Genomic DNA, 115,343 nt, shown 5'->3' on the forward strand with positions numbered 1-115,343 from the left:
GATAACGGACGCGTCAAAAAGGTCTTTGTGCAGGCAGCCATCCCCTACCGCATGCTGCCTGAAAATATTAATAGTTGGTATGTTCGTAACGCATCAGGAGATATGGTTCCGTTTAGCGCTTTTGCCTACACAGAATGGACTTATGGATCACCGCGTCTTGAACGCTATAACGGTTCCCCTTCGATGGAGATTCTTGGCGAAGCCGCGCCAGGTAAAAGTACCGGTGATGCCATGGCATTTATGGTCTCGCTCATTGAAAAGCTACCTGCTGGCATCGGATATGACTGGACAGGAATGTCTTATCAGGAGCGCTTATCCACTGAACAGGCCCCTATGCTGTACTTTATTTCAATCATTGTTGTTTTTCTGTGTCTGGCTGCGCTCTATGAAAGCTGGTCAATTCCATTTGCAGTAATGCTGGTTGTTCCACTTGGTGTTGTTGGAGCGTTGTTAGCGACCTGGCTACGCGGATTAACCAATGATGTTTATTTTCAGGTAGGTCTTTTGACCACGATTGGGTTATCCGCCAAAAATGCAATTTTGATTGTGGAATTTGCCGTTGAAATTATGCAAAAACAGGGGAAAAGCGATATCGAAGCAACATTGGATGCAGCACGTATGCGCCTAAGACCGATCCTGATGACCTCTCTGGCATTCATTCTTGGTGTGCTTCCATTGGTCATTAGTCATGGTGCGGGCTCGGGTGCGCAAAATGCGGTAGGAACAGGTGTGATGGGCGGGATGATAGCAGCAACCATTCTGGCGATATTTTTTGTTCCAGTATTTTTTATTGTTGTACATCGTTTGTTCACAAAAATAACAACAACAAAAGAAACCAAGAATAATCATTAAGATTTATTTATTAAAATACAACTGAGATATCTTTTGAAATGTATGTCGATATTATTTAGGATTATACAGGCATCAGTACATACTGATCCCCTGAGAACATATTTAGCTATGCTTCCATTTTTACTGCCCGAAAGGGCAGTTTTTTTATATCTTAATGACCCCGTTACCGGGGCCTGGTGATAATATTATCTGAGGCTGTAATGCTATGGCTTACGAAACTGATTGGCAATAAATACGCAGCTAATCCCACTCAACATTAGTTCAATACCCGTTACCATTGACACCATATAAATTGATGCCTGCGGTGCAGCAGTAATAAAACACCATGCAATAAAAAGATCCACAATACCGATCACCCCTTGCAACCATACTTTTTTATCTTTACGCCACTTAAAAAATGTGGTCAGTCGAATAACGCCTCCCAGACAAAACAGACACGCTAAAAATGTTGCAATAGCAAAAATTCCCAACTCGGGTGCCGTAATGAAAAAATAGCCCATCAAAAAATATGCGATACTGACGACTACCCCAGAAACAACGGGCCAAAAGTTATGCACCCTGTTCTTAAACATACCTATCGCCAATGCCACACCGCTACACATCAAAATTACGCCGACAATAATACTCAGTACACCTCCGGATACATACGGAAAAAGGATAAAAAGTACACCACCTAAGAACATCAGGCATGCCAGAAACTTAAGAAATCTCCGCTGTTTAACCAGCACATCATCGTCAAGCTTAGATAAAATATCTCGTGTTACATTTAACATTTGCTTCTCCTGTTAGCCAGAGTTCTACTGACAACATTAATTTATGCTAAATATCTTTAATAAATAACATATCGTTAATAATATAGTCTGATAACTTCATCTTAAACAAAGTGCAACTCTTTAAAATAAAAAGAAAATATTGAGCATATAAAAAAATCGGTTTCATTCAAAATATGACATTTATGCGGTTCCAGGATATATATTAATAGTCGCAATGAGACTTTCCACCCGTCGATATTAATTGATACAACAAGAGGTACCTTAGATGAATAAAACATTAAGCATTGTCGTTGGCTCTCTACTCATTATCCCTGCGTTAAGTCAGGCGGCAGACAGTCACAAGCCAGTCAGCCAGTGGACATGTGAGGATTTTCTTGCCACAGATGCCACCTTCCAACCCACCGTTGTTGGCTTTGCTGAGGCCCTGAATAAGAAAGACAAACCGGAAGATGCGGTACTGGATGTTAAAGGTGTTGAAACTGTGACTCCTGCGCTGGTTCAGGCATGTATGCAGGATAAAAAAGCCAATTTTAAGAAAAAAGCCGATAGTGAGTGGGATAAAATCAAAAAGGATCTGTAGTAAAGCCAACACCTATAGTTTTATTTATTGACATCACTGAAGCGAGGACTGTCCCCCAGCAGTTCCCGCTTCAGTAAATAGATTTGATTCAATACACCGCGAGGTTATATATGAAACGCGTACTCATCACATTTACTCCTCTATTATCATTATTAATGCTAAGTATCCCGTTGGCGCATTCGGCAGAAAACAGTCCTGACAAAATGACCTGTCAGGAGTTTATCAATCTGAATCCCAAAGCAATGCTTCCTGTCGCATGGTGGATGCTTAATGAAGAAACGGTTTATAAAGGAGGAGACTCAGTCTCTTTGAATGAAACCGATCTTACCAGCATCCCGCAAGTTATTGAATATTGCAAACATAACCCGCAATTAAAATTGTATTCATTCAAAGATAAATAATTATCTGTCAAAACAACAAGTCGTGATTAGCCCTTCGTACTAAGAATAGCTAAAACACATCATCTTTATAGACCTTAAGCAAGGGGCACAGGAGATATGGGAATATTACCTGTACAGTTTCAGATACTGGATCCAGCTAATACAGCATTTATGCTGTTGTGCACCAGTCTGGTCATGTTAATGACACCGGGGCTTGCTTTTTTTTACGGTGGTTTAGTCCAGCGTAAAGGCATACTCACCATTATGTTTCAAAGTTTTGTATCGATGAGCTGGGTAGCGATACTGTGGTTTTCTGTCGGTTATTCTTTAGCCTTTGGTCCTAGTCTAAATGGTATTATCGGCGATCCACTTCACTATGCTTTTTTAGATAATATCAATGCCAACACGCTGTTTACCGGTAATAACGCCGGGATCCCCCTTCTGGTTCATTTTGTTTACCAAATGATGTTCGCTATTATCACCCCAGCCCTGATCACTGGCGCTTTTGTTGGCAGGGTGAAGTTCAAGGCATATTTGATATTTATTACTCTATGGACCTTATTCGTTTATTGTCCGTTTGTACATATGGTCTGGAGCCCACAAGGCGTAATGGCTAAATGGGGGGTGGTTGATTTTGCCGGTGGTATCGTCGTCCATGCAACAGCTGGATTCGCGGCGCTGGCCTCTGCTTTATACGTTGGGCGACGAGTCATTCAACCTGATGGTAGCCATAACATTCCTTATATCGCTCTGGGTGCAGGATTGCTCTGGTTTGGCTGGTATGGTTTTAACGCAGGCTCAGAATTACAGGTTAACACTATTACCGTTTCCGCTTTTGTCACCACCGATATTGCTGCTGCTTTTGCGGGAGCAACATGGCTATTAATTGAAAAAATGCACACCGGCAAACCTAAGTTCGTAGGTTTCCTGACCGGGGCCGTCGCAGGTCTTGCCACCATCACACCTGCAGCAGGATATGTTTCAATTCATTCTGCCGCATTTATTGGCATTGTTGCCGGTTTTATCTGCTATTACTGCGCACTACTCGTTAAAAAATATGTCGATGATGCACTGGACGTTTTTGGCGTACATGGTATGGGTGGGATTACTGGTTCTATTCTACTCGGTGTTTTTGCCTCTCAGGCCTGGAACAGCAAAGGGCCATCAGGATTGCTGGAAGGTGGTGGAATATTGCAGGTTGCGAAACAACTTGCCGCAGTACTGATTACCAGCATATGGTCTTTTATCTTTACTCTGCTCATTTTATGGATAATTAATAAAGTTACCCCAGTGCGAATTTCAACCAATGACGCGCGCCAATCTCCTGATTATTCAGCATTTGGCGAAGATGCTTATGCCCCTTCAGGTAAGGAGTAATTAATGAAACTTAGCCCCAGAGAAATAGAGAAAATAATGGTTTATTCACTTGCCAGTGTGGCTCAAATCAGGAAAGAAAAAGGAATAAAATTAAATTATCCAGAAGCCGTTGCTATTATTGCGTCAACAGCCATGGAGAGTGCCAGAGAAGGAAATGATCTGGAAACCGTCATGAATAAATCAAGAGATATTCTGAGTAAAGATGACGTCATGGAAGGCGTCGCAGATCTTATCCCACAAATACAAGTTGAAGCTATTTTTACCGATGGTAGCAGACTGATAACTGTGCACGATCCTATTCGTTAATGGCAGGAGAAACGGACTATGTCTGAAGATAAAAATGCAATACCTGTACCCTATGGTGGCTACGTTTTACACGATACCCCTGTTTCATTTAATACAGAGAAACCTGTAACAAAAGTACGTGTCAAGAATACGGGAGATCGCCCTGTTCAGGTAGGCTCACATTTTCATTTTTTTGAGGTTAACAAAGAACTAGAGTTTGATCGTGAAAGTGCACTGGGTAAACGCTTAAACATTACGGCTACGACTGCAATACGCTTTGAACCAGGTGATGAAATAGAGGTAGAACTCATCCCCTATAGTGGTAATAACGATATTTTGGGATTTAATAATCTTGTCGATATGACTGGTCAACAGCTCGCTGACGTCATAAATGATCCAATAAAATTGAAATCACTAATTGATAACGCCCGGCAAGCCGGCTTCAAAATGCCAAACCGTCCCAGCTAAGGATCTCTTATGCCAACTATATCCAGAAAGGAATATTCCAGTCTGTTTGGTCCAACGACCGGTGATAAAATTCGTTTAGGTGAAACTGATTTATATATTGAAATCGAAAAAGATTTACGTGGTTATGGTGACGAATCAGTCTATGGTGGAGGAAAATCTCTACGTGATGGAATGGGCGCGAATAATCAGTATTCCCGTGACCAGGGGGTCCTCGATCTGGTTATTACAAATGTCACGATAGTTGATGCAAAACTTGGTGTGATTAAAGCGGATGTAGGCATTAAGGATGGACTGATCTCGGGAATTGGTAAAAGCGGTAACCCCGCAATTATGTCCGGCATAACACCTGGAATGACGGTTGGGCTTAGTACCGATGCTATATCAGGCGAGCATTTGATTCTGACTGCGGCAGGCATCGACTCCCACATTCATCTCATCTCACCTCAGCAAGCTTATGCGGCATTGTCTAACGGTGTTACCACCTTCTTCGGTGGAGGTATAGGACCCACTGATGGTACGAATGGAACCACAGTGACTGCCGGTCCTAAGAATATGCGTGCTATGTTACGCGCATGGGAAGGAATTCCGGTCAATATTGGTCTCCTGGGCAAAGGCAATGCCTACAATAAAGCGCCTCTCGAAGAGCAAATCATTGCCGGTGCAGTTGGGCTAAAAGTACATGAAGACTGGGGCGCGACGCCAAATGCGCTTCGACATGCGCTTCGCACCGCCGATGCTATGGATATTCAGGTTTCTGTACACACTGACAGTCTCAACGAAGCAGGATATGTCGAGAATACGATTGCCGCCTTTGAAGGAAGAACAATTCACACTTTTCATACAGAAGGCGCTGGCGGTGGTCATGCCCCGGATATTATTAAGGTCGCCAGCCAACCAAACGTCCTGCCAAGTTCCACCAATCCAACACTACCTTTTGGGATCAACAGCCAGGCAGAACTGTTCGATATGATTATGGTGTGCCACAACCTCAATCCTAACGTGGCTGCCGATGTTTCATTTGCAGAAAGCCGCGTTCGTCCTGAGACCATTGCAGCAGAAAATATCCTGCATGATATGGGCGTAATATCTATGTTCTCCAGCGATTCTCAGGCTATGGGACGCGTGGGCGAAAACTGGCTTCGCCTGGTACAAACTGCGCATGCCATGAAAGTTGCTCGCGGAAAATTACCGGAAGATAGTCCAAATAATGATAATTTCCGCGTTCTCCGATACGTCGCCAAAATTACGATTAACCCGGCCATTACGCAAGGCGTTAGTCATATTATTGGTTCTGTCGAAGTGGGTAAGATGGCTGACCTGGTACTCTGGGAACCACAATTTTTTGGGGCCAAACCAAAACTCATTATTAAAGGGGGAATGATTAACTGGTCTTTAATGGGTGACCCTAACGCTTCGCTGCCTACTCCTCAGCCAGTATTTTATCGCCCTATGTTTGGTGCAATGGGAAAAACCCTGCAGGATACCTGCCTTACTTTCGTATCACAGGCAGCCTTTGATGATGACGTTAAAGAAAAAGCGGGTCTTGAAAGACAGGTTGTCGCAGTCCAAAACTGTCGAAATATCAGTAAACACAATCTTATCAGAAATAATGCGACCCCAAAAATTGACGTCAACCCAGAGACATTCGCCGTCAAAGTTGATGGTGTGCACGCTACCTGCCAACCCATTCAAACTGCGGTAATGAATCAAAAATATTTCTTTGGTTAATAGGAAAATAGCTATGTACTTAATTGAAAAAACTCTCGGGAATATCAATTCTCGTGGCGAGCTTGACCTCTCTGCTGAAGGTATTAAACATGATGTGTTGGTACTCGAACAATGGGAAGCACAAAAAAGTCGTTGCCGAAAAAAAAGTCAATTCGGCTACGATATCGGTTTATCTCTGGACCGTCATCTCCGTCTTAATGATGGCGACATTCTTTTATATGACAAAAATAACCGTTATTTACTTACTGTAAAAATACAGCTCCGACGCGTGATGATTGTCGACCTGGGATTATTTGGCGTAGAGAAAATTACCGACCTTCTCACCCGTGCTTTTGAATTAGGTCATGCTCTAGGGAATCAGCACTGGAAGGCCGTCATAAAAGGATACTGCGTTTTTATTCCTATTGTTGTTGCTGATAAAATGTTGGCTTCGGTAATGAAATCTCATGGGTATACAGAAGGTCAATATTACTTCACTGAAGGTGAAAAAGTCATTCCACTCTTAACCCCATCTGAGTCAAGACTTCTGTTTGGCGGTACTGAAGAAGCGCATACACATGTACACATTGATCACTAACGTAATAGGATTGCCGAATATGCCAGATAGTTCATACAGATTACTGAACATTGCACGAATACTGCAGTTTGGAGATTCGGTCCTTCCTGTCGGGGCATTTACTTTTTCCTGCGGGGTTGAGTCTGCAATTTCATGCGGAATTGTCTATGACGACAAGACCCTCAAACAATATGTCTGTACAGCACTTTTGCAGACTGCAAAATGTGATGCTGTCGCGCAAATACAAAGCATGCGCGCCTGCCGCAATAACAAGTTAAGTGAGCTTATCTCTATTGATAATGATGTAATCAGTAGAAAACTATCACCTGAATCCCGATTAATGACCCAAAGAATGGGTAAAAAATTAACTGAGCTTGCAGCGGCTATTTACCATGATCGGGTATTTGACTGGTGGCTTGAACAAATTCGTCAAGGCCGTGTTAATGGCACTTATCCTGTCTCTCATGCTTTGTTGATGCATCGTTTAGAGCTTGATGAAGAAGCTATGCTGGTCATGCATTTTTATGGTGTAGCGATGACTATTCTAAGTGCGGCGCAAAGATTAATGAGGATTACGCATCTGGATAGCCAAAAAATCCTGGCTGAGGCCACGTTACTTTTTCCTGATTATGCTGAAATGGCGCTTAACACCCGTCCGGAAGAGATGTCTTCATTTTCTCCGGTAGTCGATATTCTGGCGGCTATCCACGTCGATGCCCATGTACGTTTATTTATGAATTAACTGAGGTTTGTAATGAAGAAAATTACCCGGATTGGTATTGGTGGTCCCGTAGGTTCTGGAAAAACGGCTATTATTGAAGTTATTACTCCTGTTCTTATTCATCGGGGATATAAACCCCTGATCGTAACCAATGATGTTGTTACAACAGAAGATGCAAAGCAGGTCAAAAGGACATTAAAAGGAATATTAGAAGAAGAAAAAATCATTGGTGTTGAAACAGGGGCATGCCCACATACCGCAGTACGTGAAGATCCCAGTATGAATATTGCTGCCGTTGAAGAAATGGAAGACAAATTTCCAGATAGCGATTTAATAATGATTGAAAGCGGTGGTGATAATCTCACCCTCACCTTCAGCCCTGCATTAGCAGACTTTTATATTTATGTCATTGACGTAGCAGAAGGGGAAAAAATCCCACGTAAAAATGGTCCAGGCCTGGTACAGGCGGATATTTTGGTTATCAATAAAATTGATTTAGCACCATATGTCGGTGCCAGTCTTGAGGTAATGGAATCGGATACCCGTCATGTCAGAAATAGTCGCCCTTATATTTTAACTAACTGTAAAACGGGTGAAGGTATTGAGCAGCTTGTCGACATGATTGAGCGTGATTTTTTATTTGGCCATACGATTAAAGGAAAGCTGGATGACTCACCCACAGAATTTGAATAACCTGGTGGAAAAGGCCGGGATGTGTTGGGAGAAGCAGATCCCTGTAGAATATCGTCAGCAGCCCGAGCAAATGCCCAGCGGAGCGATCGGGAAGGATGGTTTTTTATATCTCAGCTTTACCCGTTCCGGGAGCAAAAGCATTCTTCATCGTATGGAAAAACGAACACCATTGTTTGCCCAAAAGGCCTTGTATCATGACGAAGCGCTGCCCGCTCTTCCCTGCGTGACCGTGATCTCAACTTCAGGCTGTGTGCTACAAGGGGATCGCATGGTGTTATCCATTAATGTGGGTGAAAATGCTTTCGCCAGCGTCAGTACCCAATCAGCCACCAAAGTGCATTCCATGGATAAAAACTATGGGGCACAGCTTCAAATTATTCAGCTGAACGAAAATGCTTATCTGGAATATCTACCCGACCCTTTAATCCTGCACCGCAACGCAAGATTTATTAACGATACCGTGATTGAATATAAAAGAAGCGCAACACTTATTTATTCAGAAATCATTATACCAGGCCGTCGTTATCACCATGAAAATGAGCTTAACGGTTTTGACTATTATTCATCAAATGTAACTGCAAAAGATGAGTCCGGACACGTTGTTTTTAAGGAGCAAATTGCGCTAAAACCCAGAGAGCATCCAATGACAGATATCGGAGTTATGGGAGATTTTCAGGTTCTCGGTACCATTTTTATATTAACCCCAATAGAAAATATATCATCCATTCTGACAACTTTCCCTCCCCATTATGGCAAGGATTGTTGCTATGGTATGTCAACACTACCAGCAGAATCTGGTCTTGTATTTAAGATACTCGCTAATGACAGTGCCATTGTAAAAGAACATCTTCGCAAGGTTTGGGCTATGGTAAGAAAAATCGTTCTGAATGCAGAATTACCGCCACCGTTTATCTGGAAAAAATGATATCTTTAACAATCTCTACTGGTAAATAATGATGACAACACACCCCATTTCGTTATTCTGGAAGAATAATGCGGATAAGCATTATTCTCTCAAAATTATTGATATATCATTACGTGGTTGTGCTCAGGTAATGTTCCAAAATAATCCCATCACAGGGTTACTTTTTTTTATTGCTATATTTATTGCCGCTTATAACAATAACAACCCTTTAGCAGCATGGGGGTGTATAGTCGGAACTGTCCTGGCTTCGATAACAGGGGCAATAGCCCATGATGTTAAAAGTTGGCGGGATGGTCTCTATAGCTATAATGGCTGTCTGGTCGGCATCGCTATTCCTGTATTTATAACTGCGACTCCAATAATGTGGCTATGCCTGGTCGTTGGTAGTGTTATATCAGTTATTGCTACGGTATGCATTGCCGATATACTAAAAACATGGAAAATCGCCGCGCTAACGGCCCCATTCGTGCTGACAACCTGGGTAATTCTACTTGCCAGCTATGCTTTTCATAATATCTATGGCTCTGGTCTTCCTGCCCCTGAATTGTCACAACATTACATAGCAGCGTCTCAAAACCATTACTCAATTAGCTTTTTTATCGACGGTACACTACATGGGGTCTCACAAGTGTTTTTATTCCCTGGGATCCTTGCTAGTTTGTTCTTCATTGCTGGTCTGGCGGTAGAATCTGTCGTATGTGCCTGTTATGCCATCATTGGATCTTTTATTGCGACACTCCTTGCTTGTTATCTGGGAGCCAATCCTCACGAGATTGAGGCAGGATTGTATGCCTTTAGCGCCGTTCTCACATCAGTTGCACTGGGCACAGTCTTTAATCACCCTGGCTGGCAAGTCTTTATTTACACCGTTTCAGGAATTATCTTTACGGTCTTTATCCAGGCAGCAATGAATGTGCTTTTAATGCCTTTTGGCCTGCCGACCTTAACCATGCCGTTTGTTATTTCATCATGGTTATTCTTAGTTCCAAATAAAGAATTAATGCCAGAACATCGTCATTAATTAAATAATACGGTTGAGGTGAGAATATTTTAATTATTTCTGCATGTGTAATTTTCGTTTTAACTGCAGCACAGAGAGAATCATTATGATTGAAGAGTTTCTTTTACGGCTCATGTTAGCTAGTTTCTTAGGTGGCGTAATTGGTCTGGAACGTCAAATACGCGCCAAAGAAGCAGGAGTACGGACTCATATATTGATTGGTATTGGCAGTGCCATGTTCATGATTGTTTCTAAGTACGGTTTCTATGATGTTATTGGGCATGAACATATTGGATTAGACCCCAGCAGAATCGCAGCTCAGGTTGTCACAGGTGTTGGTTTTCTTGGCGCGGGAAATATTTTGGTCCAAAAACAAACCATTAGAGGTTTAACGACAGCCGCGGATGTGTGGGTCACTGCAGCAATAGGTCTGGTCATCGGCAGCGGAATGTACGAAGTCGGCATCGTGGGTACGATTATGGCACTCATCGTGCTGGAGTTCTTCCGTCAACTTACCTACCGCTTTTTAAATCATCACTTGCAACTACGCATACGTATTGCAGCAGGTGCAGCACAATCTGTTCTGGCCTGGATTACTGACCAGGGTTATCGCATACAAGTGCGTTCACTGGCTAAAGATACGGGTGAATGTTATGTACTTACGGCAAATTTAGAGTGCATAAAAGAAATCGATGTATTTCAGGTAATTTCTATGCTTAATAAAAACCCTGCTATTAAAGAGGTCTCTGTGGTGTAATGTAATAAATATTATGCTACATACAATAATAACTTGCTTTATTATTGTATGTGGTGCTTATTTTTGAGAATAGGATTAAACTATCATTTTAAAAGATACAGGCATGGTAAGCTGTGCTATACAATACTTGCCATTTCTGCACTTTAACAATTTAATCCTAATCTCGAAACACGAGATCCTGCATCTGGTTACTATAGATAACATGATATTTGATGTCGTACTAAATCACTCATTTTCCTGAGTTTCAGCAACAACATGATATTATACTTATGGCAATAGTAGGTCTTTAATGAGATATGCATTTCCTCAGCAATTGAGTAACATGATTTTTGCTGCAAAATGTAGGTAAGAATTTGATGCTGGCGACGAGAAAACGATAACTCTGGAGAGATATCAAGATTTTCATCGCAATTCAGCAAAGTAATGAAAGCATGCAGCGAAACGTTTCGATTGATAAAAACAACAGGGATATCTCCGAAACATCTTTTGATTCTAAATGGCGCAAGTATGAAAACCTTAGCTGGTTGTATCCTCTCCAGTTGATAATCTATACTGGTATAGAAAATGTTGTTGTTAAACGTATCAATTATCACTTTTACATTACGCTCTTCTATAGTGCAAAAGTCTTCAGCATGCTGAATATGGACAATAACGTCTGTTTTGATAAGGTGATAAATAGCCTGTAGCAACATAATATCTTTAGTAAATACCAGAAACACTACCCTCTCCTGCAATACATAACTTGATTAACAAATCTTATAGTTACTTAACGAAACTATCTATACAACATCGTTTCAAAATCATTTTATTACTGACAATATTGGGGAATACATGAATACTTCAGGCTGGCTACTTAAAGGAGGTGAAGCAAGTACATCCGTCTTCCACCTCGGCAGATATTGTAGCGAATGGAAAGCATCAACATACCCCTATGGAGAACCGAGCTTTCATATCGTTCTGGGCGGGGAATGCTGGCTGGATTTGTTAAACCAACAACCGCGTATCATGCTGGAACAAGGAGATATTCTGTTTTTTTTTAATAACTTCCCATTTTTTCTTACCTCCTCACCAGATACAAATATTGTTGACTTACCCCGCAGAAAGATGATTAAAATTGAAGATTCATCTTCTAATTCCACCGATCTGCTGTGTGGTTTCATCCAACCTAACTCTATCGCCAGTCAATTGCTGTTTGCCTTACTACCGGATATATATCTTATTAAGAAAAAAGATGACGTCAGTAACAAAATACACTCTCTATTTGAGTTATTAATGACAGAAGTTAATGCTTCTGCCGATGAAAATAATTGCATTATTGCCCATTTAACTGACGCTATTTTGCACTATGTGGTTAGTGAATCTACTTCTTTATATGACATTGATATAAATATACTGAATGCCGCTAATGATGAACCGTTAGCAAAATTAATTATTGCTATACTAGATAATCCTGAGCATTCATGGACACTGGACGATATGGCTCGCTTCACTTATATGTCACGCTCAACATTTATTCGCCGCATATTAAAAGCGACAAGCTATACACCGAACCTGGTATTGAGCAAACTAAGAATTTATGTGTCATTAAACATGCTCAGAAGGGGTATGAAAACAGAGGATATTTACAGCCACGTCGGGTATGAGTCATTGTCTGGATTCTACCAGGCATTCAAACGCGTTATGGGAACTGCACCCGGGGATTATCTATCTTCCTTCAAATAAAACGACCAGCGGGATGAATGTCAGGGGCTCGAGAAAAGCTCCGCATTCTGGCTTCCCACCGAAACTTAAGGTTATAATCCTTACAACGATTTTATTGGATTAGAAGCGACGATGACAAAACTTACCCTACAGGAACAGATGCTTAAGGCCGGTCTGGTCAGCAGCAAAAAAATGGCAAAAGTGCAGAGAACGGCGAAAAAATCGCGCATTCAGGCTCGTGAAGCCAGAGAAGCGGTGGAAGAGAATAAAAAAGCACAGACCGAGCGTGATAAACAGCTCAGCGAGCAGCAAAAGCAGGCTGCGCTGTCTAAAGAGTATAAAGCGCAGATCAAACAACTTATTGAAATGAATAAAATCACCATTTCTCGTGGCGATATTGGTTACAACTTCACTGATAATAACCTAATCAAAAAAGTCTATGTTGATAAAGTGACCCAGTCGCAGTTAATCAAGGGCCGTCTGGCCATTGCGCGTCTGACGGCTGAAAGCAGCAGCGATAGCGAATATGCCATCATTCCGGCTGTCGTCGCCGATAAAATCGCCCAGCGCGATGCAAGCTATATTGTATTAAATTGCGAGCTTAGCCAGGAAGCGAAGGACGAAGACGATCCGTATGCTGATTTTGTCGTCCCTGATGATTTGATGTGGTAAGAAAAACAAACAGATAATTCAGACTTCCGTCGCGTATTTCGGTGAGCGCTCGCGCCGCCACCGAAATACTGTCAACGTCTCTTCTTCTGGAACCTCGCCACTAAAACTTATAGTGTTCTTTGCTCAGCCCGTATTTTCTCATGCGTAAATACAGTTTTTTACGCGGGATTTGTAAATACTCCGCCACTTCATTAATGCGTCCCTGATGAATATTTAACGCCTCGGTAATAATCTGTCGCTCGTACTCCTCCACCCGGCGATCGAGCGGCGTCGGTTCAGGCATATGCAGCTGCGGATTTGCGGTTTCAGCCAGCGGAAGTAGCCCAACGGCAAAAAGCTCAGCGGCGTTCGCCAGCTCCCGAACATTACTTAACCACACGCGGCGCCGCATGCCTTTCAGGAGTTCCCCGTCAACGTCAGGTACCGGATGATTCAGGCGCAGACAGGCTTTCTGCAGATAATGGCGAAACAGGGGCTCAATATCATCGGGACGCTGTGATAACGGCTGACAGGCGATTTGCGTCATCGCGAAACAGTAATAGAGTTCGGCCACAATCTGGTTAGTTGCCGCCAGTTCCACCAGCGATGTGGCGCCAATGCCGATTAAGCGAAAAGGACGCCGCTCCTGGCTTTGCAGGTGCACCAGTTGGTGCTGCTGTTCGCGCGTCAGGCATTCAATATGGCTCAGGACCAGCGTACCGCCTTGCGCCTGGGCAATAAGGTCATTGAGTTGTCCCGCATTGCCTGGCGTCAATTCACCGCGGATAAACGGTTCCTCGGTGCTGCGCCCAAGCTGATGCAAATAACGGGCTCCCGTCATACGCCCCGTTCCCGCCTCGCCATAAAACCAGACGGCAATATCCGTTTCCGCCAGCTGCTGCAGACGCTGGCGGTACTGATTGACCCATTCGCTGTAACCGATCAGCTCAACCTGCAGCTTTTGCTGACAATAGTGGCGACGCGCAATCACCGATTTTCGCTGACGCAGCGCATCTTCTACCAACAACAGCAGTTTGCCGGGGTCAACCGGTTTTTGCAGAAAATCCCATGCCCCTTTTTTCACCGCTTCCACGGCCATCGGGACGTCGCCATGGCCGGTGATCAACAGGATCGGCAGCTGATTATCATCCTGATGAAACAACGTCATGAGATCGATTCCATTGCAGCCAGGCATACACACGTCGCTCAGGACAATCCCCGGCCAGTCGGCCTGTAGCCAATTTCGGGCGTCAAAAGGGTTACTGCATGCGTATACACGATAACCCTCCTGTTCAAGCAACAGCGTGTAAGCGTCGAGAACATCGGCATCGTCATCAATCAGCAAAACAGCATATTCATCACACAACATCGTTTACATCCGTCAGATTAAATTGCAGCACGACGCAGGCATTGCGCCCCGGCGTCGAGGCCAGGCGCAGCTCGCCGTTCATTTGCGTCATTAACGATACACAAATCGATAAACCAATACCGAGACCCACATCCTTACTGGTGGTAAACGGCTTTAATAGTGATGGCAACAACGCGCCTGGCCAGCCGGGGCCATTATCACAGACTAAGACACATAATCGGTGGCCTTCAGCCTGCCAGTGAACCTCTATTTCCGCGGCAGCCGGACAGGCATCCAGCGCATTTGCCAGTATGTTTACCAGTACCTGCTGAATACGCACTTCATCACCTGCCACCCACACACTGTGAGCAGGAAGCGTCAGCGTGCCTTGCTGCTTATGGCGCATAGCCAGCAGTTCCCAGGCAGCAGTAAACGTTTGTCGTAGATCGACCGGATGTAAAGGCGCGCCCGGCTCAGCCCGACGCGCAAACTGACGCAGCGAACGGATAATGGCATCGATGCGGGTAATCAGCCCCTCCGCTTTGGTTAACGTGCTTCTGGCCTGAGCGGATTGCCCCTGCTCAATTGCCCTTCCCGCCGTAAACAGGTACATCGACAGCGCATTCAGCGGTTGATTAATTTCGTGCGCCAGAGTGGTCATGGTCTGGCCGACCACCGCCAGTTTAGCCGTCTGGATCAGCTCATCCTGCGTCGCCCGGAGATCGGACTCAATCTCCTTACGCTCCGCCACTTCCTGCTCAAGCTGATTTTTTTGCGCATTCAACTGGCCCAGGGTATGGCGCAGCAGGCCCGCGATACGCCCCAATTCATCGCGCCCGTAAACCGGGATAGTGGCGTCCGTTCGCCCCAGACCGATTTGCACCACGGCCTGGTTGAGCGCGGTAAAACGCTTCACCAGCCGGGAACGAATGAAGTAGTGGTTAAGTCCCCAGGCGAGAAGGAGCGCCAGCAGCGTCGCCAACAGAATAAGTCCGCCGCTGACGCGAACAATTTGTTCCAGCCGCTGGTTAAACATCTGCATTTGCTGATGGCTACTTCCCAATTGCGCTTCAAGCAGTGTTCGAAAGCGCCCGAGCGTTGCCTCTCTGGCATGGTTGGCATCAATGAGCGCCTTTTGCGCAGCGACATAATCGCGCATCGTATCGGGCATTTTATTTTTCATCATCCCGATTTCCAGCAGTTCATCAATGGTTTGCCGCAGGGTTATGGTACTGGGCCAGTCATCGAGGGTACGGATGTTTTCATCGGCGGTTTTCTTCAGATTCTCCAGGTAGCGGATATGGTTCTCCACCAGCATCCCGTCGTCGCTGCCCGATTTCAGTTCATTAAGCCTGTCGCGTAAATCATCGACGATCTGATTTTCAATTCTTGCCAGGGTGTAAACCTGCTGCTGCTCGTTTTGCACCTCTCTGGCACGTTTGAGATACAGCGCCGCATCGCCACTTTTTGCCTCGATTTGATCCAACAACGTCCCCTGTTGCCAGGTAAAATCCTGCACCAGTGAATTCAGCTCGGTGTTAAAATCATCGTGTAGCCAGTCGATGCGTGCGGAGAGTTCACTCACTTTTTCACGCACGAGGAACATGTTGTAGAGCACCCGGTCCAGTTCCGCCATCAACGCCCGGCTGTCCTGCAAAATCACCGCCAGCTGCTGTTGCTCTGCGGGTTGTAGCCCCCGGCTCAGTGTCTCGATTTTATCCAGATGCGAAATTATCTGATTGCGCAGTTGCAGCCTCACCGTCGTGTTGGGGGCCAGCAGGAATTCATTAAGTTGATCCACAACCAGGTTAAGATTCCCTTCAATCAAAAAAGCGGAATGCACGCGCGGGAAGTAATCATCAAGCGAATAGCGTATCTGCGAGCTCTGCTCATGCCATGAGTACAAACTGACGCAGCTTACGCTCAACGTCAGTAGTGCGCCCGTCAGAAAGGCTCCCCGCAGGCTGCTGCTGATGTTGAGCTGCCGCAGGCGTTGCAGTATCGATCCACCTTTCATTTTAATTCTTCCAGTTTTGCTATCGCCTGACGTTGATTTTTAAGAAACCACAGTTGCCATTCCATCATCTGCTGTTCGGCAAAGCTTTTGTTATCGAACTGAGCAAGCCAGGCCTCATCTTCACTACGCCTGGCATCTATCGGGACGCTGGTCAGTAAGGCTCTGATTTCGGGTAACGGGCGTTTAAGGCGCGCTTCCGCACTGTATAGCGCTCGCCAGGCATCTTTCAGTTGTGCGAGACGAAAACTGATGGCGGTATCAAACATCCGTTGCACTAGCCGCTGCCGCTTAAGGATCAGCCGATAATTAAGCGCAGGCTGATTCATCAACATAGCCTGTTGAGCGGCCCGTGGGTTATCTGGCGCGAGCTGGGTAACCGGATATTTTCCCGTATTCGCATCCGCAAGGATCCGCTGTCCTTCCGGACTTAATAAGTAGCGGATAAAACGACGCGCTTCACTGGCGTGCTGGCTGTTCTTGAGAACGGCGACATAGGTTGGCGACACTGCGGAGCGAGGAAAATAGGTAAAGGCCAGATGCGGATCGTTGAGCAACAGGTTGGCATAGTTATCAATGACCGGCCCGGCAACGCCAAGACCGCTCTTAATTTTGTCGGCGACGCCAAAACTGCGTGATGAAATCGTCACCAGATTACCCGCGCTCGCTAACAGCGTCGCCCAGCCCTCTTCCCACCCTTTTTGCTGCAACAGCGACTCAACCATCAGATGGTTGGTATCGGAACGTGACGGACTACTCATCAACAACGCATTCTGATATTTAGGCTGCGTTAAATCCGCCCAGTCAGCAGGAGGAGAAAGGTGTCGCGCCGCCAGCGCGGAACGGTTAATTAGCAGGCCAAAACCGGATATCGCCACCGCCACAGAGGTAGAACGAATAGACTCAGGCACCAGCCTCTGGCTTTCCGGCAGCGCATTATCAAAGGGCGCCAGCTTCTGATGCTCCTGAAGATGCTGTAACAGCATGGGCGATGAGGTCAAAATGAGATCGACGTTTTCCGCATTCGCGGTATCAAGCAGTTGTTCCAGCGAGCTGCTGGTCCGGTTTAACGTGCGAATCATCACCGATCCCGGCTGCGTCTGCCAGCGCTGGATAATCCAGGCCGTGGCACCGGGAGAAAAGGTTGTGGCCATCACCAGCTCTTTACTCAACGCCTGGCGACTCGCCAACAGCGACATGAAACAGAGCGAGATTGCCCAAAAACGCCGCCAACAGAAAAGTCTGTTTGTGATCCCGTTCATAAATACCAACATGTGCAAAAAATAATATTGAGACAAAACTTACCCGTTTATCACTACAGTCGAGAGAAATAAGGTTATTCGCAAGTTTACCAAACGGAAAGTGACTACATCAGCAAAGAATACCCGAAAATACAGTATGAATTTGTTAATATCCGCACATGCCAGCAATAAAAGTCCGCGTAAAAGAACAGAAATAAAATATCATTATTTAAAAAGAGTCAAAATCCGCCGTGCTACCCACAAAATGGGTCAATAATGACACATTTCATCGACTTGAGTTTCTCTCCTGCCTATTTCACTCTTCACCACGAAAACTCCTGATATTCACATCAATATAAATTTAGGTGATGATATGTTATCAATATTTAAGGCAGGGCCTGCGGCAAATAAAGTCCCGGCGGAGAAAGTCCAGGAAACTTATGGCCGCTATCGCATTCAGGCATTACTCAGCGTATTCCTGGGCTATCTTGCGTACTATATTGTGCGTAATAACTTCACGCTCTCAACGCCTTATCTGAAGGAGCATCTGGATCTCAGCGCCACGCAGATCGGTTTACTCAGCAGTTGTATGCTTATCGCCTATGGGATCAGTAAAGGCATTATGAGCAGCCTGGCAGACAAAGCCAGCCCCAAAGTCTTTATGGCATGCGGTTTGATTCTGTGCGCCATCGTCAACGTAGGTTTAGGGTTCAGTACCGGATTCTGGATTTTTGCCGCGCTGGTTGTCTTCAACGGCTTGTTCCAGGGGATGGGCGTCGGCCCTTCATTTATTACTATCGCCAACTGGTTTCCGCGTAAAGAACGTGGACGCGTTGGCGCATTCTGGAATATCTCACACAATGTCGGTGGTGGTATTGTTGCCCCGATCGTTGGTGCCGCCTTTGCCATTTTGGGAAGTGAACACTGGCAAAGCGCCAGCTATATTGTTCCGGCCGGCGTTGCCGTCCTGTTTGCATTTATCGTGCTGATGCTGGGGAAAGGTTCACCACGCCAGGAAGGTTTACCGGCTCTGGAACAAATGATGCCGGAGGAAAAAGTTGTATTAAATGCCCGACACGCTGTCCAGGCGCCAGAAAATATGAGCGCCTTCCAGATCTTCTGCACTTATGTCCTGCGTAATAAAAATGCCTGGTATGTTTCACTGGTAGATGTTTTTGTCTATATGGTACGTTTTGGCATGATTAGCTGGTTGCCAATTTATCTGTTAACCGAAAAACATTTCTCGAAAGAGGAAATGAGCGTCGCTTTTTTATTTTTCGAATGGGCGGCAATCCCTTCCACATTACTGGCGGGTTGGCTTACCGATAAACTGTTTAAAGGCCGTCGCATGCCATTGGCCATGATTTGTATGGCACTGATTTTCGTCTGTCTGATCGGCTACTGGAAAAGCGAATCGCTGTTGATGGTGACTATTTTTGCCGCCATCGTTGGCTGCCTGATTTATGTTCCTCAGTTCCTGGCCTCCGTTCAGACCATGGAAATCGTACCCAGCTTCGCAGTGGGTTCCGCAGTAGGATTGCGCGGATTTATGAGCTACATTTTTGGCGCGTCATTGGGCACCAGCCTGTTTGGCGTAATGGTCGACAAAATGGGATGGCATGGCGGTTTCTATCTGCTGATGGGGGGAATTGTCTGTTGCATCCTGTTCTGCTACCTCTCTCATCGCGGGGCGCTGGAACTTGAGCAACAGCGGAAAAATGCTCAGCAAGAAGAAGCATCACTCCAGTTGGCTGACGCCCGTTAATCGATTTCAGTCTCGCAAAAAGTGCCAGCGCAGTTGGCACTTCCCTACTCTCAGCTAAATAAAAACAGCTAAACGTGAAAATTCATTTCCAATCGTAACACGCCGGATTATTGCCTACCGTCCCCCACCATAAAGCGAATGATCAAACCGCATGTTGGGGCAAGAAAAAGGAATAATCCGGTTACCATTTCGTTACCATTAGTCAACCGCATAGTAAAAACGTAAATTAAGGCGGTGAGTATGACCATGCCGATAAAAGCGCTTATTGACGCCGCAGCGCCCATTACCTGCCAGATGTAGCAACTGACGCTCAGAATACTCAATGCGAGAAAGGTCCAAAAATAGAGCATAGCGATACCTCCTGTTTGCCATAAAACTTTACGTAAGTCCTTACACTCCCTTGTTTTTATATTCTAAGATAATTTCCATCAGTTCGCAATTTAAGAAACATTTACGTTACAAAAATCACTCATCTGCTTACTATTTAGATATACACCTGGAGTTTATTTATTCATCATAAAAACAATGAATTATAAATAGTCTTTTTTTTGTTCTTAATCGCCCCCAAAATATTTACGAAACTTGAGTAATTATTTCTGGCTGACATTAATCTTCGGGTGTACATTGTGCGTCCGATCATTCATGCCCCTCGTGGTTTTGTCCTGACTCAGTTTTACACTCTTTGCAGGAACCAATGTCGTTTATGGCGGCCTAACGATCTGTGCAGAGTGTAACGCGCCAGACCCAGCGTCTTCGCGATACATCTATTTCGTATCAACAACAGGTGCTTATGTTTCCCCAATGTAAATTTTCACGCGCGTTTTTACATCCGCGCTATTGGCTCACGTGGTTTGGCGTCGGTGTGCTCTGGTTACTGGTACAACTTCCCTATCCCGTATTATGTTTTCTTGGTACCCGTACAGGAACACTGGCTCGTCCATTTTTAAAGCGCCGTGAATCTATTGCACGTAAAAACCTCGAACTCTGTTTCCCCAATCTGTCGCAGGAAGAGAGAGACAAACTGGTCGATGAGAACTTCCGTTCACTCGGCATGGGACTGCTTGAAACAGGTATGGCCTGGTTCTGGCCGGATCACCGCGTTCGCAAATGGTTTGATGTAGAAGGGTTGGACAACCTGAAACGCGCCCAGATGGAAGACCGTGGCGTGATGGTCGTAGGCGTACACTTTATGTCGCTCGAATTAGGTGGCCGCGTAATGGGGCTGTGCCAGCCGATGATGGCAACCTATCGCCCGCACAACAATAAGTTGATGGAGTGGATCCAAACCCGCGGTCGTATGCGTTCCAACAAAGCCATGATCGGCAGAAATAATCTGCGTGGCATTGTCGGCGCCCTGAAAAAAGGGGAAGCGGTATGGTTTGCTCCCGATCAGGACTACGGTCGTAAAGGAAGCTCGTTCGCGCCTTTCTTCGCCGTTAAAAACGTGGCAACCACCAATGGTACTTACGTGCTGTCACGCCTGTCGGGCGCAGCGATGCTGACCGTAACCATGGTGAGAAAAGCAGACAACTCAGGTTACCGCCTGTTTATCACACCACAAATGGAAGGTTACCCGGCAGATGAAAGCCAGGCTGCGGCTTATATGAATAAAATTATCGAAAAAGAGATCATGCGCGCGCCCGAGCAGTATCTCTGGATCCACCGTCGCTTCAAAACCCGCCCCATGGGTGAAGCCTCGTTATATATCTAAAAAGAAAGGCCTTACGGCCTTTCTTTTTGTCTGTGGCTGAATTACTTAACGCCCCACTCGTTCTGTAGTTCAGTCATGCGCTCATTGTAGTTACGAGCAATACAGGCTGGTTTATCCTGTTCTTTCCAGCACTCGTTTCGTCCTTTAACCCAGCCGCGCTGCTCCGCTTTCAGCGTTGGGTTATTTTTCGATTTAACCAACGCCTGTTTGTAGACCCCGTTCAACTTAACATCCATCGCGGAGAGTGATGGGCTCTGGCAAATAACCTCTTCAATACTTCCCTTTGCCACCGCTGAGCAGGAGAAAGAAGGACCGCTGTGGGGCGATTTTTCCCCCGGAGCGTAGTCAATATTGTCTTCAGGCTGACAAATTCCGTGCTTACGATTTGGCCCTGACCATGAAACTTCCGGGTTGCCGTCATCTTTACGGGAGATGGAAAGCGTATTTTTGCCGCTTTTGGCTTCCCAGTAGTTTTCATTGAAGCTCTTTACAGTCGCCTTGGCACCGTCAATCCAAACGTTACCTTTACCATCACTATTCACACCACCAATACTTGCGCAGCTGAAATTAAACGCCAACGGTGAGGCCGCCATCGACGTCACTGGCGTAAGAACGAGTGCTAACATCATTAATCTGGTCATTTTTAACCTTTTCATTATTGAATTCCGCGAAAAATTAACCGTATTCATACTATGGTGATATGAGAATTCTCCGACTAATCATTACGTCGCTCAATAGCAATTTATTACCGGCAGAAATTAAACTGTCGCCGAATCACGACACTTGTAAGTTATTAAAATTAAATAGAAAAATGCCTCTTGTCTCACCTCATTTTTAGGCGTACATTAGCGCCGTCTGGAGCACTAAAGCTCAGAATTCTGAGGTGATGCAGCCAGGCAAACGAGGGATATTCTCCATTTCGTTTGCGCGTGCATCAGCTCTCTGTCAGGTAAGCATATGTTCATTCAGACGTACCCAGGTACGCGGAGAGATGAAAAGTGAAATATTTCTTTATGGGCATTTCTTTTATGGTCATCGTTTGGGCCGGTACGTTCGCCCTGATGATCTAAATAAAAGACGCAGCAAAAAAACAGGAGCCATCAGGCTCCTGTTTGCATTTGGGGATTTCACGATCGGTTAATCGGTACTTTCAATAGCCGATTTCGCACTGGCAGGCAGTAAGCCATCTGCGCGGAACATCGCTTTGATGCCGCGGATCGCCTGGCGGGTACGGTCACGGTTTTCAATTAAGGCAAAACGCACGTGCGTATCGCCATAATCACCAAAGCCAATCCCCGGCGAAACGCATACTTTCGCTTCGTTCAGCAGTTTCTTGGCAAACTCAAGTGACCCCATCGCGGCATATTGCTCAGGAATTTTCGCCCAAACGTACATTGAGGCCTTTGGCATCTCAACCATCCAACCGGCCTCATGCAGTCCTTTAACCAGCACATCGCGACGGCGTTTATACTGCTCGGCAATATCCCGTACGCATTGCTGATCGCCTTCCAGCGCCGCGATTGCCGCAACCTGCAACGGTGTAAACGTCCCGTAATCGTGATAACTCTTGATGCGCGCCAGCGCGTTGACCAGCGTTTTATTGCCAACCATAAAACCGATACGCCAGCCCGCCATGTTGTAGCTTTTCGACAGGGTGAAAAATTCAACCGCGACATCACGAGCGCCAGGTACTTGCATAATCGATGGCGCTTTCCAGCCATCGTAAACGATATCGGCATAGGCGAGATCGTGAACCACCAGCACGTCATAGCGTTTAGCCAGCGCGACGACTTTTTCGAAAAATTCCAGCTCGACGCACTGTGCTGTCGGGTTGGACGGGAAACCTAAGATCATCATCTTCGGTTTCGGGTAGCTTTCACGGATCGCGCGCTCCAGCTCATTAAAGAAATCGACACCTTCAACCAGCGGCACTGACCGTACCTGCGCCCCGGCAATCACCGCGCCATAAATATGGATCGGATAGCTCGGGTTGGGTACGAGAACCGTATCACCATGATCGAGCGTTGCCAGCATCAGGTGCGCCAGTCCCTCTTTGGAACCAATAGTCACAATCGCTTCGGATTCGGGATCAATTTCAACGTCATAGCGTTCCTGATACCAGCGGGAAATCGCCCGACGCAGACGCGGAATGCCGCGAGACGTGGAATAGCCATGCGTATCCGGGCGCTGCGCCACGGTACACAGTTTTTCAACAATGTGAGGAGGCGTGGCCCCATCCGGGTTCCCCATACTGAAATCGATAATATCTTCGCCGCGCCGACGCGCAGCCATCTTCAGTTCAGCGGTAATGTTAAAAACGTAAGGGGGAAGGCGATCAATACGCGTAAAGCGACGTTCAGGGCGGGAGTCAGCCATAATATCCTCAGATTAACGTTAGCGCCCGGACCGTCCGAGCGACGCTGCCACGATGGTGGCACGTTTAGAAAATAGCCTGAATAATTTCCTTCTGTCGAGAGGCAAAACAAAATATTTTTTTCGACACAAATGAGGAACAAGCAAACAAAATGAGGAAATATTCATTTTCACACACCGCTAAAAATTACCATCATTTAACATTTTATTGTTAAAAACATTACCTTGATCTTTGCGCTTAGAAGACAGGTATTGTAAATACAACAACAATGCAACAATCCCCTTTTAATATTAAGGTTTTTCCTCATTAGCCGCAGGCTGCGCGGGCGCTGGTCATCCAGACTCAGGTTGCCTATCATAGAGGTTTAACCCCTGCGCAAGAGTCACCCGTGCACGAAATATTTAATATGCTGCTGGCGGTATTTGACCGGGCAGCGCTGATGCTGTTTTGTCTGTTTTTCCTGATTCGTATCCGCCTGTTTCGCGAACTGTTGCACAAGTCAGCTCACTCCCCGAAAGAGTTGCTCGCCGTCACCGCGATTTTCTCGATGTTTGCCCTGTTCAGTACCTGGTCCGGCGTACCGGTTGAAGGCTCACTGGTAAACGTACGTATTATCGCGGTCATGTCAGGGGGAATTTTGTTCGGTCCGTGGGTCGGCATCATTACGGGACTCATCGCCGGCACCCACCGCTACCTGATTGATATTGGCGGCGTAACCGCCCTACCCTGCTTTATTACCAGTATTCTGGCAGGCTGCATTGCCGGGTGGATCAACCGTAAGATCCCCAAAGCGCAACACTGGCGCGCAGGTATTTTAGGCGGAATGCTGTGCGAATCCCTGACCATGATCCTCGTCGTTGCCTGGGCGCCTACGACCGCGCTGGGGCTGGATATCGTCTCGAAAATCGGTATCCCGATGATCCTGGGCAGCGTCTGTATTGGTTTTATCGTCATGCTGGTTCAAAGCGTGGAGGGCGAGAAAGAAGCCAGCGCCGCGAAACAGGCCAAGCTGGCACTGGATATCGCCAACAAAACCCTGCCGCTTTTCCGTCACGTCAACAGCGAGTCGCTCCGCCAGGTGTGTGAAATTATTCGCCATGACATCCATGCAGACGCCGTCGCGATAACCAATACCCAGCACGTTCTGGCCTACGTTGGCGTGGGTGAACTGAATTACCGCGATAACGATGACTTCGTCAGCCCGACCACGCGACAGGCGATCAATTACGGAAAAATCATCATAAAAAACAATGATGAAGCACATCGGACACCGGAAATACACTCCATGCTGGTGATCCCGCTTTGGGAGAAAGGCGTTGTCACCGGCACGCTGAAGATCTACTACTGTCACGCTCACCAGATCACCTCCTCGCTACAGGAAATGGCCATCGGCCTGTCGCAAATTATCTCGACTCAGCTTGAGGTTTCTCGGGCGGAACAGCTACGCGAAATGGCAAATAAGGCAGAACTGCGGGCACTGCAGAGTAAAATAAATCCCCATTTCCTGTTTAACGCCCTGAACGCTATTTCGTCGTCGGTGCGACTTAACCCGGACACCGCGCGCCAGCTCATTTTTAATTTGTCGCGTTATCTTCGCTATAATATTGAATTAAAAGATGATGAGCAGATCGACATCAAGAAAGAGCTGTACCAAATCAAGGATTACATCGCCATCGAACAGGCCCGTTTTGGCGACAAGCTGACGGTTATTTATGATATTGATGAAGAGGTAAGCTGTTATATTCCCAGCCTGCTGATTCAGCCGCTTGTCGAGAACGCCATTGTTCATGGTATTCAACCCTGCAAAGGGAAAGGCGTGGTGACCATCAGCGTTGCAGAGTGCGGAAATCGGGTACGAATTGCCGTGCGGGACACCGGTCATGGGATCGATCCGAAAGTGATTGAGCGGGTCGAATCCAATGAAATGCCGGGTAATAAAATTGGCCTGTTGAATGTCCATCATCGCGTTAAGCTGCTCTATGGCGAAGGATTACTGATCCGCCGTCTGGAGCCGGGCACAGAGATTGCCTTTTATGTGCCTAATCAGCACTCGCCCGCAGCCGCACCGGCCACATTATTGCTTTAACCAGGAGTGAAGTCGTGAAAGTCATCATTGTCGAAGATGAATTCCTGGCCCAACAGGAACTAAGCTGGCTGATAAAAGAGCACAGCCAGATGGAGATTGTCGGCACATTTGACGACGGTCTTGACGTGCTGAAATATCTCCAGCACAACCGCGTTGACGCTATTTTTCTGGATATCAATATTCCCTCGCTGGATGGTGTACTGTTGGCGCAAAACATCAGCCAGTTCGCGCATAAGCCCTTTATTGTGTTTATTACCGCGTGGAAAGAGCACGCTGTTGAAGCTTTCGAACTGGAAGCTTTTGACTATATTCTGAAACCGTATCAGGAATCGCGCATTGTCGGCATGCTGCAAAAGCTGGAGGCCGCCTGGCAACAGCAGCAAGCGGGAACCTCGCCAGCCAGCCCGGTGATCCGTGAAAACGATACGATCAACCTGATTAAAGATGAGCGGATCATCGTAACCCCGATCAACGACATCTACTACGCTGAAGCCCATGAAAAGATGACCTTCGTCTATACCCGGCGCGAGTCGTATGTGATGCCAATGAACATCACCGAATTTTGCAGCAAACTGCCTGCTTCGCATTTCTTCCGCTGCCACCGCTCATTCTGTGTGAATTTGAATAAAATTCGCGAGATCGAACCCTGGTTTAACAACACCTACATTCTGCGCTTAAAAGACCTGGAATTTGAAATCCCGGTGAGTCGGAGTAAAGTGAAAGAGTTCAGACAGTTAATGCACTTATAGCGCAGAGAAAGAGCAATGAAAGAGCCAGGCCTGCCCGCCGACCAACAGTTTTTTGCCGATCTGTTCAGCGGCCTGGTGTTAAATCCGCAGCGTCTGGGGCGCGTATGGTTCGCTACGCCGCGAACCACATTACCGACCGGCAGTTTATGTATTGACCTGCCCCGCCTGGATATCGTGCTGCGCGGAGAGTACAGCAACCAACTGGAAAAGCAGCAGCACAGCCTGGCGGAAGGCGACATGTTGTTCATCCCGGCTAAAGCGGCGAATTTACCAGGCAACGATAAACCGGTGATGCTCTTGAGCCTGGTATTTTCTCCAGCCTGGCTGGGCCTCTCTTTTTACGACAACCGAACCGCATCGCTGTTGCGTCCCGTACGTCGCATTGAGTTACCACATCCGCAGCGCGGTGAAGGCGAGGCGATGCTTACCGCATTGACCCATTTGAGCCGCTCACCTCAGGCCCAGGATATTATTCAACCGCTGGTGCTTAGCCTGCTGCACCTGTGCCGCAGCGTGGTCAACACCCGGCCTGATATAGCGCGCCCGCGCTCTGAATTTCTCTATCACAGCATATGTAATTGGGTCCAGGACAACTATGCCCAATCGCTGAGCCGGGAAAACGTAGCGCAGTTTTTTAATATCACGCCGAATCACTTATCTAAAATATTTACCCAGCATGGCACCATGGGATTTGTCGAGTACGTGCGGTGGGTGAGAATGGCGAAGGCGCGCATCATCTTACAGAAATATCATCTGTCGATTAGCGAAGTCGCACAGCGTTGCGGGTATCAGGACAGTGATTATTTTTGCCGCCTGTTCCGCCGTCAGTTTGGCCTGACGCCGGGCGAGTACGGCGCGCGTTTCCAGTCAGCACGTTGATTGAGACAACACCAACGCGTTAGTCATATCCACTTATATCGTTGTAAAATAATGCCCCTTCGCACATAACGTGCAGGCTGACTCAACAAAGTGAATATTCGATGAAAAACAGACGTGCACTTTCCCTGATGTGTCTTCAAATGCTGGAATCAGGTGCGGATCGTCGGACCGTGAAAAGAGCGCTCACCGCCCGACGCGTAAAAGGTCGCCAGGCGGTAGTACTGCTCTGCAAACAAGAGATGACGTTATTAAGGGCCGGGAAACTGCCGATTCAACACACCATAGATTAATAATTTCTCTATCAGAAGCCTTTACGCAGCCTGTAAGCGCCTCGCTGCAGGCTGGAAAGCGTTCCTCTCTGTAGAATTTAAAACGTCAGTTCCGCCTCCAGCAGCGCCAGAATGCTTTCGGCATCGGTAGCGGCAAACAACGACTGGCGGAACTGCTTGTTCACCAGCTTACGCGCCAGCTGCGAGAAGACCTTCACGTGGTTAATGCCTTCATCGGCGCCTAGCGTCAGCATGATCACCAGTTCAACGTCGCCCATCTCGGACTGCCAGTCTATCGGCTGAGCAAGCCGGGCAATACTGATGCTGGAATGGCTGATCCACTGGGATTTAGTATGTGGGATAGCAACCCCGAAACCTACGGCGGTAGTGACTATCTCTTCACGCTGCCAGACATCTTCCTCCAGCTCAAACGGATGTTCGGTGCGTCCATTTACCCCAAGATTGCCACATAAGAACTGGATCGCCTGCTCTTTGTTGGTAAGGGGCTCACCAACAAAAATATTCTCCAGCGCCAGTAGCGGGCGCACCTCTTTCTGTGGCGCAAACTGGTTCAGCAGATCTTCAATCTCCTGAGCGCTGCGACACTCGCAGGCCTGCATAGCGAGTTCGCGACACGCCTGGCAGTCCAGTTGACGAAGCTGGCTTTTCACTGCCGGAATCCGTGGGCTGCTCATACTTAGTTCGTCAAGCCCTAAGCCCAACAGCAGCGGCAAGTAACGTCCTTCGCCGCCCAGTTCTCCGCAAATGCCCACCCATTTACCACGTTCGTGCGCCACGCGAACAATCTGCTGCAACATCCGCAAGAACGAGGGCGTAATCGGGTTATATAGTGGCGACACGCGAGGATTATTGCGATCGACAGCGTACAGATACTGGGTCATGTCATTGGAACCAATGCTGAAGAAATCCACCTCGTCGCAGAAGTGGTCGATGATGTAACACACCGAGGGTACTTCAACCATAATGCCCAATGAAATTGTCGGAGCATGACGTAAACCCTCCGCTTTCAGCTCCACCAGCGCTTTTTGCAATTCGCTTTTTACCCATAAAATCTGGTCGAGGCTATGCACCATTGGGATCATCAACTGCGCATTACCGAAGGTCGCCGCGCGTAAAATGGCGCGCAACTGCGTGCGAAACAGCCCGGCAAACTCGGGATAAATCCGCACCGCACGATAGCCCAGGAATGGGTTCTCTTCTTGCGGAATATTGAGATAGCGGATGTTCTTATCGCCACCAATATCCATCGTGCGAAAGATAACCGGCTTGTCGCCCGCAGCCAACAACACCTGCTGGTAGGCCTCAAACTGTTCCTGCTCGTCGGGAGCGCTGTCGCGATCCATAAACAGCATTTCTGTGCGAAACAACCCGATCCCTTCCGCGCCATTGGCAAACGCTCCCGGCGCTTCCAGCGCGGTGCCAATATTCGCTGCGACGTCAATTCGTTGATTGTCTTTGGTTAACGCGGGCTGGGCGGCGTCAAGCGCTTGCCGACGCTGGCATTCGTCAGCCAGCTTCTGCGCAATCGCATAGTAGCCGCGAACCGCCTCGTCTGGATTAATGGCCAGGACCCCACATCGGGCATCCAGGACTGCGGGTTGCCCGGCATAGCGGCTAATCGCTGCCAGCGGCAAGCCGCTAAGCACCGGAATCGCCGACGCCCGAGCGAGGATCAGCGTATGCGAGGTGCGCCCTGTTTTCTCAAGGATCATGCCTGACAGATGCTGCAAATCGAGACTCAAAAACTGACTGGGCGTCAGATCTTCAGCCACCAGAATCGTTGGTTTTTCCAGCACCAGCGCATGGCGCGGCCGCTTTTCAGGCCACGTAATATGTAGCAATTGTTCGCTGATATCACGGATGTCGCTGACGCGTTCACGCAGGTAATCGCTGCCGGAAGCCGACAGCTTGTCGCATACTTGCTCCATATTGGTAATAATCGCCGCCCCCAGCCCCAGATGCTGCTCCAGCATTAAGTGGCGAATATTCCCGGCAAACTCGTCGTCCTGAATCAGAGACAGATGCGCGCTGAGAATGGTTTTACTCTCACCATCGCGCTCACGCAGTTGCTGATTGAGCAGTTCCGCCAGCGTCGCCAGACTGTGCTCCAGCCTGGCGTTGTCTTCCGCACTCGCCGCAATCGCGCGATAGCTCTCCAGATTATCACTCTGCCACAGCGTGAGCTGACCTGCCCCCACGCCGCCTGCCAGCACGGTGCCATACAGCAAATCCGGGTTGAGCCGAATCAGCGAACGCGGCAACGGATGCGCCGCCAGTTCCGCCGCCCCTGGCTGAACGCTGTCGCTGTCGATAAACCGCTGCTGAATGTACTCCTCCAGCACCCGCCTGGCCTGCTCTTCATCATGACCGGTGATGGTTAAGCTACAGCTGTCATTAAACAACGTCCCGGTGCCAATCAGCGCCAGCGAGCTTTTCGCATCCGCTTTGGCGTTTTGACGATGGTTGAAAAACATCACCTCACTTTGCCACTGGCTGCACTGCTCTTTCAGCTCCCATGCTGGACGCGCATGCAGTCCATTGGGTAACGGGCAAAGAAATTGAATCGTTAGCATAACAACTCCTGATTAGCGCGAAATCAGCACCTGAAGTCCGTCAGATGAGCCACGGTTTCGCACGTAAGATGTGAAATAAGCGCCGACAGCAACTGCTGCGTCTGGATGATGTCACGACAGTCGGCAATTGATGCCGCACAGTGCCCATACCGCGTAGCTGGCCCCATAACAACCGTCGGGATCCCCGTTCCGCTGACGTGTACGGCCCCGCCGTCTGTGCCGCCATTACTGAACATATCGAGTTGTAACGGGATGCCCGCATCAGTGGCTACACTTTCAATCCATGCCGTCAGCTTTGGCGGCGCAATCAGCGATTTATCGCTCAGCACCAGCATCGGGCCTTTGCCGAGCTGTCGGTGGTTGGCCGCGCCATAATCAAAATTTTTCGCCCAGCAGGCTGTATCCAGCACGATCGCCACATCGGGCGCAACCGCACGCGCTGCCGTTTGCCCTCCGCGCAGTCCCACTTCTTCACTGGAACTGGCCACCAGCCACACCTCGCAAGGAAGGATGGCGTTATGCCATGCGCGCAGCAGCGCGATCAGCAAATAACATCCAAGTCGGTCATCAAAGGCTTTGCCCATGACGCGTTGGTGCGGCAAAACCTGAAAAGTCGTGTCAAAGGTGACGCGATCGCCTGGACATACGCCGGCCTGAAGTACTTCGTCATAAGACCGCGCGCCAATATCCACCCGCAGCGCATTCACCTCATTGCCACTGCGATCTCCGTCGAGCAGCCCCGGGATTTTGCTCTCTTCTCGGGTGGTAATCCGCACTGGCTGTAACTGTCTGGCCGCCATACGCACATTTCCCACCGGCAAGACATCGATCGCCCCTTCCCTGGAAATACTGCGCACAATAAATCCCACTTCATCCATATGCGCGCAGATCATTACCTTCGGACCGGTTGATTCATTCAGGCGGATCAACACCGATCCCAACCCATCGAAGCGCACTTCTTTGTGCAGACGATCTGCTTCTTCGAGCAAGATCTGTCGCACCTCCTGTTCTGAGGAGGCGATCGCATCAGCCTCGCTCAGCGCCTTCAGTAGCGATAAGTCCATCACGCCTCTCCCGTGTGTAACAATGTTTTCGCCATGGTGTAGAGCACCTCGCCGCCGTCTGGCGTAACCAGCACCACGTCCTCGATACGCACTCCGCCCTGCCCCGGCAGATAAATACCTGGTTCAACGGTGAGCAGCATTCCCGCCGCCAGAGGCGTCTCATCGGTAGGGGAAAAACGTGGGTTCTCATGGACTTCAATGCCGATAGCGTGTCCGGTATTGTGACCAAACGCATTACCATAGCCCGCCTGTGTAATAACTTGCCTGGCTGCGGCGTCCACCTCATTGCAACGCGCGCCAGGTCGAATTGCCGCTACCGCCGCCAGTTGCGCTTCCAGGACAACCTGATAAATCGAAAATAGCGCACTGTCTTCTGCTGGTTGCCTGGCGTCAGGTATGCGAAACGTTCGCGTCATATCCGAACAATAGCCCTGATACTGCGCGCCAAAATCCAGCGTAATGAATTCACCTGCTGCAACCCGTTTATCGCTGGCTTTGCCATGCGGCAGCGCCCCGCGCCAGCCGCTGGCGACAATGGTGTCAAAAGAAGCTTTGTCTGCGCCAAGCGTGCGCATAAACCACTCCAGTTCGGCGGCAATCTCGCGCTCACTCAGACCGGGTTGAATAAACCGCCGTATATGTTCAGCGCTGAGGTCGGCAATCCGACAGGCTTCACGGATACTGGCTATTTCCTGGGCCGTTTTCACCTGCCGAAGCACGTCCGGCACGGCGCTGACCAGCCGTCCATGCAGTTTGCCTGCCCAGGCCTGTGCCGTTTCCCAGCTTACCTGCTCGCCTTCGAACCCCACCGTCTGCAGCTTTTCGTCAGCAATGATGTGATTCACCCGCGAATACAGCGTCTGTGTGCCATCGAGGAGATGGATCTGGTAGCCCTGGGTACGCGTAGCGACATCAGTGTAATAACGGGCATCGACCAGGATATGCGCGCTTTCATGGCTGATAAACACATACCCTGAACTGCTGGAGATCCCCATATGTGGCTGTTTATTCTGCCGCGATGACAGCAGCATCGCATCGAGATGTTGCGCCGTTAACCAGTCACGCAGCGAGGCAAGTAAGCTCATGGTTACAATCCTTTTGATCAGAGGCTTTCAATCAGCAATTTGCCTTTGCGGTACATCAGATGGCGCAGGAACACCACCATCAGCGCCGTAATCACCGCACCTAACAGGATCCCTGCCATATAGACACCGAGATTGGTCACCAGCGGCCATGCCCAGATAGCCGACTCAGGGAACCATTGCACCGCCCCCAGCCAGACGGCAGCCGTCGATCCGACAATGGCGCCAACCATGTAAGAGGGAATTGCCGTGATGGGGCTTTCCAGCGCAAACGGGATAGCCCCTTCGCTGATGCCCATAAATGCGAGGAACATTGCCGTTTTTCCCTGCGGGTAGAGCTGGGCGCTGAACAGACGTTTCCCCGTTAAGCGGCGGTCAAGCAGCGTTGCCAGCCCGAGACCAATCGGCGGAATCACAATCGCAATAGAGCGCGCGGTGACCGGCAGAACGTGATCGGTGGTAAAGCTGAAGGCGACAAATCCAGCAGCTTTATTAATCGGCCCCCCGAGGTCGATGGCCGTTGCCGCGGAAATCCCCATCGCATACATCAGCGTCCCTTTCTCTCCTGCTGCGGTCAGCAGAGTACGAATTCCACCGTTGATCCAGCCGCCAAACGGCGTGATTACGTAATACATCGCCAGCATGACGAAAATGGCGGAGAGAATGGGTAGCAAAAAGGTGGTTTTGAACGCCAGCAGGAAATCAGGGAGCTGGATTTTTTGGTTCATCCACTTCACCAGATACCCGGCAACGATCGAGATAATGAGCGCGCCAATAAAGGTGGAAGGCACGGGAGCACTGGTTACCCATTGCAGCGTCGATGGGTCAAAATTCAGCATCTGGGTAGGCTGAGTAGACATCAGCCCACCGATGAACCCCGCCGGAAACGCCAGTTTGCCGCCAATCGAATTGGCAACGAACGCGGCAAACATCGGAATAGCAAAACCAAACAGCACGCCGCCAAAAGATTGCGACAACCAGGCAAACTTCAGTAATGAGAGATTAAAACCGGTAAATTTTCCGCTGTTCAACGCATCCATGATGCCCGTGTCAGCAGGAATATCGAGCCAGCTATAAGCGATCAGTTGCGAGAAGGCGAGAATTACCCCGCCCATAATCAATGTCGGCACCATGCGTGAAATACCCGACATCACATGTTGCGGAAGTTCGCCCCAGAAGCTGTTGCGGGAGGCCGGTGGATTTTTTATTGCCGCTGTCGCACCAGATGCGCCTGGCACAACGGTTGCACTGCGTTTTTTAATGGCCATACGTAGTTCCCTGTCGATGATTATTGTTGTTCAGCGGCAACCATCTCTTCGATCTCTTTAATGATGCCGGCCGCATTTTTTATCGCGTCCTGTAGCGTAATTTCGTAGACGTCACGCGACTCGAAACGCTCGTTATCTTCCGGGGTAACGGCAACTGAATGGATGATTAACGTCGCCTCAGCGATATCCTGCGCCGTCAGTCGATTTTGAATTCCGTCAGCGCCCTGAGTTTCGATTTTCACTTCATAACCGGCTTCAACCGCCGCTTCTTCCAGCGCCTGCGCCGCCATAAAGGTGTGAGCCAGCCCCATTGGGCACGCACAGACAGCAATCAATTTTTTGCTCATATTCATTTCCTCGTAATAGTTAACGAGAGAAATTATGGTCCGAGGCAAGTAGCGACCGTTATCAGACAAATAATGCTTTTACTGGACATATAATCCAGTAATCAGGAAGTGTGACGAAGGTCGGAAAGCTGGGCGGCAGGCATAAAAAAACCGCGTCAGTAGCGTAATGCTTGTCAGTTAATCATTATGGAGAACATGTGATTGCGACTCAGGGTTCCGTTCACTTCAGCTTTTCACTTTTCTGAAGCACAGGTACCCGTGAACGTGCAAGGGAGGCTCACCGCCGCCTCCCTTGCAACCCAGGCTCCCGGCGGGATTGTTAAGGGTACGGCGATAGTACCCTTAACACGTTCACTGGGAGTAATCGTTTCAGAGAAGTGAAAAACATAAGGTGAACGTAACAAATACCGGGGGCAACAAATTCATTACCTCCGGATATGCCGCTCTTAGCTATAGTTACGACGATTGCTCGTCGTTAACTGATCGTCATTACGTCAGAAGCGCGGTTTAGTGGGAATACAGGCCGGATGATTGCTAAATACCATCCGACATTGGCCTTACAAAATATGCCCCAGCGTCTGACGCAAATGTGCGCCAGAACCAAGCAGGCCCGGATTATCATGCACAATCAGATACACCGGAATATCCTGAACGTAGGCTTTAAAACGTCCTTTATCTTCAAACCCACCGCGGAAACCGGAAGCTTTAAAGAATTCAAGGAAGCGCGGCACGATCCCGCCAGCGATGTACACGCCGCCAAACGTGCCCAGCGTTAACGCCAGATCGCCGCCAAAGCGGCCCATGATCACACAGAACAGCGACAGCGCGCGGCGGCAGTCGATACAGGAATCTTCCAGCGCACGGGCGGTGATATCCTTCGGCTGCAGATTTTCCGGCAGGCGGCCGTCTGATTTGACGATGGCGCGATACAGGTTCACCAGTCCGGGTCCTGAGAGCACACGTTCAGCAGAAACATGACCGATTTCCGCACGCAGAACCTCAAGGATAATCCCCTCTTCTTCGCTGTTAGGCGCAAAATCCACGTGCCCGCCTTCACCCGGCAGACTTACCCAGCGTTTATCAACATGCACCAGATGCGCCACGCCGAGGCCAGTTCCCGCGCCATACACCGCAATCGGTTTGCCTTCGACAGGTTCCGCGCCGCCAAACTGGATCAAATGCTCTTTTTTCAGCATGGGGATTGCCATCGACACGGCGGTGAAATCATTAATGATTTCCAGATGGCTAAAGCCCAGATTTTTTTTCATCTCAGCAATAGAGAATGCCCAGGTATGGTTGGTCATTGCCACCCAGTCGCCGGTGATCGGACAGGCAATGGCAATGCAACCATCTTCGACGCTGACGCTATGCTCATCCAGGTACACGCGCACCGCAGCCTCCAGACTGGGGTAATCCAGCCCGGAATAGGTTTTTGCCTGCGAAATCTCGCCACTGGCAATGTCGCACAGAGCAAGACGTGCGTTGGTGCCGCCAACATCACCTACTAAAGCATATTTTGTCATTCTTCCACTGCTCCGCTAAAGTCAGAATAAATCTTTGCCACACTGTAAATTCATGGGGGCATAACAACAACGGCCTGAAGGCTGATGCCCGTAGAAAATCGATCCAGATCACACAATTACTTTATCGTTTCAGCACCATTTGCAGCGATGCGGTCGCGCAGGCTGTGCAAACTATATCTATGACTCTGTTTGAAGGAATTGAAAATGCTCCATCCGCGAGCCAGAACGATGCTCTTGCTATCAACTCCCGCGATAATCATTGGCATAGCGTCCAGCCTGGTGTTGATGGTTGTGATGAAAGTCGCTTCCGTTTTACAGCAATTTTTATGGGAGCGTCTGCCGATTAGCATCGGAATTGCCCAGGACTCTCCGCTGTGGATCATCGGTATGCTCACGTTAACCGGACTGATGGTCGGGCTTGTCATCCGCTACAGCCGGGGCCACGCTGGTCCGGATCCGGCTTGTGAACCGTTAATCGGAATGCCGGTGGCCGTTTCGGCGCTGCCAGGCCTGCTGGCGGCGCTAATCCTCGGTCTGGCGGGCGGCGTCAGTTTAGGGCCGGAACATCCCATCATGACCGTGAATATCGCCCTCGCAGTGGCGCTTGGCAGCCGCCTCTTTCCGCGCATTGCTAAGCTGGACTGGACCATTCTCGCCTCTGCCGGCACCATCGGGGCGTTATTTGGTACTCCCGTGGCCGCCGCGTTGGTGTTTTCGCAAACGCTGAATAGCTCGAACGATGTTCCTTTATGGGATCGCCTGTTTGCGCCATTAATGGCCGCCGCCGCAGGTTCACTGACCACCAGCCTGTTCTTTCATCCCCATTTTTCATTGCCCATCGCGCACTATACGCAAATGCATCTGATCGATATCCTCAGCGGTGCGGTCGTTGCTGCTATCGCCATTGCCGCGGGCATGGTGGCCGTCTGGTGTCTACCGCGCTTGCATCATTTAATACATCGGCTTAAACACCCGGTACTGATCCTTGGGGTTGGTGGTTTTATTCTCGGTATTTTGGGTGTAATTGGCGGACCGCTTACCTTATTTAAGGGACTGGATGAAATGCAGCAAATGGCGTTTAGCCAGACGCTGGGGACAACGGATTATTTGCTGCTTGCCGTGATCAAACTGGCGGCATTGGTGGTCGCAGCAGCGAGCGGTTTTCGCGGCGGGCGAATTTTTCCGGCGGTCTTCGTGGGTGTCGCGCTGGGTCTGATGCTGCACGCCCATGTTGAAGCCGTTCCGGCAGCCATCACGGTCTCCTGCGCGATTCTCGGGCTGGTGCTGGTCGTTACCCGCGACGCGTGGCTGAGCCTGTTTATGGCGGCAGTCGTGGTGCCAGACACCACTTTGCTGCCGCTGCTTTGCGTCGTTATGCTCCCCGCCTGGCTTTTATTGGCCGGAAAACCAATGATGATCGCCAGCCGTCCCGAGGAGTAGCTATCCTCCGTTGCGAGATTCCAGCGCACGGGTCACCGTGCGCAATAACTCAGGAAGATCGGCTTTCGGTAGCACCACTTCAATTAATGACAACCGTTGCGGACGGGACAGCCGGGCCAGCACTTCCTCCAGTTGGACCGCCTGCTTCACTCGCCAGCATTCCGCCTGACATTCATGACTTAACGCCTGCGGCACCAGCGTCCAGTTCCATCCGGCGATGTCGTTATAACGCTGATTTGCCCCGTGAATGGCCCTCTCCACGGTATAGCCGTCATTGTTAAGCAGTAAAATCACCGGTGATTGCCCGTCCCTGAGCATAGAGCCCAGTTCCTGGATAGTGAGTTGCGCTGCACCATCGCCAATAATCAGGATCACCCGGCGGTCCGGGCAGGCCGTTTGCGCGCCAAATGCCGCCGGGAGCGCGTAGCCGATGGAACCCCACAGGGGTTGGACCAGGACTTCCGCACCGCTGGGTAGCGAGAGCGCTGCCGCACCAAATGCCGCCGTTCCCTGGTCGACGAGGATGATGTCATCCGGCGCCAGATAGTGTTGCACCGTTTGCCAGAAATTTTCCTGGGTCAGCAGCCCCTTCTCAACCTGGATACGCCCAACTGGCGGGCGTTCGGGCGGCAGTGAAAACGACATCTCCAGACACAACTCGCGTAACGTAGTGACGGCCTGTTCCATCGGAACGTTAAACCATTGGGTACCAACACGTGACGCATGGGGCTGAACGTCAATCGTGCGCTCCGGTGGTAACCGTTGCGTAAACCCAGCGGTCAGGGTGTCGACAAATTGTGTACCGACGCAAATAATCGTATCGGCATCTTCAATGGCCTGGCGCACATAGTCGCTACTGGCTCCGGCGCTGTACGTACCGACAAACGCCGGGTGACGCTCATCAAATAACCCTTTCCCCATCAACAGCGTGGCGTGAGCCATCGGCGTTTCCGCCATCCAACGCTGCAATACAGGCTGTAAGCCAAAACGCTGCGCGAGAAAGTCGGCCAGCAGCGCTACGCGCGGACTGTCCAATAGCCGCTCGCGGGCATAATAGCGAAACGCTTCCGCCACGCTGCTTTCCGGTTCGCTCAGAGGAATAATCAGGGCGTCATTCGGCGGCGTGGCGGGCTGTTTTGCCACATCAGCAGGCAACATCAAATAGCCCGGCCTGCGCTCAGTTAACATCGCCCGCAGCACGCGATCAATTTCATAGCAGGCGTTTTGTTCATCCAGCACTGCGCTGGCCGTCGTTACAGCCTGCTGCATACGGTAAAAATGCTGAAAGTCACCGTCGCCAAGGGTGTGATGCATCAGTTCCCCACGACGCTGCGCACCGCGACAGGGCGCGCCGACAATATGCAAAACGGGAACATATTCCGCATAGCTTCCCGCGATACCGTTGATCGCACTTAACTCCCCCACGCCAAACGTGGTGAGCAAAGCTCCCGCCCCTGCCACCCGGGCATAGCCATCCGCAGCATAAGCCGCATTTAATTCGTTCGCACACCCGACCCAACGTACGCTGGGATGTTCAATCACGTGGTCAAGAAACTGCAAATTATAATCGCCAGGCACACCAAAGAGGTGGCCGACGCCACAGCCTGCCAGCCTGTCCAGCAGATAATCAGCAACGGAATATTGGGTTTGCATGACAGCTATCCTTCTGACGGTAACCTCAATGTTGAGTATCGAAGAACTGTGATGACTGTCCAGGGGAGTTGCTGTGAAGGGGGTGGAAAGCAAGATGTACAGTTTTGACGATTAAAAATTCATTACAGTCTGCTTTGTGTAAACGTATACACTCAATGACACACGTTATCCAACAGGAGGCTACATGGTTTATCAGGCTGATGAAAATCGCTATCAAACAATGGAGTATCGCCGCTGCGGCCAGAGCGGTCTCAGGTTGCCGATTGTCTCTTTGGGTTTGTGGCATAATTTTGGTGATGCCACGCAGGTAGAGAACAGTCGTGCGCTGTTACAGCGCGCATTCGATCTGGGAATTACTCATTTTGACCTGGCGAATAACTATGGCCCGCCGCCGGGCTCAGCGGAGCGAAATTTTGGCCGCATTCTGCAGGAAGATTTTTTACCGTGGCGGGATGAGCTGATCATCTCCACCAAAGCGGGCTACACCATGTGGGAGGGGCCCTACGGCGACTGGGGATCGCGCAAGTACCTGATTGCCAGCCTCGATCAAAGCCTCAAACGCCTGGGGCTGGAGTATGTTGATATCTTCTATCATCACCGGCCCGATCCTGAAACGCCGCTCAGAGAAACCATGCGCGCGCTGGATCATATTGTCCGTCAGGGGAAAGCGCTGTACGTCGGGCTGTCTAACTATCCGGCTGAGCTTGCCAGGCAGGCGATTGAAATACTCGACGATTTAGGCACCCCCTGCCTTATCCACCAGCCTAAATATTCCCTGTTTGAACGTTGGGTCGAAAGTGGCCTGCTGTCGCTGTTACAGGAAAAGGGTGTTGGCAGTATCGCCTTCTCACCGCTGGCGGGTGGGCAATTAACCGACCGCTACCTGAACGGTATTCCTGCGGACTCGCGCGCGGCAAGCTCCAGCCGTTTTCTTAACCCGGACCAGTTAACGCCACAAAAACTGGAAAAGGTCCGTGCGCTGAACGCGCTCGCAGAGCGCCGGGGACAAAAACTTTCTCAAATGGCGCTCGCGTGGGTATTACGGGAAGACAAGATCACCTCCGTGCTGATAGGCGCCAGTAAACCCGCGCAAATTGAAGACGCCGTTGGCATGCTGGCAAACCGGCATTTCTCTGCCGAAGAGTGCGCCGAGATTGATGCCATTCTGAGCTGATTGAAATAAAGACACATTTATTAACAAAAAGTGCTCTCGCTCGCGATTTAAGAGTTAAGGCGATGAAACGGGGCTTTACTGCCCCGTAATATTACGTTAACAGGCCGGCTACGGCTCGATCGTGAAGGAGAGTAAACATGTTCAGGTCACTGATTCTGGCGGCAGTCTTATTGGCTTTTACCCCGCTGGCCGCGAACGCTGGCGAAATCACCCTGCTGCCATCAATAAAATTGCAAATTGGCGATCGCGATAATTACGGTAACTACTGGGATGGCGGCCGCTGGCGCGACCGGGATTACTGGCATCATAACTATGAGTGGCGCAAAAATCGTTGGTGGCGTCATGACAACGGCTATCATCGTGGCTGGGATAAACGTAAAGCTTATGAGCGCGGCTATCGCGAAGGCTGGAATGACCGTGACGACCATCGCGGTCGCGGGCGCGGTCACAAACATCATCATTAATGTAACAAAAGAGCCTGCGGGCTCTTTTGTTTTTACAAACCCAGCGCGGTTCCCACCAGTAACCAGATATTGAGCGCGACCACTAACACCACAATCATCCAGCCAATGTATTTGACCCAGGCGGTGTTAACCAAATCCCCCATCAATGTGCCGTTGCTGGTAAAGATCAGTAGCGGCACCAGCGCAAGGGCAATCCCGAAACTGAGCAACACCTGGCTCATCACCAGAATACGGGTCGGATCCAGCCCCATCAGAATCACAATAAATGATGGCATCATAGTGACGGTGCGACGTACCCATAATGGGATATGAAAGCGGATGAATCCCTGCATCACCACCTGCCCCGCCAGCGTGCCGACCACAGTAGAAGACAGTCCCGCTGCCACCAGGCTTAAACCAAACACCGTCGCCGCCGCATGGCTCAACAGCGGTTCAAGGGTCAGGTACGCTTGATCGAGATCGGCGATACCGGTATGCCCGCTAAAATGAAATGCGGCGGCAGCTGTCGCCATCATCGCCAGGTTCACAAATCCGGCAATCGTCATGGCGATAGCCACATCCCATTTGGTGGCCGTATAGCGCTGTTGGCGCGTTCCGCCGTGCAGATGCTGGGTTAAGGAAGAGTGCAGATAAATGACGTGCGGCATGATGGTCGCGCCAAGTACGCCTGCGGCCAGGAACACAGCCTCCGAATTGGGCAGGCTGGGAATAATCATCCCCTTGCTAAGCTGCGCGAAGTTCGGTTGGGAAAAGATCAGTTCCACAATGTAAGCCGCAGCGACAAACAGCAGCAGGCCGCCAATGACTTTTTCCAGCGGCTTTTGCCCGCGGCGCTGCAGCATCAAAATTAAGAATGTCGCGATGCCGGTAAGCACGGCCCCCTGCAATAACGAAACGCCCAGGATCAGTTTGAAACCAATCGCAGCGCCAATAAACTCAGCAAGGTCGGTCGCCATGGCGATAATTTCAGCCTGCACCCAGTAAAACCACACCACCGGGCGAGGATAATGATCGCGAATTTGCTCTGCCAGGTTTTTACCCGTGGCAATACCCAGTTTTGCCGACAGCACCTGAATCAGCATCGCCATCAGGTTTGCCCAGACCACCACCCACAGCAATTTATAACCAAAGCTGGCCCCTGCCTGGATATTGGTGGCAAAGTTACCTGGATCGATATAACCGATCGCCGCGATGAACGCAGGTCCCATTAATGCGAGCTTCAACTTGCGCGCTGCCCGTCCACTGCTACTCTCAACGCGATCGTTCGTCATTTTAGTGCCCCAGAAACATAGCCTTTGCTATGTTTCAAGCTACGCCCATTGAGAATGATTATCAAATTCATTTTAATGGGTGAAGTTGATTTCTCTGATAGAGATTGTCTATGGATCGATAAAGATTCTGGAAATACCGGTGAGATGTTTAATTATTGTTATTAGATTAGCACAATGACATAACTTTTCACTTCCCTACTCAACATAACAGAAGTGTATCGCCGATCACTAATTTTGAATCTCGTCACAGGTCCTTATTATAGTGTGTGTTTGATCTCGTTTTCTTTATGGTTGTTACATAGAATGTGCACGAAAACTAAACCTGCCTCATATTTGGAGCAAATATGGACCGCGTTCTTCATTTTGTCCTGGCCCTTGCCGTGGTTGCGGTACTCGCACTGCTGGTAAGCAGTGACCGTAAAAAAATCCGCATTCGTTATGTTATTCAACTGCTTGTTATTGAAGTGTTACTGGCATGGTTCTTCCTGAACTCTGATGTCGGTCTGGGCTTCGTGAGAGGCTTCTCCGAGATGTTTGAGAAACTGCTCGGATTCGCTAATGAAGGGACAAACTTTGTCTTCGGCAGCATGAACGACAAAGGCCTGGCATTCTTCTTCCTGAAAGTGCTTTGCCCGATCGTCTTCATTTCCGCGCTGATCGGTATTTTGCAGCATATCCGCGTTCTGCCAATTGTCATCCGCGCGATTGGTTTCCTGTTATCTAAAGTCAACGGTATGGGTAAGCTGGAATCCTTTAACGCCGTCAGCTCCCTGATCCTGGGTCAGTCCGAGAACTTTATCGCCTATAAAGATATTCTCGGCAAAATGTCCCGCAACCGTATGTACACCATGGCTGCGACAGCGATGTCGACGGTTTCCATGTCTATCGTCGGCGCGTATATGACCATGCTGGAGCCGAAGTACGTGGTTGCTGCGCTGGTTCTGAACATGTTCAGCACCTTTATCGTCTTGTCGCTGATCAACCCCTACACCGTTGATGCCAGCGAAGAAAACATTCAGATGTCTAACCTGCACGAAGGCCAGAGCTTCTTCGAAATGCTGGGTGAATACATCCTGGCAGGTTTCAAAGTGGCAATTATCGTTGCAGCCATGCTGATTGGTTTCATCGCGCTGATCGCCGCCCTGAACGCCCTGTTCGCTACCGTGACCGGTTGGTTTGGCTACAGCATCTCCTTCCAGGGCATCCTGGGCTACATCTTCTACCCGGTTGCATGGGTAATGGGTGTACCGTCCAGCGAAGCGTTGCAGGTGGGCAGTATCATGGCAACCAAACTGGTTTCTAACGAATTCGTCGCGATGATGGATCTGCAGAAAATCGCCTCTACGCTCTCTCCACGCGCTGAAGGCATCATCTCTGTGTTCCTGGTCTCCTTCGCTAACTTCTCTTCCATCGGGATTATCGCCGGCGCGATTAAAGGCCTGAACGAAGAACAAGGTAACGTGGTTTCCCGCTTTGGTCTGAAGCTGGTGTACGGCTCTACGCTGGTGAGCGTACTGTCTGCATCCATCGCAGCACTGGTGCTGTAAGCCTAAGACAACATTGTCGTGTTAAGACCGGGGAGGTTTTTCTCCCCGGTTTTTTTATGCGTGTTATTCAGCAAACCAAAGAAATATAAGGTGAGAACTGGCAGGATGTAAAAACAAAAAACCCCCGCTTTTCAGCGAGGGTTTAAATTTTGGTGGAGCTAAGCGGGATCGAACCGCTGACCTCTTGCATGCCATGCAAGCGCTCTCCCAGCTGAGCTATAGCCCCACGATGCTTTTACGTACATACCAAATTTATTGGGATTAAATTTGGTGGAGCTAAGCGGGATCGAACCGCTGACCTCTTGCATGCCATGCAAGCGCTCTCCCAGCTGAGCTATAGCCCCACGATGCTTTTACGTACATACCAAATTTATTGGGATTAAATTTGGTGGAGCTAAGCGGGATCGAACCGCTGACCTCTTGCATGCCATGCAAGCGCTCTCCCAGCTGAGCTATAGCCCCACGATGCTTTTACGTACATACCAAATTTATTGGGATTAAATTTGGTGGAGCTAAGCGGGATCGAACCGCTGACCTCTTGCATGCCATGCAAGCGCTCTCCCAGCTGAGCTATAGCCCCGTCACGTAAAGCTTGTCGAGTTGACGGGCGGCATCATATGAATTCCCTTCGCGTGTGTCAACGGCAAAATTAACTCATAGAATTCAATCGCTGAAAAAGCAGTCAAATGAAGAACATTGCGTAACAACTCGCATTCAGTAGTTAAACGCGTCACGGTTTCTACTAAAATGGTGCTATAAAATGAGCCACTAATTAACCCCACGACTACTCAGGGAATCGTTATGTTCAAGGAACGGATGACGCCAGAAGAGCTTGCTAATCTGACCGGATACAGCCGACAGACCATCAATAAATGGGTGCGCAAGGAAGGTTGGGCTACATCACCAAAACCAGGCGTTCAGGGCGGTAAAGCCCGTCTGGTTCACGTCACCGAACAAGTTCGTGAATACATTCGCAGCGCTGAACGTTCAGCCGAAGGTTTATCAGATAACTTATCGTTATCCGGTGATACTTCGATTGAGGCGCTGCTGATTAGACTCGCCAAAGAGATGACGCCATCAGAACAGAAAATGTTTACGTCATTGATCCTGCGTGAAGGCATTACGGGTTTATTACAACGCTTAGGGATCCGCGAAAACAAATAATATGAAAAAATTACGCAGCAAAATGACGACCGAAGAGCTGGCGGAATGTCTCGGGGTAGCCAAACAAACCGTCAATCGTTGGATCAGAGAGCAAAACTGGACCACCGAAAAATTTCCCGGCGTTAAAGGTGGTCGTGCAAGACTTATTCATATTGACTCCGGTGTCCGCACGTTTCTGCTCAACGTTCCCGCTTTTCGCAAAGCTCCTGAGTTTTATCAGGCTGAAGAACCGCTGGCAGAATACACCCATGTAGTACGCAGCCATGCCTGTCGCCAGATAATCAGCGCACTGGACAATATGTCGCCAACGGAACAAGAAAAGCTGGCGATGTATATCTCGCGCGAAGGGATTCGTAATTTCCTTATTCGTCTGGGCATTGATGAGTCTGAATAACAGGCAAAAAAAACGGCAGGAGCGCATCCTGCCGTTGTGTCATCAATCAGTCAGAATTACTGCTGACTTTCACGCTCTGCAATAAACGCCAGTGCTTTGTTAATACGCTCAACGCTGCGGGATTTGCCAATCGCATGCACCGTGACGTCTAACGCCGGGGACTGACCCGCGCCGGTTACCGCGACGCGCAGCGGCATCCCAACTTTACCCATGCCCACTTCCAGCTCATCAGCGGTTGCCTGAATCGCGTGGTGGACGTTTTCTGCCGTCCATTCGGTAATGGCGGCCAGTTTGTCGCGAACCACTTCCAGCGGCTGACGCGCAACCGGACGCAGGTGTTTCTTCGCCGCGTCAGCGTCGAACTCAGCAAAGTCTTCATAGAAGTAGCGGCAGCTCTGCGCCATTTCTTTCAGCGTCTTGCAACGCTCGCCCAGCAGTTTCACCAGCTCAGACAGTTGAGGCCCAACGCGAGTATCGATATTTTCCTGCTCAATGTGCCACTGCAGATGCGTTGCCACATATTCCGGTGCCAGCGCATTAATGTAGTGATGGTTCAGCCACTGCAATTTTTCAGTGTTGAACGCGCTCGCAGACTTGCTCACCGCACCGAGGGAGAACAGTTTAATCATCTCTTCACGGGTGAAAATTTCCTGATCGCCGCTGGACCAGCCCAGGCGCACCAGATAGTTCAGCAGCGCTTCCGGCAGATAGCCGTCATCGCGGTATTGCATCACGCTGACCGCACCGTGACGTTTAGAGAGTTTTTTACCGTCGTCGCCGTTGATCATCGACACGTGCGCGTAAACCGGCACCGGCGCATTCAGCGCTTTCAGGATATTGATCTGACGCGGGGTGTTGTTGATATGGTCTTCGCCACGAATAACGTGAGTGATTTCCATATCCCAGTCATCGACAACCACGCAGAAGTTGTAGGTTGGGGAGCCGTCGGTACGGCGGATGATCAGATCGTCCAGCTCCTGGTTGCTGAATTCGATCGGCCCACGGATCTGATCGTCAAAAATAACGGAACCGTCCTGCGGGTTGGCAAAACGCACCACGCACGGTTCATCGGCGGCATGGTGCTCATGACCGTGGCGGCAGCGGCCGTCGTAACGCGGCTTCTCACCGTTCGCCATCTGCTCTTCGCGCAGCGCATCCAGACGCTCTTTGGAGCAGTAGCACTTATATGCGGTGCCTGCTTCCAGCATTTCATCAATAACAGCGTTGTAGCGATCAAAACGTTTGGTCTGGAAGTACGGGCCTTCATCCCATTCCAGATTCAGCCAGTTCATACCATCCATAATGGCTTCAATAGCTTCCGGCGTGGAGCGTTCGAGATCGGTGTCTTCAATACGCAGCACAAACTCACCGCCATGGTTACGTGCAAAAAGCCAGGAATAAAGAGCAGTGCGCGCACCGCCGACGTGCAGGTAACCTGTCGGGCTTGGCGCGAAGCGAGTTTTGATTTTCATGAAATGGCCTTACGTTTATAAAGATGCCGACAACCGGCAAATCCAGGGAAGATTATCAGGCTCGTATTCTATCACTGTGGTCTGATTCCTCAATGTTGATCGGGTTGGAACATCACGCTTTGCCATTTTCGTATACAAATCATGCTGCATGGATTGTTTTGCGATCGTTTTGTTTAAATTTACGACGAACGAACAATTTCTTTTGAAAATGCGTTGACTCATTTTCAACTCTCCCTATAATGCGACTCCACACAGCGGGGGTGATTAGCTCAGCTGGGAGAGCACCTCCCTTACAAGGAGGGGGTCGGCGGTTCGAACCCGTCATCACCCACCAACTACTTTATGTAGTCTCCGCCGTGTAAAAACAAGAAATTGAGAAGTGGGTGATTAGCTCAGCTGGGAGAGCACCTCCCTTACAAGGAGGGGGTCGGCGGTTCGATCCCGTCATCACCCACCACTTTCTCGCCAGCTGGATTTCTTGTTAAAATATGAAGTACCGAAGTGGGTGATTAGCTCAGCTGGGAGAGCACCTCCCTTACAAGGAGGGGGTCGGCGGTTCGATCCCGTCATCACCCACCACTTTCTCGCCAGCTGGATTTCTTGTTAAAATATGAAGTACCGAAGTGGGTGATTAGCTCAGCTGGGAGAGCACCTCCCTTACAAGGAGGGGGTCGGCGGTTCGATCCCGTCATCACCCACCACTTCGGGTCGTTAGCTCAGTTGGTAGAGCAGTTGACTTTTAATCAATTGGTCGCAGGTTCGAATCCTGCACGACCCACCAATGTAAAAAGGCGCCCTAAAGGCGCCTTTTTGCTATGCGCAAAATTCAACGATTCGAACCTGCAGCAGGTTCGGGTCGAACGTAGTGAGACAACGGAGCCGTTTACAGCGACGACCCGAAGGGCGAGCGAAGCGAGTCATCCTGCACGACCCACCAATGTAAAAAGGGCGCTGGCGGCGCCTTTTTGCTATCTGCGATATGAAAGATTCGAATCTGCTTACCTGATGCGCTGCGCTTATCAGGCCTACAGGCAACACCACACGCGTAGGCCGGATAAGACGTTAGTCGCCATCCGGCGCAGACATCATACCATCAACGCCGCCACCAGTTTCTCCAGCGCGGGCGTTGCCTGCTGCTGGTCATACACAATATACAAATCCGCCGGAATACGTTCCTCTAACGGACGGAACACCACACCCGGCCAGCTCATTTGTGCATAACTGTCTGCAATCAACGTAATTCCAACTCCCATACTGATCATCGCCAACACCGTTTGTGGCTCCTTCACCTCGCGAATAATCATTGGTGAAAATCCGGCGCTTAGGCAAACGCGCTGTAAAAATGCCCAGTCGGTATGAATGGACGGCATTGTGACAAAATATTCGTTCCGCAACGCTTCCAATGGTATCGCGGCAAGTTCTGCCAGGGGATGCTCTTCTGGCATCGCCACCAGAAAAGAGGATTCGTGCAAACGTAGGCTGGTGAATCCAGGCGAAGGTTCTGTCGCCATCCGCCAAATTCCCGCATCCAGCTCACGTCGCTCCAGCATCGTCATCTGCATGGCAGGCATATTCTCGCGAAACAGCACCTCAACGTTAGGGTTATCTTTTAAGAAACGCCGCATCACTGGACGCATTTTTCCCCACATCGCCGTACCGATAACACCCAGCTCAATCCGCCCTGCGTCGCCGCGACCAATTTGCTCTACCCTCGCCAGCGCCTGATTCGCACTGGATAGCAATCGGCGCGACTCTTCCATCAAAATTTTTCCGGCATGTGTTAAGGCTACACTGCGGGAATGTCGGATAAACAGCAAAGTGCCGAGTTGTTGTTCCAGCTCTTTAATATGCGTACTGAGCGGCGGTTGCGACATATTCAGGCGAGCAGCAGCGCGTCCAAAATGCAGTTCTTCTGCGACAGCAAGAAAATAACGCAGTAACTTCAGATCGATACGGTGCGTGCGTTCCATGGATAATGCGCTCCTGAGGACAAAGGATAATGCGCAAAGTTACCACATCGCAGCACAGAACATGAAACAGCGGGTAGCAGGCCCCGCCGTTAATGTGCCAGTGATTTCTGCACCCGTCGTTCAGGGTCATGTTTATATTTGAAGAACAACGCAAAGATAACCGCAAGCGCTAACGCATACGCGGCAAAGACTAACCAGATAGTCTGCCAGTCCTTAACGCCATCGACAGAGAAGTAATCTACCGCCATCCCGCTCAGGATTGAGCCAACCCAAGCGCCCACGCCATTGACCATCGTCATAAACAGCCCCTGCGCACTGGCGCGAATGTTAGAACTCACTTCCTGCTCTACAAACACCGATCCTGAAATATTGAAGAAATCAAACGCGCAACCATAGACAATCATCGACATCAGCAGCATCACAAAGCCGACCGGGGACGGATCGCCAAAGGCAAAAAAACCAAAGCGCAGCGTCCACGCCAGCATGCTCATCAGCATTACCGTTTTAATACCAAAGCGTTTGAGGAAGAACGGGATAGTCAGGATAAAGCCCACTTCCGCCATCTGTGAAACTGAAAGCAAGATAGAGGGATACTTCACCACAAAACTGTCGGCAAACTCAGGATTACGAGCAAAATCATGCAGGAACGGATTGCCAAAGACATTAGTAATTTGCAGTACCGCCCCCAACATCATCGCAAACAAAAAGAAGATTGCCATACGTGGATTTTTAAACAAGACAAAAGCATCCAGCCCAAGCTTGCTGGCAAGCGTTGTGTTCGCTTTCTTCTCGGCAACCGGAATTTTCGGCAACGTCAGCGCATACAGAGCCAGCAGCAACGATGCGCCAGAAGCGATATACAGTTGCGCACTGCTCAGTTCCAGTCCCATCAGACTCACCGTCCACATGGCCACAATAAACCCTATAGTGCCAAACACGCGAATGGGTGGGAAAGCGGTGACCGGGTCCTGACCCGATTGCGCCAGACACGAGTAGGAAACACTGTTCGATAACGCAATCGTCGGCATATATGCCATCGCGTTAACCAACATCACCCAGAACATGGTCTGCGGATCGGTAACGGTAGTGGCATATAGCAACACACCCGCGCAGACAAGATGGCAAAGCATGTAGGCGCGTTCGGCGCGTAGCCATTTATCGGCAATGATCCCCATTATGCCCGGCATGATAATCGCTGCCAGCCCTTTCGAACTGTAGACCATACCCACATTCGCGCCGGTAAAATCCAGGGTATTAATCATGTAAGAACCCAGGGTAACCAGCCAGCTCCCCCAGATGAAATATTGCAAAAACGACATGAGCTTTAAGCGAGATGCGATACCCATTTTTTCCGTTCCTTGCCAAAAAAGTAAGACCCCGCAAGCGGGGTCAATTTTTAATTATTCAGGCCAGTTTGCGCAAAAAGCCGCAGATCAGATTGATAAAGTTCTGCCGGGAGAGTTCCGCTGCCGCCAGCGTCTGCGCGTGAGATAATTTCACATCGCCCAAACCTTCCGCCAGGTTAGTGATAGCTGCGACCGCAACCACTTTCAGACCGCAATGGCGGGCAGAGATAACTTCAGGCACCACCGACATCCCCACGACATCGCCACCAATGATTTGCATCATGCGAATTTCTGCCGCGGTTTCAAAGTTTGGTCCCGGATAAGAGACAAATACGCCTTCGCTCAGCGGGAAACCTTCTTCTGCGGCAACGGTTTGCAGGATTGCACGATAGTCAGCATCATAGGCATTCGCCAGCGAAAAGAATCGCTCGCCAAAACGCTCATCGTTAAGTCCCACCATCGGTGTACCTGGCATCGTATTGATGTGATCGCTAAGCGCAACCAGACTACCCGGCCCAACTTCAGGGCGGAGGGAGCCTGCGGCGTTGGTACAAAATAACAGTTCACAGCCCAGCAGCTTCAGTGTGCGAATGGCATCGGTCATCACCGTCATACCGCGCCCTTCATAGAAATGTCCACGCCCTTTCATACAGGCCACCGGAATACCTGCCAGATTTCCCAACACCAGTTCACCGGCATGACCGTGAACGGTGCTCACCGGGAACCCGGGAAGTTTCTCGTAAGAAATGGCCACCGCATCCTCAATTTGATCCGCCAACGCGCCCAGGCCTGAGCCAAGAATAAAAGCGACGCGAGGAGTGAAATCCGGCTTATAGCCACGAATAATATCGGCGCTGTACCAGGGATTTTGCGAGAAAAGAGAGTGGCTCATGAGATATCCTTAATACTGAGTAATCGAAAATAACGTCGCGTACCACACTGTTATAGCGGGACTACGCAATCGATTACCAATACCGTTTATCCCGACAAGCGATAGTAAATCGGTATCGATGAGGTACGCTAAACTGGTTTGAATTCACATTATTTTTCTGCCAGAAATGGCATGGGGCGGTTTATATCTTATACAGCGGATCGCTTGCGCGACCAGCAGTTAACTCACTGGCCTGCATGCGCACCACGTCCCACAACGCCTGAGCCGCGGTAGATAAAGAACGGTTTTTACGTCGCGCCAGCATCAATTGTCGTTCAACCACCGGCGTCAGACGCTTAACCTGTAAATGGCTACCCTGCGGTAAGGGGAGCGCCAGCGCGGGCAGTACGCTGATACCAATGCCCGCCTCTACCATTGGAAACAACGTGGCCGGGTGACCAATCTCCTGAACAATATTGGCATCAATCGAAAAGTGGGCCAGCGCCGCATCGATCAGCGGTCGACTGCCGGAAGCGTAATCCTGTAGCACCAGACGCTCATGATAGAGATCCTGCCAGTTGACCCATTCCCGCTGGGCTAACGGATGATCCTGCCGACACAGCAACAGGAAAGGTTCGGACAGTACGGCTTCACACTGCAGATCGGTCACAGCACCAGGATCAATCACAATGCCAAAATCGACTTCTCCCTGGCGAATGCTTTCCAGCACCCACTGCTGTGGCCTGTCGTGCAGCACAAAATCGATCGCAGGATAAAGCTGATTACTCTGGGCAATACACTGTGGAATCAGGTGTGCGGAGATCGTCTGGCTGGCGGCAACGCGCACCGTTCCGGTTAACTGCGTCCCCACCTGGCCTGCTTCACGCAGGGTGCTGTGCAGTTCATCCAGAATACGCTCCAGTCGCGCCGCCAACTGATGCCCGGCTTCTGTCAGTACCACTTCTCGTGTTGTTCTATCTAATAATCGGACGCCCGTCTGCCCTTCCAGCTCTTTAACGCTATGGCTGACCGCCGACTGGCTTAAGCCAATGATATCCCCCGCCCGGCTAAAACTTTTAGCCTGAGCGACGGTAACAAAGATACGGAGCTGACGCAGAGAGTAATTCATCTATTCGATTCATATATGGATGCAATAAATCAATTTTATTTCTCAAACGGAAAAACGCAAAATGTTCCTACCGAATTTCAGGAGCTTTTATGAAACTATTTCGTATTCTTGATCCGTTCACGATAACGCTAATTACCGTCGTTTTACTGGCTTCCTTTTTCCCGGCCGAGGGCGGTTTTGTCCCTTTTTTTGAAGGCTTAACCACCGCCGCCATTGCCCTGCTGTTTTTTATGCACGGGGCAAAGCTGTCGCGTGAGGCCATTATTGCCGGCGGTAGCCATTGGCGTTTGCATCTGTGGGTCATGTGCAGCACTTTCGTCGTCTTCCCGGTATTGGGTGTTCTGTTCGCATGGTGGGCACCGGTTAATGTTGACCCGATGCTGTATACCGGTTTCCTGTATCTGTGTATTTTGCCGGCCACGGTGCAGTCGGCCATCGCCTTTACATCGCTGGCGGGAGGTAACGTCGCCGCCGCCGTGTGCTTCGCTTCGGCCTCCAGCCTGCTGGGTATTTTCCTTTCACCACTGCTGGTAGGCCTGGTGATGAATATGCACGGCGCGGAAGGCAGCCTGGAGCAGGTGGGGAAAATTATGCTGCAACTGCTGCTGCCATTCGTGTTGGGACATCTTTCACGTCCATGGATTGGTAACTGGGTATCACGACATAAAAAGTGGATCGCCAAAACGGACCAATCCTCCATTTTACTGGTGGTGTACTCTGCCTTTAGCGAAGCCGTGGTTAACGGGATCTGGCACAAAGTGGGAATCGGCTCACTGCTGTTTATCTGCGTGGTCAGCATCGTTCTGCTGGCCATTGTGATTGGCATAAACGTCTTTGTTGCCCGGAAATGCGGCTTCAATAAAGCCGATGAAATCACCATTGTCTTCTGCGGTTCGAAAAAGAGCCTGGCGAATGGGATCCCAATGGCAAATATTCTGTTTCCGACTTCGGTGATTGGCATGATGGTGCTGCCTTTGATGATCTTCCATCAAATTCAGCTGATGGTCTGCGCCGTGCTGGCCCGTCGCTACAAGCAACAGACGGACGCATTGCAGGCGCAGCAGAAAAGCCGCGCCGCAAAGGCTTAAAGCGGGCGTTTCAGGGGCTGCACCAGTTGCGTCAGCCCCTCAGTTTTAATCAGCAGCGTGATTTGCATCAGCTCGCCAAGTTTACCCGCCGGGAATTCATCCTTACGGGCAAACCACAGCAGATACTCTTCCGGGACATCAATCAGCCGACGCCCCTTATATTTGCCAAAGGGCATCACGGTGTTGGCGATTTCAACCAGCTGCTCTTTTTCCATCTCAGGCACCCAGTAAGCGGATCATTTCAGCTTCATCAATCACGGTAATACCCAGTTCCTGCGCTTTTGCCAGTTTCGAACCCGCCGCTTCGCCGGCAATCACCAGATCGGTTTTCTTCGACACGCTACCGGCCACTTTGGCGCCCAGTTCGGTTAATCGTGCTTTGGCGTCATCACGCGACATCAGGCTCAGGCTTCCGGTCAGCACCACCGTTTTGCCCGCGAACGGGCTGTCGATTTCCTCAGCGTTGATAACCACCGGCGCGGGCCAGTGAATGCCCTGCGCCAGCAACTGGCCTATCACCTCGCGGTTGCTCTCTTCGGCAAAGAAATTAAACACGTGCGTCGCGACCACAATGCCAACATCCGGCACTTTTTGCAGCTCTTCAACAGAGGCCGCTTCCAGCGCATCCAGAGTGCCGAAATACGCCGCCAGACCTGCGGCAGTGGCCTCGCCGACTTCACGAATGCCCAGCGCGTAGAGGAAACGGGCAAACGTCGTTTCTTTCGCTTTTTCCAGCGCATTCACCACGTTTTGCGCCGACTTTGGCCCCATCCGATCGAGTCCGGTGAGCTTGCCTGCCGTCAGGGTGAAGAGATCTGCTGGCGTATGGACATACTCTTTCTCCACCAGTTGATCGATAATTTTGTCGCCCATACCGTCAACATCGAGCGCGCGGCGGGAAACAAAGTGTTTCAACGATTCCTTACGCTGGGCGCCGCAAATCAGGCCGCCGGTACAGCGAGCGACCGCTTCGCCTTCCACACGTTCAACATCAGACCCACACACCGGACAGTGCTGTGGAAACACGATTTCACGCGTCTCTTCCGGGCGCTCGGAAAGCACCACGTTGACCACCTGCGGGATTACATCGCCCGCCCGGCGAATAACGACTTTATCGCCAATACGCAACCCCAGACGATCGATTTCATCGGCATTATGCAGAGTGGCGTTACTGACCAGAACCCCGGCAACCTGAACCGGCTCAAGGCGAGCAACAGGCGTAATCGCCCCGGTACGTCCGACCTGAAACTCAACATCGCGAACAAAGGTCATCTGCTCCTGCGCCGGAAACTTAAAGGCCACCGCCCAGCGCGGCGCGCGAGCGACAAAGCCCAGTTGCTCCTGCAACGCCATGGAGTTGACTTTAATCACCACGCCGTCAATATCGAAGCCCAACGTCGGTCGGTCTTCTTCAACCTTATGATAGTAAGCGAGTACTTCCTCCGGCGAGTCACACAGCGCTACCCTGTCGCTTACCGGCAGTCCCCACTCTTTAAATTGCAGCAGACGGCCGAGGTGAGTATCAGGCAGCGCGCCGCCTTCCAGCACACCAACGCCATAGCAGAAGAAAGTAAGCGGTCGCTTCGCCGTGATACGGGGATCAAGCTGGCGTAATGACCCGGCGGCGGCGTTGCGCGGATTAGCAAACACTTTATTGCCGGTGCGGCGGGCTTCTTCATTAATTTTTTCAAATCCGGCCTGTGGCAGGAACACTTCCCCGCGCACTTCCAGACGCGTGGGAATATTATCGCCACGCAGTTTTAACGGGATCGCGCGGATAGTGCGCACGTTAGAGGTAATATCCTCCCCCGTGGTGCCATCACCGCGCGTTGCGGCGCTGACCAGTACGCCGTTTTCATACAGGATACTGACCGCCAGGCCGTCCAGTTTCAGTTCACAGCACCAGGTCAGCTTATCGGTGCTCTTCAGTCGGTCCTGCACGCGCTTGTTGAAGGCGAGAAAACTCTCCTCATCAAACACGTTATCCAGCGACAGCATCGGCACTTCATGGCGAATCTGGCTGAACGCCGACAACGGCGCGGCGCCAACGCGTTGGGTTGGCGAGTCGGGGGTAACAAGGTCCGGATGCTGCGCTTCCAGCTCGCGCAGTTCACGCATCAGGCGATCATATTCCGCATCGGGAATTTCCGGCGCGTCCATCACATGGTAGAGATACTCATGATGGCGAAGCGTGGTTCGCAGTTCTGTCAGTTGTTGTTCGATTGATTCCATATCGCACCATCAATGATAAAAAACCCCCGACAGGCGGGGGTTTAGCAAGGAAATGTCACGCCAGAAGAAAATCAGGCGTGAGATTCTTTAACTTCGCGGATGCGGTCCTGATATTCGCGCAGTTTCTGCGGCGTCATCATACGACGTTGATCGTCGAGCACCACACCGCCAACTTCATCAGCAATGTGCTGCGCGGACTGCAGCATCAGCTTAAAGTTTTGCAGCTCGTCCCCGTAGGACGGAACCTGCATAAAAATAGTCACGCCAGGCGTGCTGAAGTCGCCCGTCATTTCCGGGTCAAAGGTACCAGGATTAACCATGTTGGCAAGACTGAACAGCGACGGACCGCTGCCATCCGGGCTCAGGTGACGATGGAAAATATTCATATCGCCAAATTTAAAACCGGCTTGCTGAATGCTGTTGAGCAGCACATCACCGTTGAGTTCGCTACCATGGTGAGCCGCGACGTTCATAATAATGACCGCTTCTTTACGCTGCGGTTTTTCGGCAACAGGCGCTTCTTCAACGACCGGCTCAGGCTGCGGTTGGTGTTCAACGACAGGCTCTGCTGGCTGGAAGGTCTGCGGCGCAGGCTGCGGTGCCTGCTGCACGGGCTGCTGAACCTGCGGAGCAACGGGCTGATGCTGTACCGGCTGTTGCACCGGTTGCGGCTGAACAGGCTGATGTTGCACAGGCTGCTGCGGTTGAACAGGCTGAGGCTGCTGCTGAACATGCGGCGGCGGTACTGGCGCTTGTGCAGGCTGCTGCGCGGTTTGACGCGGCTGAGCAGACGCATAAGGCGGCTGGTACTGGTGTTGCGGCGACTGAGGAGGAACACCATGTTCCTGCGCGTTACCGGGAGCATGATTCACACGATGAACGCGAACTTCGCCCACGCCTTCGTCTTCCTCGACGTTGTCGTCGAACGAATCCTCGTCTTCACGTTTAGACTTCATGCGTTTCAGTGGGCGATCGCGGAATATAGAAGACCGCTCTTTACGGCTAGTCCAAAAACCATGTACCAGTAAAGCGATTATGGCGATCGCGCCAACAATGATTAATATCAGACGCAAATCCTGCATCATTATATTCTCTGTTGTTCTAACACCTTGCCACCACGGCAAACATTTACTCACTAAGAGTATTTGTCGATTACGCCAAGTGCAAGTGCACTCTTGGCTTTCACGGCATAAAGATGAACAAAATTGTGCTTTTTGCTGTTTTTTCGAACATTTCCGAACAGCTTAACGCTCAACAACCCGGTAAGATACGCCAGGTTTACCAGAGCTTATATAACAAGGAGTATGTCCTGACCATGGTTTCATCATCTGCAGTTGTACCTCGCAGCGGCCTTTATTACTTTTCTCAGGGATGGAAGCTCATCTCCCAACCGGGCATTCGTCGTTTTGTTATTCTGCCTTTACTGGTGAATATCCTGTTGATGGGCGGCGCGTTCTGGTGGTTATTTAGCCAACTCGATAGCTGGATCCCTGCGCTGATGAGCCACGTACCTGACTGGCTTCAATGGCTCAGCTATTTGCTGTGGCCGATCGTTACCATTTCCGTACTGCTAGTGTTCGGCTACCTGTTCTCCACCGTCGCCAACTGGATTGCCGCACCGTTTAACGGCTTGTTGGCGGAGCAACTTGAAGCGCGCTTAACGGGCGCAACGCCACCCGACACTGGCGTTCTTGGCATCATGAAAGACGTTCCTCGCATTATGAAACGTGAATGGCAAAAGCTGGCGTGGTATCTCCCGCGCGCCTTCGTGTTGCTGATCCTCTATTTTATTCCGGGCATTGGACAGACCGTCGCCCCGGTGCTGTGGTTCCTGTTCAGCGCGTGGATGCTGGCCATTCAGTACTGTGATTATCCGTTTGATAACCACAAGGTGCCTTTTAAGGAGATGCGCGTCGCGCTGCGCACGCGTAAGGTGACCAATATGCAGTTTGGCGCGTTGACCAGTCTGTTCACCATGATCCCGGTACTCAATCTGTTCATTATGCCGGTTGCGGTTTGTGGCGCCACGGCGATGTGGGTAGACTGCTATCGTGCTAAGCATGCGTTATGGAAGTAATGCAAAAATGTGTAAAAGCGGGCTGGCTTATGTCCGCTCTTATTCCATACTGCAAGGCATTATTTCCCATCAGCATATAGATATGCGATTTCCTTACTTCCCCATACTTTCTCAACAGGTATGCTGAAGCGGTATCCCAATTTCATACAGTTAAGGACAGGCCATGAGTAAGATTTTTGAAGACAACTCGCTGACTATCGGTCATACGCCGCTGGTTCGACTGAACCGTATCGGTAACGGACGCATTCTGGCGAAGGTGGAATCACGTAACCCGAGCTTTAGCGTTAAATGCCGTATCGGTGCCAATATGATTTGGGATGCCGAAAAACGTGGGGTACTGAAACCGGGCGTTGAACTGGTAGAACCGACCAGCGGCAATACCGGCATCGCGCTGGCCTACGTAGCCGCCGCTCGTGGTTACAAACTGACGTTAACCATGCCGGAAACCATGAGCATTGAGCGCCGCAAGCTGTTAAAAGCGCTGGGCGCGAATCTGGTGCTGACCGAAGGCGCAAAAGGGATGAAAGGCGCGATCCAAAAAGCGGAAGAAATTGTGGCCAGCGATCCGGAAAAATTCCTGCTGCTGCAGCAGTTCAGCAACCCGGCCAACCCGGAAATCCACGAAAAAACCACCGGGCCGGAAATCTGGGAAGATACCGATGGCCAGGTTGATGTCTTTATTTCCGGCGTCGGCACCGGCGGTACGCTGACTGGCGTAACCCGTTACATTAAAGGCACCAAAGGTAAAACGGATCTGATCACCGTCGCGGTAGAACCGACCGACTCCCCTGTCATCACCCAGGCCCTGGCGGGTGAAGAACTCAAACCGGGTCCGCATAAAATTCAGGGTATCGGCGCAGGCTTCATTCCAGGTAACCTTGATCTGAAGCTTATCGATAAAGTCGTTACCATCACCAATGATGAAGCTATCTCTACCGCACGTCGCCTGATGGAAGAAGAAGGTATTCTGGCGGGGATCTCTTCCGGTGCTGCGGTTGCTGCCGCGCTCAAGCTCCAGGAAGATGAAACCTTTACCAATAAGAATATAGTGGTTATTCTACCGTCATCGGGTGAGCGTTATCTGAGCACTGCACTGTTTGCCGATCTCTTCACTGAGAAAGAACTGCAACAGTAATGCCAGCATGTTAAAAACGCGTAAAAAAGCACCCTTTTGGGTGCTTTTTTGTGGCCTGCTTCAAAGTTTCAACTCTCCTGGCATTGATTCAACCCGCCGGAACTGGTATTTAACCAAGCTAATTATTTTGATGCGCGAAATTAATCGTTACAGGAAAAGCGCTAGCTGAATCGATTTTATGATTTGGTTCAACTCTTCCTTTCGCTGCATAATGTTTAATGACGAACGAAACGTCAGCGGCAAGAAGTTGCCAACAACGGATTGTACCGAACTCCTTTTGTGTCGCGTCCAGTTTACGCCGATGCTAACAATACAGGCTAAAGTTGAACCGCCAGGCTAGACTTTAGTTCCACAACACTAAACCTATAAGTTGGGGAAATATAATGTTCCAGCAAGAAGTTACCATTACCGCTCCGAACGGTCTGCATACCCGCCCTGCTGCTCAGTTTGTTAAAGAAGCGAAAGGCTTCACTTCTGAGATCACTGTGACCTCCAACGGCAAAAGCGCTAGCGCCAAAAGCCTGTTTAAACTGCAGACTCTGGGCCTGACTCAGGGTACCGTTGTCACCCTGTCCGCAGAAGGTGAAGACGAACAGAAAGCAGTTGAGCATCTGGTAAAACTGATGGCTGAACTCGAGTAAGTTCAACGAGTTCTTTTAAATATCAGTCACAAGTAAGGTAGGGTTATGATTTCAGGCATTTTAGCATCCCCGGGTATCGCTTTCGGCAAAGCATTGCTGCTGAAAGAAGACGAAATCGTCATTGACCGGAAAAAAATTTCTGCCGACAAGGTTGATCAGGAAGTTGAACGTTTTCTGAGCGGTCGTGCCAAGGCATCTGCGCAACTGGAAGCGATCAAAACCAAAGCTGGTGAAACGTTCGGTGAAGAAAAAGAAGCCATCTTTGAAGGGCATATCATGCTGCTCGAAGATGAGGAGCTGGAGCAGGAAATCATAGCCCTGATTAAAGATAAGCACATGACGGCTGATGCAGCTGCGCATGAAGTTATCGAAGGTCAGGCCACAGCCCTGGAAGAGCTGGATGATGAATACCTGAAAGAACGTGCGGCTGACGTACGTGACATCGGTAAACGCCTGCTGCGTAACATTCTGGGTCTGGCGATCATCGACCTGAGCGCGATTCAGGAAGAAGTTATCCTGGTTGCCGCAGACCTGACCCCGTCAGAAACCGCACAGCTGAACCTGAACAAGGTGCTGGGTTTCATCACTGACGCGGGTGGACGTACTTCCCACACCTCCATCATGGCGCGTTCTCTGGAACTGCCTGCCATCGTCGGTACGGGTAGCGTCACCTCTCAGGTGAAAAACGACGATTATCTGATTCTGGATGCCGTAAACAACCAGGTTTACGTCAATCCGACCAACGACGTTATCGAGCAACTGCGTGCCGTTCAGGAGCAGGTAGCGACCGAGAAAGCGGAACTCGCAAAACTGAAAGATCTGCCGGCGATCACGCTGGACGGACATCAGGTTGAAGTTTGCGCCAACATCGGTACCGTGCGTGACGTTGAAGGCGCTGAGCGTAACGGCGCTGAAGGTGTTGGTCTGTACCGCACCGAATTCCTGTTCATGGACCGTGAATCGCTGCCGACTGAAGAAGAACAGTTCGCTGCGTATAAAGCCGTGGCTGAAGCCTGTGGCTCTCAGGCGGTCATCGTCCGTACCATGGACATCGGCGGCGATAAAGAGCTGCCGTACATGAACTTCCCGAAAGAAGAGAACCCGTTCCTGGGCTGGCGCGCCGTACGTATCGCCATGGATCGTAAAGAGATCCTGCGTGACCAGGTTCGCGCTATCCTGCGTGCCTCTGCTTTCGGTAAACTGCGCATCATGTTCCCGATGATCATCTCTGTTGAAGAAGTGCGCGCGCTGCGCAAAGAGATCGAAATCTACAAACAGGAACTGCGCGACGAAGGTAAAGCTTTTGACGAAAGCATTGAGATTGGCGTGATGGTGGAAACACCGGCTGCGGCAACAATTGCGCGTCATTTAGCCAAAGAAGTTGATTTCTTTAGTATCGGCACCAATGATTTAACGCAGTACACCCTGGCAGTTGACCGTGGTAATGATATGATTTCACACCTTTACCAACCGATGTCGCCATCTGTGCTGACGCTGATCAAGCAAGTTATTGATGCTTCTCATGCTGAAGGCAAATGGACTGGCATGTGTGGTGAGCTTGCAGGCGACGAACGTGCTACACTTCTGTTGCTGGGGATGGGTCTGGACGAATTCTCTATGAGCGCCATTTCTATCCCGCGCATTAAGAAGATTATCCGTAACACGAACTTCGAAGATGCGAAGGTGTTAGCAGAGCAGGCTCTTGCTCAACCGACAACGGACGAGTTAATGACGCTGGTTAACAAGTTCATTGAAGAAAAAACAATCTGCTAATCCACGAGATGCGGCCCAATTTACTGCTTAGGAGAAGATCATGGGTTTGTTCGATAAACTGAAATCTCTGGTTTCTGATGATAAGAAAGACACCGGAACTATTGAGATTGTTGCTCCGCTCTCTGGCGAGATCGTCAACATCGAAGACGTGCCGGATGTAGTTTTTGCTGAAAAAATCGTTGGTGATGGCATCGCTATCAAACCAACCGGTAATAAAATGGTCGCCCCTGTTGATGGCACCATCGGCAAAATCTTTGAAACCAACCACGCTTTCTCTATCGAATCCGACAGCGGCATTGAGCTGTTTGTTCACTTCGGTATTGATACCGTTGAACTGAAAGGCGAAGGCTTCAAGCGTATCGCTGAAGAAGGTCAGCGCGTTAAAGTGGGCGACCCGGTTATTGAATTCGATTTGCCGCTGCTGGAAGAAAAAGCCAAGTCGACCCTGACTCCGGTTGTTATCTCCAACATGGACGAAATCAAAGAGCTGATCAAACTGTCCGGTAGCGTGACCGTGGGTGAAACTCCGGTTATCCGCATCAAGAAGTAATTCTTGCCGCAGAGAAGAATGGCGCCAGATGGCGCCATTTTTTTATCTAACGGATGGCGGCGTTAAATTTGTGAGGTCATCGGCCGGTAACACGCCTCGCGCATCAGGATTTTCATCCCTTCCGGTCCGCTTTCCAGCATCCGCCTTTCGGAATCAGACACCAGCAGTTCACAATCATACCCACCCGCAATACCAAACATCGCCCGCGCTACACAAATGTCTTCCAGCGCCTCTGTGCCGCTGGTATCAAAATGCCCGACTAAACGTCCATGCTGACGAACCACCAGCCGATAACTTTTCATCGCGCCTCCCCTGCCGGTGGCAGAATTAATTCATCACAACCGCACTGATGCGTCCAGCTCATGACGTCCAGCACGCGCTGCGCGGCATCGTATGCTGCCGTAGTCAGCGCTTTCCCCAGCACAATGCCGCTCACCAGTTCAGCACAGAACAGATCGCCGGTGCCTTTTAAATCCGTCTTCACCCGCGGGTGAGCGAACACCTCAACCGTTTCAGCCGTCACTACCGCCACATTAATATTCTCTTCGCTATCGCCCGGCGCGCTGGTGATCACCACCCATTTCAGCGTGTCGCTAAGCAGAGATTTTGCCGCTGCGATTGCTTCATCAAGCGTACGACACGGCTTTCCGCTCAGCATTTGCAGCTCGAATACGTTCGGCGTCAGCCCCTGCGCCAGCGGCAGCAGATGCTGACGATAAGCCTCCGGGATTTCGGCTTTAACATACATACCGCTATCCGTATCGCCAATCACGGGGTCAACCAAAATGCACAGGTCCGGATGCGTGGCCCGAACGGTTTCCAGCCACTGTGCCAGCAAGGCGATTTGCTCCGCGCTGCCCATGTACCCTGTCGTCACCGCCTTTAGCTCGCGTAAGGCATCACGTTCGCTTAAGGCGCGCAGATAGCCGCTAAACCAGTCGGGCGGAATAACGCCGCCGTAAAAAGTTTCATAATGCGGGGTGTTACTGAACAGTACCGTGGGTACTGCCGTCACGCGTAATCCCTGCGCTTTAATGGCCGGCACAGCGATACTGTTGCCTACGCTGCCATATACCACCTGTGACTGGACGGCGACGATATCGGTCTGTAATGCCCGATGTTTGTCGTCGAAGAGCACTGACTGAATATCACTCTCCTGCTCCATAAATTTCTCCTCTCGCTGGACAGCGCGCTTACGCCTCATTATTATCGTCATATGCTAAAATCCATTTTGTCATAGGTCAATAATGATCGACGGAAAAACCGCTAACGAAATTTTTGACAGTATCCGTCAACATGTCGCTACAGGCACGCTGGTAGCGGGAGAAACGTTGCCGCCAGTGCGGGAACTGGCAACGGAATTAAACGTGAACCGCAATACTGTCGCGGCGGCTTACAAACGTCTGGTCACCTCCGGGTTGGCACAGAGTCTGGGACGCAACGGCACCGTGATTAAGGGGATTACTGCCCCCGTTGCGCTGGAAGGTGGGAACCCAGATACCCCACTAATCGATCTTTCCGGCGGTAACCCAGCCCCCTCACGGCTTCCTGACCTGAGTAGTTATTTCGCGAAGATAAATAAGAATCCGCGCTTGTACGGCGATGCCGCTGTATCACCTGAACTTAAGGTATGGGCATCACAATGGATGCAAAATGCCATGCCCGGCGAAGGTGAAATTGATATCACCAGCGGCGCCATTGACGCTATCGAGCGGCTGCTGTGCGCCCATTTGCTGCCCGGCGATAGCGTGGTTGTAGAAGACCCGTGCTTTTTAAGCAGCATCAACATGCTGCGTTATGCCGGATTCTCCGCCAGTCCAGTTAACGTCGACAGTGAAGGCATGCAACCCGCCATGCTGGAATGCGCATTACAGAAAGGCGCGCGGGCGGTGATTCTGACCCCGCGCGCGCATAACCCGACAGGATGCAGTCTGAGCGCATCCCGCGCGGCGCAATTGCAGGAAATCCTGGCCCGCTATCCGCAGACGCTGGTGATTGTCGACGACCACTTTGCGCTGCTGTCCGCTTGCCGCTGGTATCCGGTGATTGCGCAGAAAACCACGCACTGGGCGATTGTCCGTTCGATGTCGAAAACTTTAGGCCCGGATTTACGCCTGGCTATCGTCGCCAGCGATCCCGTCACTTCCGGGAAACTGCGTTTACGGCTCAACTCCGGCAGTCAGTGGGTCAGCCATCTGCTGCAGGATTTAGCCTGCGCCTGCCTGAGTGACGAGACATATCAACACACGCTGGCGCAAACGCAGCAGTTTTACGCCGTCCAGCAGCAAAAGCTAAATTCAGCTCTGCGCCAATATGGTATTGAACTGCCCGTCGGGGATGGTCTGAATCTGTGGTTACCGCTGGCAGATCACAGTCAGGCGATCGCTTTTGCGCTGGCAAAGTCCGGCTGGCTGGTACGCGAAGGCGAAGTGTTCGGCGTCAATACGCCTGCACATGGTTTACGCATTACGCTGTCAACATTAGAAGACAGCGACATTGATAAGCTGGCGGCTGATATTCATCAGGCGCTCAAGCGCTAACAGGAGAGAAAAAGTGCGAGTTCATTTTGTTATTCATGAGTCTTTTGAATCTGCTGGCGCGTACCTGCCGTGGGCCGAATCGCGCGGCTATACCATCACCTGGTCACGCGTATACGCTGGAGAAACGGTTCCCGCCAATGCCGATGGTTTCGATATGCTCGTCGTCTTTGGCGGCCCGCAGTCGCCCCGCGCCACGCAGGCAGAGTGCCCATACTTTGACGCTCAGGCCGAGCAGCATCTGATCAACCAGGCGATTACGGCACGAAAAATCGTGGTGGGGATCTGTTTGGGCTCGCAGTTAATTGGCGAAGCGCTGGGCGCGAAGGTGTGTCAAAGCCCGGAAAAAGAGATTGGCCACTATCCAATCACCCTTACCGAATCAGGCCAACAGCACCCGTTATTCAGCCATTTCGGCTCACCGCTTATCGTCGGTCACTGGCACAACGACATGCCAGGGTTAACCGACCAGGCGATAATTCTGGCCGCAAGCGAGGGCTGCCCGCGGCAAATCGTGCAATACGGTAATTTCGTCTATGGTTTCCAGTGCCATATGGAGTTCACAGCTGATGCGATTGAAGGATTAATTCAGCACTCAGAGCAAGAGCTGGCCGAAGCTGAAGGGAAACGCTTCATCCGCCCGGTTGAAGAGATGCGCGCCTGGGACTACCAGCAGATGAATGAGAAGCTGTGGCAATTCCTGGATAAGCTGGTGCAAAAACGTAACGAGTAATCATCCCTGGCCGGATAAAACATTATCCGGCCATCGTGCCAGGCAGTTACCTGATGGCGCTACGCTTATCAGGCCAACAAGTTAAATTCCCAGCCCCTGATTAAAGTGCTCTTCACCAAAGACGCCGGTCGAAAGGTAGCGATCGCCGCGATCGCAGATGATCGCCACAACTACCGCGCCGGGCGTGGCACGTGCGACGCGTAACGCGCCCGCGACCGCGCCGCCAGAACTGACACCGCAGAAAATCCCTTCACGAACGGCCAGTTCACGCATGGTGTTTTCGGCATCATTCTGGTGAATATCCAGCACCTCATCCACCAGCGAGGCGTTAAAAATGCCCGGCATATATTCCGCAGGCCAGCGGCGAATTCCCGGAATACTGCTGCCCTCTTCCGGCTGCAGGCCAACGATAGTGACCGCTTTTTCCTGCTCACGCAGAAAACGCGACACGCCGGTAATGGTACCGGTCGTCCCCATACTGGAGACAAAATGCGTGATGCGACCTGACGTCTGCTGCCAGATTTCGGGTCCGGTGGTGGTGTAGTGCGCATACGGGTTATCGGGATTATTAAACTGATCGAGCAGTTTACCTTCTCCGCGCTCAGACATAGCGAGGGCTAAATCGCGCGCCCCTTCCATCCCCTGTTCTTTAGTGACCAGAATCAGCTCCGCACCATAGGCACGCATTGCCGCCCGGCGTTCCTGGCTCATGTTGTCCGGCATCAGCAGCTTCATGCGGTAGCCCTTCAGCGCGGCGATCATCGCCAGCGCGATGCCAGTATTGCCGCTGGTGGCCTCAATCAATACGTCCCCCGGCTTAATTTCCCCACGCTTTTCCGCTTCAACAATCATCGACAGCGCCGCCCGGTCTTTCACCGAACCCGCAGGATTATTCCCTTCCAGCTTGACCCAAATTTCGCTGCCGTTATCCGGCGCCAGGCGTTGTAATTTCACCAGAGGCGTATTGCCAATTGTTTGTTCTAATGTGTTCACGTTTTCAGCTCGTAAAAAAGCCCGGTAAGCGTAGCGCCACCGGGCGATAACTATGCAAATTAACCTATCAGGCTGATTGCGCCAGGGCAAGTTCCTCTTCACGCGTTTCAATACGCTGGTCGCCGTTATACAAACGTGCATTTTGCAGTCCAACAAACAGCCGTTCACCGCGGCTCGGGGAATCATCGCCCTGCATGATGACCGTCAGCGGTTCGTTGTACCACCCGAGGGGTTGTACAACTAATTGGGTGTAGTGCCCTTTCGGACTGGCTTCCAGCACCTGAACCGGCAGCGGCGAATCCAGGCTGGTACGGCGGCTCACATCCACTTCCCATGGACGCAGGAACAGATCGACCGGTCCCTGATAGCCAGGCGTATAGCCCAACGGCCAACGGTGTGCGCCCACGTGGAATTGCCCACCGCGAATCGTCCCCTGCAGGCGGTTAACCTCGCCCATAAACTCCAACACAAAACGGGTAGCCGGTTCACGCCAGACCTGATCCGGTGCGTCGGCCTGTTCGATATGACCCTGGCTCATCACCACCACCCGGTCTGCAACTTCCGTCGCTTCTTCCTGATCGTGGGTAACAAACACGCTGGTAAACTTCAGCTCCTCATGCAGTTGACGCAGCCAACGGCGCAGTTCTTTACGCACCTGAGCATCGAGCGCGCCAAAAGGCTCGTCGAGTAGCAGGATCTGCGGTTCTACCGCCAGGGCACGCGCTAATGCCACACGCTGCTTTTGCCCACCGGAAAGCTGTGCCGGGAAACGATCCGCCAGATGAGCCAATTGCACCATCTCCAGCAGTTTGGTCACTTTGGCTTTGATCGCCGCCGCATTCGGACGCTCACGCCGTGGCAGAACTGTCAGACCAAAGGCGATATTGTCGAATACCGTCATATGACGAAATAGCGCATAGTGCTGGAACACAAATCCCACTTTGCGATCGCGCGCATGCAGACGGCTGACGTCGGTGCCGTGAAAACGAATATGCCCGCTGGACTGATGCTCCAGCCCGGCAATGATACGCAGCAGCGTAGTTTTGCCCGAACCGGATGGCCCCAGCAGAGCAACCATTTGACCTGAAGGAATATCCAGCGAGATATCGTTCAGCACCTGGGTGCGACCAAAAGACTTCTTAATATTGGCAATCTCAATGCTCATGATTTTCCTCCTGCTGCGCGCGTTTCTCCTGGTTCTCCAGACGCCATTGCAACATGCTCTTCAAAAACAGGGTAATAATCGCCATCAGCGTCAACAGCGCGGCGGCGGTAAAGGAGCCGACGGCGTTATAGTCCTGCTCCAGTAATTCAATCTGCAGTGGTAAAGATAAGGTTTCGCCGCGAATCGAGCCGGAAACCACCGACACCGCGCCGAATTCGCCTATCGCACGGGCATTAGTCAGCACCACGCCATACAGCAACGCCCAACGGATATTCGGCAGCGTGACGCGGCGGAACATCTGCCAGCCGGAGGCACCAAGTAAAATCGCCGCTTCGTCTTCATTGCTGCCCTGACTTAGCATCACCGGTACCAGCTCGCGCACCACAAACGGACAGGTCACGAACACCGTCACCAGCACCATTCCCGGCCAGGAGAACATAATTTGCAGGTTGTGCTCATCCAGCCAACCACCCAGCGGGCCGTTAGAACCGTAAAACAACAGATAGATCAGACCAGCGACCACTGGCGAGACGGCAAAGGGAATATCCAACAGCGTCAGCAACAGCTGTCGTCCAGGGAAGTTGAAGCGAGTCACCAGCCAGGCCAGCAATACGCCGAACACCAGATTCACCGGCACCGCAATCAGCGCAATTAGCACCGTCAGCCAAATGGCATGCAGCATATCCGGGTCAGCCAGGTTCTGTAGCACCGGCATTAATCCCTTGCTGAACGCCTGCACGAAGATATAAATCATCGGCACCAGCAAAATAAAGGCCGATACCAACATGCCCGTGCCGATCAGAAACCATTTACCCCAGTTAATGCGGGGTGCGTCATAGCGTTTCAATTGGGTAATGTCTGCCATTAGTGACCTACCACGCGTCGACCAAAGCGACTTTGCAGGGTGTTAATTGAAAACAGTAGCAGCAACGACGCCCCGAGGATCACAGAAGCAATCGCGCTGGCAGCCGGGTAGTCAAACTCCTGCAAGCGAACAAAAATCATTAGCGAGGTCACTTCTGTTTTCCATGCGATGTTCCCGGCGATAAAAATAACCGCGCCAAACTCACCGAGGCTTCGGGTAAACGAGAGCGCTACGCCCGCCACCAGCGCAGGAGACAGCTCTGGCAACACCACTTTACGAAAACTCTGCCAGCGCGTGGCGCCAAGCGTTTCCGCCGCTTCTTCATACTCCGGGCCTAACTCTTCCAGCACCGGCTGTACGGTGCGCACGACAAACGGAATGCTGGTAAAGGCCATCGCCACCGCGATGCCCAGCCAGGTGTAGGTCACCTTAATATCCAGCTTCGCCAGCCATTCGCCGTAGAAGCCATTGACTGAAAACAGCGACGCCAGCGTCAGGCCAGCTACCGCCGTAGGCAACGCAAACGGCAGGTCCATCAGCGCATCCAACAGCGTACGGCCCGGAAAGCGATAGCGGGTTAAGATCCACGCCATCAGCAGACCGAACACGCCGTTAAAAATCGATGCCACAAACGCCGACAGCAGCGTCACTTTATAAGCCGCTACCACCTGCGGATTGGTAATCACTTCCCAATACTGCGCCCAGCTCATTTGCGCCAGTTGCATGACCAGCGCGCTAAGCGGCAGCAGCAATATCAGGCAAACGAACAGTAAGCTGGTGCCCAGGCTTAAGGTAAAGCCGGGCAGCACGCGTCGGGAGGAAACAGCAAACATTTACTTACGCCCCGCCGCCAACAGTTTGTCCAGCTCGCCGCCGCTGACAAAGTGCGTTTTCATCACCTCAGGCCACGTGCCAAACTTGTCTTCCACGCGGAACAGTTCGGTTTGCGGGAATTTATCTTTCAGCTTGTCCATCACCTGCGGGTTGTTCACGCGGTAGTAGAAATCGGTAATGATGGTTTGCGCCTGTGGGCTGTACAGCCAGTTCAGGTACGCTTTCGCCGCTTTTTCAGTACCGTTGGCCTGCACATTTTTATCGACCCAGGCTACCGGGAATTCCGCCAGAATGTTGACCTTTGGCACCACGACTTCGAAGCCCTGATCTTCATACTGTTTACGGATGTTGTTCACTTCTGATTCAAATGTGATCAGCACATCACCCAGACCGCGTTCAACAAAGGTGGTCGTTGCACCGCGACCGCCGGTATCAAACACTTCGACATTTTTCAGGAACTGGGTCATAAATTGTTCGGTTTTGGCTTTATCGCCGCCGTCAGCTTTGTCCGCCGCGCCCCATGCCGCTAAATAGGTGTAACGCGCATTTCCGGAGGTTTTCGGGTTCGGGAAAATCAGCTTCACGTCCGGGCGAACCAGATCGTTCCATTCGTGGATATTCTTCGGGTTACCCTTACGCACTAAAAACGCCATGGTGGAATAGAATGGCGAGCTGTTATTCGGCAGGCGGCTTTGCCAATCGGCAGAGATCAGTTTGCCTTTATCGTGCAGGATCTGCACATCGGTGACCTGGTTATAGGTCACAACGTCAGCTTTCAGTCCCTGCAAAATCGCCAGCGCCTGTTTTGATGACCCGGCATGAGATTGTTTAATCGTCAGTTTATCGCCACCGTTATCTTTCGCCCATTGCTGTTCAAACGACGGGTTAAGGGCGGCAAACAGCTCGCGGGAGACATCGTATGAACTGTTCAGCAGTTCCGTTGCCTGCGCCTGCCCCACCAGCAACAGCATTGCTGCCAGCGTCAGGGTTCTTTTTTTCAGTAAGTTAACGGCCATTGCGCACCCTTATAAATTTAATGACTTTCTTATGGTCATCATATTTATAACCAGTGCTAAAGGAGTAACGGTTTTATATACCGTTTGATGATTTGAAAGTTGAAAAGAGAATAAGGGGTACCTCCTCCCCATCGCGCGGGGAGGAGACCGGCATCAATCAGACGCCAACGCTTACGCTTTCAGGCAAAGTGCTGCCGCCATCAATGACGTTTTGCGTGCCAGTTAAATAACTGGACTCATCCGAGGCGAGAAACGCGGCCAGTTCGCCGACTTCAAGCGGACAGGCCAGACGACGCATTGGAATCGCTTTCGCCATTTCAGTTAATACAGATTCCGGATCGTCCGGATTGGACTGACGCGCAATATTTTCCGCCATCGGCGTACGAACATAGCCAGGGCAAATGGCGTTCACGCGAATGCCGGACTGCGCATATTCCACCGCCAGCGATTTGGTTAAGCCGATAATCGCCGCTTTTGACATTGCGTAGGCCGTTTCGCCCGGATCGGCCACCATATCGCCAGTGACTGAGGACATCATCACGATGCGCCCGTCTTTGCGATCAATCATCTCCGGCAGTACGGCTTTCGTTACGTTCCAGACGCCTTTGATATTGATATCAATATGGAAGTCGCGATCGTCATCGCTCATCTCAAGGAAGTTACCGAGGCGACATACGCCGGCGTTGTTGACCAGAATATCGATTTTGCCTTCAACCTTCTTCGCGCGTTTCACCGCTTCCGTGACTGAAGCAAAATCTCTGACATCCGCGTGAACCGCCGTGCAGCGGTGACCGCGTCCAGCCAGCTCATCCGCCAGTTTTTCAATCTCATCGGAGATATCCAGCAGGATTAAGTTCGCGCCATGGCGGGCAAACGTTCTGGCGATCCCTTCGCCAATACCCTGAGATGCGCCCGTAATCAATGCTGTTTTGCCCGTGAGTTTTCCCATTTCAATATTCTCCTTTTGAATATGAAGCCTTCGCTTCATTCACGCAGAAGATACAGCAATAACAAATCGGTGCTGAGGAATAGCTCACTAAATCAGGTTAATCTCAGGTAAAAAAAATCCCCGACAATTCGGGGATATCTATTTAGTTGCAGATGACAAGATCAGTTCGCCATCCGGCAACTTACCATCACAGCGCCATCAGTCGGTCCAGCGACGGGGCAAAATAATAGCCGCCAGTTACCGGCTTGGTGAAACGCAGCATCGCGTCGCGCTTACCGTCAGTGTCACCGAACATGCTTAGCAGTTGCTGCTCAATATTGTGCAGACGTGCGCAGTAGGCGCAGAAATAGAGACCGTGTGTGCCGCTGGCGGTACCGTACGGCAGGCTCTGGCGCACAATTTTCAGCCCTTTACCGTCTTCTTTCAGATCGACACGGCTCAGGTGAGAGGTAACCGGACGGTCATCACCGTCGATCTCTTCGTTAGCTTCTTTGGTGCGACCAATCATCATTTCCTGGTCATGAATGCTCATGCGGTTAAGTTGCTTCAGGTTATGTTCCCAACGCTGCACAAACACATAGCTGCCGCCAGCATCCACGCCATCTTTGATCACCGCGACTTCACGGCGCGTTTCTTCACCAGCCGGGTTTTCCGTACCGTCAACAAAGCCGCTGAGATCGCGTTCTTCAACCCAACGGAAACCGTGGATCTCTTCTTTAACGTCAATGCATTCACCAAATGCTTCCATTGCCGCCTGCGCGACGGAGAAATTCACGTCATGACGCAGAGAGAGTATATGGATCAGCACATCATACTGGGTGGCCGGCGCCAGGCCTTTACCGTAAGGGATAAAGTCTTTTAACTCTTCCGCCCCAACGCCGCCGCTTAATGCACGCCAGGTGTTGTTGCCGAAAGCCACAACCGCGCCCAGATGCGCATCCGGGAACTTCGCTTCAAAGGTCGCCAGTTTATCGGCAAAGATTTTGCTGGCCGCACGCAGGGCCTCAACGTCGCCTTTAACATTGGCTTCAATCCAAATCGCCGCACGGCAATGTTCTGGCAAAATGCCACTCTGAACCTGAGACATTGTTCCTCCTGAAAAAAAGATGCCACGACCTCGTGGCATTGATTGGCGCTATTCTACCTGTTTTTTTAGCAAGTCGATTTGTTCAGACGCAAATTAACGCCGCCAGATGATTTTGCTGACTTTCCACGTTTTCAGCGTATCGTCCGATGGCATTAAGCCCTCAGGCCCGCTCCATTCGCCGGAAAAAATATAGCTAATATGCTGACTTCCTTCAGCTTTACATTCAATGTTCGCGCTGTCATCGCCGGTTGCTTTCTGGCAATTACCAAAGGCTTTGGTGTAAAGGTCGCTAAACGGTGTACCGATTTCGACACCCGCGTCTGATGAAATATCGCTGTCCAGGACATCAATACGGCTGATAGTTCCCTGACTGCCATTGATGACCATTGCCAGCTTGTCATCTTTCATCGCTTCATAGAAGCGCACCACATTACCGTCATCGGTCTTCATCCCGCTGCGCAGGCGGTAATCACCGTCCAGGGCATCAGCAATAGCTTTTTCATCCAGCGGCGTAGCGCCAGTTAACGCGCCGACGCCCTGCTCAGTGACCTGCGTTGAAGAACCGAACCAGTTCCACGGATTGGCGGCAGACCAGTTCACCGACGACAGCGTGGAACACCCGGTCAATAGCAGCGGCATCGCGCATAAAGTCAAACGCAGTGATTTCATTTCACTTCCTTCCTTATTTATCAACGTTGCTTGGAGTCCGGTTTCGCCAAAAAGTGCCGTTATTCTTTCTCAAGGGAAAAACAGGCGCGCAGACGTTGATTGGTTAACAGCCAGACCAGCGCGACGATATCCGCAACCAGCAGCGCCAGTCCGATGCCGTTGACAGGATCGCCTGCCAGCCACATCGCCGGTTGCCAGCAAAGCAGCACCAGTTGCGCGAGAATCAGCAATCCGCGCAGCCAGCGCCACAAAACAGGAAACGCAAAACGCCGCCCGCTGAGTAAAAAAGCCACCACCGCGGGAACGCCGGGAAGCAACCCCAGCCAGAACGCGTTATGGTCGGGATAAAACAGATTCAGTAGCGTATTGCCCTGCTCCCGGGAAGAGCCGGCAATCACAAACAGTACCCAGGTGCGTGCCTGCAGCAGCAGTACGCACCAGAACAGAAAAGGCAGGCGCAGACGTCCGTGACCGTCATAGTCGGCGGGGTGAAATTCAGTACTCTTCATCTTCGATCAAGCGCTTACCGAGATTGAGTACATCCGCATGTTCATAGCCCAGGCGTTCATACATCCCCAACACCAGATCATTATCCTCACGCACCATGATTTGAATCTTCGGACACCCGCGGGCGATGAGTTTTTTCTCCAGTCGGTTAAGCAGCGCATTGGCGATGCCGCGACCGCGAAACTCAGGATGCACGCCCAGGTAATAGGCCGAGCCGCGATGGCCGTCGTAACCGCCCATCACCGTACCGACTACCTCGCCGTTCACTTCAGCGACCAGGAACAAGCTGACGTCATGATTTACTTTACGCTCAATGTCCATTTCCGGGTCATTCCATGGACGCAGCAAATCACAGCGCTCCCAGAGGGTGATCACCTCTTCGAAATCTTCCTGGCGAAAAACGCGTATTTCCATGGTATTGGTTACCTTTTCAGGACGTTAAAAAGCGATTATGGCGCGAACGGCTGATTTAGCCAATATCTGACGCGAAGCGGCGGAAAAAATGGCATAATACGGAATTGTCACGTATTGAAATGAAAAGTAAAACAATTCTTATCCCGATCCGTCGCAACGGACTACGCGATACGATATAACGTCTGGAACCTTTTTTTACAACTCAGGCCGTATGAGCACTTTTAAACCACTAAAAACACTCACATCGCGCCGCCAGGTGCTGAAAGCCGGGCTGGCCGCCCTGACGCTGTCAGGCATGTCGCAAGCCATCGCTAAAGAAGAAGCGCTAAAAACCAATAATGGACACAGCAAACCGAAAGCGAAAAAATCAGGCGCTAAACGCGTGGTTGTCCTTGATCCGGGTCACGGAGGGATAGATACCGGCGCAATTGGACGCAACGGTTCGAAAGAAAAGCACGTGGTACTGGCGATTGCCAAAAACGTGCGCTCTATTCTTCGCAATCAGGGGATTGATGCGCGCCTGACCCGCTCTGGCGATACATTTATTCCGCTTTACGATCGCGTCGAGATCGCCCACAAACACGGGGCCGATCTGTTTATGTCGATTCACGCCGACGGTTTTACCAACCCAAGCGCCGCGGGCGCATCGGTCTTCGCGCTGTCCAATCGCGGCGCCAGTAGCGCTATGGCAAAGTATCTGTCCGATCGCGAAAACCGCGCCGATGAAGTCGCCGGGAAAAAAACCACCGATAAAGATCACTTGTTGCAGCAGGTGCTATTTGATCTGGTGCAAACCGATACCATTAAAAACAGCCTGACGTTAGGCTCGCATATTCTCAAGAAGATTAAACCAGTACACCGTCTGCACAGTCGCAGCACGGAACAGGCCGCCTTCGTGGTGCTAAAATCACCCTCAATTCCTTCGGTACTGGTCGAAACGTCGTTCATTACTAATCCGGAAGAAGAACGTCTGTTGGGTACGGCGGCATTTCGTCAAAAAATTGCTACCGCTATCGCCAATGGCATCATCAGTTATTTCCACTGGTTTGATAACCAGAAAGCACACTCGAAGAAACGTTAATCATGAAGCCCGATGCACAGCGCGTAAAACACTTCCTGCTTAGCCTGCAGGACGATATTTGCCAGCGATTATCCGCCGTAGACGGCGCCGAGTTTGTTGAAGATAGCTGGCAGCGCGAAGCGGGCGGCGGCGGACGCAGCCGGGTGCTGCGTAACGGCGGTATTTTCGAGCAAGCGGGCGTCAATTTCTCTCACGTCCACGGCGATGCGATGCCGGCCTCGGCCACCGCCCATAGACCAGAGCTTGCCGGACGCAGCTTTGAAGCCATGGGCGTCTCGCTGGTGGTGCATCCACTCAATCCCTACATTCCGACCAGTCATGCCAACGTGCGGTTTTTTATCGCGGAAAAACCGGGCGCCGACCCAGTCTGGTGGTTTGGCGGCGGCTTTGACTTAACGCCCTACTACGGCTTTGAAGAGGATGCGGTACACTGGCACCGTACGGCGCGGGATCTGTGTCAGCCGTTCGGTGATGACGTTTATCCCCGTTACAAAAAGTGGTGCGATGACTACTTCTTCCTTAAACACCGTAACGAGCAGCGCGGCATTGGCGGGTTGTTTTTCGATGATTTGAATACGCCGGGTTTCGACCACTGCTTCGCCTTTATGCAGGCGGTGGGGCAAGGTTACACCGAGGCGTATCTGCCCATTGTTGAGCGACGTAAAGCGATGAACTGGGGCGAGCGCGAGCGTGATTTCCAGCTTTATCGTCGCGGGCGCTATGTGGAATTTAACCTGGTGTGGGATCGCGGCACGTTATTTGGTTTACAAACCGGCGGGCGCACGGAATCAATTCTGATGTCGATGCCGCCGCTGGTGCGCTGGGAGTATGACTGGCAGCCGGAAGCGAACAGCCCGGAAGCTGCCCTTAGCGAGTTTATTCAGGCCCGCGACTGGGTGTAATTGCCTGATGGCGCGACGCTTATCCGGTCTACAATCCGTAGGCCGGATAAGACACAAAGCGTCGCATCCGGCACCATAATCTTATCACGCCCACTGCCGCATACGCTGATGCAGCGTCAACGACGGTTTTTCCGCAAACAACTGCTGGTAGTCGGTAGCAAACTGCCCTAAATGCCAGAATCCCCACTGCATGGCGGCATCTTTCACCGTCGTACTCTGCGACCACGGGCTTATCAACTCGCGACGCACGGCGTTCAGGCGAATACGTTTTAACCAGGCATTCGGACCAATACCCAGTATCGCGTGAAAGGCGTTTTGCAACGTCCGGCGACTAACGTGCAGTTGGTTACACAAATCGAGCACGGTCAGCGGCTCTGACATGTTTTCCAGCACATATTCGCGCGCACGTGACAACAGACGACGATAGCTCTGATGGCTGATGCTCTCAGCGGTTATAATCGGCTGCGCTTCTTCCAGCATAGTCCCCATCGCCAGCAACAGGTTATCGCCCAACACTTTGCGTACCGCAGGTTGACGCAGGTTTTCCGGATTCTCGCTAAACGTCGCCAGCGCCTGCTGCACAAAGCCCCATAGCGCGGCTTTGTGCTGTTCTTTGACTTCCAGCGCCGACTGGTTGCGCAGCATATGCAGCACCCTTTCCGGGTTATGCAGGAAGTTGGCCTGACGGGCAATCGCCTCTTCCGAAATGACAACCCCCAGAATGGTGTAATCATCCGGCGTACTCAGTTCAAACTCCGTCCCGCCTGGACGGGTGGCAATTTCAGCACTTCCCAGACATTGGGCGCCAATAAATCCCTGTTCGCCGCGCGTGGCCGGAATACCAAACCAGAACGAGTTCGGCCAGACAAGGCATGACTGGCGCAGCGCGAGTCCGGTGTATTCACGGAAAACCTGAATATCGTCGAGCAGGATTTCCGTGAACTCGCCATGAAATTTTCCCGGATGCAGCTGGTCGTAAATCTGCTGCCAGGCGGTAATCGTCAGCGCGTGTTCATATACATCCGTTGTTCGCCGCTGGTGAACGTTGTCCACCTCTACTTTCGGCGTAAGTTTAACGTCTTCGGGTAGTGCTTCATGATAAAGATGGTGCAAGTTTGCAGTACGGTTCTTTTTCATGATCTTTTAAGCCGGAAGCTTCAGGGAAGCCCCCGGCCCTCCGACAGGTTAATTTTTTAAGCGGTAGCGGCTACTACGTTTACGCAACGCTCCGTCAGAAAAGAGCTGTTCCAGCGCCTTTCTGGCTTCATCAAGTGACCAGCCAAAGTGGGCAGCCACTTCCCCTGCCGTCATTCCTTGACGGACCGATGCCAACAGCGTCAGAAGTTGTGCAGAGGATTCAGACGTCAACGGGGCGTCCTGCGTCTTCTCTGCTTTTACGTCTGTTTTTACATCTGGCTTCTGTTCTGGTTTCTTCGGCTGGCGCTTAAAACCGCCGATCAGCCACTGGGTGTCATCGTCCGGTCGGCCTATCTCTTTACGGCTGATAACACGGCCTGTACGCGCTGCGGCGGCGCTGCCGGCATCAAGCGCTGCGCGGCACGCCGCCAGATCGCCTTCCACCACCAGCGTCAGCCTGCCAGGATCGAGCACTTCGTGGCTCAGCAGGCGTACGTTCGCGGCTTTCAGCATGGCATCCGCCGCGTCTACGGCAGCCACCATGCCATCCACTTCCAGTAATCCCAGTGCATTGATCATCACAACCTCTCTTACGCGCGCTGGATTGGATTACGGGCAATATCCAGAACGGCATCGGCAAAGGCGTTACATGCGGCTTTACAAGCGGCCTGGCTACCGGTCAAAAACGCTGCTGAATAGTTGGTTTCTGACGGCGGCGGCACGTAGGTCACCAGTTGTACATCGGCAGATTTCAGCGCCGCATCAATACCAAATGTTGCTTCCAGCGGCGGCGCCACCAGATACGCCATCGGATCGCCAAGTCGGCATCCCGCCGTCGCGGAAAGATACGAACCGGTACGCGAAACCACGTGCGCCAGGAAAGCGGTATCTTCTGCGTCATTCGCCCACTGAAACGCTGCGCCGCTTTCAATGTTGGCCACCATCGCGTCCAGACCCGCGCGAACTTCAGCCGGGTTGGGTCCACCGAGCATAATCAGTACTTCGCCCGAGGTTGGAGAGGGACTATGCGCCGCCCCGGCATACAGCGAGCGGCCATAAACCACTTCCACCATCGCCTGTTTTGTCGCTTCGTCTGCGGCAATATACGCCACGTCATCAGAGTCTGCTGTGATGAGTCCGAGGCTACGGATATGTGGCGGTAACTTAAGCTCGCGGGCAAAACCGTCATTTACCGAGGCAATCACGCGCATTGCGGTGACTGAAGGTCTAATCAAATCTAATGCTGGCATGATGCCTCCTTAACGGGTCATATTAATGCCGGAGGCTTTTTGCTCCAGCATGCGCTTGGCCAAATCCACAATTACCGCCGCAGCTTCAACCGGTGGCGTACCGCCCTGGTGAATGTTCGAGATACAGGTACGGTCAGCTTCTACGGTCGTCGCAACGCGCGGCGAATAGACGGCGTAGCAGGAGAGACTTTCCGACTGACCGAGACCCGGACGTTCCCCCACCAGCAGGATCACCGCTTTCGCGCCCAGTAGCTCGCCGATCTGATCTTCGATTTTTACGCGACCATAGCGAACGAAGAACGGGGTCCCAACCTTCAGTCCGGCCTGTTTTAAGCCCGACAACAATGGCGGCAGAATCTCTTCGTAGTTAGCGGTGATGGCGTCAGTAGACAGGCCATCAGAGATAATCACCTGCACATCCGGGTTCATCACACACTGCGATTTCAGCGCATCAATGGCTTCCGCGCTCAGACGACGGCCAAGATCCGGGCGCGTCAGATACAGGTTTTTGTCGCTGATTTCCGAGCGTACTTCCAGCAGTCCCTGCGCTTTTACCCACTCTTCCGGCACTTCTTTTAATACCGTATCTTTTGAACGCGAGTGGTCGGCCAGGAAGCGCAGCAACGCCTGGGTACGCGGACGAGGACCGGCGCGACCAGTACATACACGCGCCGCGGTACTGCGCCGCAGTTCAGTCAACACCTCTGCGCGGTGCGGATTCTCAACGCCTATCCACGCTTTGGCTTCGGCTGAACCTAAGTCCATCGCACAACTTTCACCAGTCGGCGCGGCGCACTGCGTGGTGCTGCATTTTGCTGGTGCTGACGATTTTTGAGCCTGCGGCTGCGACTCCCCCATTGACGCCATTACGCTGCGTACAATTTCTTCAATCTGTTTTTGATCCATCGTGTTTCATCCCCGCATCATCAAAAGAACAGTGACGGATCGCCCGCCCGTTTGGTCAGGCGACCGTTTGCCATAATGCCCATGGTTTCCAGCCAGCGTTCAAATTCCGGCGACGGGCGCAGGTTCAGCAACTGGCGGACGGTCGCGGTATCGTGGAATGCGGTGGTCTGATAGTTGAGCATGATGTCGTCGCCGAGCGGCATGCCCATGATGTAGTTGCAGCCAGCGGTGGCGAGCAAAATCATCAGGTTTTCGTTAAGGTTCTGGTCAGCATCAGCATGGTTGGTGTAGCAGCAGTCGCAGCCCATTGAGATGCCGCTCAGCTTGCCCATAAAGTGATCTTCCAGACCGGCGCGAATGATCTGACGGTCGTTGTAGAGATACTCCGGCCCGATAAAGCCCACGACGGTATTCACCAGGAACGGATCGTAGTGCCGCGCCAGCCCGTAGTTACGCGCTTCCATTGTTACCTGATCGGCGCCGAAGTTTGCGCCAGCGGAGAGCGCCGACCCTTGTCCGGTTTCGAAGTAAAGACAGTTTTCCCCGGCGATACGGTTGAATTCAGCGCCAACTGCGCGCGCTTCGTCGAGCATTGCCAGCTCAACACCGAACTCTTTTAAGCCTTTCTCGCTGCCGCAGATACTCTGGAAGATCAATCCACCCGGCGCGCCGCGACGAATCGCTTCAATCTGGGTGGTAACGTGCGCCAGTACACAGCCCTGGGTCGGAATATTGAATTTATCGATAACGCCGTACACGGTATCGAGCACGCGGCTTAAGTTTTCCACGTCATCCGTTACCGGGTTTACGCCGATCACCGCATCGCCCGCCCCGAAAGACAGCCCTTCATAGATTTGCGCCGCAATACTCTGCACGTCGTCACGGGTGTCGTTCGGCTGCAAACGGCAGCTAAAGGTGCCCGGCAGACCGATGGTGGTGTTAGCCTTTTTGATCACTGGCATTTTCTTGCCGCCGTAGATCAGGTCCGCGTTGGAGCAGATTTTTGCTACCGCAGCGACCACCTCCGACGTTAACCCTTTGCGCGTAAACGCGATGTCATCAACGGAAGTTTCATCGCTCAGCACGTACTCGCGCAGCTCGCTGATACTCCAGTTTTTGATGCGGTTATAGGCCGTTTCATTGACGTCATCCTGAATCAGACGCGTCACGCAGTCCTCTTCATAGGAAATCACCGGGTTATTGCGGATATCCGCTACCGTCATTTCCGACAATACCTGCTTGGCCGCCACGCGTTCCTGTGAACTGGTTGCAGCTACCCCTGCCAGCACATCCCCCGAACGCAGTTCGTTGGCTTTAGCCAGCACCTCTTTAACATCCTTAAACTGATAAACATTGCCGAACAATGTGGTCTTTAGTTTCATAAGTCGTTCCCTCAGGAAGGAAATGCGAGTGATTTCACCGTCACCGGCACAACCGATCCGCCAAAAAGAGGCGTACCAATGTCGATATAGTCCCCCGCCCGGACAACCACCTCATCGATGACCGCCAGCGGGTGTTGCTGTAACTGTGGGCGTAACAGCATGCCCAGGGCTTTACCAAAATCCTGCTCGGCTACCACCAGCAGGGGATGCGGATTTGGATAACGCGCGACAAAAGCCAGCAGCGCATCAATTACCGTTAACAGCGCGGCGTAGCGCACCGGCAGAGAACCGGGCAACGCCAGCACGTAGGCGTCCGTTTGCGGATCCAGATCGAGCTGCATTAACGCCTGTTGCCAGGCGGCCACCAAATCAGCCTCATCAACCGGAATCGCCACCGGCAGATTGCGCAGCGGAAGCGCCACGCCTTCCAGCCAGATGGTGCTGCCCGAAAGCGACAGCGTATGCGCCCCGGCGCCAATCACCGTGGCGCGCACGGTTTGCGCCGGGAACTGCACGTTCATCTCACGCAGGCGCGGATGTTCATGCAGCGCCGTGGCGAGCAGCGGTCCAATATCGGAAAAACAGAACGGATCGGCAGGTTGGTTGCGGTAGCACTCGCCTACCCCGCCGGACAACGTAATCACTTCCGGCTTCACGCCCGCAGGCAGCAGACCGGTTTGCATCAGCGCCTGCGCCAGCGGTGAAAGCGTGCCGTCAATCACCTCCACAATCAGCGCCGCCATGCGTCGCGCCACCGCAACCAGTTGCGCCGCATTGAGGGTTCGGGCGTCAAAGCCCGGACCAAATACGTCATCAACAATCATCTGTCCCGGCTGATGCGCGTGCACCACGTGCCCCTGACAGTCGGTTTCCAGCAGTCGCCCGCCGACGTTCAGACAGGCCGAGCCACTGACTTTTCCGGCGTCGAACAGCGCATAGTTCGACGTCCCGCCACCGATGTCGATATTCAGTACACGGCACAACTTCTGCTCAGACAGCGTTTGCGCCCCCGCGCCGTGACCGGCGATCACCGACTCCAGATGCGGACCGGCGCTGGCAACCACGAAGTCCCCCAGCGACTGGGAGAGCGTCATTACCGCCGGGCGGGCGTTACGGGTTTTGGCGCTTTCTCCGGTGATGATGATCGCGCCGGAATCAACGGTCTCAGGTGCGATGCCTGCCGCCTGATACTGGGCAAGGATCAGTGCCTTAAGTTCGGCCTCTTTCAACCCGCCCTGCTTATCAACAGGGGTAAAGAACACCGGGCTTTGCCAGCTAATTTCGCGTTTGATGAATTCATAGCGCGGCACCTGCGACACAGCCGCACGGTTAACCAGCTCAAGGCGCGAGAAGATCACCTGAGTCGTGGTGGTGCCGATATCAATACCGACGCTCAGTAGCTGGCGAGTGTTCACGATTGCGCCTCCGGGTTGGTTTCTACTTCTGCTGGCACGTTTTCATCTTTCGGTACCAACAGCATAGCCACGCCAATCGCCGTTACGCCGCCTATCAGCTTGCCGACAATCATCGGGAAGATCATGGCGTTCATGTTGGCGGCGGCGAAACCTAAGTGGTCACCCAGGGCGAAGGCCGCGGAGACCGCAAAGGCGCAGTTGATCACTTTCCCGCGGGTATCCATATTCTTCATCATGCCGAACATTGGGATGTTGTTGGCCAGCGTCGCCACCATGCCAGCAGCCGCAATATTATTAACTTTTAACAGGTTACCGACACTCATCAGCGGCTTTTCAAACCAGCGGGTCAGCAGCAGCACCATCGGGTACGCACCCAGCAGCACGCAGGAGATAGAACCGATAACTTCGATGGCGCGCATTACTTCACCCGGCTTGTCGCCCGGTGCCATGAAGATAGGGTCCAGACCCGGGATCAGCTCCCAACCAAGCAGGAATTTGATGACTGCCGCCGCCAGACCGAGAGTGATCAGCGCCACCAGAAATTTCGCGAAGATCTGGAAACCGTTGATCATTTTTTCCGGGATAAATTTCAGCCCCAGCGCCACCAGCACAGCAACGATGATCACCGGGATCATGTTCATCAGGATCAGCGCGAAGGTAAACTCCACCGGCTGCCCGTTGATTTCGACGCCGGAGTACATCGCGACCAATCCCCCCGCGATACAGCCAATCGGAATGGTGACGATACCGGCCAGCACGCCCAGCGCCAGATAACGACGGTCAGACGGTTCAATAATCCCCAGCGCAACCGGAATAGAGAACACCAGAGTCGGCCCCATCATCGCCCCAAGGATCAGGCCAGAGTACAGCCACGCCGCAACGTCGCCGCCCGCCAGTTCTTTCGCCAGGAAGAAGCCGCCCATGTCGCACGCCAGCAGCGTTCCGGCAAACATCGACGGGTTCGCGCCCAGCATTTCGTACAGCGGAATAATCACCGGTCCGAGCAAATGCGCCAGTACCGGCGCCAGTGCGGTCATACCGACCATCGCCAGGCCCAACGCGCCCATCGCCATAAAACCTTCTTCAAACTGACCGCCCGACCCCTCAATACTCTTACCGAATTTACCGAGGAAGCGCGCTGAACCGCCGAACTGCGACAGGATCCTGTCCACGGCGGCAATCAGCATAAAGAACATCATGATGTACATGATGATTTCGTTAATTCCCATAGCCCCTACTCCCTGTCATTTGTGATTTGTAGGCCGGATAAGACGTTTCCGTCGCCTCCGGCATTAACGCCGTGTTATTGCCGGATGGCGGTGCGAGCACCTTATCCGGCCTACAGGCATTACCCGGCAACCGCGTACAGGTCGATAATCTGCGCCTGCGTGGCGGTGCGAGGGTTACTGCGAATACAAATATCCTCCAGCGCGGCGTCAGCCCATGCGCTGTAATGCTCGGGCTTTGCCCCAACGTCAGAGAGCCGTTTGGTCTGGCCCACTTCGCTAATCAGCTCGCTGACGGCATTGATGGCATCGCGATCGTCCGCCTTCTTGTTGGTTAACGCCCGTCCGATATGGCTGAAACGCTCGCGACACACCATGCGGTTGAACCCCATTACCGTGGGCAGCAACATGGCGTTAGCCTGTCCGTGCGGGATGTGCAGCGTAGCACCCGGCTGGTGCGCCATCGCATGACACAGGCCCAGCCCCGCGCTGGAAAACGCCATCCCGGCCATACAGGAGGCCAGCAACATGCTCTCCCGCGCCGCCAGATCCTGCCCATAGCCGACAGCCTTCGGCAGCGATTTACCGATCATCGCAATCGCGCCAATCGCCAGGCTGTCGGTAAACGGCGTCGCGTTCAGGGCGCTATACGCTTCAACGGCGTGCGTCAGCGCATCGATACCCGTCATCGCCGTAACGTGCGCGGGTACACCTTCCGTTAGCGCTGCATCAAGAATCGCCACGTCCGGCATCAGAGACGCATGCGCCAGCACTTTTTTAAGTCCGCTCGCGGCGTCGATAATCACCGTGACATTAGTGGTTTCCGACCCCGTTCCGGCGGTAGTTGGTACGGCAATCAGCGGCAAACGCGGGCGTAACACGCTGCTTTCGTTCATGTCAGCCAGGGTCTGCGTGGGATTAGTCACCAGCAACGCCACTGCCTTAGCGGCATCCAGTACGGAACCTCCGCCAAAGGCCACCACGCCGTCGCACTTCGATTCACGCAGTTGCGCGACCGCGGCGCAGACATCCGTAATGCACGGTTCGCCCACCGGGCACGGCCACAGCGTCATCGCCACACCTTTCATCGCCAGGCTGCGTTCCAGTGCGGCGGTCATTCCCGCCTGATGCAGGAAGCTGTCGACCATGACAAACATGTGCGTCAGTCCGCGCGTTTGTGCTTCCTGTCCGCAGGTACTGAGCGCTCCCAGCCCACAAAGGGTGACCGGTGGAACGCTAAACGTTTTTACGCGTTGCTGATTCAGGGTATCGAATGCCTGAAAGAGCGCGGTCTGCAATTCAGCTTGCATAGATTCCTTCCGCTTTTTCTTTTCCGCTGTTGGCAATCGCCAGCGGGGTCATAAACAGGCTGTGCTGAGGTAAATGCACCTGCAGTTCCGGGAAGCGCTTACGGAACAGCTCATCCACGCCCGGCTGCATGCAGGAACCGCCGGCCAGCCATAAATCGGTGACACCCTGCCCGGCAATATGGTGAGCCACGATTTCCGCCATTTTTTCGTAGACTGGCTTCACCACCGGCCAGATCTCCTGACCGTTGCTGCGTTTGTACTGTTCGGCTTCTTCCAGTTGGATACGGCGGTTCCCGGCCAGCGTCAGAGAAATGTGGTGCCCGCCGGTCGCTTCATCGGCGGAATACGTCACTTTGCCCTGCTTAACAATGGCTATCCCGGTGGTGCCGCCACCGATATCCACCACGCCAGCGTTATCGAGCTGCAACAGATCCGCCACGGCGGTCGGCTCGTCGAGCACATGACTCACTTCAAGTCCGGCTGACTCCAGCACGTTGATGGAGATACGTGGGTCCGTTCCCGGTGGAAATGAGGTTGCCGCATGGGTAAATCGACAACCCAGTTGTTGCTCAAGCGTATCGAGATGGCGACGAACAATGGTTACTGCGCCGAAGAAATCCCAGACGATGCCATCGCGCACGACATCGGCCCAGTCGAGGCAAACCGCTACTGGCTGCCCGTCACCGTCGACGACCATCGACACCACATCACACGTCCCCAAATCAACGCCCAGCCATAGCGGTGATTCGCTCTCAGCAGGCGTCTGGTTGCATAGCGTGGCTGCTTTTTGCAGTCTGGGTGTCAGCCAACGTTGTTCGTCGTGCGCCATCTCTTTTACTCCTTATACAATTCTGAAGGCGTCCACCAACACACAGCGACGCAGACGCACAAACGTACGCGCGCTGGTCACCCCTTCCCCGGTTGGCGTGGTAATGGTCATCGTGGTCCAGCCTTCTCCGCCAAGTCCCAGACCGGCAATACACGGCCCGTTCTTGACGAAAATGCTGGTATCAATGGCGTTCGCCATGCGGTTCATGTTGTCGATGTTGCGTGAGTGCATCGCCGCCGTATGGTGGCAGCCGCCTTCAAGCCTGACCGCCAGTTCAATGGCGTCATCGACGTTAGCGACCCGCACGACCGGCAGAACCGGCATCATTAGTTCGGTGACGGCAAACGGATGCGTCGCGGAGGTTTCGACGAATAACAGCCGGGTTTGCTCCGGTACGTTCAGACCAATCGCCGCAGCGATTTTTCCCGCGTCGCGCCCTACCCAGTCACGACTGACCGTGCCTTTACCGCACTCATCGATATTTTTCAGCAGCACTGGTTGCAGCTGTTCAGCCTGGGCCGCGGTCAGTTTCACCGCATGCTGGCTTTCCATCAGACGCATCAGCTCATCGGCGACGCTGTCGACCACAATCAGCACTTTTTCGTCGGCGCAGATAATGTTGTTGTCAAACGACGCGCCTTTGACGATCGACTGCGCCGCGCGGGCCAGGTCGGCCGTTTCATCCACCACCACCGGCGGGTTACCCGCACCGGCAGCAATCAAACGTTTGTTGGTGTGTTTACGCGCGGCATCTACTACGGCTTCGCCACCGGTGACGACCAGCAGGCCGATGCCTGGGTACTTGAACAACCGCTGGGCGGTTTCGATGTCCGGGTTAGCAACGGTCACCAGCAGGTTTGCCGGACCGCCTGCAGCGACCACCGCCTGGTTAAGCAGGGTGATGGCGCGCTGAGAAACTTTTTTCGCCGCCGGATGCGGCGCGAAGACCACGCTGTTGCCAGCGGCGATCAGGCTAATGGCGTTGTTAATAACGGTTGCGGCCGGGTTGGTGGACGGTGTCACCGAAGCCACCACGCCCCACGGTGCGTTTTCAATCAGCGTCAGGCCGTTATCGCCGGTCAGGACCTGTGGAGACAGGCATTCCACTCCCGGCGTGCCGCGCGCCTGCGCCACGTTTTTGGCAAATTTATCTTCTACGCGTCCCATGCCTGTTTCTGTGACGGCAAGCTCCGCTAATTCTCTGGCGTGCTTTTCGCCCGCCTCACGTAGCGCCGCGATAGCCAGTTGGCGCATGGCGACGCTTTTCAGCCCTTGCTGGGCCAGTTTTGCTGCCGCCACTGCGTCATCCAGGGAGGCAAAAACGCCCATTTCTTGAACGGCACTGACGGGTTGGCTGCTGTCTTTCATTTTCAGCAGTACCGCTTTCACGACCTGTTCAATATCCTGTTGATTCATGATTTTCTGCCTTATTTATGGAAGATCACCTGACCACCTGCCACCACTTCATCGACAATGCCAATCACGCACAGATCGACAGGTGATGATTCGTTACGGTGCGCCTGACGGGCTGAGCTTCCGCTGACCAGCAGCACCCACTCTCCGGTTCCCGCCCCGATGCTGTCGATAGCAACAGCACATTGCCCGTCGGGATTACCCTGGGCATCAATCATTTCCACCATCAGCAACTTGTCGTGCGCGAGCCCCTGATGGCGTACGGTACAAACAATTTGTCCTGTGACGATTGCCAGTTTCATACGCGCCTCCGTGGCATATTTCAGGTAAAACCTCCCCCTACCCTCCGCAGAAGGTAATGTGAAAAGGAGAGAGGGTGACGCCAGCAATGCAGTCTGTGGCGTCACATGGACGACTTACATGTCGTTGCTGTCGCCTTTAAAGCTGATCGGGAATACTTCTTCCAGATCGCCATGCGGACGCGGGATCACATGTACGGAAACCAGCTCGCCAATACGCTGTGCAGCCGCAGCACCTGCGTCCGTTGCGGCTTTGCATGCCGCTACGTCGCCACGGACCATGGCAGTGACCAGACCGCCACCGATCTGCTTCACGCCAACCAGTTTCACGCGTGCCGCTTTAACCATTGCGTCAGAAGCCTCAATCAGTGCAACCAGGCCCCGGGTTTCAATCATTCCTAATGCTTCCATTGTGTTTTCCTCTCATTAAGGGGTCCAGAACGGGACCTAAACAACCAGTGTTTGTGAGGCGTTTTCACGACTCACGTCAGTCTGGCGCGGCACTGCTGCCACCAACGCCAGTTCGATAATTTCCTGTACGCTACAGCCGCGAGAGAGGTCATGAAGCGGTGCGGCAAGCCCCTGGATCAGTGGCCCGACTGCACGATAACCTCCCAAACGCTGGGCGATTTTGTAACCAATATTGCCTGCTTCAAGCGACGGGAAGACCATCACATTGGCATTGCCCTTTAACGGACTTGCAGGCGCTTTTTGCGCGGCGACATCCGGAACAAAGGCGGCATCAAATTGCAGTTCGCCATCCACCATAAGCTGCGGCGCACGTTCACGAACGATCTCCGTGGCCTGCTGCACGTTAGCGACGTTGGGGTGACGGGCACTGCCATTACTTGAAAACGACAGCATGGCCACGCGCGGTTCTTCCCCCGTAATTGCCTGCCAGGTCTGCGCGCTGGCAATCGCAATATCCGCCAGTTGTGCGGCGGTGGGCTGGGGTACGACGCTGCAATCGGCAAATCCTAATGACGGTCCGAGATACTGCGGCAGCATCAGGAAAATTGACGACAGCGTTTTACAGCCAGGCTGTAGCCCAATAATGCGTAACCCGGCGCGCAGCACGTTTGCCGTCGACGAAAGATTGCCGGCAATACAGACATCCGCTTTTCCCGCGCTAACCATTGCGGCGGCGAACATTAATGGGTCATTGAGTTTTTCCAGCGCATCGGCGGGCGTTTTATCTCCCGCGCGGGCCAGCCAGCGCAGCGCAAACTCTTCGCGCATTGCCAGATTGCTTTGCGGATCGATAACCTGGATACCATCCATCGCCACCCGATGGCTGAGAGCAAACTGGCGCAAGGCAAATGGACTGGCGACGAGAATGGGGCGCGCCAGACCGTGCTGATGCAGATAATTCGCCGCTTTCAGCACCCGGGCATCCAGCGCATCCGGGAACACCACCCGGGCAGGTGAGCGTTGGGCGAGTTGACGAGCACGTTCAATGATCATGGCTTCTCCCCCAGTCGCTGTTGAATTTGGCTAACCGTCAGCGGATGCTTCGCCACGCTCAGAATCATCATCACGTAGACTGTACTGGAAAGGCGGTTAAGCGCCTGCATGATGTCCGGTCGCATAACGTCAAAACTGCGGGTGATGAAGACCTGCGCCGCCACCGTCTCCGTTTCACGGACTTTGGTACGCAGCAGATTCAGCAACGCGCAATCACGTCCGTGGCTGGCCTCAGGCACCAGATGATCGTGATCCAGATAGCGCAGCGGATGATGTGAAAGCCGGTGTAAATCTTCGTCGCTCAAACCGACGATAGCTTGTGCGGCCAGCGGCTCGTCCATAGCATCGGCGCGCATAATATTGCCCAGACGTGAGCGAATATCCGCCAGCCATGGCTGCCACGGTTCCGCCAGCTCGATCTGCAACCACACGTCCAGTGCGATGGTGCTGTCCAGCGCGGCGCGAAATCCCAGACGCGGATCGCTTTTGGCTACCATCTTGTCTGCCGTCAGATGCGTCAGCGTGTCTGGTTTCTTCGCCACCGGTTGATGACACAGTTCGCAGCTGGCCTGGGGATGGGTAGCGCTGCTGGTTAAACCATGCACCGGCTGCGGCTGCTGTTCTTCGTCATCAATAAACAGGCTGCCCTGCTCGTCGATAAACTTAATGCGCAGATGTCGGCTTTCCAGTAATTCCCGGGCTGACGGCGTCAGGCGAGCGTCAGCGGGGAGATGAATTTCAGCCCCTTCGCTGAGCGTATGATTCGCTCTGAGCCATGCTTCGGTAATGAAATCCTTCATACATCCGCCTTAGCAGGACTGCCAGTTCGCAGGCCAGGCCACATACAGAAACTTCACCGTCGATGGCGTACCAAATTCAATGCTGGAGCCTTTCGGGATAAACATGACGTCCCCAGCTTTAGCAATCATGGTTTCGCCTTCGTGACGAACGTGCAGCTCGCCTTCCAGAATCATGTCGATTTCGTCGTAGTTCAGCGTCCATGGGAAAAAGGCGTTATCCCACTGCATGAACCCGGCGGCCATGCTGCTACCGTCCTGGTCGGTCACCAGGTCGGTTAAGCCAACGCAGTGCGGTTGCGCGCCGTCAAAACGCCCAAACTTCACGCTGCTACCGTCGATGACTTTGACGCCGCCTTTGCCGGTGACCGATTTAAAGCTCGGCTGCATTCCGCCCTGCTCCAGCGACTGTTTCTCCTTCATGACTTTGTCCATCAGCTGCGCGACCAGGCTTTCGGTAAATTGCCCTTCGGGCAATTGCGCAATGATGGTTTCACGAATGCGCTGGCTCTCCGTTTTGCCATCATCCCCCGCAGCCGGTGCTGCAGCGGCGGCAGTTGGCGCGGATTCGTCGCATTCACGGATAGTGACGCCCAGCAGCTCCGCCACTTCGCGTGCCTCTGGGGTGATGATGCTGGCGCGCAGAACAACCGACATTTCCTGTTCGCCGCGTGCGTGGGCCGCACGAATATCGTTAGCTGTGATGAGTTTTTTCACCTGCCCTTTCCTCCTTTTGGCTGAGCTCAGTCAGATAATCCACCAGGTGCTGCACGCTGCGCGGGTCATGGCTATTGAGCTCGAAAATCGGCTCCTGAAACCCCATCCCGCGAAGTAATTGTCGCGTTGCGGCGACGTCGGCATCCGGCATGTCCGTTTTGCTGATAACGGCGATTTGTCGTTTACTGGCGCCGATATCCAACAGCCCGGCAGGTAAGCGACTTTCTTTATCATTTGCCGCGTGTATATAAATCAACGTATCGACATCCTGCAGCGTGGTAATTAAGGCGTGGTACCAGCGCGGATGGCTAAAATATTCTCCCGGCGTATCGATATCACCATTTTCATTAAACTCAACGGCCTGTGTTTTTCTGGCGAGGGAATAATTCCCCTGTAGCGCATTAAAGAGCGTTGTTTTCCCCGCGCCCACCGTACCGACAAACGCAATACGTTTCATCGCCGCCTCTGATTAACTTTTTGTCAGGTTGCACAACGTGAAATTTAATAACCGACCCAGACCGCTCACCGTCTGTAATAGCGCTTCTTCTACCGCGCCTACCGAGCCATAAATCACCAGTGCGCCGCTGAATCTATCGAGAAAGCCGATATGTACATCCGCCGCTTTCATGGCTAAGTCACCGGCTATCATCGCGGTTTCGCCTGGCGTCAGCGTCATAATGCCGATAGCGCCCGCTTCGGGAACGCCGATCTTTTTCGCCAGTTCTTCGCCTGGGTGCGCAATGAGATGCGCCAGCGTGACCTGTTTCCCCGGCACAAATTCCTGAATGATGCGTTCTTTTTCCATTGCTCACCGCCTCCGCTAAAACTGCCCTCATCGTGGCAATTTTTTGTCAGAGTAAATAACAAAATTCGGCAACCAGGTTTAAAAGGTGAAGTGGATCACTAAGAAAAGGAAAATAAAAAGGCGCGGGAGAGACCCGCGCCAGAAATAATTAAAGTGAAATTACAGCGGCTGTGTTTGAGCTTCTACAACGGCCAGCGCCACCATATTAACGATACGACGAACAGAGGCGATCTGCGTTAATACGTGCACCGGTTTCGCTACCCCCATCAACACTGGGCCGACCGTTACGCCTTCGGAGCTGGAAACACGTAGTAAGTTGTAACTAATACGAGCAGCCTCCATATTCGGCATCACCAGAATATTGGCTGAGCCTTTCAGTGGGCTATCCGGCATACGGTCGTTACGGATACTTTCCACCAGCGCGGCATCACCGTGCATTTCACCGTCAATCATCAATTCTGGCGCACGCGCCTTAATCAGCGCCAGCGCTTCACGCATTTTGCTGGCAGACGGACAATTTGATGAGCCAAAGTTGGAATGTGACAGTAATGCCACCTTCGGTTCGATACCAAAGCGACGCACGGTTTCTGCCGCCATCACGGCGATTTCAGCCAGTTGCTCCGGCGTTGGGTCATCGTTGACGTAGGTGTCGGCGATAAAGGTGTTACCGCTTGGCAGCAGCAGTGCGTTCATCGCCCCGGCTGTATGCACGCCATCACGGTGACCAAACACCTCTTTCACCACGCTGAAGTGCTCATGATAGTCGCCAATCGTACCGCAGATCATCGCATCCGCTTCACCACGCTGCACCATGATCGCGCCGATAACCGTAGTGTTGGCAATCACCGCACGCTGCGCCTGCTCCTGGGTAATACCACGGCGCTTCATGATCTGGTAGTACTCGTTCCAGTACTCTTTAAAGCGCGGATCGGACTCATTGTTAACGATTTCAAAATCGACGCCGGCTTTGATCTGCAGTCCCAGTTTCTGGATACGCATTTCGATCACACTCGGACGACCAATCAGGATCGGCTTCGCCAGACCTAAGGTGATCAGCTCCTGAGTCGCATGCAGCACACGCGCCTCTTCCCCTTCCGTCAGCACCACACGCTTCGGCGCTTTACGTGCCTGGGAGAAAATCGGCTTCATGAACAGGTTGGTTTTGTAGACAAATTCGGTCAGCTTATCGATATAAGCGTCAAAGTCAGCAATCGGACGCGTTGCCACACCGGAGTCCATCGCCGCTTTTGCTACCGCCGGGGCGATTTTAACAATCAGACGCGGGTCGAACGGTTTAGGGATGATGTATTCCGGGCCAAAGCTCAGGTCCTGGTCGCCATAGGCGGAGGCCACCACTTCGCTCTGCTCGGCGTGCGCCAGCTCAGCAATGGCGTGTACCGCGGCCAGTTTCATCTCTTCGTTGATGGCGGTAGCGCCGACGTCCAGCGCGCCGCGGAAGATGAACGGGAAGCAGAGAACGTTGTTAACCTGGTTCGGGTAGTCGGAACGACCGGTACAAATGATGGCGTCGGAACGCACCTCTTTTGCCAGCGGCGGCAGGATTTCCGGTTCCGGGTTGGCGAGTGCCAGGATCATTGGCGCACGCGCCATCTTCTTGACCATTTCCTGGGTCAGCACTTTGGGACCGGAGCAGCCGAGGAAAATGTCTGCGCCGTCAATCACGTCATCCAGCGTACGTTTACCGTCATCCACTACCGCGTAAGCCGCTTTGGTTTCCGCCATGTTCGGTTCGCGGTCTTTGTAAATCACGCCTTTGGAGTCGCAGACCACAATATTGTGTTTCTGCATCCCCAGCGCCACCAGCAGGTTCATACAGGCAATCGCCGCCGCACCTGCGCCGGACACCACCATGCGTACGTCAGAGATATTTTTCTCTACCACCCGCAGACCGTTAAGAATTGCGGCGGTGCTGATGATCGCCGTGCCGTGCTGATCATCATGGAATACCGGTATATTCATACGCTCGCGCAGTTTTTGCTCAATGTAGAAGCATTCCGGCGCTTTGATGTCTTCGAGGTTGATGCCGCCAAACGTTGGCTCAAGGGCCGCCACGACATTGATAAATTTATCCGGATCAAGCTCATCCACTTCGATGTCGAACACGTCAATCCCGGCGAATTTCTTAAACAGAACGCCTTTTCCTTCCATCACCGGTTTGCCAGCCAGTGCGCCGATATTGCCCAGGCCCAGCACCGCTGTACCGTTGGAGATAACCGCAACCAAGTTGCCGCGCGCGGTGTATTTGTAGGCCGCCAGCGGGTCCTTTTCAATTTCCAGACACGGCGCTGCAACGCCTGGCGAGTAGGCCAGAGCAAGATCGCGCTGTGTTGCAAGAGGCTTGGTCGGAGAAACCTGAATTTTACCTGGTACTGGAAATTCGTGGAAATCGAGGGCGCTTTGTTTTAACTGGTCATCCATCTTGTTGTTCCTTTCACGTGTCGATCAAAAAAGTGGCGCGGGTAACCATGCTACGAGCCGCACATTATCACCTCAGTCAGCGGCCCAAACTTTGAAGGTCCCCAAACTCTCGCCATTCAAAGAAAGAATTTGTTATCAACTTATAACAGCCATGTTACCTGCTTAATCCAGCAATGCCATGCTTGTCTGCTATGCTTTTTGCGTGTGCAGCCCGCAATTTTCCCAAAAGTGTGAATTAACACACGCATCTAACGCTTTACTTTTCAAGGAGTATTTCCTATGACCCGTAAAGAGCTTGCCAATGCCATTCGTGCGCTAAGTATGGATGCCGTACAAAAAGCTAACTCAGGCCACCCCGGCGCACCAATGGGAATGGCCGATATCGCCGAAGTACTGTGGAATGATTTCCTCCGCCATAACCCGACCGATCCCACCTGGTACGATCGTGACCGGTTTATTCTGTCCAATGGTCACGCTTCAATGCTGCTTTACAGTCTGCTGCATCTTTCCGGCTACGATTTGCCGTTAGAGGAGTTGAAGAACTTCCGCCAACTGCATTCGAAGACGCCAGGGCACCCGGAAATCGGCTACACGCCGGGCGTGGAAACCACCACCGGCCCGCTGGGTCAGGGTTTAGCCAACGCGGTTGGCCTGGCGATTGCCGAACGCACGCTGGCGGCGCAATTTAACCAGCCGAATCATGAGATTGTTAACCACTATACCTGGGTGTTTATGGGCGACGGCTGCCTGATGGAGGGGATTTCCCACGAGGTTTGTTCCCTGGCGGGAACCCTGGGACTGGGCAAACTGATCGGCTTCTACGATCACAACGGTATCTCGATCGATGGCGAAACCGACGGCTGGTTTACCGACGATACCGCGAAACGCTTTGAGGCCTATCACTGGCATGTGGTGCATGAGATTGACGGCCATGATCCTGAGGCGGTGAAAAAAGCGATTCAGGAAGCGCAGGCTGTTACCGATAAGCCATCGCTGATTATCTGCCGCACGGTGATTGGTTTTGGCTCACCGAATAAAGCCGGGAAAGAAGAAGCGCACGGCGCCGCGCTGGGCGAAGAAGAAGTGGCGCTAACCCGACAGAAGCTGGGGTGGCACCATCCTGCTTTTGAGATCCCCAAAGAGATTTACCGGGCGTGGGATGCACGGGAAAAAGGTGAGAAAGCGCAACAGGCCTGGAACGAGAAATTCGCGGCGTATCAACAAGCACACCCGCAGCTGGCGGCTGAATTTACCCGTCGAATGAGCGGCGGGCTACCGGAACAGTGGGAAGAGACGACCCAGAAGTACATTACCGACTTACAGGCTAATCCGGCCAAAATCGCCACCCGTAAGGCCTCGCAAAATACCCTGAACGCCTACGGGCCGATACTGCCTGAACTGCTTGGCGGCTCAGCGGATCTGGCGCCGAGCAACCTGACCATTTGGAAAGGATCTACGTCGCTTAAAGAGGATCCAGCCGGAAATTACATCCACTATGGCGTGCGGGAGTTTGGCATGACCGCGATTGCCAACGGTATCGCCCATCACGGTGGCTTTGTGCCGTACACCGCCACGTTTCTGATGTTTGTCGAATATGCCCGTAATGCCGCGCGCATGGCGGCGTTGATGAAGGCCAGACAAATCATGGTTTATACCCACGACTCGATTGGTCTGGGGGAGGATGGTCCTACGCACCAGGCCATCGAACAGCTCGCCAGCCTGCGTCTGACGCCTAATTTCAGCACCTGGCGACCGTGCGATCAGGTTGAGGCGGCAGTAGGCTGGAAGCTGGCGGTCGAACGCCATGACGGGCCAACGGCGCTAATCCTCTCCAGACAAAATCTGGCGCAGGTTGAGCGTACACCTGAACAGGTGCAGCAGATTGCCCGCGGGGGATATGTGCTGAAGGACAGCGGCGGTAAACCGGATGTTATTTTGATTGCTACCGGTTCAGAAATGGAAATTACGCTGCTGGCGGCGGAAAAACTGACCGGTGAGGGTCGTAACGTGCGTGTGGTTTCTCTGCCCTCGACCGATATTTTTGACGCTCAGGATGATGCGTACCGGGAATCTGTCTTACCGGCAAACGTCAGCGCCCGGGTGGCGGTGGAAGCAGGCATTGCCGATTACTGGTACAAATATGTCGGTCTAAAGGGGGCAATTGTCGGCATGACCGGTTATGGAGAATCGGCTCCGGCAGATAAATTGTTCCCGTTCTTCGGCTTTACGGTAGATAACATCGTCGCCAAAGCGCATAAAGTGCTTAACGCGTGATCCACAATGTGGGCCAGGCATCTGGCCCATGCCAGTTATCGCAACTTGGTTCCTGGGCATAACGCGCCAGGCGAAACCGCTGTCCGTCGTAGCGCCAGCGCGTCTGGATACCGCAATCAGCCAACCCTCGTCCTTTGGCGAGGGTGACCAGTTCCCGCGACTTCTCGTCAAACGTGGCGTTGGTCAGTTCCATATCCCGACTTTCGGCATCCGTTTTAAATGGCAGACTCAAACGGACGGCACTGGAGGTTAACGGTTTTGCGCGTGAAACAATCCACGCCAGATCGATGGTGTTATACGCCCCGGCTTCACAGCCGATCATCAGTAGCGCTTTGTCATCCGTCAGGGCCGTGACGCGCATCTCGCGACGCAGTGGATCGATCGAGCAGCGAATACCATTGATGCGCCAGTTACCATAATCGAGCAGCTCACTGCGCTCTTGTTGCGTTAAGGGCGTTGGCGTTGGGTTAATGACAGCCACACCTTTCAGGGCCGGGGCTGGCGGTACGCTGAGCGGCGGCTCATCACCTTTTTCGATCCAGGCGGTTTCGCTCCCCACGCGTTTTTGCTGGGCGTCGATAAACAGTAATGCGGCTTTTAATCCGATCAGTGAAAGATTTTGCGCGCCTTTTTGCAGGGTTATTGCCTTCGCGTCCTGTACGGTTTGTAAAAATGCGCTAATAGTGACCGGATCATCGGTCATCAGTTGCCAGGGCGTAATACGCCAGTGCTCACCGCTAAGCGAAAGCGGTGCGCCATCCAGCAACAGGCGCGGCGCAATTTCGCTCTCTTTAGCATGGGAAGGCTCCAGCCCTCCCAGTTCAATACGCAACACCGCATCGGTGTGCGCCCCGGCGCTGCGGCTGAGGGTCATGACCAGGCCGTGATGTTCTCCGGTATTGCGCGCCACGCAAAAATTCTGGTTATTACACGTCACCTGCCAGTCAGAAAACGCCTGCTGCGCGGGCGCGGCCCACAGCAAACGGACGGGAATCAGCCCGAGCAGAAAAATGAAAATGACGCGATAGCGCATGGACGGTACAACCCCGGAATTAAAACACACAGCCTAAGCGGTATCTTCCTTGCGCGACTGATGTGGCTCAATAAGAATCGTCGGATTGGCCGTCTATTTGTAAAGAAATATTAATACTCAGGGTTAATCCATAAGGTGCGACGACTGCAGGTAGTTCAACAACAGCACCGTTTTGCCGTCACGGATCTCACCCGTTTTAATCATTTCCAGCGCCTGCGTGAAGGGCAACTCCAGAACCTCAATATCTTCATCTTCAACACCGCCGCCTGCATTTGCCCGCTGACTGTCGCTGTATTGCGCGATAAAGAAATGGATCAGCTCCGTCACGCCGCCCGGCGACATGTAGAGTTCGAACAGTTTACGCACTTCCCCCACTTCATAGCCGGTCTCTTCAATCGCCTCTTTACGAATACACGCTTCTGGTTCGTCGTTATCCAGTAGTCCGGCGCAGGTTTCAATCAGTTGGCCGTCTTCGTTACCGTTGACCCAGGTCGCGACGCGGAACTGACGGATGAGCACCACGGTTTTCTTCTCCGCGTTATACAGCAGAATTGTGGCGCCGTTGCCGCGATCGTAAACCTCGCGCTTGTGACGAATCACCTCACCGTTACTTCGGGTCAGGTCATAGGTAATATTGCGCAGGATGAAGTAGTTATCAGAAAGGACTTTATCTTTGATGAGGGTAATTTTTTGCGACATACCGGCTCCACGGCGAGAAGTGAGAAATAATACTACGCCGTGAAACCGGGTTTGTCTTGACCTTCGGCTAGTGAGATTTGACTGATTTTACGCCCAGCCAGTCGACGATCCCTTGGGCAGCATGCCGCCCTTCAGCCATCGCCGTGACCACCAGGTCCGCACCGCGTACCGCATCTCCGCCGGCAAAGATTTTCGGGTTACTGGTTTGATAACGGTACGCGCTCTCAACGTTGGCGGCAATGCGTCCCCAGTTATCGACCTTAACGCCATGCGCCTCCAGCCACGGCATACCGTGCGGGTGGAAACCAAACGCCATGATCACCGCGTCTGCGGGCATAACAAACTCACTCCCGGCGATCGGCACCGGGCGTCGACGCCCATTCGCGTCCGGCTCGCCAAGCTGGGTACGTAAGAAACGCACGCCGCTGACTCGTCCATCGGCATTCAACACCAGCTCAACCGGCTGGACGTTAAACTCAAAGTTCGCCCCCTCTTCGCGCGCGTTTTTCACCTCTTTTTTCGAACCCGGCATGTTGGCTTCATCACGACGATAGGCGCAGGTAACCTGGCTTGCCCCGTGACGCAGCGCGGTACGCACGCAGTCCATCGCCGTATCGCCTCCGCCCAGCACCACAACGTTCAGCCCGGCGGTATCGATAAACGGTTCTTCAGGCAGTTCATCCAGCCCCATCACCTGTTTGGTGTTGGCAATCAGGAACGGCAGCGCATCATAAACGCCCGGTGCGTCTTCATTCGGCAGGTCCGCCTTCATGGAACGATAGGTCCCCACGCCCACAAATACGGCATCGTACTCTTCCAGCAGCGTCGCCAGCGCCACATCCCTACCCACTTCACAGTTAAGTTCGAAATGAATGCCCATGGCGCTGAAGATTTCACGGCGACGCGCCAGCAGCGTTTTGTCCAGCTTGAAGGCCGGTATGCCAAACGTCAGCAAACCGCCGATTTCAGGATGGCGATCGTATACGGTGGCGCTAACGCCGTTTCGCGCTAACACATCCGCACAGGCCAGGCCTGCCGGACCCGCGCCGATAATCGCGACGCGCCTATCCACTTTCTGTACGTGGCTTAAGTCCGGTCGCCAACCTTTGCTCAGCGCCCGGTCAGAAATATAACGCTCAATATTACCGATAGTCACCGCGCCATGCTCGTTACGCACCGTACATGCCCCTTCGCAGAGCCGGTCCTGGGGACACACGCGCCCGGTCACTTCCGGCAGGCAGTTGGTCTGATGAGAAAGCTCAACCGCCGCGTCGATGTTCCCGGCTTTGACCAGTTCTATCCACTGCGGAATATGGTTATGCAGTGGGCAGGTCCATTCGCAAATACTGTGGTCGCCGCATTTCAGACAGCGGGATGCTTCCCGTTCCGCCTGCGCCGTGCGAAACGGCAGATAGATCTCTTCAAAGCTGGTTTTTCGGGCTTCAATCGCCAGCTTATCTGGCTCACCACGCGCAGGCGTCGCCTGCATTTGCTCACGTTTGGTGATGGCATCCTGAACAAAATCGGTAGCGCTACTGTGCCAGGGCTGACTCTCCAGACTGGCTGTACGCAGTCTGCGCGCTTTTGACAGGCCGGTAAGCGCGTTTTCCGTCACCAGCTGTAACGCCTGTGCCGGACAGTTTTCCACGCAGGCGGGGCCTTCTTCACGCCCCTGGCACAAATCGCATTTATGCGCTGTCGCTTTCACCTTTCCTTTAGCCACGGGAGTGAGTACGATCTGCATCGTGCCAAAGGGACAGGCCACGACGCACGATTTGCAGCCAATACACTTTTGCGGGTTCACCTGCACGCTGTCGTTATCATGGCTGATTGCCCCGTTTGGGCAACTTCTGGCGCAGGGAGCATCTTCACAGTGGTGGCAGGTCACCGCACTGCGCTGTTGCTGATGTTTGATGACGGTAATTCGGGGCTGAAAATGCCGCGGGCTCAGGACATGCTGCTCGCCATTGTGGGCCATGACGCAAGCGACCTCACAGGCATGGCAACCCAGGCACTGCTGGCTATTGACCATAATAAAACGATTCATGGCTTCCTTCTTTTTTGGTTGCAAAAACCTTATTCTTTATATGACTGTTGTTATTAACCGACACGGAAGGAAGCGGCAATGTTCATTTGCCCAGGAAGCACAACTATTTATCCAGAACCTGTGGCAGATCAATTTATTTCATCGCATATGAAATTGTGTTTCAGTTACCATCCAGTTTCATGGCGTTTTATTAACATTTATCAAATACACCGCATCGTTCGGGCTGTATCAAGGCGCGACGTGTATTGTGTGAGGATGCACAAGTGACGGTAAAGCGTCCGGTCTCGGCCAGCCTGGCCAAGGCTTTTTTCTACATCGTGCTGTTGTCGATTCTCTCAACGGGTATTGCGTTGCTCACGCTGACCAGCAGCTTGCGGGATGCTGAAGCCATCAACGTTGCTGGCTCATTGCGCATGCAAAGCTACCGTCTGGGTTACGATCTGCAAAGCCAAAGCCCGCAGCTCAACGCCCACCGCCAACTTTTCCAGCAGGCGCTAAACTCGTCGGCATTACAAAATCTGAATGCGTGGTATGTACCGCAAGCGGTGAAAAGTCGCTATGGACGACTGCATGCAAACTGGCTGGAAATGAACGCCCGTCTGATCGATGGCGATTTAAAATGGTACCAGGTCAATATTAATAACTATGTCGATCAAATCGATCTCTTCGTGCTGGCGTTGCAACATTACGCCGAACGCAAAGTGATGCTGGTTTTTGGTATTTCGCTGGCAGGCGGGATTGGCATATTCACGCTCGTCTTCTTTACCCTGCGGCGCATTCGCCAGCAGGTGGTGCGGCCGCTAAATAAGCTGGTAATGGCCAGCCAGCATATTGAGCACGGTCAGTTTGATATCCCACCGCTGGATACCGGTTTACCCAACGAACTGGGGCTGCTGGGCAAGACCTTTAGCCAGATGTCGAGTGAATTACACAAGCTGTACCGTTCACTGGAAGCCTCGGTCGCAGAGAAAACCCACGATCTCCACGAAGCCAATCGCCGTCTGGAGGTGCTGTATCAGTGCTCTCAGGCGCTCAATACCAGTCAGATTGATGTGTACTGCTTCCGCCATATTTTACAGATTGTCCGCGAACATGACGCCGCGTATTTCCTGGAGCTTACCGTCGGTGATAACTGGCGGATTAGTGAAGGGAGCAAAAGCCCCGAGCTGCCAATGCAAATCCTGCCGGTCACGATGCAGGAAACCGTCTACGGCGAACTGCACTGGCAAAGTCCAAACGTCAATGCCTCGACCCCGCTGCTCAACAGCGTATCTTCTATGCTGGGACGCGGGTTGTACTTCAACCAGGCGCAAAAACATTTTCAGCAGCTGTTGTTAATGGAAGAGCGCGCGACCATTGCACGTGAACTGCACGACTCGCTGGCGCAGGTGCTCTCTTATCTACGCATTCAGCTCACGCTGCTGAAGCGCTCGATTCCAGAGGATAACGCTCCGGCGCAAAGTATTATGGCGGATTTCTCTCAGGCGCTGAATGATGCCTATCGTCAACTGCGCGAGCTGCTGACCACCTTCCGTCTGACCTTACAGCAGGCCGATTTACCCTCCGCCCTGCATGAAATGCTGGAAACGCTGCAAAATCAGACCTCAGCTAAACTGGTGCTCGATTGCCGGTTGCCTACGCTGGCGCTGGATGCGCAAATGCAGGTGCATCTGCTGCAGATTGTTCGTGAAGCAGTGCTGAACGCAATTAAGCATGCTAACGCAACCGAAATTGCCGTCAGTTGCGTCACCGCGCCGGATGGCAATCATACGGTTTATATTCGCGATAACGGCATCGGCATTGGCGAACCGCATGAGCCCACCGGGCACTATGGATTAAATATTATGCGTGAACGAGCGGAAAGACTGAGCGGTACGCTGACGTTCTCGCAGCCCTCCGGCGGGGGAACGCTGGTAAGCATCAGTTTTCGTTCGGCTGAATCCGACAGTAAGCTAACGTAAAGAACCGCAAAGCGCCGTCGGGTCTGGATCCAGGTCTGACGGCGCTGGCACAAAAGGTATGCTGTAAACGGGCATGATAATTTACATTATCTTCTTTTTTTCTCCACGTTTGCCCCGTACCTTGCCGCTAAAGTGAAGCAAGTCATACCCATAACGATACGCAGAAACACGAGGTCCCCTTTTAATGGCGAATTTTTTCATCGATCGCCCCATTTTTGCCTGGGTGTTAGCTATCCTGTTGTGTCTGACAGGAGCCCTGGCTATTTTTTCGCTACCCGTTGAGCAATATCCCGATCTGGCCCCGCCCAACGTGCGGGTAACCGCCAACTATCCTGGTGCATCTGCACAAACGCTGGAAAACACCGTGACCCAGGTCATCGAGCAGAATATGACCGGTCTCGATAATCTGATGTATATGTCATCACAGAGCAGCGGGACAGGCCAGGCGACGGTTACGCTGAGTTTTGTCGCCGGGACCGATCCTGATGAAGCCGTACAGCAGGTGCAAAACCAACTGCAATCGGCAATGCGTAAGCTGCCGCAGGCGGTACAGGATCAAGGGGTCACGGTACGCAAAACCGGGGATACCAATATTCTGACCATCGCCTTCGTCTCTACCGATGGCTCCATGGATAAGCAGGACATCGCCGATTATGTGGCGAGTAATATTCAGGACCCGCTCAGTCGTATAAACGGCGTGGGGGATATCGACGCCTACGGTTCACAATACTCCATGCGTATCTGGCTCGACCCGGCCAAACTTAACAGCTTCCAGATGACCGCCAAAGATGTGACCGACGCTATCGAGTCACAGAATGCGCAGATTGCCGTCGGGCAACTTGGCGGCACGCCTTCAGTGGACAAACAGGCGCTGAATGCGACGATTAATGCCCAGTCGCTGCTGCAGACTCCGGATCAATTCCGCGATATTACTCTGCGCGTTAACCAGGATGGTTCGGAAGTTAAACTGGGCGACGTGGCGACGGTCGAAATGGGGGCTGAAAAGTATGATTATCTCAGCCGCTTTAACGGTAATCCCGCCTCCGGTCTGGGCGTGAAGCTGGCCTCCGGCGCCAATGAAATGGCAACGGCAACGCTGGTTATTAACCGCCTGAACGAGCTGTCGCAATATTTTCCGCACGGGCTGGAATATAAGGTAGCGTATGAAACCACCTCCTTCGTAAAAGCCTCAATTATCGACGTGGTAAAAACGCTGCTGGAAGCGATCGCGCTGGTATTTTTGGTCATGTACCTGTTCCTGCAAAATTTCCGCGCCACGCTGATTCCCACTATCGCCGTTCCCGTCGTGCTGATGGGTACCTTCTCCGTGCTCTACGCCTTTGGCTATAGCGTGAACACGTTAACCATGTTTGCGATGGTGCTGGCGATCGGCCTGCTGGTGGATGACGCCATTGTGGTAGTGGAAAACGTCGAGCGTATTATGAGTGAGGAGGGCCTCTCACCGCGTGAAGCCACGCGAAAATCGATGGGACAAATCCAGGGCGCGCTGGTCGGTATCGCCATGGTACTGTCGGCGGTGTTTATCCCAATGGCCTTCTTCGGCGGCACTACCGGGGCTATTTATCGCCAGTTCTCGATTACCATTGTTTCCGCGATGGTGCTGTCCGTTCTGGTGGCGATGATCCTCACCCCTGCGCTGTGCGCCACGCTGCTTAAACCGCTGCATAAAGGCGAACAACACGGGCAGACCGGTTTCTTCGGTTGGTTTAACCGCATGTTTAACCGCAATGCCGAACGCTACGAAAAAGGCGTTGCCCGGATCCTGCATCGCAGCCTGCGCTGGATCCTGATCTACGTTCTGCTGCTCGGCGGTATGGTCTTCCTGTTCCTGCGTCTGCCGACTTCCTTCCTGCCGCTGGAAGACCGCGGAATGTTTACCACCTCGATACAGCTCCCCAGCGGCTCCACCCAACAACAAACGTTGAAAGTGGTAGAGGAAGTAGAGAAGTATTACTTCACCCACGAAAAAGACAACATCATGTCGGTCTTTTCCACGGTAGGATCCGGCCCCGGCGGGAACGGACAAAACGTGGCGCGTATGTTCGTGCGTTTAAAAGACTGGGATGAGCGTGACACCATCACCGGGACCTCCTTCGCCATCATCGAACGCGCGACCAAAGCGTTTAATAAGATTAAAGAGGCTCGCGTCTTCGCCAGCAGCCCTCCAGCCATTAGCGGCCTCGGAAGTTCGGCTGGTTTTGATATGGAACTGCAGGATCACGCCGGCGCGGGCCATGACGCGTTAATGGCCGCACGCGACAAGCTGATTGAGCTGGCCGGGAAAGACGCGTCCCTCACCCGCGTTCGTCATAACGGACTCGACGACAGTCCACAATTGCAAATTGATATCGATCAGCGCAAAGCCCAGGCGCTGGGCGTGTCCATTGACGACATCAACGACACATTGCAAACGGCCTGGGGCTCCAGCTACGTTAACGACTTTATGGACCGCGGCCGCGTGAAGAAAGTCTACGTCCAGGCGGCGGCAAAATACCGCATGCTCCCGGACGATATCAACCTGTGGTACGTCCGCAATAATAGCGGCGGCATGGTGCCTTTCTCGGCCTTTGCCACCTCGCGTTGGGAAACCGGCTCACCGCGCCTGGAGCGTTATAACGGCTATTCTGCCGTCGAGATTGTCGGTGAAGCCGCGCCCGGCGTCAGTACCGGTACGGCGATGGACGTGATGGAGTCGCTGGTCCGCCAATTGCCGACCGGATTTGGCCTGGAATGGACGGCGATGTCTTATCAGGAACGACTGTCGGGTTCTCAGGCCCCCGCCCTGTACGCCATCTCTCTGCTGGTGGTGTTCCTGTGTCTGGCGGCGCTGTACGAGAGCTGGTCGGTGCCCTTCTCCGTCATGCTGGTCGTGCCGCTGGGGGTTATCGGCGCGCTGCTGGCCACCTGGATGCGCGGTCTGGAAAACGATGTGTATTTCCAGGTCGGGTTATTAACCGTTATCGGACTCTCAGCGAAGAACGCGATATTGATTGTTGAATTCGCCAATGAGATGAACGAGAAAGGACACGATCTGCTTGATGCCACGCTGCATGCCTGTCGCCAGCGCTTACGCCCGATTCTGATGACGTCGCTGGCGTTCATCTTTGGGGTGTTGCCGATGGCCATCAGCAATGGCGCAGGTTCCGGCGGTCAACATGCGGTGGGGACCGGTGTAATGGGCGGGATGATTTCAGCCACAATCCTGGCAATTTACTTCGTTCCCCTGTTCTTTGTGCTGGTCCGTCGACGCTTCCCATTGAAGCCACGCCCAGAATAATCGGACACAAAAAAGGCGACTTACGTTGAGTCGCCTTTTTTTATCCTTTGCAGGATATGAATTTCTTCCAGAAAATTATTTACGAAGCATGACTTCGATAAAGTCTTTCCAGTTCCCCAGTTCACGTTCAATCATAACAACCTCTCTTATTATTATGAGCATTCTACGAAATCATCATCATCAAAAGAAGATCATTTAACCGATGGTTGTGATTACATCCTCCCGTGTTTGGGTATATGTGATCACTATGCGCTAAACCCATAAATTTTATGTGACTTACTGCAACATTTTGAAATATTCATACATCATCTACTACTTTGACAATTCTGATGGAAAAACAGGCTGATGCAAACAGGCAAATTCTGATTTTCATTTATACGATAGTTTTGGAACTTTCAGGAATCATTATTCACCCTTGTTCAACAATGTTATATTTCTCTATAACGCCTGAATGACAATATGTATTATTCATGTTCACAAAACATAGGCATAAATATTCAAATTCCATCAATAAGGATTCAGATGATTACTCTCTACGGCATTAAGAATTGCGATACGATTAAAAAAGCCAGACGCTGGTTAGAAGAACGAGGGATCGACTACCGCTTCCATGATTATCGCGTCGACGGCCTGGACAACACGCTATTACAGTCCTTTATCAGCGAATTAGGTTGGGAGCCGCTGCTCAATACGCGTGGAACCACCTGGCGGAAACTGGATGAAGCCACGCGTAGCCAAATCACTACTGCGGACGCCGCCGCCGCGTTGATGATTGAAATGCCTGCAATTATCAAACGCCCATTGCTCTGCGCGCCGGGTAAGCCTATGCTGCTTGGTTTCAGTGATTCCAGTTATACGCAGTTTTTTAATGAGGTGTAATCTATGTCGTGCCCGGTTATTGAGCTGACTCAGCAGCTTATTCGCCGTCCTTCTCTGAGCCCGGATGATGCCGGGTGCCAGGCGTTAATGATTGAACGCCTGCGCGCGGTAGGTTTTACCGTTGAGCGAATGGATTTTGGTGACACGCAGAATTTTTGGGCATGGCGCGGTAAAGGTGAGACCCTGGCATTTGCCGGTCACACTGACGTAGTGCCTGCCGGCGATGTCGATCGCTGGATTAATCCGCCGTTTGAACCGACCATTCGCGATGGCATGTTGTTTGGGCGTGGCGCTGCCGATATGAAAGGTTCACTGGCGGCGATGGTCGTGGCCGCAGAACGCTTTGTCGCCCAACATCCTAATCATCAGGGCCGCCTGGCATTCCTGATAACCTCTGACGAAGAGGCCAGCGCCAAAAATGGCACCGTGAAGGTGGTTGAAGCGCTCATGGCGCGGAACGAACGCCTCGATTATTGTCTGGTTGGCGAGCCGTCCAGCACGGAAATCGTTGGCGACGTGGTGAAAAATGGTCGTCGTGGTTCACTGACCTGCAACCTGACCATTCACGGCGTGCAGGGGCACGTAGCCTACCCGCATCTGGCTGATAACCCGGTACACCGCGCAGCGCCTATGCTCAATGAACTGGTGGCGATCGAGTGGGATCAGGGTAACGAGTTCTTCCCGGCGACCAGCATGCAGATTGCCAATATTCAGGCAGGAACCGGCAGCAACAATGTTATCCCGGGTGAGCTCTTTATTCAGTTCAACTTCCGTTTCAGCACCGAATTAACCGATGAAATGATTAAAGCCAGGGTGCTGGAACTGCTGGATAAACACCAATTGCGTTATACCGTCGACTGGTGGCTCTCCGGTCAGCCGTTCCTGACCGCACGCGGTAAACTGGTGGATGCAGTAGTGAACGCCATTGAGCACTATAATGAAATTAAACCGCAGTTACTGACTACAGGCGGGACATCCGACGGGCGTTTTATTGCCCGCATGGGGGCACAGGTAGTAGAGCTTGGGCCGGTCAATGCGACCATTCATAAAATTAATGAATGCGTTAATGCCGCCGACCTGCAACTGCTGGCCCGTATGTATCAACGTATCATGGAGCAACTCGTCGCCTGATGAGTGTTCCTGTAAGAGGAAATGAGCATGGACTGGCTGGCAAAATACTGGTGGATTTTAGTGTTGGTGTTTCTGGTAGGCGTATTGCTGAACGTGATTAAAGATCTCAAGCGTGTCGACCCTAAGAAATATCTCGCCAATAAGCCGGAGCTTCCCCCGCATCGTGACTTTAACGATAAGTGGGACGACGATTGGCCAAACAAGGATCAACCGAAGAAATAATTTCCAGGCCGATAAATCCCGTAGGCCCGGTAAGCATTAGCGCTACCGGGTATTAAGTGCCGGATGGCAACGCTTCGCGTTTTGTCCGGCCTACTGTGATCAATCAGATCATCTCAATCACATCATCATCGTGAGGCTTACCACCGCTCAGCGCTTCATCAAAGTAGTGTTTCGGTACGGTAAAACGCAGATGATCGAGCGCAAACTGCATGCTGTGTTCATCAATGGCGTGCCCCAGATTTTCGACGATATCCAGCGTCACATCTCCACCGGCGCGAATTAACGCTTCCTGCGCAGCAACGGCGTGAGATAACTCAATCACCCGGTCTTCACCGCCGTGAATCAAATGTACCGTCGTAGCCGTGGTTGCAACCTCTGGTAAGGTGGCGTAGCGACCATTGAAGGCGATGACCCGCGATGCCAGCCCCGGCTCGGCTTTAATACTCTCAAGCGACATAATCGCCCCCTGAGAAAAACCAATCAGCGCGGTAGCCTGAGGTGAAACGCCGCTGTGTTTTTGCCAGTAGCGCACGGTTTCAATAAAGACCGGCATAATGGCGTCAACACGCGCCTGCCGGTTCTCCTCCGTTACGCCCTGAACCGAAAACCACTGACGTCCGGAAGGAGAACCATAAGGCTCAGCCCCGCCAATGCTGACGATGAGCGCATCCGGAAACAGCGGTGCAAACCAGGAGCCGATTTCGCCCATGGCAACCGGGTTATCGCCGACGCCATGAAACAGCAGCAGTAGCTGTTGAGCGGGTTTATCAGGACTTTGAACAACAAAATGGTCATGTTTCATGGCGATCTCCTTAACTGATGAGAATCATTCTACGCCGCTTAACCGCAATGACCATGTCAGTAAATTGAAGAAGTTAGTGAAAATTTTGCCATTGCATAATGCGATTTTGTAGCCGCTGTATACGTTCAGCATCCAACTGTTTCAGCGCCTGCGCCGCCTCGGCCCGCTGAACGACCAGCAGTGCTTTACGCCCGGGGATCTTCAACTGCTGGCACAATTCGACATCGCTGCGTTTAGCCTGTAAGCGGCCCCGCAAGGCCGGGAGAGGTAACTCGCTATGCTGAAGCAGACGAGTCAGACAGCCAAGCGACGTCAGTAATGGCCGATGGGCGAAGGCAAATCCCGCCAGATCATTCCAGTCATGCTCATTAAGCGTAGACTCTTTCAACGGGTCCAGCGGAATGCCCTCACCGTTCCACTGCGTAAGTATCTCCGCATCGCGCCGCAGACGCAGGTGTTCGCGCCCGGCGAGGCGTTTTCCCGCTTCGCTAATAGGCAGTAACGCCATGGCGGTATAGCACCCGCTGCTGGCTTCGCGGTGATTGCCCATTCGCACCAGAACAAAACCACAGCGCTGCCAGAAACGCCAGAGTTCGACCGTATACCCAAAACTGACGGACAGATAGTCACATTGCGTGGAGTAACGCCGGGCCTGCATAATCAACTGCTGCCCGATACCTTCTCGCTGGCGAGCAGGATGAACCGCAATTCGGCTTACCCGCCGTCCAATGAGCGTTGCCGCCAACGGATCACCGCCGTGCGCCGCCAGTGACTGTGCAACCAGATTTCCTCGTGGTCGGCGATATCCTGCCCAAACGGCCTGGCTTAATTCCGCAGACAGTCCCCCTTCATCCACCAACCAGACGGCTCCCGCCACCGAGTCTGCACACGATGCCTGAAGGAAATGCTGGCCAGGCGCGTCCATCATTCGCCGCAGATCCAGTGGCGAAGTGCGATAGTGCGCCCCGGAAAGCAGTTGATATACCGCTACCGGCAGCGCCGGGTTGTCATACCAGGATTGTTGTTCAAATGCACTGAAATGGAGATCGCCCGACGGGGCATGCGTAAACGTTTCGTCGTCAAACAGCAGCGCATCGCTGACGATTTTCTCCAGCGGACATCCCAGCGCCCAGCGTACGGGCTGTTGTAACTCAAAACGTCGAAGATGGGGAAAGCGGGCGCAGAACTTCAACAAGAAGCCTCTGCCGGTTCCCTCATAGCCCTGAACGGTGGTGGTTAATAGCGTGCGGGGAAAACGCGCGACTAACTGATGCAGTAGCGGCGCGGGGATTGCGGCGGCTTCATCAACGATAAGCCAGTCTGCGGTTGCAGAACTGCTTAACAACGCGTCCGGGGCCATAAAGCGGTAACGTTCTGCGGCAAATTGCGCCAGCACATCGGTTGCCGCTTTGGCAGGCGCGGTAACAATTGCAGTCCCGTTGATACGTGCAATCAGTTGCCCCGCCAGCGCGGATTTTCCCCGACCACGCGCGGCCGTCACGGCAACCACGCCAGAAGGCATAGTCAGTAACTGCGATAAAATCAGCGCCTGTTCAGGCTGAGGTTCACCGGTTGCCGCGTGCCAGTCGGCGCGAGCAGCAAAGTGGGGATATGTAGCAGGCTGATGCTGCTGCCAGTGCAACGCCTGTCCATCACGGGAAATGACCCGTTTGACGTGTTCAACAAAATGCGGCGTTGGAATCGGGTCAGCGCAGTCACTCCAGCGCAGTGAATCCGCGTCAGGATGCGTGTGCCAGCTATGCCAGGGGGGAGTCAGCAACACCAGCCAGCTGCCGGCGATCAGCGTGCCGCTTAAGGCGGCAAACGCCGCAGCGTCAAATCCCTGCCCGGCGTCAAAAACCGCATGATGGAATTCACGCCCTAGTAATGTTTGCAGCGCCTGCGGCGTACAGTTCGGCTCAGCAGGGGCTTGCGCCCCTACCCATAGCCAGTCACCGGGTAACGCGTTGCGTAGCGCTAATGCTTGCGCCTGACGCCAGCTATCCTCGCCGCTGATAACCAGCAGACGGCGGATGCCTTCGCGGGTCATCTGTTCAGTTAACGCCCTCAGCGCCGTGTTATCAGACATCCCTGCCTCTGTCTCTTAAATGCCTTTTCCAAAAGTATTGCACTGCCCCGGATCGCCACTGTCAAAGCCGCGTTTGAACCAGGTAAAGCGCTGTTCAGAAGTTCCGTGGGTAAAACTGTCCGGTACAACGCGGCCTTGTCCTTGCTGCTGCAGGCGATCGTCACCGATAGCTTGCGCGGCGTTCAGCGCCTCTTCCAGATCGCCGGACTCCAGCACGCCCTGCTGCTGCATACTATGGCCCCAGACGCCGGCAAAGCAATCCGCCTGCAGTTCCATACGCACGGAAAGACGGTTCACTTCAGCCTGTGAGGCATTCTGTTGCATCTGACGAACTTTCGGTTCAATACCCAGCAGTTTCTGCACGTGGTGGCCCACTTCATGGGCGATAACATAGCCCTGAGCAAAATCACCATCGGCGCCCAGCTTGTTTTTCATATCGTCGTAGAAGGAGAGGTCGATGTACACGGTGCCATCCGCCGGGCAGTAAAACGGGCCCATCACGGACTGGCCTGCGCCGCATCCGGTACGCGTAGCGCCCCGATACATCACCAGCTTCGGCTGTTGATAGGTCCGGCCCATTTTTTCAAACTGCTGTCCCCAGGTATCCTCCGTGGTGGCCAGAATCACCGAGGTAAATTTTGCCGCTTCATCATCATTTGGGCTGATGGAGTGTGATGATTGCTGTTGGGAAACGGGTTGACCGGTCATTAATCCGGTGAGATCCACGCCATAATAACCTGCGACCAGCACCACTATCAGCAGGATGATGCCGCCTTTACCACTGGGCAAACGAAAACCAGGCCCGCCCATAGAAGGGCCGCCAGAGCTGTTTCGTCTGTCTTCTACATTGTCACTTTCACGACGCCCTTGCCAGCGCATAATCACCTCAACTTTTTATTCATTATGATGATGATCGTAGGCGGTTCGGAACAGGATTACCATAAGAAACAGTAATCAAAATCGGCGAGATTGATGAGCCGGTGAGCGATCGCCGGCTCAAAGGGGAATTAGTCTAACTTGACACCCAGGCGATGCGCGACGGCTTCATAGGCTTCGATCAGACCGCCCAGGCTCTGGCGGAAGCGATCTTTGTCCATTTTATCCAGCGTTTCTTTGTCCCACAGACGGCTACCGTCCGGTGAGAATTCATCACCCAGCACCACTTCACCTTTATACAAGCCAAACTCAAGTTTGAAATCGACCAGAATCAGGCCCGCATCATCGAACATCTTTTTCAGCACGTCGTTAGCTTTGTAGGTCAGCTCTTTCATACGCGCCAGATTCTCTTTGCTCACCCAACCAAAAGTTTCGCAATAGGAATCGTTAATCATTGGATCGTGCATAGCATCGTTTTTCAGGAACAGATCAAACAGCGGCGGATTCAGTTCAATACCTTCCTCAACGCCTAAACGCTTAACCAGTGAGCCCGCCGCGCGGTTACGCACCACACATTCAACCGGTACCATCTCCAGTTTTTTCACCAGACATTCGGTATCGGAAAGCAGTCGCTCCATCTGGGTAGGAATGCCCGCTTCTTGCAGTTTAGTCATAATGAAATGGTTGAACTTATTATTCACCATGCCTTTACGGTCAAACTGTTCAATGCGCGCGCCATCCCCTGCTGACGTATCATTGCGGAATTCGAGCACCAACAGGTCCGGGTTTTCCGTGCTGTATACGGTCTTCGCTTTACCACGATACAACTCAGCTTGCTTTTGCATCTTTATTACTCCTGGGTGTGAATTAACGATAAATATTGCGTTTTTCTGCCGACGCACACGTTTGCGTATCATATCAGAAAAAAAGGGCTGGAGTTATCCAGCCCTTCATTTTTACTTACTGAACGCTGCCTGGAAGACGGCGACCAGCGCGTCGTTCTGGCTTTGCGTCAGGGTATGCCCCTTCGGATCGATAAACTGCATACTACTGCGGTTATCTAAATCACCGACCTGCAGTTTATAGTCGCCAGACACTAAACCTGGATCGCTTGCGCCCAGTTCCTGCCAGCTGCTATCAGACAGTGGTTTGTAGGTCACGGCGATGCTGCCCTGAGAACGGGTGCTGTCGGTCACTTTCATGCCCACTTTCTCAAGCGCTGCCGGCAGACGCTGCCACACCACGTTGAACGGCCCACGCACCACCAGCATTGGTAAACCAGTGTCGTCGGCGGCGCTCTGAACATCCATGGTTGCTGCAGAGCGGTTCTGCGCGGCATTCGCAGCATCTGTGGCGTTCTTATCCAGACCAGCAGAGATGACGTTCATCATCTCAGCGCTGTAACGCTGCATAGATGCCGCATCGGCTACAGGTTTACCCGCCTGCTCGAGGTTAGTCAGTTTCACCGTTACCGCTTGCTGATAGCCCTGCGGTTTAACCGAGATTTGATAACGTCCACGGTACTGCTCGTCTTCATCCAGACGGTTCCAGTCAACCCAGTCGGTGGTCAACGTCTGGCTGGCATCATCACGCTTAGCGATCGTGTAGTTTTTAGACTGAATGACGCTAACGACCTGTGGCCACAGCGTGTTGCCACGACCATTTTCCACCAGTAATGTCGACGTATCACCTGCGATCTGGGTACGAGCGCCAGTGACTAACGCTAACGGCTGGGCCGGTGGGCGAATATCCAGCGCTTTACCCACGGCACCGCTACCGTTGGTTACCGGGATATTATAATCACCTGACATAACCGGCAGAATCATCCCAGCTGGCGCATGAAGCTCAGCAAGCGGTGCGGCCTCCAGATAGGATTCATCACCGCTCACCTGGCGCTTATAGCGCGAGTCAGAACTACAGGCCGCGAGCAACATAACAAGCGAAACACCCGCAACCTTGGCCAGGCGCGACTTTTGTACTGAGTAAGCCATCAAATCTCCCTAAACTTTACAGCAAACCGGCATGCTTAAGCGCCGCCTTGACGATTTCACGAGCATTGTCCGTGATTGGCGTCATCGGCAGACGCAGCGTATCGGTCGCCACAAGTCCCAACTCCTTACATGCCCATTTCACTGGGATAGGATTGGGTTCGACAAAAAGTTTGTTGTGTAACGGCATCAGACGCTGGTTAATTACCCGCGCCTCGGCAAAATGCCCTGCAGCCGCCAGTTTGCACATTTCGGCCATGTCACGCGCCGCAACGTTAGACGTTACGGAAATCACGCCATGACCACCGAGCTGCATAAAATCCAGTCCGGTCGCGTCATCACCGCTGAGCAGAATGAAGTCGTCTGAAACCAGCTCTTTGATCTGGTGAACGCGACTTAAGTTCCCCGTGGCCTCTTTAATAGCGATAATATTTTTTACTTTCGCCAGACGGCCAACGGTTTCTGGCAGCATATCGCAGCCAGTACGGGACGGCACATTATACAGAATTTGCGGCAGGTCAGTATGTTCAGCGATGGCTTTGAAATGCTGGAACAAACCTTCCTGGGTTGGGCGGTTGTAATACGGCGTCACCGTCAGGCAGCCGACAACACCGCTATCGTTGAAACGCTGCGTCAGACTAATGGCTTCTGCGGTCGCATTGGCGCCCGTTCCGGCAATTACCGGAATACGCCCGTCGGCCAGCTCCAGCGTCATCATCACCACATCGCCATGTTCATCATGACTCAGGGTGGCAGACTCACCGGTGGTGCCAACCGAAACGATCGCCGAGGTGCCGCTGGCGACATGATAATCAATCAGTTTTTTCAGGCTCGACCGGCAGACTTTACCTTTCTCATCCATCGGCGTAACAAGCGCGACAATACTTCCCGTGAACATGGGCCATCCTCTGTGCAAACAAGTGTCTCAATGGTACGTTTGGTACGACAATAAAAGCAAGCGACCAGAGCCGTTCTGATTGTTGTATGCATGTTTTTTTTATGCTTTCCTTATGATTACCTCACCGCTCAAAGGAAGAACAGGTTTGACATCGTCATCGCAACACTATCTGGTCATTACTGCGCTGGGTGCCGACCGCCCAGGAATTGTGAACACCATCACGCGTCATGTCAGCAGTTGCGGCTGTAATATCGAAGACAGCCGACTGGCGATGCTGGGTGACGAATTCACATTTATCATGCTGCTGTCAGGCACCTGGAATGCCATCACCCTGATTGAATCAACCTTGCCGTTGAAAGGCGCTGAGCTGGATTTATTGATTGTCATGAAGCGCACGACTGCGCGTCCCCGCCCAGCAATGCCCGCCACGGTATGGGTGCAGGTCGATGTCCCCGATTCTCCACATTTGATTGAACGCTTTACCGCCCTGTTTGATAGCCACCAAATGAATATTGCGGAACTGGTTTCACGCACGCAACCGGCTGAGAATGGAAAGACGGCGCAGCTGTTTATTCAAATTACCGCACATAGTCCTGCGTCACATGACGCGGCAAATATTGAAGATGCGTTTAAAGCACTCTGTACAGAACTCAATGCGCAAGGCAGTATTAACGTCGTCAATTACTCACAGCATGATGAACAGGATGGAGTTAAGTAATGAACCCACTGAAAGCCGGTGATATCGCACCGAAATTTAGCTTGCCGGATCAAGACGGAGAACAAGTAAATTTAACCGACTTCCAGGGACAGCGTGTTCTGGTTTATTTTTACCCGAAAGCCATGACACCCGGCTGTACCGTACAGGCCTGCGGCCTGCGCGATAACATGGATGAGTTAAAAAAAGCAGGTGTTGAAGTGCTGGGAATCAGCACCGATAAACCGGAAAAACTTTCCCGATTCGCGGAGAAAGAAGTTCTTAACTTCACGCTCTTGTCCGACGAAGATCATCAGGTTTGCGAGCAGTTCGGCGTCTGGGGTGAGAAGTCATTTATGGGCAAAACCTACGATGGCATCCACCGCATCAGCTTCCTGATTGATGCTGAAGGGAAAATTGAGCATGTGTTTGATAACTTCAAAACCAGCAATCACCACGACGTGGTAATGAACTGGCTGAAAGAGAACGCCTGATTCACGTTTTTCTGAAAAAAGCCTGATGGCGCTTTGCTTATCAGGCCTACAATTTGCACACTTTGTAGGCCGGATAAGGCGTTTACGCCGCCATCCGGCATCAACCTCGGTTATTCAAACGTCCCTTTGACGCAGGCTTTTTTCTCTCTGACTACCGCTTTTCCCTTCGCCCACAGGTGATTCACCTCCAGCGCGTCGTTCAGCACCAGAATATCCGCATCGCATCCCACAGCCAGACGCCCTTTATGCTCCAGCCCTAAAAACTCTGCCACCGTACGCGTCAGCGGACACAGCGCCTGTTCCAGCGGTATAGCATGAACCTTCACCAACTGGCGCACCGTTTCCGCCAGTGATTCAAACCCCGCGACGCCAATCCCGGTGAGATTACCTGACTCATCAAATTCCGGTTGGCTGCCGTTGCCGTCCGAGCTCAGGGTAATGCGCGACAGCGGCACATTTTGGCGCAGCGCCGTGGCAATAGCCGTGGCCGGATCAACAGGCTCATCAATGCTGCTGGTAATATCGATAAAACCGCCTTTGCGGGCATACTCCAGTGCCGCCTGGAACAGGGGTTCCGCACGATTAACGTGAGTCGGCAACAGTTTAGTTATCGGCACGTCGCAGTTTTCAAGGATCTGATATAACGGTTCCAGCATGCGCGGGCTGTCGCCCATATGGAAAACGCTGATCCCCGGTTTGCGCCCTAACAATCCACCGATGCGCGACTGCGCCGCCATGTTCGCCAGTGCCTGGGTATCTGGTGCTGAAGAACGATGGTCCGAAATCGCACACTTCACGCCAATCACTTTATCGATCAGCGCCACGTCGCGATCGATGCTGCCGGTGATAGTCGGGGAAGGCAGAGAATACGCTCCGGTCAGCATCCAGGCGCTGATACCTTCAAACTCCAGCGCGCGGGTTTTCGCCAGCAGCGACTCCGGATGACGGGTAATACCATCTGTGCCCAGCAATCCCACCACCGAAGTGACGCCAGCTTCAACCAGTCGTGACAAACGCACTTCCGGCGTGCGGGTGTGCGGCCCCGCTTCACCGCCACCGCCAATCAAATGGACGTGCTGATCGATAAACCCCGGGCACACAATCGCGCCGTCCAGATTGACGCACTCGCAGCCGGGAAAGTCTTCAGGGGAAATCGACGGCGCGATGGCAACAATTTTGCTGCCGGATACCAGTATATCCTGTCGCCCTAAATCTTCCGGCGCGTACACATGTCCCTGCTGGAACAATGTCAAATTAAGAATTGAACAGTTCATAACCTTCCTTGTCAGGCAATAACCTGCATGACCCAAATAGAGAGCAGTGCATTAATGACGCACACCGCAATAATAAGCGGATAGTAACGAGGATGGACCCCCGCAGTCCCCAAACAACGTCCCACATTTTGCACCGGATTACCCATCAGGTAGATAGCGGGTAATAATACCGTGGCATCATGTCCCGAAAGCGTACCGGCAACAACCAGGCTGGCGCAAACACCGACGCCGCCTCCCATACTCATGACCGCCGCCAGCAGGACGGTGGCAGATTCGCCCGGCAGCCCCCATAACGCCATCACGGGCTCACATACCCGCCCGACAATCTCGAGCAGCCCCGTTACTTTCAGCGCCTGGATAATCACAAACGCCATCACCACGTTCGGTAACA

At 52.3% G+C, this 115,343-nt stretch carries 112 protein-coding genes, 9 tRNA genes, 1 other RNA gene and 1 pseudogene (2 of these 123 cut by a window edge); 53 read left to right on the top strand and 70 right to left on the bottom strand.

Annotation, left to right across the window (positions count from 1 at the left end; genetic code table 11):
- Positions 1-852: the 3' portion of an efflux RND transporter permease subunit gene (locus FDW97_RS08515; RefSeq protein WP_137350905.1), read on the top strand. It extends 2,286 nt beyond the left edge of the window; the window shows 852 of its 3,138 coding nt (coding positions 2,287-3,138); the start codon falls outside the window, past its left edge; the stop codon is at positions 850-852.
- A 203-nt stretch (positions 853-1,055) separates the two neighbouring features.
- Here the strand turns inward: FDW97_RS08515 and FDW97_RS08520 are convergent, their stop codons facing one another.
- Entirely contained in the window at positions 1,056-1,625 is a 570-nt protein-coding gene (locus FDW97_RS08520) for an HdeD family acid-resistance protein (protein WP_137350906.1), read from the bottom strand.
- A 265-nt stretch (positions 1,626-1,890) separates the two neighbouring features.
- Here FDW97_RS08520 and hdeA point away from each other — a divergent pair, with 265 nt between their 5' ends.
- From hdeA to FDW97_RS08580, 12 genes are all read left to right on the top strand, one after another.
- Positions 1,891-2,205, top strand: coding sequence for an acid-activated periplasmic chaperone HdeA (hdeA, locus tag FDW97_RS08525; RefSeq protein ID WP_069325329.1), 315 nt, complete (start codon positions 1,891-1,893; stop codon positions 2,203-2,205).
- 110 nt (positions 2,206-2,315) lie between these two features.
- Positions 2,316-2,606, top strand: a complete 291-nt coding sequence (gene hdeB, locus FDW97_RS08530; RefSeq protein WP_137350907.1) for an acid-activated periplasmic chaperone HdeB — start codon at positions 2,316-2,318, stop codon at positions 2,604-2,606.
- A 96-nt stretch (positions 2,607-2,702) separates the two neighbouring features.
- Positions 2,703-3,962, top strand: coding sequence for an ammonium transporter (locus FDW97_RS08535; RefSeq protein ID WP_069325409.1), 1,260 nt, complete (start codon positions 2,703-2,705; stop codon positions 3,960-3,962).
- Positions 3,963-3,965: 3 nt separating this feature from the next.
- Positions 3,966-4,268 (top strand): urease subunit gamma, encoded by a 303-nt coding sequence (locus FDW97_RS08540; RefSeq protein ID WP_137350908.1) that lies wholly within the window; start codon positions 3,966-3,968, stop codon positions 4,266-4,268.
- 18 nt (positions 4,269-4,286) lie between these two features.
- Positions 4,287-4,715: an urease subunit beta gene (locus FDW97_RS08545; protein WP_137350909.1), complete on the top strand. Its 429-nt coding sequence runs from the start codon at positions 4,287-4,289 to the stop codon at positions 4,713-4,715.
- 9 nt (positions 4,716-4,724) lie between these two features.
- Positions 4,725-6,443, top strand: coding sequence for an urease subunit alpha (locus FDW97_RS08550; RefSeq protein WP_137350910.1), 1,719 nt, complete (start codon positions 4,725-4,727; stop codon positions 6,441-6,443).
- A gap of 13 nt (positions 6,444-6,456) precedes the next feature.
- Positions 6,457-7,020 (top strand): urease accessory protein UreE, encoded by a 564-nt coding sequence (gene ureE / locus FDW97_RS08555; protein ID WP_042307008.1) that lies wholly within the window; start codon positions 6,457-6,459, stop codon positions 7,018-7,020.
- A gap of 19 nt (positions 7,021-7,039) precedes the next feature.
- Positions 7,040-7,741 carry an urease accessory protein UreF gene (locus tag FDW97_RS08560; protein ID WP_137350966.1) on the top strand — a complete coding sequence of 234 codons (702 nt, stop codon included), beginning with the start codon at positions 7,040-7,042 and terminating at the stop codon, positions 7,739-7,741.
- Positions 7,742-7,753: 12 nt separating this feature from the next.
- Positions 7,754-8,413 carry an urease accessory protein UreG gene (ureG, locus tag FDW97_RS08565; RefSeq protein ID WP_069325413.1) on the top strand — a complete coding sequence of 220 codons (660 nt, stop codon included), beginning with the start codon at positions 7,754-7,756 and terminating at the stop codon, positions 8,411-8,413.
- A complete protein-coding gene (locus FDW97_RS08570) occupies positions 8,388-9,338 on the top strand; it encodes an urease accessory protein UreD (protein WP_137350911.1) in 951 nt (316 codons plus the stop codon). Before ureG ends, FDW97_RS08570 begins: the two co-directional genes overlap by 26 nt.
- Before the next feature lie 31 nt (positions 9,339-9,369).
- Positions 9,370-10,359, top strand: a complete 990-nt coding sequence (gene yut / locus FDW97_RS08575; RefSeq protein WP_137350967.1) for an urea transporter — start codon at positions 9,370-9,372, stop codon at positions 10,357-10,359.
- A gap of 85 nt (positions 10,360-10,444) precedes the next feature.
- On the top strand, positions 10,445-11,095 hold the full coding sequence (locus FDW97_RS08580; protein WP_137350912.1) for an MgtC/SapB family protein: 651 nt from the start codon (positions 10,445-10,447) through the stop codon (positions 11,093-11,095).
- A gap of 191 nt (positions 11,096-11,286) precedes the next feature.
- Here the strand turns inward: FDW97_RS08580 and FDW97_RS08585 are convergent, their stop codons facing one another.
- On the bottom strand, positions 11,287-11,814 hold the full coding sequence (locus FDW97_RS08585; protein WP_069325416.1) for a helix-turn-helix transcriptional regulator: 528 nt from the start codon (positions 11,812-11,814) through the stop codon (positions 11,287-11,289).
- Positions 11,815-11,926: 112 nt separating this feature from the next.
- On the opposite strand from FDW97_RS08585, the gene FDW97_RS08590 reads away from it, so the two are divergent.
- Together FDW97_RS08590 and FDW97_RS08595 are read left to right on the top strand one after the other, a co-directional pair.
- Entirely contained in the window at positions 11,927-12,817 is an 891-nt protein-coding gene (locus tag FDW97_RS08590) for an AraC family transcriptional regulator (RefSeq protein ID WP_110497266.1), read from the top strand.
- Between the two features lie 111 nt (positions 12,818-12,928).
- Entirely contained in the window at positions 12,929-13,468 is a 540-nt protein-coding gene (locus FDW97_RS08595) for a DUF2058 domain-containing protein (protein WP_137350913.1), read from the top strand.
- A 100-nt stretch (positions 13,469-13,568) separates the two neighbouring features.
- On the opposite strand, the gene pgtA is transcribed toward FDW97_RS08595, so the two are convergent.
- From pgtA to pgtC, 3 genes are read right to left on the bottom strand one after another with little or no spacing between them, the layout of a single operon-like run.
- Positions 13,569-14,816, bottom strand: coding sequence for a two-component system response regulator PgtA (gene pgtA, locus FDW97_RS08600; RefSeq protein ID WP_038642409.1), 1,248 nt, complete (start codon positions 14,814-14,816; stop codon positions 13,569-13,571).
- Positions 14,806-16,797 carry a two-component system sensor histidine kinase PgtB gene (pgtB, locus tag FDW97_RS08605; protein ID WP_170973253.1) on the bottom strand — a complete coding sequence of 664 codons (1,992 nt, stop codon included), beginning with the start codon at positions 16,795-16,797 and terminating at the stop codon, positions 14,806-14,808. The genes pgtA and pgtB overlap by 11 nt, the downstream gene beginning before the upstream one ends.
- An 11-nt stretch (positions 16,798-16,808) precedes the next feature.
- Positions 16,809-18,002, bottom strand: a complete 1,194-nt coding sequence (gene pgtC, locus FDW97_RS08610) for a phosphoglycerate transport regulator PgtC (RefSeq protein ID WP_121530023.1) — start codon at positions 18,000-18,002, stop codon at positions 16,809-16,811.
- 421 nt (positions 18,003-18,423) lie between these two features.
- On the opposite strand from pgtC, the gene pgtP reads away from it, so the two are divergent.
- The gene (gene pgtP, locus FDW97_RS08615) at positions 18,424-19,815 is read left to right on the top strand and encodes a phosphoglycerate transporter PgtP (protein ID WP_038642412.1); all 1,392 of its coding nucleotides are present in this window, start codon (positions 18,424-18,426) and stop codon (positions 19,813-19,815) included.
- 107 nt (positions 19,816-19,922) lie between these two features.
- Here the strand turns inward: pgtP and FDW97_RS08620 are convergent, their stop codons facing one another.
- On the bottom strand, positions 19,923-20,165 hold the full coding sequence (locus FDW97_RS08620) for a DUF2545 family protein (protein WP_038642414.1): 243 nt from the start codon (positions 20,163-20,165) through the stop codon (positions 19,923-19,925).
- Between the two features lie 440 nt (positions 20,166-20,605).
- Between FDW97_RS08620 and lpxP the strand changes: the two genes are divergently transcribed.
- The gene (gene lpxP, locus FDW97_RS08625; protein ID WP_038642416.1) at positions 20,606-21,526 is read left to right on the top strand and encodes a kdo(2)-lipid IV(A) palmitoleoyltransferase; all 921 of its coding nucleotides are present in this window, start codon (positions 20,606-20,608) and stop codon (positions 21,524-21,526) included.
- 41 nt (positions 21,527-21,567) lie between these two features.
- On the opposite strand, the gene FDW97_RS08630 is transcribed toward lpxP, so the two are convergent.
- Positions 21,568-22,182, bottom strand: a complete 615-nt coding sequence (locus FDW97_RS08630) for a lysozyme inhibitor LprI family protein (protein WP_137350914.1) — start codon at positions 22,180-22,182, stop codon at positions 21,568-21,570.
- Positions 22,183-22,524: 342 nt separating this feature from the next.
- Between FDW97_RS08630 and ypdK the strand changes: the two genes are divergently transcribed.
- Complete coding sequence (gene ypdK, locus FDW97_RS08635) at positions 22,525-22,596, top strand: membrane protein YpdK (protein ID WP_010723117.1); 72 nt, start codon at positions 22,525-22,527, stop codon at positions 22,594-22,596.
- Positions 22,597-22,663: 67 nt separating this feature from the next.
- On the opposite strand, the gene alaC is transcribed toward ypdK, so the two are convergent.
- Positions 22,664-23,902, bottom strand: a complete 1,239-nt coding sequence (gene alaC, locus FDW97_RS08640; RefSeq protein WP_042306985.1) for an alanine transaminase — start codon at positions 23,900-23,902, stop codon at positions 22,664-22,666.
- A gap of 386 nt (positions 23,903-24,288) precedes the next feature.
- On the opposite strand from alaC, the gene FDW97_RS08645 reads away from it, so the two are divergent.
- From FDW97_RS08645 to FDW97_RS08660, 4 genes are all read left to right on the top strand, one after another.
- Positions 24,289-25,986, top strand: a complete 1,698-nt coding sequence (locus FDW97_RS08645; protein ID WP_071888159.1) for a sensor histidine kinase — start codon at positions 24,289-24,291, stop codon at positions 25,984-25,986.
- Positions 25,987-26,000: 14 nt separating this feature from the next.
- Positions 26,001-26,735, top strand: a complete 735-nt coding sequence (ypdB, locus tag FDW97_RS08650; protein WP_085047785.1) for a two-component system response regulator YpdB — start codon at positions 26,001-26,003, stop codon at positions 26,733-26,735.
- Positions 26,736-26,750: 15 nt separating this feature from the next.
- Positions 26,751-27,614 carry an AraC family transcriptional regulator gene (locus FDW97_RS08655; protein ID WP_038642425.1) on the top strand — a complete coding sequence of 288 codons (864 nt, stop codon included), beginning with the start codon at positions 26,751-26,753 and terminating at the stop codon, positions 27,612-27,614.
- A gap of 101 nt (positions 27,615-27,715) precedes the next feature.
- Positions 27,716-27,904, top strand: coding sequence for a hypothetical protein (locus FDW97_RS08660; RefSeq protein WP_085047784.1), 189 nt, complete (start codon positions 27,716-27,718; stop codon positions 27,902-27,904).
- A 77-nt stretch (positions 27,905-27,981) separates the two neighbouring features.
- Here FDW97_RS08660 and ptsP read toward each other — a convergent pair whose 3' ends face one another.
- From ptsP to glk, 6 genes are all read right to left on the bottom strand, one after another.
- Positions 27,982-30,477, bottom strand: a complete 2,496-nt coding sequence (gene ptsP / locus FDW97_RS08665; RefSeq protein WP_137350915.1) for a phosphoenolpyruvate--protein phosphotransferase — start codon at positions 30,475-30,477, stop codon at positions 27,982-27,984.
- Between the two features lie 23 nt (positions 30,478-30,500).
- Positions 30,501-31,541 (bottom strand): aminopeptidase, encoded by a 1,041-nt coding sequence (ypdE, locus tag FDW97_RS08670; RefSeq protein ID WP_085047782.1) that lies wholly within the window; start codon positions 31,539-31,541, stop codon positions 30,501-30,503.
- On the bottom strand, positions 31,541-32,626 hold the full coding sequence (ypdF, locus tag FDW97_RS08675) for an aminopeptidase (protein WP_137350916.1): 1,086 nt from the start codon (positions 32,624-32,626) through the stop codon (positions 31,541-31,543). The genes ypdE and ypdF overlap by 1 nt, the downstream gene beginning before the upstream one ends.
- Before the next feature lie 17 nt (positions 32,627-32,643).
- Positions 32,644-33,891, bottom strand: a complete 1,248-nt coding sequence (locus tag FDW97_RS08680) for a PTS fructose transporter subunit IIC (protein WP_038642433.1) — start codon at positions 33,889-33,891, stop codon at positions 32,644-32,646.
- Between the two features lie 20 nt (positions 33,892-33,911).
- Positions 33,912-34,238 carry a PTS fructose transporter subunit IIB gene (locus FDW97_RS08685; RefSeq protein ID WP_003028254.1) on the bottom strand — a complete coding sequence of 109 codons (327 nt, stop codon included), beginning with the start codon at positions 34,236-34,238 and terminating at the stop codon, positions 33,912-33,914.
- 557 nt (positions 34,239-34,795) lie between these two features.
- Positions 34,796-35,761, bottom strand: a complete 966-nt coding sequence (glk, locus tag FDW97_RS08695) for a glucokinase (RefSeq protein WP_137350917.1) — start codon at positions 35,759-35,761, stop codon at positions 34,796-34,798.
- A gap of 204 nt (positions 35,762-35,965) precedes the next feature.
- Here glk and FDW97_RS08700 point away from each other — a divergent pair, with 204 nt between their 5' ends.
- Positions 35,966-37,201: an ion channel protein gene (locus tag FDW97_RS08700; RefSeq protein ID WP_137347728.1), complete on the top strand. Its 1,236-nt coding sequence runs from the start codon at positions 35,966-35,968 to the stop codon at positions 37,199-37,201.
- Here the strand turns inward: FDW97_RS08700 and FDW97_RS08705 are convergent, their stop codons facing one another.
- On the bottom strand, positions 37,202-38,854 hold the full coding sequence (locus FDW97_RS08705) for an alpha-keto acid decarboxylase family protein (RefSeq protein ID WP_137350918.1): 1,653 nt from the start codon (positions 38,852-38,854) through the stop codon (positions 37,202-37,204). It abuts the gene before it with no gap.
- Positions 38,855-39,038: 184 nt separating this feature from the next.
- On the opposite strand from FDW97_RS08705, the gene mgrA reads away from it, so the two are divergent.
- Both mgrA and ypeC read left to right on the top strand, forming a co-directional pair.
- Entirely contained in the window at positions 39,039-40,028 is a 990-nt protein-coding gene (gene mgrA, locus FDW97_RS08710) for an L-glyceraldehyde 3-phosphate reductase (RefSeq protein ID WP_069324508.1), read from the top strand.
- 137 nt (positions 40,029-40,165) lie between these two features.
- Entirely contained in the window at positions 40,166-40,492 is a 327-nt protein-coding gene (ypeC, locus tag FDW97_RS08715) for a DUF2502 domain-containing protein YpeC (RefSeq protein ID WP_003834889.1), read from the top strand.
- A gap of 32 nt (positions 40,493-40,524) precedes the next feature.
- On the opposite strand, the gene FDW97_RS08720 is transcribed toward ypeC, so the two are convergent.
- Positions 40,525-41,763: an Nramp family divalent metal transporter gene (locus FDW97_RS08720; protein WP_038642443.1), complete on the bottom strand. Its 1,239-nt coding sequence runs from the start codon at positions 41,761-41,763 to the stop codon at positions 40,525-40,527.
- Positions 41,764-42,107: 344 nt separating this feature from the next.
- Between FDW97_RS08720 and nupC the strand changes: the two genes are divergently transcribed.
- Positions 42,108-43,310 (top strand): nucleoside permease NupC, encoded by a 1,203-nt coding sequence (gene nupC / locus FDW97_RS08725; RefSeq protein ID WP_038642445.1) that lies wholly within the window; start codon positions 42,108-42,110, stop codon positions 43,308-43,310.
- A gap of 150 nt (positions 43,311-43,460) precedes the next feature.
- Here nupC and FDW97_RS08730 read toward each other — a convergent pair.
- The 4 genes from FDW97_RS08730 to FDW97_RS08745 all read right to left on the bottom strand — a co-directional run bounded on the left by FDW97_RS08730 (position 43,461) and on the right by FDW97_RS08745 (position 43,890).
- A tRNA-Ala gene (locus FDW97_RS08730) sits at positions 43,461-43,536 on the bottom strand.
- A 42-nt stretch (positions 43,537-43,578) separates the two neighbouring features.
- Positions 43,579-43,654, bottom strand: a tRNA-Ala gene (locus FDW97_RS08735).
- A gap of 42 nt (positions 43,655-43,696) precedes the next feature.
- Positions 43,697-43,772, bottom strand: a tRNA-Ala gene (locus FDW97_RS08740).
- Positions 43,773-43,814: 42 nt separating this feature from the next.
- Positions 43,815-43,890, bottom strand: a tRNA-Ala gene (locus FDW97_RS08745).
- Between the two features lie 221 nt (positions 43,891-44,111).
- Between FDW97_RS08745 and FDW97_RS08750 the strand changes: the two genes are divergently transcribed.
- Together FDW97_RS08750 and FDW97_RS08755 are read left to right on the top strand one after the other, a co-directional pair.
- Positions 44,112-44,474, top strand: coding sequence for a YfeC-like transcriptional regulator (locus FDW97_RS08750; RefSeq protein ID WP_006683575.1), 363 nt, complete (start codon positions 44,112-44,114; stop codon positions 44,472-44,474).
- A gap of 1 nt (position 44,475) precedes the next feature.
- A complete protein-coding gene (locus FDW97_RS08755) occupies positions 44,476-44,868 on the top strand; it encodes a YfeC-like transcriptional regulator (RefSeq protein WP_038642449.1) in 393 nt (130 codons plus the stop codon).
- 56 nt (positions 44,869-44,924) lie between these two features.
- On the opposite strand, the gene gltX is transcribed toward FDW97_RS08755, so the two are convergent.
- Positions 44,925-46,340 carry a glutamate--tRNA ligase gene (gene gltX, locus FDW97_RS08760; RefSeq protein WP_038642458.1) on the bottom strand — a complete coding sequence of 472 codons (1,416 nt, stop codon included), beginning with the start codon at positions 46,338-46,340 and terminating at the stop codon, positions 44,925-44,927.
- Positions 46,341-46,598: 258 nt separating this feature from the next.
- On the opposite strand from gltX, the gene FDW97_RS08765 reads away from it, so the two are divergent.
- The 6 genes from FDW97_RS08765 to FDW97_RS08790 all read left to right on the top strand — a co-directional run bounded on the left by FDW97_RS08765 (position 46,599) and on the right by FDW97_RS08790 (position 47,277).
- Positions 46,599-46,674: transfer RNA gene (locus FDW97_RS08765), tRNA-Val, on the top strand.
- A gap of 47 nt (positions 46,675-46,721) precedes the next feature.
- Positions 46,722-46,797, top strand: a tRNA-Val gene (locus FDW97_RS08770).
- A 46-nt stretch (positions 46,798-46,843) separates the two neighbouring features.
- Positions 46,844-46,919, top strand: a tRNA-Val gene (locus FDW97_RS08775).
- 46 nt (positions 46,920-46,965) lie between these two features.
- Positions 46,966-47,041: transfer RNA gene (locus FDW97_RS08780), tRNA-Val, on the top strand.
- Positions 47,042-47,045: 4 nt separating this feature from the next.
- A tRNA-Lys gene (locus FDW97_RS08785) sits at positions 47,046-47,121 on the top strand.
- Positions 47,122-47,143: 22 nt separating this feature from the next.
- Positions 47,144-47,277: non-coding RNA, RtT sRNA (locus tag FDW97_RS08790), on the top strand.
- A 148-nt stretch (positions 47,278-47,425) separates the two neighbouring features.
- On the opposite strand, the gene FDW97_RS08795 is transcribed toward FDW97_RS08790, so the two are convergent.
- The 4 genes from FDW97_RS08795 to FDW97_RS08810 form a co-directional block, all read right to left on the bottom strand.
- A complete protein-coding gene (locus FDW97_RS08795; RefSeq protein WP_038642460.1) occupies positions 47,426-48,310 on the bottom strand; it encodes a LysR family transcriptional regulator in 885 nt (294 codons plus the stop codon).
- An 89-nt stretch (positions 48,311-48,399) separates the two neighbouring features.
- A complete protein-coding gene (locus FDW97_RS08800) occupies positions 48,400-49,656 on the bottom strand; it encodes a nucleoside permease (protein ID WP_042306957.1) in 1,257 nt (418 codons plus the stop codon).
- A gap of 58 nt (positions 49,657-49,714) precedes the next feature.
- Positions 49,715-50,548, bottom strand: a complete 834-nt coding sequence (gene xapA / locus FDW97_RS08805) for a xanthosine phosphorylase (protein ID WP_038642464.1) — start codon at positions 50,546-50,548, stop codon at positions 49,715-49,717.
- 181 nt (positions 50,549-50,729) lie between these two features.
- Complete coding sequence (locus tag FDW97_RS08810) at positions 50,730-51,656, bottom strand: LysR family transcriptional regulator (protein ID WP_069324504.1); 927 nt, start codon at positions 51,654-51,656, stop codon at positions 50,730-50,732.
- Between the two features lie 89 nt (positions 51,657-51,745).
- Between FDW97_RS08810 and FDW97_RS08815 the strand changes: the two genes are divergently transcribed.
- Positions 51,746-52,744 (top strand): bile acid:sodium symporter family protein, encoded by a 999-nt coding sequence (locus FDW97_RS08815; RefSeq protein ID WP_137350919.1) that lies wholly within the window; start codon positions 51,746-51,748, stop codon positions 52,742-52,744.
- Here FDW97_RS08815 and FDW97_RS08820 read toward each other — a convergent pair.
- From FDW97_RS08820 to zipA, 3 genes are all read right to left on the bottom strand, one after another.
- The gene (locus FDW97_RS08820) at positions 52,741-52,959 is read right to left on the bottom strand and encodes a DUF3820 family protein (RefSeq protein ID WP_032944144.1); all 219 of its coding nucleotides are present in this window, start codon (positions 52,957-52,959) and stop codon (positions 52,741-52,743) included. The genes FDW97_RS08815 and FDW97_RS08820 overlap by 4 nt on opposite strands.
- Position 52,960: 1 nt before the next feature.
- Positions 52,961-54,976: an NAD-dependent DNA ligase LigA gene (ligA, locus tag FDW97_RS08825; RefSeq protein WP_085049685.1), complete on the bottom strand. Its 2,016-nt coding sequence runs from the start codon at positions 54,974-54,976 to the stop codon at positions 52,961-52,963.
- A 71-nt stretch (positions 54,977-55,047) separates the two neighbouring features.
- On the bottom strand, positions 55,048-56,061 hold the full coding sequence (zipA, locus tag FDW97_RS08830; RefSeq protein ID WP_137350920.1) for a cell division protein ZipA: 1,014 nt from the start codon (positions 56,059-56,061) through the stop codon (positions 55,048-55,050).
- Between the two features lie 230 nt (positions 56,062-56,291).
- Here zipA and cysZ point away from each other — a divergent pair, with 230 nt between their 5' ends.
- From cysZ to crr, 5 genes are all read left to right on the top strand, one after another.
- Positions 56,292-57,053 carry a sulfate transporter CysZ gene (gene cysZ, locus FDW97_RS08835; protein WP_069324501.1) on the top strand — a complete coding sequence of 254 codons (762 nt, stop codon included), beginning with the start codon at positions 56,292-56,294 and terminating at the stop codon, positions 57,051-57,053.
- 163 nt (positions 57,054-57,216) lie between these two features.
- Positions 57,217-58,188, top strand: a complete 972-nt coding sequence (cysK, locus tag FDW97_RS08840) for a cysteine synthase A (protein ID WP_038642476.1) — start codon at positions 57,217-57,219, stop codon at positions 58,186-58,188.
- Positions 58,189-58,571: 383 nt separating this feature from the next.
- Positions 58,572-58,829: a phosphocarrier protein Hpr gene (gene ptsH, locus FDW97_RS08845; protein WP_002913505.1), complete on the top strand. Its 258-nt coding sequence runs from the start codon at positions 58,572-58,574 to the stop codon at positions 58,827-58,829.
- Positions 58,830-58,874: 45 nt separating this feature from the next.
- Positions 58,875-60,602, top strand: coding sequence for a phosphoenolpyruvate-protein phosphotransferase PtsI (ptsI, locus tag FDW97_RS08850; protein ID WP_003038080.1), 1,728 nt, complete (start codon positions 58,875-58,877; stop codon positions 60,600-60,602).
- 40 nt (positions 60,603-60,642) lie between these two features.
- On the top strand, positions 60,643-61,152 hold the full coding sequence (crr, locus tag FDW97_RS08855) for a PTS glucose transporter subunit IIA (RefSeq protein ID WP_000522253.1): 510 nt from the start codon (positions 60,643-60,645) through the stop codon (positions 61,150-61,152).
- Between the two features lie 62 nt (positions 61,153-61,214).
- On the opposite strand, the gene FDW97_RS08860 is transcribed toward crr, so the two are convergent.
- Both FDW97_RS08860 and pdxK read right to left on the bottom strand, forming a co-directional pair.
- The gene (locus FDW97_RS08860) at positions 61,215-61,454 is read right to left on the bottom strand and encodes a hypothetical protein (RefSeq protein WP_038642483.1); all 240 of its coding nucleotides are present in this window, start codon (positions 61,452-61,454) and stop codon (positions 61,215-61,217) included.
- A complete protein-coding gene (pdxK, locus tag FDW97_RS08865) occupies positions 61,451-62,317 on the bottom strand; it encodes a pyridoxine/pyridoxal/pyridoxamine kinase (protein WP_038642485.1) in 867 nt (288 codons plus the stop codon). The genes FDW97_RS08860 and pdxK overlap by 4 nt, the downstream gene beginning before the upstream one ends.
- Positions 62,318-62,399: 82 nt before the next feature.
- On the opposite strand from pdxK, the gene ptsJ reads away from it, so the two are divergent.
- The gene (ptsJ, locus tag FDW97_RS08870) at positions 62,400-63,692 is read left to right on the top strand and encodes a transcriptional regulator PtsJ (protein ID WP_137350921.1); all 1,293 of its coding nucleotides are present in this window, start codon (positions 62,400-62,402) and stop codon (positions 63,690-63,692) included.
- 13 nt (positions 63,693-63,705) lie between these two features.
- Positions 63,706-64,422, top strand: a complete 717-nt coding sequence (locus FDW97_RS08875; protein ID WP_137350922.1) for a type 1 glutamine amidotransferase — start codon at positions 63,706-63,708, stop codon at positions 64,420-64,422.
- 81 nt (positions 64,423-64,503) lie between these two features.
- Here the strand turns inward: FDW97_RS08875 and cysM are convergent, their stop codons facing one another.
- The 10 genes from cysM to FDW97_RS08925 all read right to left on the bottom strand — a co-directional run bounded on the left by cysM (position 64,504) and on the right by FDW97_RS08925 (position 72,921).
- Complete coding sequence (gene cysM / locus FDW97_RS08880; protein ID WP_038642491.1) at positions 64,504-65,415, bottom strand: cysteine synthase CysM; 912 nt, start codon at positions 65,413-65,415, stop codon at positions 64,504-64,506.
- A gap of 67 nt (positions 65,416-65,482) precedes the next feature.
- Positions 65,483-66,580, bottom strand: a complete 1,098-nt coding sequence (gene cysA, locus FDW97_RS08885) for a sulfate/thiosulfate ABC transporter ATP-binding protein CysA (protein ID WP_003038066.1) — start codon at positions 66,578-66,580, stop codon at positions 65,483-65,485.
- Positions 66,570-67,445 (bottom strand): sulfate/thiosulfate ABC transporter permease CysW, encoded by an 876-nt coding sequence (gene cysW / locus FDW97_RS08890; RefSeq protein ID WP_038642495.1) that lies wholly within the window; start codon positions 67,443-67,445, stop codon positions 66,570-66,572. The genes cysA and cysW overlap by 11 nt, the downstream gene beginning before the upstream one ends.
- On the bottom strand, positions 67,445-68,278 hold the full coding sequence (gene cysT, locus FDW97_RS08895; RefSeq protein WP_038642497.1) for a sulfate/thiosulfate ABC transporter permease CysT: 834 nt from the start codon (positions 68,276-68,278) through the stop codon (positions 67,445-67,447). The genes cysW and cysT overlap by 1 nt, the downstream gene beginning before the upstream one ends.
- Positions 68,279-69,295: a sulfate ABC transporter substrate-binding protein gene (locus tag FDW97_RS08900; RefSeq protein ID WP_069324493.1), complete on the bottom strand. Its 1,017-nt coding sequence runs from the start codon at positions 69,293-69,295 to the stop codon at positions 68,279-68,281.
- 157 nt (positions 69,296-69,452) lie between these two features.
- Complete coding sequence (gene ucpA / locus FDW97_RS08905) at positions 69,453-70,244, bottom strand: SDR family oxidoreductase UcpA (protein WP_038642502.1); 792 nt, start codon at positions 70,242-70,244, stop codon at positions 69,453-69,455.
- A gap of 187 nt (positions 70,245-70,431) precedes the next feature.
- Positions 70,432-71,331 (bottom strand): porphyrinogen peroxidase, encoded by a 900-nt coding sequence (yfeX, locus tag FDW97_RS08910; protein WP_137350923.1) that lies wholly within the window; start codon positions 71,329-71,331, stop codon positions 70,432-70,434.
- Positions 71,332-71,424: 93 nt separating this feature from the next.
- Positions 71,425-72,000 carry an RpoE-regulated lipoprotein gene (locus tag FDW97_RS08915; protein ID WP_038642508.1) on the bottom strand — a complete coding sequence of 192 codons (576 nt, stop codon included), beginning with the start codon at positions 71,998-72,000 and terminating at the stop codon, positions 71,425-71,427.
- Between the two features lie 59 nt (positions 72,001-72,059).
- Entirely contained in the window at positions 72,060-72,509 is a 450-nt protein-coding gene (locus tag FDW97_RS08920; protein WP_038642510.1) for a DUF2919 domain-containing protein, read from the bottom strand.
- Entirely contained in the window at positions 72,496-72,921 is a 426-nt protein-coding gene (locus FDW97_RS08925) for a GNAT family acetyltransferase (protein WP_006683546.1), read from the bottom strand. Before FDW97_RS08925 ends, FDW97_RS08920 begins: the two co-directional genes overlap by 14 nt.
- A 211-nt stretch (positions 72,922-73,132) precedes the next feature.
- On the opposite strand from FDW97_RS08925, the gene amiA reads away from it, so the two are divergent.
- Together amiA and hemF are read left to right on the top strand one after the other, a co-directional pair.
- Positions 73,133-74,002, top strand: a complete 870-nt coding sequence (gene amiA, locus FDW97_RS08930) for an N-acetylmuramoyl-L-alanine amidase AmiA (RefSeq protein ID WP_085049240.1) — start codon at positions 73,133-73,135, stop codon at positions 74,000-74,002.
- Positions 74,003-74,004: 2 nt separating this feature from the next.
- The gene (gene hemF / locus FDW97_RS08935) at positions 74,005-74,904 is read left to right on the top strand and encodes an oxygen-dependent coproporphyrinogen oxidase (protein WP_137350924.1); all 900 of its coding nucleotides are present in this window, start codon (positions 74,005-74,007) and stop codon (positions 74,902-74,904) included.
- Between the two features lie 84 nt (positions 74,905-74,988).
- Here the strand turns inward: hemF and eutR are convergent, their stop codons facing one another.
- From eutR to maeB, 18 genes are all read right to left on the bottom strand, one after another.
- Entirely contained in the window at positions 74,989-76,041 is a 1,053-nt protein-coding gene (eutR, locus tag FDW97_RS08940; RefSeq protein ID WP_038642516.1) for an HTH-type transcriptional regulator EutR, read from the bottom strand.
- A 48-nt stretch (positions 76,042-76,089) separates the two neighbouring features.
- A complete protein-coding gene (eutK, locus tag FDW97_RS08945; protein WP_038642518.1) occupies positions 76,090-76,620 on the bottom strand; it encodes an ethanolamine utilization microcompartment protein EutK in 531 nt (176 codons plus the stop codon).
- Between the two features lie 11 nt (positions 76,621-76,631).
- A complete protein-coding gene (eutL, locus tag FDW97_RS08950; RefSeq protein WP_003838537.1) occupies positions 76,632-77,291 on the bottom strand; it encodes an ethanolamine utilization microcompartment protein EutL in 660 nt (219 codons plus the stop codon).
- A gap of 9 nt (positions 77,292-77,300) precedes the next feature.
- Entirely contained in the window at positions 77,301-78,197 is an 897-nt protein-coding gene (eutC, locus tag FDW97_RS08955) for an ethanolamine ammonia-lyase subunit EutC (RefSeq protein WP_137350925.1), read from the bottom strand.
- Positions 78,198-78,217: 20 nt separating this feature from the next.
- A complete protein-coding gene (gene eutB, locus FDW97_RS08960; RefSeq protein ID WP_003038029.1) occupies positions 78,218-79,579 on the bottom strand; it encodes an ethanolamine ammonia-lyase subunit alpha in 1,362 nt (453 codons plus the stop codon).
- An 11-nt stretch (positions 79,580-79,590) separates the two neighbouring features.
- Entirely contained in the window at positions 79,591-80,994 is a 1,404-nt protein-coding gene (eutA, locus tag FDW97_RS08965) for an ethanolamine ammonia-lyase reactivating factor EutA (protein ID WP_137350926.1), read from the bottom strand.
- Complete coding sequence (gene eutH / locus FDW97_RS08970; protein WP_038642526.1) at positions 80,991-82,223, bottom strand: ethanolamine utilization protein EutH; 1,233 nt, start codon at positions 82,221-82,223, stop codon at positions 80,991-80,993. The genes eutA and eutH overlap by 4 nt, the downstream gene beginning before the upstream one ends.
- A gap of 119 nt (positions 82,224-82,342) precedes the next feature.
- Positions 82,343-83,530 carry an ethanolamine utilization ethanol dehydrogenase EutG gene (eutG, locus tag FDW97_RS08975; RefSeq protein ID WP_137350927.1) on the bottom strand — a complete coding sequence of 396 codons (1,188 nt, stop codon included), beginning with the start codon at positions 83,528-83,530 and terminating at the stop codon, positions 82,343-82,345.
- Positions 83,520-84,359, bottom strand: a complete 840-nt coding sequence (gene eutJ / locus FDW97_RS08980; RefSeq protein WP_038642530.1) for an ethanolamine utilization protein EutJ — start codon at positions 84,357-84,359, stop codon at positions 83,520-83,522. The genes eutG and eutJ overlap by 11 nt, the downstream gene beginning before the upstream one ends.
- Before the next feature lie 12 nt (positions 84,360-84,371).
- Positions 84,372-85,775 (bottom strand): aldehyde dehydrogenase family protein, encoded by a 1,404-nt coding sequence (locus tag FDW97_RS08985; RefSeq protein ID WP_137350928.1) that lies wholly within the window; start codon positions 85,773-85,775, stop codon positions 84,372-84,374.
- An 11-nt stretch (positions 85,776-85,786) separates the two neighbouring features.
- Positions 85,787-86,074, bottom strand: a complete 288-nt coding sequence (gene eutN, locus FDW97_RS08990) for an ethanolamine utilization microcompartment protein EutN (protein ID WP_003038011.1) — start codon at positions 86,072-86,074, stop codon at positions 85,787-85,789.
- Between the two features lie 114 nt (positions 86,075-86,188).
- Positions 86,189-86,482 carry an ethanolamine utilization microcompartment protein EutM gene (gene eutM, locus FDW97_RS08995; protein ID WP_003835054.1) on the bottom strand — a complete coding sequence of 98 codons (294 nt, stop codon included), beginning with the start codon at positions 86,480-86,482 and terminating at the stop codon, positions 86,189-86,191.
- Positions 86,483-86,518: 36 nt separating this feature from the next.
- Positions 86,519-87,535: a phosphate acetyltransferase gene (gene pta / locus FDW97_RS09000; protein ID WP_137350929.1), complete on the bottom strand. Its 1,017-nt coding sequence runs from the start codon at positions 87,533-87,535 to the stop codon at positions 86,519-86,521.
- Positions 87,532-88,335, bottom strand: coding sequence for an ethanolamine utilization cob(I)yrinic acid a,c-diamide adenosyltransferase EutT (gene eutT / locus FDW97_RS09005; protein ID WP_137350930.1), 804 nt, complete (start codon positions 88,333-88,335; stop codon positions 87,532-87,534). Before eutT ends, pta begins: the two co-directional genes overlap by 4 nt.
- Before the next feature lie 9 nt (positions 88,336-88,344).
- Positions 88,345-89,049, bottom strand: a complete 705-nt coding sequence (gene eutQ, locus FDW97_RS09010) for an ethanolamine utilization acetate kinase EutQ (RefSeq protein WP_038642538.1) — start codon at positions 89,047-89,049, stop codon at positions 88,345-88,347.
- Positions 89,027-89,506 (bottom strand): ethanolamine utilization acetate kinase EutP, encoded by a 480-nt coding sequence (gene eutP / locus FDW97_RS09015; protein WP_003037998.1) that lies wholly within the window; start codon positions 89,504-89,506, stop codon positions 89,027-89,029. The genes eutQ and eutP overlap by 23 nt, the downstream gene beginning before the upstream one ends.
- 12 nt (positions 89,507-89,518) lie before the next feature.
- The gene (gene eutS / locus FDW97_RS09020) at positions 89,519-89,854 is read right to left on the bottom strand and encodes an ethanolamine utilization microcompartment protein EutS (protein ID WP_003037995.1); all 336 of its coding nucleotides are present in this window, start codon (positions 89,852-89,854) and stop codon (positions 89,519-89,521) included.
- A gap of 159 nt (positions 89,855-90,013) precedes the next feature.
- Positions 90,014-92,293 carry an NADP-dependent oxaloacetate-decarboxylating malate dehydrogenase gene (gene maeB / locus FDW97_RS09025; protein WP_038642540.1) on the bottom strand — a complete coding sequence of 760 codons (2,280 nt, stop codon included), beginning with the start codon at positions 92,291-92,293 and terminating at the stop codon, positions 90,014-90,016.
- A gap of 279 nt (positions 92,294-92,572) precedes the next feature.
- Here maeB and tkt point away from each other — a divergent pair, with 279 nt between their 5' ends.
- Positions 92,573-94,567 carry a transketolase gene (tkt, locus tag FDW97_RS09030; protein ID WP_137350931.1) on the top strand — a complete coding sequence of 665 codons (1,995 nt, stop codon included), beginning with the start codon at positions 92,573-92,575 and terminating at the stop codon, positions 94,565-94,567.
- On the opposite strand, the gene FDW97_RS09035 is transcribed toward tkt, so the two are convergent.
- The 3 genes from FDW97_RS09035 to aegA form a co-directional block, all read right to left on the bottom strand.
- Positions 94,557-95,600: a DUF1176 domain-containing protein gene (locus FDW97_RS09035; RefSeq protein ID WP_038642544.1), complete on the bottom strand. Its 1,044-nt coding sequence runs from the start codon at positions 95,598-95,600 to the stop codon at positions 94,557-94,559. The two genes, tkt and FDW97_RS09035, sit on opposite strands and share 11 nt — an antisense overlap.
- A 123-nt stretch (positions 95,601-95,723) precedes the next feature.
- Positions 95,724-96,299, bottom strand: coding sequence for a GDP-mannose pyrophosphatase NudK (gene nudK / locus FDW97_RS09040; RefSeq protein ID WP_006683526.1), 576 nt, complete (start codon positions 96,297-96,299; stop codon positions 95,724-95,726).
- Between the two features lie 67 nt (positions 96,300-96,366).
- Complete coding sequence (gene aegA, locus FDW97_RS09045) at positions 96,367-98,346, bottom strand: formate-dependent uric acid utilization protein AegA (protein ID WP_085049249.1); 1,980 nt, start codon at positions 98,344-98,346, stop codon at positions 96,367-96,369.
- A 263-nt stretch (positions 98,347-98,609) separates the two neighbouring features.
- Here aegA and narQ point away from each other — a divergent pair, with 263 nt between their 5' ends.
- On the top strand, positions 98,610-100,307 hold the full coding sequence (gene narQ, locus FDW97_RS09050) for a nitrate/nitrite two-component system sensor histidine kinase NarQ (protein ID WP_137350932.1): 1,698 nt from the start codon (positions 98,610-98,612) through the stop codon (positions 100,305-100,307).
- A 184-nt stretch (positions 100,308-100,491) separates the two neighbouring features.
- Positions 100,492-103,605, top strand: coding sequence for a multidrug efflux RND transporter permease AcrD (gene acrD / locus FDW97_RS09055; protein WP_137350933.1), 3,114 nt, complete (start codon positions 100,492-100,494; stop codon positions 103,603-103,605).
- Positions 103,606-103,680: 75 nt separating this feature from the next.
- On the opposite strand, the gene ypfM is transcribed toward acrD, so the two are convergent.
- On the bottom strand, positions 103,681-103,740 hold the full coding sequence (gene ypfM, locus FDW97_RS09060) for a protein YpfM (RefSeq protein ID WP_001386977.1): 60 nt from the start codon (positions 103,738-103,740) through the stop codon (positions 103,681-103,683).
- A 387-nt stretch (positions 103,741-104,127) separates the two neighbouring features.
- Between ypfM and FDW97_RS09065 the strand changes: the two genes are divergently transcribed.
- Genes FDW97_RS09065 through FDW97_RS09075 form a run of 3 tightly spaced genes read left to right on the top strand, consistent with a single transcriptional unit; the run spans position 104,128 to position 105,837 of the window.
- Positions 104,128-104,484, top strand: a complete 357-nt coding sequence (locus FDW97_RS09065) for an ArsC family reductase (protein WP_069324475.1) — start codon at positions 104,128-104,130, stop codon at positions 104,482-104,484.
- Positions 104,485-104,487: 3 nt separating this feature from the next.
- Positions 104,488-105,615: a succinyl-diaminopimelate desuccinylase gene (gene dapE / locus FDW97_RS09070; protein WP_038642554.1), complete on the top strand. Its 1,128-nt coding sequence runs from the start codon at positions 104,488-104,490 to the stop codon at positions 105,613-105,615.
- A gap of 27 nt (positions 105,616-105,642) precedes the next feature.
- Entirely contained in the window at positions 105,643-105,837 is a 195-nt protein-coding gene (locus FDW97_RS09075; protein ID WP_137350968.1) for a YpfN family protein, read from the top strand.
- 103 nt (positions 105,838-105,940) lie between these two features.
- Here FDW97_RS09075 and ypfH read toward each other — a convergent pair whose 3' ends face one another.
- The 6 genes from ypfH to dapA all read right to left on the bottom strand — a co-directional run bounded on the left by ypfH (position 105,941) and on the right by dapA (position 112,490).
- Positions 105,941-106,639, bottom strand: a complete 699-nt coding sequence (gene ypfH / locus FDW97_RS09080; RefSeq protein ID WP_069324473.1) for an esterase — start codon at positions 106,637-106,639, stop codon at positions 105,941-105,943.
- A 73-nt stretch (positions 106,640-106,712) separates the two neighbouring features.
- A complete protein-coding gene (locus tag FDW97_RS09085) occupies positions 106,713-108,728 on the bottom strand; it encodes a tRNA(Met) cytidine acetyltransferase TmcA (protein ID WP_137350934.1) in 2,016 nt (671 codons plus the stop codon).
- A gap of 15 nt (positions 108,729-108,743) precedes the next feature.
- Positions 108,744-109,607 carry a neutral zinc metallopeptidase gene (locus FDW97_RS09090; RefSeq protein WP_085049253.1) on the bottom strand — a complete coding sequence of 288 codons (864 nt, stop codon included), beginning with the start codon at positions 109,605-109,607 and terminating at the stop codon, positions 108,744-108,746.
- 128 nt (positions 109,608-109,735) lie between these two features.
- A complete protein-coding gene (purC, locus tag FDW97_RS09095) occupies positions 109,736-110,449 on the bottom strand; it encodes a phosphoribosylaminoimidazolesuccinocarboxamide synthase (RefSeq protein ID WP_003835086.1) in 714 nt (237 codons plus the stop codon).
- 111 nt (positions 110,450-110,560) lie between these two features.
- Positions 110,561-111,595: an outer membrane protein assembly factor BamC gene (gene bamC, locus FDW97_RS09100; RefSeq protein WP_038642564.1), complete on the bottom strand. Its 1,035-nt coding sequence runs from the start codon at positions 111,593-111,595 to the stop codon at positions 110,561-110,563.
- 16 nt (positions 111,596-111,611) lie between these two features.
- Positions 111,612-112,490, bottom strand: a complete 879-nt coding sequence (gene dapA / locus FDW97_RS09105; RefSeq protein WP_006683510.1) for a 4-hydroxy-tetrahydrodipicolinate synthase — start codon at positions 112,488-112,490, stop codon at positions 111,612-111,614.
- 145 nt (positions 112,491-112,635) lie between these two features.
- Between dapA and FDW97_RS09110 the strand changes: the two genes are divergently transcribed.
- The 3 genes and pseudogenes from FDW97_RS09110 to FDW97_RS23795 form a co-directional block, all read left to right on the top strand.
- A complete protein-coding gene (locus FDW97_RS09110) occupies positions 112,636-113,208 on the top strand; it encodes a glycine cleavage system transcriptional repressor (protein WP_038642566.1) in 573 nt (190 codons plus the stop codon).
- Positions 113,208-113,678 carry a thioredoxin-dependent thiol peroxidase gene (gene bcp, locus FDW97_RS09115; RefSeq protein WP_038642568.1) on the top strand — a complete coding sequence of 157 codons (471 nt, stop codon included), beginning with the start codon at positions 113,208-113,210 and terminating at the stop codon, positions 113,676-113,678. The genes FDW97_RS09110 and bcp overlap by 1 nt, the downstream gene beginning before the upstream one ends.
- 21 nt (positions 113,679-113,699) lie before the next feature.
- Positions 113,700-113,858 (top strand): annotated as a pseudogene (locus tag FDW97_RS23795) (hypothetical protein); the annotation flags it as partial.
- On the opposite strand, the gene iadA reads toward FDW97_RS23795, so the two are convergent.
- Both iadA and FDW97_RS09125 read right to left on the bottom strand, forming a co-directional pair.
- Positions 113,789-114,952 (bottom strand): beta-aspartyl-peptidase, encoded by a 1,164-nt coding sequence (gene iadA, locus FDW97_RS09120; RefSeq protein WP_137350935.1) that lies wholly within the window; start codon positions 114,950-114,952, stop codon positions 113,789-113,791. The pseudogene FDW97_RS23795 and the gene iadA overlap by 70 nt on opposite strands.
- A gap of 11 nt (positions 114,953-114,963) precedes the next feature.
- On the bottom strand, positions 114,964-115,343 hold the 3' portion of the coding sequence (locus FDW97_RS09125) for a YjiG family protein (RefSeq protein ID WP_003037948.1). 82 nt of this gene lie beyond the right edge of the window; only the last 380 of its 462 coding nucleotides appear in the window; its start codon lies off the right edge, out of view; its stop codon occupies positions 114,964-114,966.

Source organism: Citrobacter sp. wls708 (assembly GCF_005281255.1).
GTDB classification, from domain to species: domain Bacteria; phylum Pseudomonadota; class Gammaproteobacteria; order Enterobacterales; family Enterobacteriaceae; genus Citrobacter; species Citrobacter werkmanii.

Bases quoted from the DNA above. Each gene is read 5' to 3' on its own strand.
- ypdE (WP_085047782.1), bottom strand. From the start codon at position 31,541: ATGGACTTATCGCTACTGAAGGCGCTGAGCGAGGCTGATGCGATCGCC.
- eutJ (WP_038642530.1), bottom strand. From the start codon at position 84,359: ATGGCGCACGACGAACAACGTTGGCTGACACCCAGACTGCAAAAAGCA.
- FDW97_RS08820 (WP_032944144.1), bottom strand. From the start codon at position 52,959: ATGGAAAAAGAGCAGCTGGTTGAAATCGCCAACACCGTGATGCCCTTT.
- FDW97_RS08560 (WP_137350966.1), top strand. From the start codon at position 7,040: ATGCCAGATAGTTCATACAGATTACTGAACATTGCACGAATACTGCAG.
- eutG (WP_137350927.1), bottom strand. From the start codon at position 83,530: ATGCAAGCTGAATTGCAGACCGCGCTCTTTCAGGCATTCGATACCCTG.
- FDW97_RS08540 (WP_137350908.1), top strand. From the start codon at position 3,966: ATGAAACTTAGCCCCAGAGAAATAGAGAAAATAATGGTTTATTCACTT.
- FDW97_RS08535 (WP_069325409.1), top strand. From the start codon at position 2,703: ATGGGAATATTACCTGTACAGTTTCAGATACTGGATCCAGCTAATACA.
- FDW97_RS08570 (WP_137350911.1), top strand. From the start codon at position 8,388: ATGACTCACCCACAGAATTTGAATAACCTGGTGGAAAAGGCCGGGATG.
- pgtP (WP_038642412.1), top strand. From the start codon at position 18,424: ATGTTATCAATATTTAAGGCAGGGCCTGCGGCAAATAAAGTCCCGGCG.
- cysW (WP_038642495.1), bottom strand. From the start codon at position 67,445: ATGGCAGACATTACCCAATTGAAACGCTATGACGCACCCCGCATTAAC.
- ureG (WP_069325413.1), top strand. From the start codon at position 7,754: ATGAAGAAAATTACCCGGATTGGTATTGGTGGTCCCGTAGGTTCTGGA.
- cysT (WP_038642497.1), bottom strand. From the start codon at position 68,278: ATGTTTGCTGTTTCCTCCCGACGCGTGCTGCCCGGCTTTACCTTAAGC.
- ypdF (WP_137350916.1), bottom strand. From the start codon at position 32,626: ATGAGCTTACTTGCCTCGCTGCGTGACTGGTTAACGGCGCAACATCTC.
- FDW97_RS08900 (WP_069324493.1), bottom strand. From the start codon at position 69,295: ATGGCCGTTAACTTACTGAAAAAAAGAACCCTGACGCTGGCAGCAATG.
- hemF (WP_137350924.1), top strand. From the start codon at position 74,005: ATGAAGCCCGATGCACAGCGCGTAAAACACTTCCTGCTTAGCCTGCAG.
- ptsJ (WP_137350921.1), top strand. From the start codon at position 62,400: ATGATCGACGGAAAAACCGCTAACGAAATTTTTGACAGTATCCGTCAA.
- eutP (WP_003037998.1), bottom strand. From the start codon at position 89,506: ATGAAACGTATTGCGTTTGTCGGTACGGTGGGCGCGGGGAAAACAACG.
- FDW97_RS08685 (WP_003028254.1), bottom strand. From the start codon at position 34,238: ATGAGCAAAAAATTGATTGCTGTCTGTGCGTGCCCAATGGGGCTGGCT.
- pta (WP_137350929.1), bottom strand. From the start codon at position 87,535: ATGATCATTGAACGTGCTCGTCAACTCGCCCAACGCTCACCTGCCCGG.
- xapA (WP_038642464.1), bottom strand. From the start codon at position 50,548: ATGAGCCACTCTCTTTTCTCGCAAAATCCCTGGTACAGCGCCGATATT.
- bcp (WP_038642568.1), top strand. From the start codon at position 113,208: ATGAACCCACTGAAAGCCGGTGATATCGCACCGAAATTTAGCTTGCCG.
- nupC (WP_038642445.1), top strand. From the start codon at position 42,108: ATGGACCGCGTTCTTCATTTTGTCCTGGCCCTTGCCGTGGTTGCGGTA.
- FDW97_RS08545 (WP_137350909.1), top strand. From the start codon at position 4,287: ATGTCTGAAGATAAAAATGCAATACCTGTACCCTATGGTGGCTACGTT.
- FDW97_RS08595 (WP_137350913.1), top strand. From the start codon at position 12,929: ATGACAAAACTTACCCTACAGGAACAGATGCTTAAGGCCGGTCTGGTC.
- mgrA (WP_069324508.1), top strand. From the start codon at position 39,039: ATGGTTTATCAGGCTGATGAAAATCGCTATCAAACAATGGAGTATCGC.
- FDW97_RS08795 (WP_038642460.1), bottom strand. From the start codon at position 48,310: ATGGAACGCACGCACCGTATCGATCTGAAGTTACTGCGTTATTTTCTT.
- eutR (WP_038642516.1), bottom strand. From the start codon at position 76,041: ATGAAAAAGAACCGTACTGCAAACTTGCACCATCTTTATCATGAAGCA.
- tkt (WP_137350931.1), top strand. From the start codon at position 92,573: ATGACCCGTAAAGAGCTTGCCAATGCCATTCGTGCGCTAAGTATGGAT.
- gltX (WP_038642458.1), bottom strand. From the start codon at position 46,340: ATGAAAATCAAAACTCGCTTCGCGCCAAGCCCGACAGGTTACCTGCAC.
- FDW97_RS08655 (WP_038642425.1), top strand. From the start codon at position 26,751: ATGAAAGAGCCAGGCCTGCCCGCCGACCAACAGTTTTTTGCCGATCTG.
- pdxK (WP_038642485.1), bottom strand. From the start codon at position 62,317: ATGGAGCAGGAGAGTGATATTCAGTCAGTGCTCTTCGACGACAAACAT.
- FDW97_RS08810 (WP_069324504.1), bottom strand. From the start codon at position 51,656: ATGAATTACTCTCTGCGTCAGCTCCGTATCTTTGTTACCGTCGCTCAG.
- FDW97_RS08860 (WP_038642483.1), bottom strand. From the start codon at position 61,454: ATGAAAAGTTATCGGCTGGTGGTTCGTCAGCATGGACGTTTAGTCGGG.
- eutK (WP_038642518.1), bottom strand. From the start codon at position 76,620: ATGATCAATGCACTGGGATTACTGGAAGTGGATGGCATGGTGGCTGCC.
- ptsP (WP_137350915.1), bottom strand. From the start codon at position 30,477: ATGCTAACGATTCAATTTCTTTGCCCGTTACCCAATGGACTGCATGCG.
- FDW97_RS09085 (WP_137350934.1), bottom strand. From the start codon at position 108,728: ATGTCTGATAACACGGCGCTGAGGGCGTTAACTGAACAGATGACCCGC.
- eutN (WP_003038011.1), bottom strand. From the start codon at position 86,074: ATGAAACTGGCAATCGTCACAGGACAAATTGTTTGTACCGTACGCCAT.
- ptsI (WP_003038080.1), top strand. From the start codon at position 58,875: ATGATTTCAGGCATTTTAGCATCCCCGGGTATCGCTTTCGGCAAAGCA.
- ligA (WP_085049685.1), bottom strand. From the start codon at position 54,976: ATGGAATCAATCGAACAACAACTGACAGAACTGCGAACCACGCTTCGC.
- cysK (WP_038642476.1), top strand. From the start codon at position 57,217: ATGAGTAAGATTTTTGAAGACAACTCGCTGACTATCGGTCATACGCCG.
- FDW97_RS09035 (WP_038642544.1), bottom strand. From the start codon at position 95,600: ATGCGCTATCGCGTCATTTTCATTTTTCTGCTCGGGCTGATTCCCGTC.
- FDW97_RS08985 (WP_137350928.1), bottom strand. From the start codon at position 85,775: ATGAATCAACAGGATATTGAACAGGTCGTGAAAGCGGTACTGCTGAAA.
- purC (WP_003835086.1), bottom strand. From the start codon at position 110,449: ATGCAAAAGCAAGCTGAGTTGTATCGTGGTAAAGCGAAGACCGTATAC.
- FDW97_RS08755 (WP_038642449.1), top strand. From the start codon at position 44,476: ATGAAAAAATTACGCAGCAAAATGACGACCGAAGAGCTGGCGGAATGT.
- dapA (WP_006683510.1), bottom strand. From the start codon at position 112,490: ATGTTCACGGGAAGTATTGTCGCGCTTGTTACGCCGATGGATGAGAAA.
- aegA (WP_085049249.1), bottom strand. From the start codon at position 98,346: ATGAATCGTTTTATTATGGTCAATAGCCAGCAGTGCCTGGGTTGCCAT.
- zipA (WP_137350920.1), bottom strand. From the start codon at position 56,061: ATGATGCAGGATTTGCGTCTGATATTAATCATTGTTGGCGCGATCGCC.
- FDW97_RS08800 (WP_042306957.1), bottom strand. From the start codon at position 49,656: ATGGGTATCGCATCTCGCTTAAAGCTCATGTCGTTTTTGCAATATTTC.
- yfeX (WP_137350923.1), bottom strand. From the start codon at position 71,331: ATGTCTCAGGTTCAGAGTGGCATTTTGCCAGAACATTGCCGTGCGGCG.
- lpxP (WP_038642416.1), top strand. From the start codon at position 20,606: ATGTTTCCCCAATGTAAATTTTCACGCGCGTTTTTACATCCGCGCTAT.
- ucpA (WP_038642502.1), bottom strand. From the start codon at position 70,244: ATGGGAAAACTCACGGGCAAAACAGCATTGATTACGGGCGCATCTCAG.
- alaC (WP_042306985.1), bottom strand. From the start codon at position 23,902: ATGGCTGACTCCCGCCCTGAACGTCGCTTTACGCGTATTGATCGCCTT.
- FDW97_RS08630 (WP_137350914.1), bottom strand. From the start codon at position 22,182: ATGAAAAGGTTAAAAATGACCAGATTAATGATGTTAGCACTCGTTCTT.
- FDW97_RS08915 (WP_038642508.1), bottom strand. From the start codon at position 72,000: ATGAAATCACTGCGTTTGACTTTATGCGCGATGCCGCTGCTATTGACC.
- eutT (WP_137350930.1), bottom strand. From the start codon at position 88,335: ATGAAGGATTTCATTACCGAAGCATGGCTCAGAGCGAATCATACGCTC.
- FDW97_RS08700 (WP_137347728.1), top strand. From the start codon at position 35,966: ATGCTCCATCCGCGAGCCAGAACGATGCTCTTGCTATCAACTCCCGCG.
- ypfH (WP_069324473.1), bottom strand. From the start codon at position 106,639: ATGAAACATGACCATTTTGTTGTTCAAAGTCCTGATAAACCCGCTCAA.
- FDW97_RS09090 (WP_085049253.1), bottom strand. From the start codon at position 109,607: ATGCGCTGGCAAGGGCGTCGTGAAAGTGACAATGTAGAAGACAGACGA.
- FDW97_RS09065 (WP_069324475.1), top strand. From the start codon at position 104,128: ATGATTACTCTCTACGGCATTAAGAATTGCGATACGATTAAAAAAGCC.
- FDW97_RS08920 (WP_038642510.1), bottom strand. From the start codon at position 72,509: ATGAAGAGTACTGAATTTCACCCCGCCGACTATGACGGTCACGGACGT.
- FDW97_RS08925 (WP_006683546.1), bottom strand. From the start codon at position 72,921: ATGGAAATACGCGTTTTTCGCCAGGAAGATTTCGAAGAGGTGATCACC.
- FDW97_RS08660 (WP_085047784.1), top strand. From the start codon at position 27,716: ATGAAAAACAGACGTGCACTTTCCCTGATGTGTCTTCAAATGCTGGAA.
- bamC (WP_038642564.1), bottom strand. From the start codon at position 111,595: ATGGCTTACTCAGTACAAAAGTCGCGCCTGGCCAAGGTTGCGGGTGTT.
- FDW97_RS08705 (WP_137350918.1), bottom strand. From the start codon at position 38,854: ATGCAAACCCAATATTCCGTTGCTGATTATCTGCTGGACAGGCTGGCA.
- FDW97_RS08550 (WP_137350910.1), top strand. From the start codon at position 4,725: ATGCCAACTATATCCAGAAAGGAATATTCCAGTCTGTTTGGTCCAACG.
- amiA (WP_085049240.1), top strand. From the start codon at position 73,133: ATGAGCACTTTTAAACCACTAAAAACACTCACATCGCGCCGCCAGGTG.
- eutS (WP_003037995.1), bottom strand. From the start codon at position 89,854: ATGGAAAAAGAACGCATCATTCAGGAATTTGTGCCGGGGAAACAGGTC.
- FDW97_RS08580 (WP_137350912.1), top strand. From the start codon at position 10,445: ATGATTGAAGAGTTTCTTTTACGGCTCATGTTAGCTAGTTTCTTAGGT.
- FDW97_RS08620 (WP_038642414.1), bottom strand. From the start codon at position 20,165: ATGCTCTATTTTTGGACCTTTCTCGCATTGAGTATTCTGAGCGTCAGT.
- yut (WP_137350967.1), top strand. From the start codon at position 9,370: ATGACAACACACCCCATTTCGTTATTCTGGAAGAATAATGCGGATAAG.
- FDW97_RS08590 (WP_110497266.1), top strand. From the start codon at position 11,927: ATGAATACTTCAGGCTGGCTACTTAAAGGAGGTGAAGCAAGTACATCC.
- eutH (WP_038642526.1), bottom strand. From the start codon at position 82,223: ATGGGAATTAACGAAATCATCATGTACATCATGATGTTCTTTATGCTG.
- eutB (WP_003038029.1), bottom strand. From the start codon at position 79,579: ATGAAACTAAAGACCACATTGTTCGGCAATGTTTATCAGTTTAAGGAT.
- acrD (WP_137350933.1), top strand. From the start codon at position 100,492: ATGGCGAATTTTTTCATCGATCGCCCCATTTTTGCCTGGGTGTTAGCT.
- eutL (WP_003838537.1), bottom strand. From the start codon at position 77,291: ATGCCAGCATTAGATTTGATTAGACCTTCAGTCACCGCAATGCGCGTG.
- FDW97_RS08680 (WP_038642433.1), bottom strand. From the start codon at position 33,891: ATGGCCATTAAAAAACGCAGTGCAACCGTTGTGCCAGGCGCATCTGGT.
- maeB (WP_038642540.1), bottom strand. From the start codon at position 92,293: ATGGATGACCAGTTAAAACAAAGCGCCCTCGATTTCCACGAATTTCCA.
- dapE (WP_038642554.1), top strand. From the start codon at position 104,488: ATGTCGTGCCCGGTTATTGAGCTGACTCAGCAGCTTATTCGCCGTCCT.
- eutC (WP_137350925.1), bottom strand. From the start codon at position 78,197: ATGGATCAAAAACAGATTGAAGAAATTGTACGCAGCGTAATGGCGTCA.
- eutM (WP_003835054.1), bottom strand. From the start codon at position 86,482: ATGGAAGCATTAGGAATGATTGAAACCCGGGGCCTGGTTGCACTGATT.
- FDW97_RS08520 (WP_137350906.1), bottom strand. From the start codon at position 1,625: ATGTTAAATGTAACACGAGATATTTTATCTAAGCTTGACGATGATGTG.
- FDW97_RS08815 (WP_137350919.1), top strand. From the start codon at position 51,746: ATGAAACTATTTCGTATTCTTGATCCGTTCACGATAACGCTAATTACC.
- nudK (WP_006683526.1), bottom strand. From the start codon at position 96,299: ATGTCGCAAAAAATTACCCTCATCAAAGATAAAGTCCTTTCTGATAAC.
- ypeC (WP_003834889.1), top strand. From the start codon at position 40,166: ATGTTCAGGTCACTGATTCTGGCGGCAGTCTTATTGGCTTTTACCCCG.
- FDW97_RS08720 (WP_038642443.1), bottom strand. From the start codon at position 41,763: ATGACGAACGATCGCGTTGAGAGTAGCAGTGGACGGGCAGCGCGCAAG.
- ptsH (WP_002913505.1), top strand. From the start codon at position 58,572: ATGTTCCAGCAAGAAGTTACCATTACCGCTCCGAACGGTCTGCATACC.
- hdeA (WP_069325329.1), top strand. From the start codon at position 1,891: ATGAATAAAACATTAAGCATTGTCGTTGGCTCTCTACTCATTATCCCT.
- glk (WP_137350917.1), bottom strand. From the start codon at position 35,761: ATGACAAAATATGCTTTAGTAGGTGATGTTGGCGGCACCAACGCACGT.
- ureE (WP_042307008.1), top strand. From the start codon at position 6,457: ATGTACTTAATTGAAAAAACTCTCGGGAATATCAATTCTCGTGGCGAG.
- FDW97_RS08750 (WP_006683575.1), top strand. From the start codon at position 44,112: ATGTTCAAGGAACGGATGACGCCAGAAGAGCTTGCTAATCTGACCGGA.
- hdeB (WP_137350907.1), top strand. From the start codon at position 2,316: ATGAAACGCGTACTCATCACATTTACTCCTCTATTATCATTATTAATG.
- FDW97_RS09075 (WP_137350968.1), top strand. From the start codon at position 105,643: ATGGACTGGCTGGCAAAATACTGGTGGATTTTAGTGTTGGTGTTTCTG.
- iadA (WP_137350935.1), bottom strand. From the start codon at position 114,952: ATGAACTGTTCAATTCTTAATTTGACATTGTTCCAGCAGGGACATGTG.
- pgtA (WP_038642409.1), bottom strand. From the start codon at position 14,816: ATGTTGTGTGATGAATATGCTGTTTTGCTGATTGATGACGATGCCGAT.
- crr (WP_000522253.1), top strand. From the start codon at position 60,643: ATGGGTTTGTTCGATAAACTGAAATCTCTGGTTTCTGATGATAAGAAA.
- cysA (WP_003038066.1), bottom strand. From the start codon at position 66,580: ATGAGCATTGAGATTGCCAATATTAAGAAGTCTTTTGGTCGCACCCAG.
- cysZ (WP_069324501.1), top strand. From the start codon at position 56,292: ATGGTTTCATCATCTGCAGTTGTACCTCGCAGCGGCCTTTATTACTTT.